This window comes from Arcicella sp. BE140 (assembly GCF_031456255.1).
In the GTDB taxonomy this organism is placed as follows: Bacteria; Bacteroidota; Bacteroidia; order Cytophagales; family Spirosomataceae; genus Arcicella; species Arcicella aquatica.
The window spans coordinates 115344-230686 of sequence record NZ_JAVDUE010000002.1 but is presented as its reverse complement, the minus strand read 5'-3'; the positions used below and the strand labels follow the sequence as shown (position 1 = coordinate 230686).

Sequence of the window (115343 nt, the reverse complement as noted above, 5' to 3'; positions counted from 1 at the left end):
TTGCTAACCAAAGACGTATTGAGTTTGCTTTTGAAGGACACCGTTTTTTTGATTTAAAACGTCGTGGCGTAGATATCGTGAAAGCTTCACCAGCTCAAACTATCGCATTTACAGATTTCCGTATTTTGTCATTCATACCAAATCGTGAGATTCAGGCAAATGCAAACTTGAAGCAAAACGTTGGATATTAATATTTTAAATATTTAAAGAAATTTCAGATGAAAAAAATAATCAATATATCATTGCTTTTACTTGTGATGACTTCTTTATTTTCATGTTTTGATGAAAATAAGCAGTTATTCGACAAAGTAACCCTTGTAGAGTTTCAAGATGCCGTTGTGAACTCTCCAGCTTTAGGAAAAACATTTCCCATACTAGCTTCTACTAATGCTGTTCAAACCAAAACATTAAGAATTAACTTAGTGGGTGCACAGCGTGACAAAGATGAAGTAATCAAGTTTTCGGTTGATCCAGCTGAAAGTAATGCTGTAGCAGGTACTCACTATGATTTAGCAGGTGCTACTACTATCACTATTCCAGCAAAATCTAGCTTTGGCGAATTAAAAGTAAATATCCTTAAAGCACCTGCACAGGCTGGACAAACAGCTACTGTAGTATTTGTTTTAGAAGGAAATGGAAGTGATATTGGTCCAAATAATAACTATAAAAAAGTAGGGTATAGAATTACTTTATAATATTAGTATTGTTATTTTATACAAAGAGCCTTCTTGGATATTTCAAGAAGGCTCTTTGCTTATTAGCTACTCTTTTACTGATTTAGCATAAGTTTTATAAATCCAATATCCTCCTAATGCAATCAATATAAAAAACCAGTATGTCGCAAAGAAAATCAATATGTCCTCAATAAAGAACCATCCAGTTTGTAAACTATTCGAGAATCGAGCAAAGAAAGTAGGCTGAACAGCTAACCTATTATCCGTATTAGCAAGAACTTCTACCGTATCTGCCATAGGCTGATATAATTCAATTGTTAGCGTACTATAATTTATTTGATCTTTTAAACTTAAAGCCTGTACTTTGTTCATATCTGCTTGAGTCTGTAATTCTAATAGCTTTTCTTCTGATGTAGTTGTTTCTTTTAATTTTTTACCTTTTTTATCAATCTCTTTGGCATAACGGTCTTCAAATTTTGAAAAACGCTTTTTACTTAATTCAGTCGCTAATAAAGAAGCACTTACATCATCGGCGGCGATATTTTGATGATCAATATATACCATTATAGGTTGAATTTCTCGTAGTACTTTCTCAAAATATCGACTTGGCACTCTTATTGTAATGCTATTAGTGATTTCATATGTTCTATTGTGCAAAACAGAATCTTCACTAATTTCAACTTCCTCATTTTGAAATGTTCTGGTCTCCAACTCAGCATGCGTTACATAGCCATCATACTTTTCTACTACATCCTCAATATAATTTGTAGCATCTTGTACATCCGTTACTTTACACCTCAAATCTGCCGTTTTAATAATTTTCTTTTTGCCAAGACCTATTGTTGGTTCTTGATTTGGTATAACTTCATTTGCTGACTTTTGCTTTAAAGCAATCACTTCTTTTGATTTTTTTTCAGAAGTAACCTCCTCTTCTTTAGGTTTTTGACCTAAAGCAACATCTTCTTCCGACTTTTGCTCCAAAATAATCTCTCCTTCTGGCTCTTGACCTAAAGCAAAGTCTTCTTCTGACTTTGGCTCCGAAATAGTATCTTCTGCTGGCTTTTGGGCTGAAGCAACATCTTCTTCCGACTTCAGATTATAAGAATCATTTTCCGATGCATACAAAGCTGTAGTGTCAGCAGTTTCGGATGAACTGATAGTCGTTTCAGCCTTTTGTTCTGAACAACTTGTTAACATCATTGCACTCATAGCAATGGCAAAAAGAGATAATTGGTAAGTTTTCATTGGTGATAAAGGATTTAGTTTCCAATGAAACGTCTGCAATTACTCAAGTATTGCGAATACTTAAAAACTTATTAAAAAATACTTAAAATTTTATTAAAATAAATTAAAAACCATTAAAAAACCTCAAGTTTAGAGGGCTAAACTTGAGGTTTTTATAAACTATCTTTGAAATTATTAAATTGTAATTAACATCGCTCCATAAGAATATCCTCCACCGAATACGGTTACGATGATATTTTCTCCTTTTTTAAATTCTGTTTTGTGTTCATCCAAAACAATGGCACAGCCAGCACAACCTGTATTGCCTAAATACTGAATATTAGAAAGCATAATGTCTTCTGAAACACCCAAAGTACCCGCTACATTTTTCGAAATTCTAAGATTTGCCTGATGTGGGGCAATATAGGCTACATCCTCAATCGTAAGGTTATTTCTTTCTAAGATTTGCAAGCTCGCCTTAGGCATATAAGTACAAGCGTTGATAAATACATCTCTACCAAAAGGCATAACAAGTCCTTTTTGATTTAATTTCAAAGTAACACTTTCAGATGCTTTACCCACATTGGCTGCTCCGCCAGTTAATAAATCCTTAATTTCCCAGTTACTATCAGCTGTACGTTCCTTAGAAATAGAAACAACAACGGCTCCATCACCCCAAAGATGTCCTGCTTTGGTATCGTCTTCGTTGTTATAAGCAGTATTGTGTTCAGAAGCCACTACCAAAGCTTTGGTAGCTTTGCCAAGAGCAAAATATCCTTGAACAATCTCAATGGCATTTAACAAAGATGAACAAGCAGAAGAAATAGTAACTACTGGTATTTCGCTAACATTAATATGATGTTGGATTGAATGGGCTAATGTAAAAATACTATCATACGGAGTATAAGTTGCACCAACTATTAAATCAACTTCAGCAATATCATAAGGTAAACTCTCTTTAATTTTATCCACAGCCTGAATGGCCATTGTATGCGTATTCTCGTCGGCTGAAGCCTTACGACGTTGGCGAATGCCAGTACGTTCGGTAATCCAGTCGTCAGTTAATCCATTTAATTCTTCAAAATAAGCGTTGGTAATAATTTGTTCGGGCAAATAACTTGCGATAGCGTTTATAAACATTTGGGTTATTTTGGTCTATTCTTGTAAATATCAACGTAATCACTTGACAATGAACTTGGTATAACTTTATGAGTATTCCGATTTCATTGATGACCACAAAAAAATAAATTTTGGGTCTAAATCTAATACAAAGGAACTCAATGTTTTTTCATAGTACAACAATTTATTAGAAATAAACAATTATTACTTAATAAAATCCTGTATTTTTTTGTACTATTTCCATGTTTTTTGGATAAATCTCATAAAACTAAAGTTAAATGCTATATTCAACAAATTTTATCCATTAGAAGGCTCAAAATGATGATTCCCTCAAAAAATGATATATATCAATGTGCTGTCAATACTTTTCATCCTATTTCTACCTTGATTCAGCCTTTTTCTTGAACCAAACTTTTTTGCTTTTGTTGCTTACCTCACTTGATTTTGCAGGTGCTTTTTGAGCAGCTTGAGGGCGTACTTGAGTCGGGGCTGATATTTTCGGGCTACTATTTTTAAAAGCATGGTCTTCAATTACTGGAATGTTTTTAGCAATCAGTTTTTGAATATCTCTTAAAAAGGTTTTCTCTTCACTATCACAGAAAGAATAGGCTGTACCGTTTGCTCCTGCCCTGCCCGTACGTCCAATTCTATGTACATAAGTTTCAGGAATATTCGGAATATCAAAATTGATTACATACGCCAAATTATCCACATCAATTCCTCGGGCTGCAATATCTGTAGCGACAAGCACTCTTGTTGTCTTGTTCTTAAAGTTTTCCAAAGCTCTTTGGCGTGCATTTTGGGCTTTATTACCATGAATGGCCTCCGCCTTAATCTCATGTTTTGCCAATACTTTTACTACTTTATCAGCACCATGTTTGGTTCTTGTAAAAACTAATACTGTTTCAATGGATTTATCTTTCAAAATATCCATTAGCAACGCATTTTTTTGGTCTTTTTCTACAAAATACACTGCTTGTTTGATGGTATCTGCCGTTGATGATACAGGAGTTACTTCTACTTTAACAGGCTTATAAAGAATATTATCTGCTAATTTTTGAATTTCTGGAGGCATCGTAGCCGAGAAAAATAGCGATTGGCGTTTGGCTGGCAGAAAAGTTAAGATTTTCTTGATGTCATGCACAAAACCCATATCTAACATGCGGTCGGCTTCGTCGAGGATAAAAACTTGAATATCTTTTAAAGTAATAAATCGCTGATTGATTAAATCTAACAATCTACCCGGAGTGGCTACCAAGATATCTACACCATCTTGTAAAACATCTGTCTGACGCCCTTGTTTTACACCACCAAAAATTACGGTGTGCTTAAGCCCTGTAAATCTTCCATAGGCTTTGAAACTATCATCTATTTGCATGGCTAATTCACGTGTGGGCGTAACAATCAATGCTTTGATAGTTCGCTTCGCACGATGTTGAACAGGATGTTGCGTTAAAAGTTGTATCGTAGGAATGGCAAAAGCCGCAGTTTTGCCAGTACCTGTTTGGGCTACTCCTAACAAATCTTTTCCTTGAAGTATTGCTGGAATTGCTTGAGCTTGAATAGGTGTCGGAGTACTATAACCTTCCTCAGCTAATGCTTTTTGGATAGGTTCAATTAAATTTAATGCTTGAAATGACATGAGAATGTTGTTAAAAACGAAAAGGTTTTGATATGCAAAACGAGCATATAAAACACTAAAAATCAAACGGTTGTTTATTTATGATAAACGTTAAATACTACAGTTTAGTTACAAACAATAGCATTTGTTATAATTTTCTAAAGGATATATTCAACAATTTAGAAAACTCTGAAATTCTTTTTACCTCTGATTGGCTAACAAAGCAAATCGAAATGCCTCTTTTACCCGCTCTGGCAGTTCTACCACTTCGGTGCGTATAATATTCTGGTTGGTCGGGTAATTGATAGTGAATAACATACGCTAAATCATCAACGTCAATCCCTCTAGCAGAAATATCAGTAGCTACTAATATCTTTAATTTATGGTTTTTGAACGCACGCATTACTTTGTCTCGCTCACTTTGTTGCAAATCTCCATGGATAGCATCTACTGCTATATTTTTGCTAACAAGTTGTTTGGTCAATGTTTGTACTGCTGCTTTGGTTCTACAAAAAATAATACCTGTAGAAGCCCCCATCGTATTTAAAAACTGCAACACATAATTAAATTTCTCGCGTTCATCGCACACAAAAAACTGGTGTTCTATGAGGTTATTCACCACTTCGCTTTTGCTAACTTGAACCGTATGCGTATTTTTAGACATATAAGTGTCTACCAACTTCTGCAAAGCGCTTGGCAAAGTAGCAGAGAACAGCCATTTTGTACCATCATGAGGTATTTGTCTTAAAATACTATCTAGTTCATCTTTGAAGCCCATGCTTAGCATTTCGTCGGCTTCATCCAAAATCAAGGTTCTCACAGCCGTTAAACTCACCGCTTTTCTGGCTAGTAAATCAATTAACCTCCCTGGGGTAGCTACAATAATTTGCGTTGGTTTTGATAATGCTCTTAGCTGAATATCTATTTTTTCGCCTCCATACACTGCTTCAACAAATATTTTTTCAGGAGCGTATTTTGTCAGTTTAAACAAATGCTTGGCTATTTGTTGACATAGTTCGCGCGTGGGCGCTAATATCAATGCTTGTACTTCTTTTGATTTAGGATTGACCTTCATCAGTAGCGGCAAACCAAAAGCAGCAGTTTTACCTGTTCCTGTTTGGGCTTGTCCGATAAAATCGTTTTGATTCTTTAATAAATATGGAATTGCTTTTTCCTGTATTTCAGTAGGCTTATTGATGTTCATTTCAGTCATTGCTTGGATGAAATGTTCAGATACGCCTAATTCTTTGAATGTTGCCAAAATTGTGTTTTTTAAGTGACAAAGGTAAGGAAATATTAATGAAGAAGTCCTTTGCCAGAACATGATATAAAAAAGGGCTACAAGTTTGGTTACTTGTAGCCCCAAAAAGATAAAGCACAATTACCAAGCCATTCTTGGCAAAGGGCTTACATCTTGTGAACAAAACACTCCTTTTTCTGCTTTGAAATGCGCCGCCATCGCTATCATTCCTGCATTATCTGTGCAGTATTGAAAAGCGGGTATATATACATTCCAGTTTTCTTGCTCACCCATTTTTTGCAACTCTGCTCTTAATCCAGAATTAGCCGAAACGCCACCCGCAATGGCAATTTCTTTGATTTTATATTGCTTAGCCGCCTTTTTAAGTTTTTGTAATAATATTTTTATCAAGGTAGCCTGCATAGAAGCACAAATATCTGCTATATTTTCCTCTACAAAATTGGCATTTTGTTTAACTTCTTTCTGTAAAAAATACAGGAAAGACGTTTTGATGCCTGAAAAAGAATAGTTCAAGCCTTGCATTTCTACCATTGGAAACGGAAATCTTTCTGGGTTTCCTTCTTTGGCATATTTATCAATCAATGGCCCGCCTGGGTAAGGTAAATTCAACAGTTTTGCTGTTTTATCAAACGCCTCTCCAACCGCATCGTCTTGCGTTTCGCCGATTACTTCCATGTCTAAAGCTGAACGTACAAAAACAATTTGTGTATGTCCGCCACTTACTGTTAAGCATAAAAAGGGGAAATTTGGCTTGGGTTCGTCAATAAAATGTGCCAAAACGTGCGCTTGCATGTGGTGAACATCTATCAAGGGAATATTCAAACCCATTGCTAAAGCTTTTGCAAAGGAAGTCCCTACTAATAATGAACCTAAAAGACCCGGTCCACGCGTAAAAGCAATGGCATTTAGGTCATTTTTTGTTATCTTCGCTCTTTCAAGTGCCTCTGCCACAACTGGTACAATATGTTGTTGATGTGCACGGCTTGCTAATTCAGGTACAACCCCACCCCATTTTGTATGAATGGCTTGGCTTGCTACAATGTTGGAACAAAGTTTGCCGTTAATAATTACAGCCGCTGAGCTGTCATCACATGATGATTCGATTGCTAAGATTGTCATAATAATGCAAAGATAATGAATGCTAGTTGATAGAACATATATAAACCCAATACCTTAGTAATTCTATTGTTTCTCTAAATCTTATTCTTAGCATTCAACCAGTTTTAATATAGTAAAAAATAAATGTTCATAAAGGTTTCTAAAATACTGACAAAAATAATTCTCTACACTGTAGTAGGCTTATTGTTGTTGGCTGTTTTGGGGTCTTTGGCTTTGAGGAGTTCTTATTTACAAACCAGAATTGCTCAATATTACGCGCCTAAAATCTCTCAAGCCCTTGGCTATCCTATCGAAATCGACAAAGTAACTATTCGTTTTTTTGATGAAGCTACACTGGAAGGCGTAAGAGTAAAAGATTATCAGAATCACCAAATGATTGATATTGAAAAGCTCGACCTTGATTTTCAATTAAAAAGTCTTTTACAGGATTCCCTCAAAACAAAGCTAGATTATGTAAGGCTATATCACCCGAAGGTGGGTTTGGTAACGGATAAAAACGGAGATTTGAATATTGATGAATTTATTCGTCGGATTAATAAATTGACGGCTTCGCCTACACCAAACCCCAAGCATAAACCAACGCCTTTTATCATTGGTGAAGCTGATATTGTAGAAGGGATTTTTAGCATGAATGATGAATCGGAACCTTATATGAACGACCGAAAGTCATTCGACCATTATCATTTCAAGTTGCATGAACTGAATGCACATCTTAAGAATTTTACGTTAATAAGAGATACTGTTACTTTTCAGACAACGCTAAAAGCCTACGACCGTTCATCTGACCTCAGGATTAAAACCCTGAAAACACATTTCTTGATTTCGGATACACAGATGCGTTTTGATGATTTATTACTGAAAGTGAATAGTTCGGTAATAAGAAATAACATCGTAATGTCGTTCAAAAGTCAAAAAGACTTTAAACATTGGAATGCTAGGGTAAAAATGCATGCTAATTTCGACTCTTCAGTAGTAGTAGCCAACGACATTGCTCGATTTGTGAATGATATGTATCAATACAAAGATGTGTATTACCTCAATGGCAAATTTGATGGTACTGTGAATGAGTTTAAACTTCATAATTTTGATTTATACTTCGGGCAAAAATCTAAGCTACGGGGTGATTTTTCGTTTAAAGGACTTCCTGATATTCCTACAACAGATATGGATTTCAACATGCGAAAATCGTATGTTTTTGTCAATGACTTAGAGAAATACATTGGAAAAGACCCTGTAAAAGCCATTGAAAAATTTAATAATATTACTTTTGATGGAGCGTTCAAAGGGACGACTTCTAATTTTAAAACGACGGGCTTGATTACCTCTGATTTAGGGAAATCGGATGTGGATGTAGCGATGGTTTTAAAAGCTAACGAAGCTAATTCTACTTATAAAGGCTCATTGAAATTAGAAGATTTTAAATTAGGCAAACTAATTGAAAATGCAGGCTCATTGGGTGACATCTCTCTTTCTGGAAAGATAGAAGGCATAGGCTTTTCACTGAAAAATGCTAGTTTGAATTTTGATGGAACCGTCAAGCAAATCACTTACAACGATTATAATTACAAGAATATTGATATTAATGGTAAACTAGCCAAAGAGCTTTTTGATGGTAGAATTGCTGTTAAAGATACCAACTTGGTGCTTAACGTATTTAGTAAAGTAGATTTACGCAATGGCAAAAGCGATGTAGATATGCTGGGTAAATTATCTAAAGCTAACCTAAAATACCTTCATTTCACCAAAGATGACTGGCGGATTTCTACCATTCTTGATGTTCAATCAAAAGGGAAAAATATTGATGAATTAGTAGGCAAGGCAAAGTTTATCAACACGTATGTTACGCTAGACAAAAGAAACTTAATCCTTGATTCTCTTTATATTACCTCAACAATTGAAGAGATAGGAAGAAAATTGAATATCGAATCAGATTTAGTAAACTTAGACTTCAAAGGCAATTTCAAACCTAGTCAGGCTTTCGAAGATTTAAAGGTACTTGTTGAGGAATATAAAATTTATTTTGTGGGTGACGAAGCTACTAGAAATGCATACTATGCCAAAAAAACATTAACACCTCCACAGAATTATCAAATAGACTATCAATTCTACCTCAAAAACTTTGACCCCATTCTAGGCTTTTATTACCCCGATGGTCATATTTCAAAAAAGACTTTGATAGAAGGCACTTTCGGAATTAGTAATACTTCTACCTTTTCGCTTAGTTCCAAAATAGATACATTGGTATTGGGTCAAAAATATCGTTTCTATCAGTCGGATATAGATTTGAATAGTTCGAAATTTTATAACACGCCAGAAATACTAGCGTCTTTGATTCTGAATTCCAAAAAACAAAAACTTGGCGTATTAGCCCCTACTGTGAACCTTGAAGCTGAAGCATCTTGGGCAGTAGATAGAATTGGATTTACGACTGGTCTTAAACAAGAAGGAACAACCAACCAAGTAAACTTGAACGGTACTTTACAGTTTATTCAAGACGGTTTGGCCTTGCAATTCAAGCGTTCTAAGTTCCATTTATTAGATCAAGATTGGAAGATTAGTCCAGACAACTCGCTGACAATTATTGGCAACGAAATCACAGCGAAAGACTTATACTTGAGCAATTTAGACCAACTGATAGCCTTAAACGGAACCCTCTCGGAAGATTCTCTCAAGAACCTGACATTCAAAGCCAAAAATTTTCAACTAGAAACCCTAGCACCTATCATTTCATTGAATATGAAAGGGTTAGTGAATGGCGAGGTTGATTTAAAAAACATTTATAAAAACATAAACGTTGATAGTCGCCTGAGCATTAAAGATTTATATGTTGATAATTTCTTGATTGGAAATGTAACGGGTGACGGTATTTTTGATAACGAACGCCAATTGGTTGACATCAACTATTCATTGGAACGTCTGCAAAACCAAGTGCTGACAATCAGAGGTATTTATGACCCTAAGCAAGCCGAAAACTCGCTAGACTTATTGGCGACCTTGAACCAAACAAATCTGCAAATTTTAGAGCCTTTTACGAAAGGACTTTTCTCTAAAATTGGTGGCGTAGCCATAGGTACAATCAATGTTTCTGGAAAACCTTCGCACCCAATTTTGGAAGGAGCAATTGATATTAAAAGAGGAACGCTGTTCTTTGACTACCTTAAATCGACACTGAACTTTGAAGATAAAATCACGTTTGAGCCTGATGAAGTAAGAGCTAAAAGTCTTCGCCTTACGGACGACGAAGGCAATAAAGGGACATTGAAAGGCAGTGTTTTCTTTGATGGTGACAAGACATTTAATGTTCAGTTAAGTACGACGATGAATCGTTTCAAAATTTTGAATACCACCAGAAGAGATAATGATACCTATTATGGCACCGCCTATGCAACAGGAAAACTAAATTTAGGAGGCACGTTTGATAACTTAACTATCTCAGCCGACTTAAGAAGTGACCGAGGAACAAAATTGTATATTCCGCTTGATAAAGCTCAAGATGCTGGGAACCAAGAAGAGATTGAATTTATGAGTGCGAGAGTCGCCAAAGATTCTCTCAATAAAAATTTAGCCCTTAATAATACCTCAACTAGTGGTATTAAAATGGATTTCAACTTTGAAATTACACCTGATGCCTATGGCGAAGTACAGTTCGACAAACAAACTGGTGATATTATGCGTGCGAATGGGTCGGGTATTATTAACCTGAAAGTGGATACCAGAGGAGGCTTTGATATGACGGGTGATTATAACATAGAGCGTGGAGATTATACCTTTACATTTCAGAACATTATCAATAAAAAGTTTAATATTCAACGAGGAAGTAAAATCTCATGGTCGGGTAATCCATACGAGGCCATTGTTGATATTCGTGCTGCTTACACCCAAAATTTAAGCTATTTGGGTTCAGTAATAGATTCAACGGGTAGAGGAAAAGAACTACGCAGTAAAGCAGATTATACTCGACGATATCCTGTAGATATTACGATTAACTTAAAAGATAGGCTGTTACAACCAACCATTTCGTTTAATTTGAGAATGCACGATTATCCTCAAAACCCTGATTTTAATTCGGCTGTTACCGCTTTTGAAAACAGGATGAAAACGGATGAACAAGAACTAAACAGACAGGTAAGTAATGTGTTGTTGTTAGGACAAATGGTTTCGCAGACGAATGCTAGTGCCTTTGCAGCGGCTAACTTAGTGAGTAATTTAACGGAGCTATTATCCAATCAGTTGAGTAATGTATTCTCTAAGATTGACCAAAACCTAAATGTTGACCTATCGCTGAACGGTAATGGATTGAACCAAGATTTAATCAATAATTTACAACTTAGGCTTTCCTATAATTTCAACGACCGTTTTAGGATTACACGAAGCGGAGGATTTACTACGGCCACCAATCAAACAAATGCCCAATCACTTATTGGCGACTGGGCATTGGAATGGTTTATTACGAAAGACGGAAGCCTGAGATTTAAAACATATAACAGAAATATTCAAACATCTATCTTAGGTGCATTGAATACCTATCAGACTTTTACGTCGGGTGGAGCTAGTTTGCTATACACCAAAAGTTTTAACTACTTATTTATTAACAGAAAGAAAGCTAGAAATCCACTAGCCCAAACAGACGAGCCAGTTATCGTAAATCCGTAGTTTAAACGGTCAAATCAACTTCACCTTCAAAAGCTCTGATGGCTGGACCAATTAAGAAAATGTTTTGGTAGCCGTTTTCAGTTCGCTCGAACTCAATCCTTAGCTGTCCGCCCATCACTTTTATATCCACAAAATTTTCAAAGCCCAAACGAATATTGGCAGATAAAGCACAAGCCGTCACTCCTGTTCCACAAGCATAAGTTTCATCTTCAACACCACGTTCATACGTACGTACAGATAAAGCGTTTTCGCCAGTTACCTCTACAAAATTCACATTCGTTCCCCCCTTGCTTACAAAAGGTTCACCATAACGTATAGTCTTGCCAGTATTAAATACATCATAGTTAGTCAAATCACTCACATACGTTACATAATGTGGCGAGCCAGTATTCATAAAATCATATTCAGGTGTTTTATCTATTTGATTTACATCAATCATTTTTAATGAGATTACCTCTTTTGTCACCTTCGCCTCATGTTCACCATCAACGGCAATGAATACTGTAGAGTCGCCAATAATACCTAAATCATGGGCAAAACGCACTAAGCATCTACCACCATTACCACACATTGACCCCTCTGTACCATCCGCATTGAAGTAAACCATTCTGAAATCATAGCCCTCTGCTTCTTGCAAGAGCATTAAACCATCTGCACCAATCCCAAAACGACGATGGCATAAATGGGCAATCAATTCTTGTGAAACAGGAAAAGTTTGTGAACGGTCATCTACCACTACAAAATCATTACCAGTACCTTGATATTTATAAAACTTCATCTTAAATGTATTCTACTGTTGTATATTCCTTGAAAATCTACGCAATATTATAACGCTCTTTTAATATATTCAAATGGTGGCGTTCATGTCCAGCAATCATCCAAACCAAAGCCCTTGCCGAAACTGCATTTCCATTCGCTATTCCAATCCTCGACGCTACTTCTTCAGAGAATGATGAAAACAGGGCGATAGAGCTTTCTCTTACTAAACGATACTGTTCTAACAAAGATTCAAAAGGTTGTTCATTAAAATCAGAGGCATCCATGTATTCATTTTCATCAAAACTGGGTAAAGATTGTTTTTCACCCCTAGCAATTGCTAAAGCTCGGTAGCCAAAAATGCGTTCTGTATCGGTGAGGTGACCTAAAATTTGTTGTGGAGTCGACTTTCCAACGGCATATCGATACATTTTTTGCTCTTCAGACAAATTTTTATATAAATTTTTTACGACATCTTTCTGCACTGTAAGTACTTCAATAACATTTTGACTTTCAACCTTTTCTATATAAAAAGAAAAATACTTACCATCAGGAAACTCGTTTTCAAAAGGTTTTCTCATTATTTTTTTTGATTTTTTTTTGACAAAGGTATTGTATTCTAAAATAAAACGACTAATTTTGCATCACAATAAAACAACGGGGTAACAAAAAGTTAACAAGTTGTTAAAATTGCAAAAAAGGTTTGGTAGTTCAGTTGGTTAGAATACATGCCTGTCACGCATGGGGTCGCGGGTTCGAGTCCCGTCCAGACCGCCAATTAAAAGTCTCATAATCAGTAGATTATGAGACTTTTTTGTTTATTTTGGTTTAAACTCTAAATCTCGGTTTAAACATGGTTTAAACATTTTGGGGATTTGTTTAAACTCATACTTGTAATTTTTCTTTTTAAGTCCTACGATAAAGTAATCCCTTCATTTCGATAAGATTTCTCAATTCATTATTCTCTCCTTACTACAAAGTATAAGTCTTTTAAAATATAGTATAATTTTTAATGTACTATCATAACATCTTAAAATAAGGCTCTATATTGTAGAGTAACTTCATCTTTTCATTGTAATTTGTAGTCATTATTCAGCTTCTTGATAAACTGTTCAGAAAATGGTTTACATTTACATATATAGTTCAAAATCAAAAAATACTCCAATTAATGTCTATTCAGATAAACCAAATTGTAAAGAATCTTATCCCCTCAGAACCTGTAACTATTAATCAGATTCAGCCATTAGGTACTATGGTATCTCTGAAATTTACTGGTGTCAACTCCAATAAAGTCAATTCAAAAGTTATCTCACTTGCCGACTTTGAAAAACTAGAAGTATTGACAGAAGAAGGCAGTTTCAATTTCAGGGGAGAAGCGTCTAAGTTTCTACTCTTTGCAGAGGCTGAAAGAATCAACTCAGCGTATCAATTCGACCCGCTTTTTGCCGTCAATTGTAGTATTGTTGACCCATTACCACACCAAGTAGAAGCAGTTTATAAATTCCTTTTGCCTCTACCCAAAATTAGATTTTTATTGGCTGATGACACTGGTGCTGGAAAAACTATCATGACAGGTTTACTCATTAAAGAATTATTAATGCGAGGAACGGTTGAACGTATTTTAATAGTTACGCCCGGAGGACTCACCAAACAATGGCAAGAAGATGAAATGAGTATTAAGTTTAATATTCCATTTACTTTAGTCAATCGGAGTATATTTTCGTCTGACCCTAATGTTTTTCATACCACTAATAAAATTGTAACATCCATTGACTTTATTTCTCGTGAAGACGTATTGAATGTTGCCAGTAATTCTCATTGGGATTTGATTATTTTTGATGAGTGTCATAAGTTATCGGCGTATGATTATGGTCGAAAACAATATCTTTCTCTAAGATATAGAGCCGCTCAAGTATTATCTCAACAATGTGAACATATTTTACTCCTTACTGCTACACCACACCGTGGACGAACAGATACATTTAAAAAACTGCTTCAGTTATTGGACGAAGATATTTTTGCCACCAACGAAATAGCTTCTTCCAGAATTAAAGAAATTGAAGCAAATGGTATTAATAAGTTTTTTATCAGACGCTTAAAGGAAGACATGAAAGACTGGCAAGGAATGCCCTTGTACAAACAGCGTTTTACAAAAACGGTAGCCTATCAATTAACGCCTGAAGAAAAAGAGCTTTATGATGCTGTAACCGATTATTTATCAAAGCAAAAAGAAGAGGCATCCGAAACCAAAAACATCCATGTTTCGTTAGCTCTTACAGTTATGCAACGACGCTTGGTAAGTTCAATATTTGCCATCAAAAATACACTTGAAAAGCGTTGGAAAGCATTACAAGGAATTGTTGATGAAGTAACAAAAAATCCTAATTTATGGTCACAACGTCATAAATTAGAAGAGTTTGATGTAGATAATATTGAGGATTACGAAGAACTTGAAGATGATGAAAGAGAAGCCTTAGAAAATATTCTTTCAGACCCTCGTAAGTTTAAATTATTTACCACAGCCAAAAGCCTAAGTGAAATTCAGCGAGAAGCATCCGAAGTAAAAAGACTTTTCGAGATGGCTCAATCGCTATATCATCGAAACCAAGAGGAAAAAAAGTTTCAACAATTGCAAGACCTCCTTACTTCTAATGGCGTACTGGAAAATAATGAAAAATTAGTCATTTTTACTGAACATAAAGACACGCTTACTTACCTTGAAAAACGACTTTCAGGTAGTGGTGGTTATGGTGTAGCTACAATACATGGTGGTAAAACGGTTGACGAACGCCGTAAAGCTCAATGGGATTTTGCTCAATCTAATACCCAAATATTGATTGCTACTGATGCCGCAGGGGAAGGTATAAACTTACAGTTTTGTCGCTTATTAATCAACTGGGACATTCCTTGGAATCCTAATCGTTTAGAGCAGCGTATGGGTCGTATTCATCGCTACGGACAAAAACAGGATGTTTTAGTATTCAACATGGTAGCAAGCAATACCAAAGAAGGGAGTGTTTTACAAAGACTATTGACCAAGTTAGACATTATCCGTGAAGGTATTGGCGACGACAGAGTATATGATGTTATTCAAGATGTATTAGAAGATGTCCAACTGAATGCTATTATTGATTCAGTATTTAATGGCAAAGAAACCGAACTTAATACATTTTTATCTCAAGATGACGAACAATTGAAAATTAGGTTTCAGGAAAAAATCAAGGAACAAAAACATAAATTGGCTCATAGTCATGTCGATTTTAAGGATGCCCGAACGCTCAAAGAAAATTCTGATGAAAAACGCTTGCAACCAATTTATATTCGTTTATTCTTTGAAAAAGCTTTTAGTTACTTGGGAGGTCAATTCACTGAACTACGCAAGGATATTTATCGTATTGATAAATTGCCCGATGATGTTGCCCTAACACTGCGCTATGATTATAATATCTTTGCTGATACTTTAAGGCAAATCAACTTTTGCTTTGATAAACAAGTGTTTCTCGACTATCAGAATGTTGGTGACTTGGGTACGGTTCATTATATCAATCCGGGTAATGCTATATTCGATAGCTTGGTAAAAGTGATTCGTCAAAAATTTAGAGAAGATATGCTCAAAGGAACTATTCTTATTTCTCCTGACGATAAAGAGGATTTCTTTGCTTTTTTTGTAAAATCTCAAATTGTAGATAATAGACCCAGCAAACAAGATGATAGCATTGCCGACGAACGTTTGGTTATGATTTGCCAAAATAAGACTGGTAAGTTTGATATTACCTCACCTGCCAAGTTTATTGACCTTCACCCTCCAGTAGAATTTACCAAGCCTATTCAACCGCCTACGGTGGTTAATCAAGAAGATGTAGTACAATGGAGCTTTGGTAATATCACACTTCAACAATTTGAAGACACGAAAAACCATGTCGAAAAAGATAGTGCCGACCGTAAATCGTACCTCGAAACTGCTTTTACCCAAGTAATTTTAGATTTGCAAGTCCAAATTCAAGAACTTCAAACGAAACTTATGATGGGAGATTTGAAAGTACATGAGAAAATACAAAAAAAGGAGGAAAAACTAAAAGAACTTGTCCTCAAAAAGCAAAGCCGTTTAGAGAAACTTGAGTTGATGACTCAACTTAGCCCAAAAGCTCCAGAAGTATTAGGATGTGCCTATGTTGTGCCCCTGAATCAAATAGAATATTTTGGTCACTATGGCATGAGTCGTGATGACGAAGCAGAGGCTATTGCCATGCAAACTGCCATGAACTACGAAGTGAGTGCTGGTTGGAAACCTGTCGATGTTAGTGCCAACAATGAAGGTTATGATATTCGTAGTATTAGCCCCGAGGCAATCAAACGATATATTGAGGTAAAAGGACGTAGTGGAGCGGATGGAAGCGTGATGATTAGCGAAAATGAAATGAATCGCTTGGCTCAATTAGGCGATTCAGCATGGTTGTATATTGTAATCAATTGCAAAACAACTCCTGAACTCCACCGTATTCAAAACCCAGCTAAAAACCTAAAGTTTGAACTGAAATCAAAAGGTATTCAGTATTTTTTGCCTATGAACGAATGGAAATCAAAACAACAATATTGAAAAAAATCTGATTTTCTTTTGAAAAAATAATACAATCGATTATTATTGTTCACGAAAAATATATGTTCACGTTTCGTGTACATAAAAAATAAATGAACATGAAGGAATACGAGATAACACAGTTGGCACTTGAAAACCTTGAAGCAAATATTGGTGTTGCAGGCAATTGGAACGAGCATGGAATACATGAATTAGATGGTACAATGGAACTTATCATAGACCAACAACTCCTAAAATTCAATGTTGAAGTAAAACAGGAACTACGTAACCATCAACTCGCCAAAATTATAGAAATGGAACAACGCTATGGTTCACTTATGGTAGTAGCTAATCGGATATTCCCTAATATAAAACAAGAATTAAGGCAAAACCAAATTGCATATTTGGAAGCTAATGGAAATATATGGCTTAAGCAATCTGGAATATTGCTTTGGATCGATAACCAAAAGACACTTCAGGAAGTAAAGGACAAAGGAAATAGGGCTTTTTCAAAGACTGGACTGAAGGTTGTTTTTCATTTTTTACTCGATGAAAATACTATAAACCGACCTTATCGAGAGATAGCCAATATTACAGAGGTTAGTCTGGGCAATATTAACTATGTGATTACAGGCTTGAAAGAAATGGGCTATTTAATTAAGTTGAGTAAAGACCAGTACAAGCTAACCAATAAAAAAGACTTTTTAGATAAATGGATAACTAACTATGAAGAAAGGCTAAAACCCTCTCTCAAAATAGGTTCATTTCGCTTTCTAAAAGAAAATGATTTTAATAATTGGCGAAACATTGGTTTACAGCAAAATACAACGCTTTGGGGAGGAGAACCTGCCGGTGATATATTAACCAATTATTTAAACCCAGCCGAACTAACCATATATACAGATGAAAGTAGAAGTGATTTGATGAAAAAATATAGACTACTTCCTGACCCTAATGGAAAGGTGCATGCCTATAAAAAATTCTGGAAATCAACCCATGATGGTTTGACTGTACCACCCATATTGGTATATGCCGATTTAATAAATCAACATGATAGAAGATGTAATGAAACAGCAGAGAAGATAAAAGAAAAATATTTGTACGATACAGTTTAAAATACGATACAGTTTAAAAGTAGAATCTCTATAAATGCGAAACGCCTCATTAGTAGAGGCGTCAGTCCAAGGATACTATCCTTGGGGATGTTCTTGGATACAAAAGTAGAAAAACTAACGATATAATGCAAGAAAAAATACAAAAAAAAGAACGAGTAATAGCTTATATAGACGGCTTTAACTTATATTTCGGTATGAGAGAGGCTGGTCTTGACCAATGCCGCTGGTTGAATGTAAAAAAACTAGTTAACAACTTATTGAAACCTCACCAAGAATTGGTAGCTGTTAAATATTTTACAAGTCGAGTTAGTAATAATCCAGATAAACAAAAAAGACAATCTACTTACATTGACGCTTTAGAAACAACGGGAGTTAAAATAATATATGGTAATTACCAAGATGGCTCAACTGAATGTAAAAGATGTGGTAATATTTGGCGGACTGCTAAAGAAAAAATGACAGATGTAAATATTGCAACCGCCATTATTGTAGATGCTTTTAAAGATGAATATGATATGGCAATGCTTATCTCAGGTGACAGCGATTTGACTCCTCCAGTAAAAGAGGTTCATAATTCATTTAAAGACAAACGGGTCTTTATTGCCTTTCCTCCTAAAAGGCATAACTCGTCTATGGCATTAGTGGCAAAAGGTTCGGAAACCATTGGTAGAAAAAAATTAATAGATTCTCAATTTGAAGATGAGATAAGTAGTAAAACTGGTTATATTCTTCGAATACCAGCATCTTGGAAAATAAATAACGATTCAAAATGACTTTAATTCCCAAAAAACTGATAGAAGTAGCCATGCCGATAAAAGAAATATCGGCCGAAAGTGTGAGAGATAAGTCTATCCGTCATGGTCATATTAGTACCCTGCACCTTTGGTGGGCAAGAAGACCACTGCCTGTTTGCCGTGCCGTGGTTTTTGCCAGTTTAGTACCCGACCCGCTCGACCCGCATTGCCCTACTGCTTTTAAGGAAGCTATTGAGCTACTATTGGGTAGTCCCGAAAAACCACTCGACGAACTAGATATTCAGCCTGATGCCTATAAACCTTACAAGGATATTCCTTGGACTGCCATCATTGACCCTATGGACGATAACTCTCGTAATCGCTTACAGATGTTTATTGGTAAATTTAGCGACGAAATGCAACAGGCTTTACTGAAAAGTAATTCATCACCTGCCGCTGCTAAATTATTAAGTAACAATAGTTTAATAAAATGGGATAATAAAAACAATGAGTATATTATCAACAAAGCCCGAAAATTGATTTTTGTGGCTCATAATAGTAGCCAAATAACAGATAAAACGGCAGTTGAGCTATTAAGTGAATTTGATAATTTGTACGCTGCCATAAAAAAAGGAGAACAAGAGCTATATGCTTTGCCCGACCGACACCTCGAAAATGAGGATGTTAAACTAAAAACTGACAACTTACATCATGCTATTGAGGCTTTCCTCAACCGTATGCCCAAGGTGTTTGACCCTTTTGCTGGTGGTGGAGCTATACCGCTTGAAGCCGCCCGTTTGGGTTGCCGTAGCTATGGCAACGACATCAACCCTGTTGCCCATATTATCCAAAAAGGAAGTTTGGAGTTTCCACAGAAATATGGAAAACCTATCACCTATTCAAAAGCTGAGTTTATAAAACTATATGGTGAAGAGACATTTAACCAATTACCAAACGACCAGAAAATATATGTAAATGGCGACGTTACAGGTATAAAAATTGCCAACCGCCTAAGTTTTGATGTGGATTTTTATGCCAAAAAACTCCTTAAGGAAACCGAAAAAGAAATTGGACATTTGTACCCAGTTTCTTATAGAGAAACAGACAGAAGAGATAAAGAGGGTAATAGAGTTATAGAAGAAGTTAAACCTATTGCCTATTATTGGGCAAGAATAGGTACTTGTTCTAATCCATCTTGCCGTGCCGAAGTACCGCTTTTAAAACAATTTTATTTAGCAAATACCGCTGCCAAACAAGTTTACTTAAAGCCAATCATTGAAGGAACAAAAATTGAATTTGAGATAAAAAAAGGGAAATATAACGAAAATGAATTGGCAGGTTGGAACAATAGAGGCAATTTGGTCTGCCCATGTTGCGGAAGTGTAACAGATGTAAAATCTATTAAACAACAGTCTATTTCAAATACTTGGACTCAGAGATTGATAACTGTAATGGAAAATATAGGAAATGGCAAAGAATACCGCTTGCCTACCCAACTGGAAATAGACATTTTGAAAGAAATACCGTATGTAATACCACCTAATGAAAAAATGCAACGTAATTCAGCAGGAGGAGACACATTTAGTTGGGGAGTAAGTGAATGGGGACAATTATTTTCTAATCGTCAACTTTACTCTTTACAAACATTAGTGAAAAAACTCCATGAACTAAAACAGAAAATTACTGATATTAATGATAATTACAGGAAAGCATTAGTAACTTATTTAGGAATTTTAGTAGATAGGATTTCATTAGCAAATACCGCTTTTGGACGATGGCATAATGGACGAGAAACTTTAGAACATCCATTTGCCAAACAAGCAATCCCAATGATATTTGACTATCCAGAATCAAATATGTTTTGTAATTCAACTGGAAGTGCTTTGAACCAATTAGATTGGCTAACTCGCTATATCGAGTCAGAATGCGAATATCCTTTTTCAGTAGAGTTAAAAAATGCCAGTAGTGGTGATAAATCACAATTTCCAGATAAATATCTCACTGCCGTAGTAACCGACCCACCTTACTACGATGCCATTGCGTATGCCGATTTATCCGATTTCTTTTATGTGTGGCTCAAACGCACTTTAGGCGATTTGTATCCACTTAATTTTGCTACGCCTCAAACGCCTAAGACCGAAGAATGTACAGCGCTAAAACATCACCATAATGATAGTAAAGTAGAAGCAAAAGAGCATTTTGAACATAAACTAACCCAAATATTTGATGCGATTGAGCATCAAACTTCCGATATTGTAAGTATTATGTTTGCTCACCAGAGTACCGAAGCATGGACAACCCTTTGTAACTCTATTTTGGGAGCAAGGATGAATATTACAGGTTCATGGCCAGTGGATACCGAAATGGCAAACCGTAGTCTTGGCTTGGCAGGTGCAGTATTGGCTTCTTCAGTAACAGTTTCGGCACGTCCAGCTCAACGTCAAGGATTTGGAGCATACCGAGAAGTAAAACGAGAAATTGAACGAACCGTAGAGCGAGAAGTAGATGAGTTGTATCGTTTGGGTTTCCGTGGGGCAGATTTGCTTACCGCTTGTTTTGGGCAAGCCGTATCGGAGTTTGGCAAATACCAAAGTGTAGAAAAAGCCGATGGTAGCGAAATTACGGTAGCCGAACTACTCGAAATGGCAAGAGAGTCAGCCTTCAATGCCCTACTCAAAGGCTTCGATGGCGATGATTTTACTAAGTTCTATATAGGTTGGTTACAGCTTTATGGCTTTGCCGAGTCGGATTTTGACGATGCTGCTAAATTTAGTCGAGTTGGGTTGAGTATCAACGTCAACGAACTATTTACCGAGCATTTACTCATCAAAAAAGGCAATAAACAAACGCTGGGCAACTACGAAGAGCGTATCAAAGCAAATAAGCGTTTAGGTGAAAACAAAAATGCTACCTTAATAGACCAAGTACAGCGAGCCATGTATCTTTATCAAGGAACAAAGCGTTCCGATTTGTTGGAACACATCGACAAAGTAGCGGACACAGCAGAGAAGCCATTTTGGCGAGTACTTACCTCGCTATTGGAGTTATTACCAGCAGGTTGTAGCGACCATAAGCAAGCATCGGGGTTATTGAGCAACCGAGATAGTTTGATTAGAGAAAGTAAACAAGTAATTGAAAATAAAGGAGTACAAACTGATCTATTTGTATAAGAGATTAACAACAATATACCATGTCAATTATATCAATCAGAGTTCCAGCCATAGAAAATCCAATTCAGTTACAAGAAACTTCTGAAAATGAATGGACTGGAACAGGAGAATATTCAATAAAAATACGAAAGGATGAAAATATTCAGTTTGAGCTACTTGATAAAGATATTCGTTTACAGCACATAGAAGATGATTATCTTATCAACTTATTTATTGATGAATATAATAATGTTAGAAAGAGGCAATTAGATGAAACAGCATCAGGTATAGAAAATGACAATGAACTAAGCCTGATAACTATTGAAAATATTGAGAGACCCAACTTCGACCCCGAACAAATCAGGGTAGACCCCAGGGTGTATTCCTTACCAGAAGTAATGAGGTTTATTGATAGAGGTAGAATCAACCTTTCGCCTGATTTTCAACGCTATTTTGTTTGGAAAGAGGTTAAGAAACAGTCGAGGCTTATAGAGTCTTTACTATTAAGGATACCTTTACCTGTATTTTATTTATCAGAAGATGGCGACAGCTCTCTTCAAGTAGTAGATGGGTTACAACGACTAACAACTATCCATAAGTTTTATAAAAATGAATTAACGCTCAAAGGCTTAGAGTATTTAGAAGACTGTGAGGGAAAAACCTTTGAAACACTTGCTACCAAATATCAAAATCGAATAGAAGATGCACAATTATCTTTTAACGTAATAGCTCCGACGACACCAGTATCTGTAAAATTTGAGATTTTCAAGCGAATCAATGAAGGAGGAAAGCCACTTAATAATCAAGAGATTAGAAATAGTATGGCTAAAAACCCAGTTCGTTCAATGATTCAAAGAATGGCAAATTCAGAGCATTTCAAACGAGCTACGGCTAATAGTGTAAAACCCATTAGAATGGAAGACCAAGAATTGATACTTAGATATATTGGTTTTTATTTAATAAAGTATGGCAATTCTAATCGTATCTATAATGGAGATATGGAATCATTCTTAGATGATACACTTGACTACATAAATAAAAACACCTCAGACCACCTTTTAAATAGATTAGAAGGAGATTTTTATAATGCAATGCAAAATGCCTTCCATTTATTAGGGAAAAGTGCCTTTAGAAAAGTTGATTTAGAAAGTCTTCCATATTTGAGAAAACCATTAATAAATAAATCATTATTCACTGTTTGGTCAGTAGTGTTATCACAATTTACAGTTGACTATATTCAAAGAAGTTTCACTTCTGGATACTTAATATATAAAATTGCAGAAGAAATAAGTCAAGATAATAATTATTTTGAAGCATTAACAACAGGCACTAACCAAAAAAGTAAATTGAATTATAGCTTTAATGTCGCTGAAAGACTAATTCAAGATATGATAAATACAACAAGAGAAAATGCTTAACAAGTTAGCAATCAACAATTTTAAGTGTTTCATTAATGAAACCATCAATTTCAGAGGTTTAACCGTCTTAGCTGGAGCAAATGGCGTTGGAAAATCTTCGGTCATACAATCCTTATTATTAATAAAAAAGTTTTATCAAAGTCAATTTCTGTCAGATACAGAGGCATTTATCTCCATCAATGATAAGATTGACTCATTTTTAGAGCTAAGTAGCACAAGAGAAATTCGGAATAGTGAGTTGGGTGAATCCACTATTGTATTCAAAGTATATGAAAACGACGAGCGATATGACATAATCACATTTGGAATAGAAAGAAATAATGATTTAAGTTTAAGTGGTAAATATGAGCATAAGCAAACGAGTTCAGATTTTCCTTTAAAAAATCATATACATTACCTTAATGCAGAGCGTTTAGGACCAAGAAACACCCAAGAAGTAACTGTACAAAAAAACTTAAATGTTGGTTTTCAAGGTGAATATACAGGACAAGCCATCGCTTTGGCAAGTAAACAAATAGCAATCGTTGATGAGTCACGTATAGAAGAGAGTTACTTAGACGAAAAAACATTTGAGAGCCAAGTACAAGCATGGGTTCAATTTATTATTCCAGAAATTGAAATAAGAATAGATACATTCGATAAAATTAACCAAGTACGTATTGGAATAAAGAAAAAAGGCTCAGGGAGTGATTTTCTTCATCCCAATAACATAGGTTTTGGTATTAGTTACTCTCTACCTATTATTGTTTGTTGTTTGTTAGCAACTAAAAATAGCATCATTATCATTGAAAACCCAGAAGCACATCTACATCCATTGGGGCAGTCAAAAATGGGGCAATTTTTAGCAAAAATGGCGGGAGCGGGTTTGCAAATCATTATTGAAACCCATAGTGAACATGTGATTAATGGTATCAGAATTGGTAGTTTGAAAAAGTACATAGAGCATCAGGACATATTGATTAACTTTTTCACACAAGCGAGAAAGGTAAATATCCAAGAGATTCAAATAAATCATAAAGCAGAATTAGATGATTGGCCAGTAGGCTTTTTCGACCAAGAAGAGAGAGATATAAGTCAAATTTTTAAGTACACTCGAAAACCAAACTAAGATGCAAGCAGAATTCTACCTATTGAATGAATCGTTTTATTATCAACATTCGAGCTTACAAGAATTTGAAGAATCTATCAAAAAGCTTTCAGAAGACTTTGATTATATAAAAGACAACGGTGACAGCATTTACAAACACGACTCAATCTATGAAACTCATTTACCAGAAGGCTATACTATGGTAGATTTATATGACCCTGACAAAGCAATACCAATTAATAGAGACGTAAAGAGACTGCTATTAAAACTAATGAATCATAGTAAGGAAACTTCATGGACAAATAAAGAGATTAAAGAATTGATAAGTAATCAATTAGAGAATGATTTATGTCAAGAAAAGCAAGTGTATGGTTTATTAGCTTTGTTACAATTGCCTCAAAATATTAATGATGTTTTCATTGTACATAATCAAAGAAACTGGTTTGAATTTCATCGTTTCTTCTTGGCAAAGTACCCTTGCAATGAAACATATTTTGTTGAGAAATGTGATAAAGTATTTCCAAGAGTTTTTTTACATCCCCAAGTAACAGATACTCTCCCTACAATGGCAGGAGGTTGGCAAACATACTCACAGTCTTTGGTTTCTTTTCTTTCAAAACTAAACGATATATTCCCTCAATACTTAGAGAATGGCACAAATTATCAGAGGATAAATGTCTTACCAGAATTTTCAACGAAATGTGGAATAAAAGTCACCCCTCAAGGAAATCTGAGAGATAAGCCTAAAATAACATTTACATTTACCAATCATAGAGGTGAAAAAGAATCAATTTGTTGTGAACCTCATGCAAAGTTTGATAAAAATGATATTGAAGGCGATGATTCCTATTATGCAAACAGACTATACTTTCATGAAGGAAAAAGAGAAATTGAAAACGGCAAGATATTAGTCGGTTACATTGGAAAACATATAGATTTTTAACAAATGAATATTACACAACTACAAAGAGATAATTTAAGCAAGGCTTTAAGCTTTTTTATAGAAGCCTTTCGTCCATATATTGTATCAGTACTTCAGAACAAATTTGGAGAAAGATGGCCCGCCGACTACGCCAAAACGGTATTATTGCCAGAACAAAAAATAAAATGGGATGAAGCTTTACGAAATGGTAGCTCACCAATTGGGCTATTAGATTATCCACATTTTAAACATTTTGCCATTAAATACAAAGACTTACTTAAAACAGACTTCGGAAAAAAAACGGGAGATTTACCTAATTGGCTTGGTGAAATATACGAAGTTAGAAACAAGGTAGCCCATTATAACGATACTATTGAAGAAGATGAATCCTTAAAAACATGGATTCACATGCGAACGATTGCTCGCTTGTTGAAAATGACAGAGTTAGAAGAAGAATTGACTAATCTTCAAAACATCAAAACCCAAGAATCAAAGACTAATATTAAGACAGAAGATATAAGTTCTGTTAAAACAGATGCCCAGCCGTGGTTCAAGCTCGTTCAACCACACCTTGATATTCGTCAAGGACGCTTAGATGAATCGGTATTTGCTGCCAATTTAGCAGAAGTTGCAATGGGCAATGGACGAGAAATTTATAATAACCCTGTTATATTCTTCTCAAAAACCTACTTTACATCGGGTTTAAAAAGCATTGCTAAAACAGTCCTGAAAGGCTTAAATGGTAAAGAAGATGCCGAAAATAGAGTTATTTCCCTACAAACAAGTTTTGGTGGAGGAAAAACCCACACCTTAATTTCTCTCTTCCATTTATGCAAATGGGGAAAAGGAGCTACTTCTTCTCCTTTCACCCAAGAATTACTAAATTTTACTGGTGTTCCCGAATTTGAATCAGCCAACATTGCTGTCTTTACGAACACGACCAACGATGCTGCCAATGGAAGGCAAGCCGAAGCAGGTGTCCATATTCAAACCATTTGGGGAGAAATAGCCTATCAACTAGGAGGAAAAGAAGGCTATGAGATTATTAGGAAAAACGATGAACAGCTAATTGCACCAGCAGGCTTATTCAAGTTAGTATTAGAGAAATGCAAACCAGCATTAATACTCATAGATGAATTAGCCGATTATTGTGTAAAAGCTTCTGCTCGTAAAGCAGGTGATAGTAGTTTGGCCGACCAAACCATCAGTTTTATGCAAGAACTAACGGAGGCAGTTGCAGGCACTAATAATTGCGTGGCAGTAATTACGCTTCCAGCAAGTCCACAAGAAGTAGGAAACACCCCACAGGCACAGGCAATATTGAGCAGTTTACAAAAACGAGTAAGCCGAGTAGGTGCAGACACCCAACCTGTTGCCGATGATGAAATTTTTGAAGTAATACGTAGAAGATTATTTGAAGACATTGGCGACAAAAATATTATCGAAGCAATTGCAACAAAATACTCAGACCTCTATCAACAATTCTGGACAGAGTTGCCAACCCATGCTGCCAAAACAGAATACAAACAACGTATCATAAAATCATACCCTTTTCACCCTGAACTGATTGATATTTTTAGGATTCGTTGGGCAAGCCATCATGATTTTCAACGCACACGAGGAGTTTTACGTTTATTGGCATCCATTGTTAGTGATTTATGGCAAAGACAACAATCGCTTGCTGGAGGAAATTTATTGATACATTCGGGCGTTGTAAACTTTGCCAATTTGGATGCTATGAGTGGTCAACTCAAGAAACTCTATGGTAATGGTTATGATGCAGTTATCACTGCTGATGTAGCAGGAGCAGCATCAAACGCATTCAAAATAGACACTAACGAAAGAGAATATGGACAATGGTACTTGACACAAGCTATTTCCTCCGTTATTCTAATGAACTCTTTTGGAAGCGATGGAGCAAACAAAGGTATTTCAGTACCAGAGATTAAACTTCACTTACTCACACCCGAAGGTTTCAATCATAACAATATCAACGGTGCTTTAAACAAACTGGAAGGCGTAGCCCATTATCTATACTATGCTCAAACAGGTGGCTCTGGTAAACGTTATTGGTTTCATACTAAGCCAAATATCAATATTTTGATAAATCAAGCCAAAGGCGACATTAAAGACAATGATGTAACGGCTGAAATTATAAAACGAATCGAAGAAAAAAGGAAACAGATACAATTTTTCAATGTATTGGTAAATCCGTCAGAAGATATACCCGAGCAAATGAAACCCACATTGATAATTTTGAGTCCAACTTATTTGGCAAATCCTAATCAAGTGAATGGGTATACCAAAACGCTGATTGAAAAAATTGCGACAAAAAAGGGGAATAGCGAACGTATTTATAGAAATACTATGCTTTTCCTACTTTGTTCAGAGGTTAGTATCGGACAATTACAATCATGTATTAGAGAGTATTTAGCTTGTCAAAAAATTAGCCAAGACTACCAAGGTCAATTAGAGCCAGACCAAAAGAGTGACCTAAGGCGTAGAATGGAAGAAGCTTCAAAGCAATCAGAAACAAGTTTGGTTGCTACATATTCTATTGTAGTGAAGTATTCGGTTAAGAACGGTATTGACAAATTTTTAATCAAACAATTCAAAGATACATTAGATAATCAAATCAATAACAACCTTATTAGTCAATTGAAAGAAGAAGAGTGGCTTTTGGATTCTGTTGGATTGGGTACACTTCGTACTAACCAACTATTACCAACACCACAACAAGCCATCAAGGCTAAAGACATCTTTGAGGCATTCATACGTTTTGATGATAAACCAATGATTACTGGCATTGAAGCGATTCAAAAAAGTCTGTTGAAATATTGCTATAATAATGAATTTTGTATAGCCACTGGCGATGGAGCATCATTTACCAAATACTTTTTAGGGGAAAATGTACCCTTCTTTGATGTCAGTGATACAACCTATTGGTTGATAGATAAATCGCTAAAGCCAGTTCCACTACCTAAGGTAGAGGAAGGAGGAATACCAACACCAAGTTCACCACGTAATGTAGTTAATGACCCAAGCCCGACTTCAACATCAACAGTTCCTAGAGAACCTTTACCTGTTCAAAAAAATATAAAGTCTATTACTATTTCAGGGAAAGTTCCTTTTGAGCAATACACACAGTTATTTACAAGCTTTATTATACCTTTGGCTCAGAACAACATTGAAATTGAAATAAAAATAAAAGGGAAATCAACTCAATCAAAACCAATTTCAGAAAATAGTCAAGAATATAAAATTATCAAAGAGTCAGCCAAGCAACTTGGATTGAATTTTGATGAGGAATAAAAATGCTTACTAGCTTTTGCAGAAAGTAAGTCTTAATAAGAATTATTCTCAAACATTGAAAACACAAAAATCACTCAGAAACTAAGTATGAATGATTTTTGTGTTTTACAAATATTAAATTAAACTCTAATTTTAAAGGATTTATTTACACAATGCCAATATGTAGAATTAAACCATACAAAAATTTAAAGAATAGGTACTAACAATTTATCTTCCTTTACCATTTCTGAGTCATTTAGTTTCTCCTCCCTTCTCTTCTTAGGAAAATAAAAATATACCAAATATATTCCCCCGATAAAAACTATGAGTAAGAAAAAATAGAGAAAACGCCAAAAGCTAAAGCCACTGCTCTTCTGAGGTAATACTGTTTCAATGGTTTTCTCAATGACGATACCTGACAAACCTTCACCAGCATTTGTAAACGGATGTGATATTACTTCAAACATGATTATGATAGTTTTACGGTGTCTAATAAAATGGTATAAACATCCTCAATTTGATTAATAGTTTTACTAACCTTTTCGCAATGAATGTTTTTGTATTCAACTTTTTGACCTTGTCGATTTTGAAAAGCCTTTTTCAATAAATCGTTTTCATAAAAACTAACTTTCCTTTTTAGGTTCTTTTTTTATTGTTGTCCAATCGATTCTAACTCATCTATAGTATAAATTATCTTTTTTATTTATCTTGCTTATACAATACACTTAAAAGCATCATAATGGATAATTACTTTTTGATGATGTTAAGAGCTATCAGAGAGCAAGAAGAAGTAATTCTCTATAATGACATCCTTCAAGTTTCAGAGCCTGAACAACATCAAGCTATAGCATATTTAAATCAGGTTTATCAACAAGAATCTTTAGAATATCCGTATCAATCTCCACCGTTTGACTCCTCCGCTGGACTTTGGGCAGCAAAAACTGTTTATGTTGCATCTCAATTACTGTTATATAGAAAAAATACACAGTCGGACTTATTATCTTTATTACCTGAATTTGCACTTCCAAAAACAAGTGCAGGAGTACTCTCTGTAGATTTAACGTTACGTTTTCTTCCAGATATTATTACTCAATTGGACATACTAAATCCAGAAGACGAACTCATTCCTATTTTGGAAAAACACCTTTATACTTGGCATTATTCTGGAGTATCGTATCCCCTATCGGTTGAAAACCTTGACTTCTCAATTGAAACTTCAGACCCTTGTCTACGACAATTATATGCTAATCGAATTATTGAATACCGAAGAAAGCCATTGGAAGAAACCACAGCCTTTGCGGATATTGTAGGGGCTTCATTAGGAAATTATCGTGATTTTTTTTGGAAAAATTATTAAAATATTAAAAATATCGGCTACAGGCCATAATGACGTTTTATGAACTCTATTGACAAGTTAAATCAGGTACTATCCTATATTAAAGCTTCTTTTATCGGTAAAGACGAAATTGTTGATTTGTTGGGTATAAGCCTTATTGCAAGAGAAAATGCTTTTTTGCTAGGCCCTCCAGGGACAGCTAAAAGTGCTATTATCCGAATGCTATCGAAGGGCATTGAAAATGGGAATAATTTTGAATATCTACTTACTCGCTTTACCGAACCGAACGAAATATTTGGGCCTTTTGACATTCGAAAATTAAAAGAAGGCGAATTAATTACAAATACTGAAGGCATGATGCCCGAAGCATCAATGGTTTTTTTAGATGAAATATTCAATGCCAATAGTGCTATTTTGAATAGTTTATTAATGGCATTGAATGAACGTATCTTTCGCAGAGGCAAAGAAACTCGTAAACTTCCAGCTTTGATGTTTGTAGGTGCAAGTAATGTGTTGCCTGAAGATGAAACACTTAATGCTTTACTAGACCGTTTCTTGATTCGAGTAAAATGCGATTATGTAAATCCGGATTTATTAGAAAGCGTTTTAATAGAAGGATGGAAATTACAAAGAGATGATAACACTGCTATGCCAACTATTAGCCCAAGTGAAATTATAGAACTTCAGCAATTAAGCAAAACTGTTGATTTATCCCCTATTAGAAAACAATATGTTGATCTGCTTCATAACTTAAGAAATACTGGAATTAAAATATCAGATCGTCGTGCTGTTAAAATTCAGAATTTACTGGTTGCAAGTGCCCTAATTTGTGGAAGAACAGAAGCTATCATTTCTGACTTTTGGGTAATAAAGTATATCTGGGATACAGAAGAGCAAATTGAAATTTTGGCTGGAATAATTGATGGTATTATCGGTAAGGAAGTCACGCCACAAAGTCATCAACAAGCTTTATTCAATAAAGTCCCTAACAGTGAAGAATTAATCAAAGAAATAATAATGTTGGCTGAAAAATGGGAAAACGGTGGTTTGTCATTTGAAGAAAAAAATGTAATTAAAGATAAATTACGCTATGTTCAAAATAGAAGTGGCTGGATTAAAAATCAAGAGCATAAACAACATATTCAAGAAAAAATAGAATCGTTATGGCACAAAATACTTCAGACCTTATAAATTATTTTTTGGCCATTGACGAGCAACATATTGATTTTTTAGGTAAAATCAGGCACTGGGATAACCTGAAAATTGGAACAGAAGACAATCTGTATTGGGTAAAAAATTTATCGTATGAACAAATTGATAGCTTGGAAGTAAAAACTATTCCTTTCAAAACGATTTATTATGCCCAAGAAAACAAATTATTCAAACAAGGAAGTCTATTACCTGAGCGCACTATTCCAACTTTACTATGGACTCCAATAGAAAGAGGTTTATCAATTGAACTTCCTAATTATAATTTTAACTATTTCGGTATAAACGAAAAAGTTGAAATCAAGCTTGTTGAATCAGACAGTGAAAAGCCTGTCGTAGGAATGCTTGTAAAGAAGCATATTTTAGAAGCATATATACAACATGCTCCAGCAATCCGTTTTCAAAAATTAGAATGGGTAATTATAAACGATGAGTCTATTTTTATTGTAGGAGAACCGAATTTACCTATTCAAGGAGATATTTTTTGGAAGATTAACAACTTCTTTTTACCGATAGGATACGCTTTTGAATTTCCTATTTTAATCAATATTATAGCCAAAACAATTAATCCTACTTCTCAAAATTATATTATTTATTACACTCAAAATGACTATTATTTAATAAATAAGTATGATTTCCAACCACTTTCAATAAGTTCATTCAGATTGAGTTTTTATAACCTATGACACTGTACGAATATTTTCAATCAACACATAATTATTTCTGGCAATGGGAATATGACTTTGAAGAGACAGATGATAATGAGATTATTAGCATCCCTCGAGGAAATACTATTGCCTATAAAAATATGGTAATTGATATTATTGATAAACTTAGTTTGCAAGGAACACCCTCATTTGGAGCTTTACTTTTGCTGATTATAGCTACTAACCCCAATGCACAACATGATATTAATAAGATTGATAACTTCATTAAAACCTATTTAATCAAGCAAACTTTATTTACTTCTAGAAACTCCGCCATCGTTTCAGATACAATAGATTTTTTGCATTTGGTAAGTAGATTACCTAAGGAATATAAAGTTGGTACTAATCGAATTTTGTTGTTTCAAACTTTGATGCAAAAAAACCATAATTCCGTATCTTATAAAAAGATAAGACCAATTGTTAATGCCATTAAATTAAAAAGATATAATAAAGAACAATTAATGACTCCGATTGACTTTAATGAAGCTATTTTTATTAAAGATTTCAGAACCATTAGTTTAGTAGCGAATAAGTTTCGTTCTGTAGAGGAGATTACTTCAAAAATGGGAGATATTTTTCCAATTAATGAAGAATTACTTCTTGAGGATTCAATATCTGATGAAAAACCAAAGCTTGATTTTGTAGAAGAGCTTATTGATAATACAAATACTTTCCATATTGGCGCATTGCTGAAAAGAATTTGGTCTGGCTTAGATATACCTTTTCAAAATGTTTTACCTAGTCAGCAACCCATTGGAGGGTTCTCTGATTTAACCAATAAAGGAAGTTTTGACAGGTTATTAATTTCTGAATTTGCTCATGATGACATTGTTTTTCTAACTCGTATTGCAAATAATCAAGCGCTTTATATCAACCGAGAAATTCCACCTCAATCTGAAGAGTTAGAAAGAATAATTCTGATTGATGTCTCAATTAAAAACTGGGGAACACCCAAAACACTTGCTCATGCATTATTATTAGCCATCGCAAAACATCCGAAGTCAAAGATAAATTGCACAGCTTATGCCTTAGGTGATACCTATCAGCCTTTATATTTTGAGCATATTGATGAAATTATTAAAGGTACTCAACTATTAGCTGGTTGTTTAGACGCAAGTCAAGGGTTGGCATCTTTTTTTAAGATGAATCCTCCTAATAAGACTCATGAAATATTTTTTATTAGTACTAACGATGCCATCAAATCGGCATCTATTCAAAAAGTACTGAGTGATAATCATGCAGCAATTAATTATTGGATGTACACAGATTCTGAAGGGAAAATAGATGTTTTCAAAAAACAGTACAATAGTAGAAAACATACACAAACACTTAAATTACCTTTGGATGAGTTATGGGCTAAAAAGCCTAAAAAAGAAGTAGTATTGCCCACTGAACAAAACACTTCCAATATCGAGAACTTATCTTTTAACATTTTATTTCCAAAACAAGAAAAAGGAGAATCTACTCTTTGTACAAGTGACGGACAAATTTATCACATTGTTGGAAAGTATTTATTTTGTGAAGTAGGTCCAGAAAAAGGTTGGAGAGTAGTATATGACAATATACCTAGGTCACATGCTTATGAAATTGGTCTGATGTCTGATGGCAAAATCATTTTCTTGTATTATGATTTCCATAAGAAAGAATTAACCATTACTAATCTTACTACTAAATTTAAAGCTTCCATTATATTTGATTGGAGAGGAACTCGCAAAAAATTTATCTTTAAGGATAATGCATTTTATTTATTAATGTCTCAAGATGCTTGGGAAATTACGCTAACGGATAAGGTAACTATGTTAAAAGTGGAGTTGCATCCACTTCTTGATAACTTTAGGAATCGTGAAGTGGTACTTCAAAATTTAAAAAAGGAACCCTATTTTTCAGCTAATTTCCTTAAAAATATTAAAAAAATATATATAAACTGTGATGGTAATTTAAGTATCAATTCTCATGAGTATATTCTTAATTACAAAACCATACAACTAAAGCAAATTTATAAAGTTCCGACTGTGGCACGCGTTGAAACTACTTCTCAAGGGAAAGGGGTATTCATCTTTCCAAATGGACATTCTATTACCGTTAATCGCTTAGGGATTATTACATTGTCTAGTACTACACTAACGGCGAAAAGAAAACATATTTATATTCCTACGATAATAAATGAATCTTTGGGTGTAGGTACAGATTTTTATAATGCTGGCAATTTATTTTATAGCCCAACGAATGAAACTGAAAAACATATTGATACTGAACATTTTTGGATACACTATTTACAGCTTTTTATTAAAGAAATTTTAGACTATGAATCTACGCATAGAACCATATCATCAAAATAATCATCCTCTAGCAGGTGTTTTGATACAAGGGAATAATCCTACAAAATGGCTTTCTGAGATTCAGTCGATGAATTTGAGTTTAGAAAACGTCGTTGCATATCCAATTCCAGATACTACTCCTAATAGTATTTGGGGATGTTTGCTTTTGGTCAATTTAGAAAATCATACAATTGACATTCGACTTAATACTTATGTTCAAGCAGTTAATCCATTTGTTTATATACCTGAAAAAACAATTCTTTACCCGATTTTATCTAAAAATGATATAGATAAATTGTTCTTGCAGAAACTAGTTATCCTTCATCCACATTTTGGTCTAGTGGAACTATCAGAATCTATTAATTGGCTAGATATGATTTTGGTTTCTCCACAAACAAAAACGAATATTCGTCGACCTGATGATTCAGTTTTTATTCCAAAAAAGGTAAAAAGTTTTCAAGTAGTATCAGTTTCTGTCGAGGATACACTTGAAAAATTGGAAGAAACAATCTTTCCCAAACAGCAAACATTTGATGATAAACCACTTAATTCATTTGAAAAAGCTAAGCTATTTGTTTATGATAAGCTTTTCACTAAGAATCCAAATGTAGATGATACAATAGGTGATAAGTACCTAGAAAAGCCTTTATTTACAAGATTCAAATGGTTGACGAGTCTTTTTTCAAAAAAGCAAGATGCAATTGCTGAAGAAATGAAACTGGATTTGGAAGATTTAGAAAAGAGAAACGAAGAATATCTTGATAAACTTTTAGAAATGCTCAAGAATAATCCAGAAGAGGCATTGAAATATGCTATTCCCCTTGATGATGGTACATCTAGAGGTGATGACGCAATTTCAGCAGCTAATTTTTCAAAACAATGGAGCAGTTTGTTATTAAATGGTAATCAAGAGAGCAATATTAAAGGCGGTGGTGTTTTATTCAACAACGATCATTATGAAAAGCTGCAAAGAGAATATTTTGAAACAGCACAAAGGTTAATTGCTAAAAAAGAGTATCATAAAGCAGCCTTTATATTTATTAAGTTGCTGAAAAATAATTATCAAGCTGCTAAAACCTTAGAAGACGGAGGTCTTTACCAAGAAGCTGCTGCCATTTATTTAAAATATGTAAAAAACAAAAATCAAGCAGCTATATGTTATGAGAAAGGAAACATGATACATGAAGCAATAGCTCTTTATAAAGAATTGAACTTAAATGAAAAGGCAGGAGATTTGTACATCAGCATCAATCGACAAAAAGAAGCTTTTATGCTTTATCAAAAAGTAGTTGATGAGTATTCTAATAACTATCAATATATCAAGGCATCACTGATTTATAAAAATAAAATGTTTGATGTAGAGTCAAGTCAAGCGTTATTATTCAGAGGTTGGATAAATAATAGAGACGCTTTTAACTGCTTAAATAATTACCTTAACAATCTCGAGAATGACACTAAACGTTGGCAAGCCTTAGTGAAAGTATATAAGGAAACAGTTTCCACGCACAACGAAGAAAGTTTTCTAAATATATTGAAATATGAGTTTGAGCGTGAAAATGAATTCAATGAAAGTATCAGGGATATTGCATACGAAGTAATTACCAATAGGCTCCAAACAGATCCGAGTATTGTTTCTGAATTAAAAACTTTCAATCAGCAAGACAAACAATTAGTAAAAGATACCATACGCTATAAGTTAAATGTCTCTAAGAAATATTAATATAACATTCATTAGGACACTTTCCCTCACTCATTCTTTCTTATAGTGATGTAGCTAAATGCTCACCCATCATGCTAAAAAAAGCTGTTTGTATCACTACAAACAGCTTCAAACAGTCCTATATCAATAAGCTATTTTAATTATACCCATTATTCTGCGTAATACCAGCATTCTGTGAACGAACAATCTGTGGAATTGGTAGCAATAATTTATCGTTAGTAATGGCTTTTCCCTTGGCTGTCAATAAGGACACTGCTCTGCCACTACGTTTTAAATCGAACCAACGATGAAATTCAAGGGCTAACTCTACCCTGCGTTCGTGTTCTACTGCCAGACTTATCGTCGAATAAGCGGCTGGATAATTCGTTTCTCCAAATTTTGGTAACCCAGCTCTAGCTCTTACTAAATTCAAGTAGCTTGCTTCGCCTGTGGCCTCGGCTAACATCAATAAAACATCTGCATAACGCAAAACCATAAAATTATTATTGGCTAATGGATTCCCTCCTCCTAATACTGCGTTGGTATGCGTCCATTTTATAGGATATTTCTGAGCAATAAATGTGTTTCCATTATTATATCCCAAGGCTATTGATAAGTCACGACGAGGGTCACCGCTTTCATATTCGTTGTATAAATCATCTGTTACTTGGTTCATGCCTGCTCCGTAAAATCCTAAGAAATTATTATTTGGATAAAACGTTTGGTAATATCTGCTATAAGGTGCCGATACTGAACCTCCTAAGTATTGAATCTCGAAAATTGATTCTTTCGTATTTTTTACGTTTGGTCCCCAAAGACTTGCATAACTTGGCAACAGGGCATATTCATTACTATTATAAACTTCTTTCAAAACTGTTGCAGCCGATGTTTTATCGCCCAATGTTAAATATACCTTTCCTAATAACGTTTGGGCGGCTCCTTTTGAAGCACGACCAACCTTTGTACTTGGTATGGCTGAGGCCAAAGGCAATTTATCAATGGCAAAAAGTAAATCTTTTTTAATTTGCTCGTATACTGCTGCTTGGGGTGAACGTAGGATAGCATACGCTTCATCACCTGTTAATGGGGTTGTTACTATAGGCAAATCTCCCCAAGTTTGAACCATATTAAAATAATATAAGGCTCTGAGAAACTGCATTTGAGCTTTCACTTCATTTTTATAAGCTGCACTCAAATTAGCTCCTTCAATTTTATTCAAGACAATATTGGTACTAAAAATCGATTTGTAGTAGTCTTGCCAAAATTGGTAAACCATCGTATTGGTGGTCATTAATGAGTAATCTTTAAATTGCCATTTATCGGCTTGAATACCCGAAATATTGAACATAATGGCATTGTCGCTCATTTGTTCATTACAGTATGATACTGGCCCTTCAGGATGATATATCGTATAAAGAGAAGCATAGGCTGAATTGACAGCCAATTCAAAATCATCGGTTGTTTTGAAATTATCCGCAGTAGCATTTGAAATAGGGGCTAATTCCAAGAATGAATCCTTACAACTTGTTGCCATCAAACAGATGGCTAACAGGACGTATAATTGTTTAATTTTTTTCATTGTCTTATCTGTTTTGAGGTTCCTTGAAACCAAAATATCTTCTTAAAAATCGAATTTAGCACCAATCGTAATTACTCTTGGAATTGGATACGACCCATAGTCAACCCCTACAAAAGCACCATTTGGAGCATTTCCTGAGGCATTTAACCCCGTTGAAGTATTACCGTTGGCTTCTCCTGAGAAACTAGATGCATTATAGGTAGTATTTTCAGGGTCATAATTGGTGTAATGACTCCACAAGTAAACGTTCTCAGCATTCATGTAAATACGAGCGGTTTTAACTGGTAATTTTTTTAGGATACTAGCAGGTAAGCTATAAGAAATACGGATATTTTTTAACCTTACGAATGACGCATCTTCAACCCATAGGCTGGTAAATTGGTCTTGCAAGCCCGTTAAACCCAATGTTGCTCTGAAGTGCTGCCCGTCGCCAGGGTCTGTCTCCGAACGCCATCTATTAGCTACGCCCGAATACATGTTACGCCCGTTATTCCAGAAACCTGAGTAACGGAAGTTTTGATTAACAATTTCGCCTCCGAAGGTTCCTTGAAACATAAATGAAAAGTCGAAGCCTTTGTATGAAAAAGTGTTGTTCAATCCCGCCATAAAATCAGGCTGATAATTTCCTAATGTTGTACGGTCGTCTACCGTAATTTTTCCATCGCCGTTTACATCTCTGATGATTGGGTCACCTGGGTGTGTCGTTGAATAATGCGGATAAGCATCTACTGCGGCTCGATTTTTGAAAACGCCATCTACTACATATCCATAAAAATTAGAAATAGGTTGTCCAACTTCCGTTTTTACTGCTACCACAAAGTCCGTATACGTAATAGGTGCATTGCTTTGACCTAATTGCAATACTTTGTTACGGTTCAAACTGAAATTAAAATCAGTCGACCAACTGAATTTTCCTTTTACGTTTTGTGTATTCAGGTTCAACTCAATCCCCTTATTCTCCATTTTACCAATATTGGTCAATTGGGTTGCAAAACCTGTAATATCGGGTACGGGAACATTCAATAACATATCGTTGGTAGTAGAATTATAATATTCTGCTGATAAACCGATACGATTATTCAATGCTTTCAAATCAAAACCAATGTTAAATTGAGTGGTACGCTCCCACTTTAAATCTGTATTAGCAATGTTAGCAATGGTCAATCCCGGTGCTAATGTTGTGCCTGATACATAGTTAGATGAATTCAACAAACTTTTAGAACCATAATTTGGAATTTGGTTGTTTCCCGCCATACCATAGCTCACTCTTAGTTTAAGGCTACTTATTGCATTGACATCTTGTAAGAAGCTCTCGTCTGATATCATCCATGCGCCAGATACAGAAGGGAAATAACCCCAACGAGTATTTGAGCCAAAGCGAGAACTACCATCACGACGAATAGCGGCTGTCAGGAAATATTTATTCTGAAAATTATATTGTGCTCTCGCTAAATATGAAAGCATAGACCATTCAGAGGCATTGGTAAAACCGCTTGATACAACCCCTGCATTAAGGGTTTCAACCAAATCATTAGGGAAACTTCCAGAGGTAAGCGATGCAAATTCATTGCGTTGTTTCTGAGCTGAATACCCTAACAATACGTTGACATTATGATCACCATACGACTTTTCATAGCTCAACGTATTCTCACTTAGCCAGTTAAACGTATATCCACTTGTTGAATATCCTTCGGCTGCTAACACTCCCGAATATCCGTAACCTTGTTTGTTTATCCGATAAGAATTATAACGAGTATTATACAAATTGGCATTAATACTGGTTCTGAATTTCAATCCATCTATTATCTTATATTCTAAAAACCCTGTCGCTAAGGTATTAAAGGTTTTATTTTCTTTATGGATATAACGTGTCAGAGAGTATGGATGCCATAAATTCAAATCGTTATAAGCTACATATTTGTTCCAAACTGAATTAGGGTCACGGTAACCAATGTTGCCATTTTCGTTGTAAACAGGAAATATAGGGTCGCTTTGTAAGGCTAAACTCACGACATCACTTTTACCTTGTGTTCCATCAGTACGGTCGAAAATACTGGTTACGCCCAAATTCAACCCAATTGTAAATTGTTCGCTAAGTTGATGTTTAATGTTAGAACGAATAGAAAGGCGTTTATAATAATTTTCGTCCAACACTGCTTGCTGATTGAGATAAGCTGCAGAAAACATAAATTGTGTTTTCTCTGTACCACCCGATGCAGATAATTGTGCATTTTGTGATGGAGCTACTCTGAACATTACATCTTGCCAATCAGTACCTTTCCCAAACTGTTGTGGATTAGTTAAAAACTCGTCAGGTATTTTATAAGTTGAAGTACGAACACTGTTCGGGTCTGAAGCCTTATTTTTGGCTGGATTCAAATCTACCCACGCATTATTATGAGCATCGATATAATAATCAATCCATTGCTGAGCATCCATCATCGATACTCTTCTTTGTACACTTTGTACGCCAGATTCATAGCCTACGCTAAAGGTAGTTTTTCCTGCTTTTCCCAATTTTGTAGTTACTAAAATAACGCCATTTGCTCCGCGAGAACCATAAATTGCAGCAGACGAAGCATCCTTCAATACCTCTACCGATTCAATATCTTGTGGGTTAATCATATTCAAGTTAAAGTTTTCTAAAGGCACACCATCTACAACAAACAATGGGTTTGTCCCTGCTGTAATTGAACTAACACCACGAATACGAATAATAGGCGAAACTCCTGGTGCACCTTGACCCTGCGAAATGTTTACCCCAGCAATTTGCCCTGCCAACGCCTGCGTAACGTTACTAAAAGAACGGTCTTGAAATTGTTTGAAATTAACAGATGATACAGCTCCTGAAACCGCTCGTTTGCTTTGCGTTCCATAACCCACTACTACTACTTCATCTAATGATTTTTGGTCAACAGCCATCGAAATATTGAAAACTGTTTTATTTCCTATTGTTACTTCTTGTTTTCCATAACCTACATAACTAAATACCAAGACGGTATTTTCGTTGGCAACGTCTATTTTGAACTGTCCATTCGCATCTGAATTTGTGCCTTTGGTCGTTCCTTTGATGGTAATATTTACACCTGCCAAGGGATTGCCTTTTTCATCCTTTACTGTCCCAGAAACACTTTGCTCTACGGCAAATTCTTCCTTGCTTTCCTCCACAATATTCAAGGATTGTGAAACATTTTCCAGTTTTCTTAACACAATCTGTTTGTTTACTACTACATAGGTTACGGCTAACGGCTTGAGTAAACGTTCAAGTACTTCTGCCAGTTTTTCATTCTTGGCAGATAAAAAGACAAGTCGCTCTAATGGCACTACTTGCGAGTTATAAGAAATGCGTATTTGAGCAGTTTTTTCGATTTTTTGCAAAGCTGACTTTAGCGCAATGCCATCAATCGATACACTGATTTTTCTATTGAGTTCTTCTTGGGCTGAACTTTTAGCCCAAGAAAAACTCGTGAGAGATAAAATCATGAAAAACTGTAGTCCAGTTATTTTCATAATAGTAAGCCATAAGGCATTTGATTGTCGATTTTTTTTCATATAATTGTTCGTTTTTGAATTACAAAAGCACAAAAAATCCCCTTTCCCTCGCTAAAGGGTTTATGTTCATCAGGCATCAAGGGGATATAATATTAAGGTGTTAGCAGTGGTGGTACATTGCTAATACCTTTTTTTGTGTCTATGGAGGTAATGTTAAAGGAAAAAGCATAGCATGTCTTATTTTATTGGTTACAACCTCGTGATTGAATAATAATCTTTTCGTTTACTACTTCAAAACGAGAATTTGGCCCTATTGCTTCACAAATCAATTTTAGTTTTTCAAATAAAGGCTCGTCGGCTAGGCTTGTCGTTAACGAGCAATCTGCCAGTAGTTTTTGGTCAAAATAGATAGCAATACCATAAGCTTTTTCGAGTGTTTGAAAGATATCACTAATGGGCGTGTCATTAAATTCCAGCGTCGGCGTACTGCTAGAAGTAATCGCTAAAATTTGCTCAGGTTTAACATTCGACTGGTTAGCACTATGGTTTTCATTATTCACAATTACCTGCTGATTGGGTAATAATGTGATAATATTGGCGGTATTATCAACATTGGAATCTTCTTTCGGAAAAACCATTACTTTACCTGTTTTCACCACCACTTTTACGTTCGTAGATTTCAAAAAAGCTTGTACTGTAAAGCTTGTTCCCAATACCTTTACTACAACGTCTTTGGCATGCACTAAAAAGGGATGATTAGCATTTTTAACTACTTCAAAAAAAGCCTGTCCTTTTAAATAAACTTCTCTATTGCTAGCTTGCTCAAAAGTTTCAGGAAAACTTATTGTGCTGTTCGGTTGCAAAAGTACGGTACTGCCATCTGGCAATTCCACTGGCATTTTTTGAGCTGTAAAATTTTGTTTCTCAATCAGTTTCTGATTGGTTTTATTGACAAAAAGTTCTTGTGAAATATTTTTCTGCCATAGATAAGCCACTAACCCAATGGTAAGAAATATCGCTACCGACGCAACCAATTTTAAAAGTGATTCCCTACTTTGGAAAATTCTTACTGGAAAAGATGTGCTATTATTTGCTGTATTAATGATACTCAGGGTTTTATTGACTAATAATTCTACTTGAAAATCACTCACCGATTCTTCTTTTAAGGCAGTAGCAAGGATAAAGTCAGTAGCTTGTTGTACAATAGCATATTGTTGAGGATTTTCATTAACCCACATAGTCCAAAAGTCGTCAGGATTTTTATAGCCTGCATTCTTTACCCATTGAACAAATGTTGGTTCAAGGACAAAATCATCTATCGTATAATCATTATATTTTTTCATAAAATAATAATATGCTTTCTATATACAGTAGAAAGTCTGTAACAGGTTGATACTGCTTTTTAAATAAAAAAAATAAAAATATTTACAATCAACTGAGATTCAGCTCATTCAAAAGCCTCTGGCAGGAATATTTAATTAATATAAACCATCAGTAGGCTTAACCATACAGCATCATTTGGAAATACTGTCCGTAAAAAAGTAAGGGCTTCGTGAATTAAATTGCCAACGGTTTGATACTTAACACCCATAATATCAGCTATTTCCTGATTAGTGAGTTCTTTGAAGTATTTTAAATAAATGGCTTCTTTTTGGCGTTTTGGAAGGCTATTAAGATGTTGATTAATGATTTTTACACGATGTAGTTCGGTTTCATTTTGGATAATTTTTTCTTCGATAGAAAAACCAATATCAAAATATCCATCAGAGGCTGAATTGTCGTATTGAGTAGTAGCAAAAGTGTTTTTCTTGACTTCTGTAATAATTCTCCGTCTTACCGAAGCAAAAATATAGGCCTTTACAGAGCCAACATCTTCTTTGAGTGAGCATCTGTATTGCCAAAGCTGTATAAATACTTCTTGAATACAGTCTTCAATGACAGCGTCGTCACTAATCATTTTTCGTCCATAACTTATCAGAGGCTTCGCATAAAGCCTTAAAAGAGTAGCCAAGGCTTCTTCGTCCCCATTACGCAAATCGTACCAAAGGGCTAATTCATCATATCGTGAAGACGAATATAACATAAGTTATGGGTTGAGTTAAACAATTATGAAACACAAACAAACTGTTTACACAGAATATCAATAAATAAAAAAGAAAAAATACTAAAATTCTACTCAAAAAACAACCTCCTTTTATTAATTATTTTTTTCGAATACTTTCGTTTTTATTAAAATACAAATAATCATATTAATATCTGCTTTAGTTTTTATATTTGTTTAAGGATAAATTCATATTAACGAAACCATCTATCATATGCTTGGCGAACAAGAACTTGATTATTTAGAACAACAGATTCCAATTTTGGCAGAAACTGCTACTAAGCAAGCTTATTGGCAAACGCTTGCATCAGGTGATAAGGTTATGATTGCTAAGGATGGGCAATTAATTGAAGTTTCTCCTAATGGAACCAGACGTATTATTAGAGAAATTGATAAACCTGTAAGGGTTACTAATCGTTTTTAAAAAATTAAGAAGTGATAATAATATACAAACAATAAAGCTCTTCTAATTAACAAGTAATATTAAAAACTCACCTAATTAGCAGGCATCCCTCCCTTCTCTCTTTTATCAAACAAACATTTTCCTTATATTTATAGTTAGTTTTATATTAAAATCTTACTGTTTATAGATGTTTGCTAAATTAATCTTTCCTGATTCTATACACCCTGACGACCTAGATAGTTACCTTTATGATGGATGGTTCAGAATGGGTCAAACTATTTTTACTACTAATTTTCTAAAATTCTCAGGTACTATTTATAGTGCTATCTGGCTAAGAATTAACTTACTAACTTTTGAAAAATCAAAAACGCAACAAAAACTCAATAAACTGAATGCTGATTTTAGGGTCGAGGTTCAACCTATTCACCTCACTAGCGCTCATGAAGACCTTTTTCAAAAATATAGAAGCCATATTGCTTTTGATGCTTCGCCAAATCTTGAAAACCTCCTCTTCAACAATGGTGTGAATGATATTTATAATACCTACGAAGTGAATGTGTATGACCACCATACATTAATTGCTACGGGTTTTTTTGATTTAGGTAGTACTTCCTCTGCTGGCATTACTTGTTTTTATGACCCTGACTATCGAAAACACAGTTTGGGGAAATTTCTGATGTATCAGAAAATGGAGTTCTGCAAAAAACTCGGACATACTTATTTTTACCCTGGTTATTTTGCACCCGGCTATCGCTTGTTTGACTATAAATTAGATTTAGCTAAATCAAGCCTTGAATATCTTGATGTTTGTACTGATACTTGGCTTCCGTTTAGTCAGTATGACCCTAACATCAATCCATTAGTGATAATGACGGATAAGCTTAATCAGCTATCAGTATACTTAAAAGAAATAGGGTTTGAACATACCTTCTTTCAATATGAGTATTTTGATGCAGACTTAATGACGAGTTTGAATGCCCTGAACTTATTCGATTTCCCTGTCTTTATTTATTGTTTTGAAGTAGATGACACCAATACTAGTCCAATGATTGTATATGACGTACGAGATAATCAGTTTCATTTGATGCTGTGTTCTAGTGTTTTCAGAACCCATAGCGATTATAATATTGATGATCACTATTCTACTAATCTGTTAAAAACCGTTAAGCACTTATACTCAACAGAATCCATAAGAATGATGGCAGATGTTATTTCTATGTCTTTAATTAAAACAGTATAGCCATTTATAGCAATACTTCAAGTTTTTATATGTAATTTAAAAGATATATTAATCTGAAATTATGAAGAAAAAAATAAAAGCAATCATTACAGGCACAACAGGGATGGTTGGTGAAGGTGTTTTACACGAATGCTTATTGCATCCACAAGTTGAAACAGTTTTGGTTGTAAACAGAAAACCTTGTGGTATCAATCATCCCAAATTGATTGAAATCATCCATCAGGATTTCTACGATTTTTCTTCTATCAAAGATGACCTATCTGATTATAATGCTTGTTATTTCTGTTTAGGGGTTACTTCTTTAGGGAAAAAAGAACCCGAATACACCAAGCTAACCTATACACTTACGCTCTATTTTGCTGGAATTCTCAGTGAATTAAACCCCGATATGACTTTCTGTTATGTTTCTGGGGCGGGCACAGATAGTACCGAAAAAGGGAGAAGTATGTGGGCAAGGGTAAAAGGCAAGACTGAGAACGATTTGATGAAACTGCCTTTCAAAAATGTTTTTGCTTTCAGACCGGGCTATATTCATCCAACTGATGGTTTAAAAAATACTCAACGCTACTATTCTTATCTCAGCTGGTTATTCCCAATCTTTCAAACCTTGTTTCACAACTATGTTTGTACACTCACACAAGTTGGCTTAGCCATGATTAATGCTACGTTGGATGGATATAAAAAAAAGGTGTTGGAAGTAAAAGATATCCACGAACTAGCAGGCATCTAAAATTGTTCGATGCTCATAATCTCAACAAGATTCCGCTTTCCTTTTAACAAAACTTCACCCATTGACTGTACAACATACTGTTCAGTTACTTTTGCACAGTCAATCATTTCTTTAGAGGCCAATAAATATTTGCCGTGGTCGTTACAAACACTTTGAATCCTAGCAGTAGTATTTAATGTATCGCCATGATAGGCAATGTCTCTTTTTATATCTCCAATTTCTACAGCCGTTACTTTACCTAAATGAAGTCCTGCTTTAAACTTTGGCACAAAACCATATTCATTTTTATAGGCTTCAGCTCTTTTGTTGAATTGGGCTTCGCAGGCAAAATAAAAAGCGATGCATGATAAATCCCTTAGTCCTTCAGATTTTGCCCATGAAATCACAATCTCGTCACCTACATATTGATAAATTTCAGCACGAAACTCAGGTACTACATAATTAATATCCATAAAGCTCTGTTGAATAAAAGCACTGTATTTAATATGTCCTAAGGTTTCGGCAATACTGGTTGACGACTGCAAATCCATAAACATAAATACTCTTTCTTCTTCTTTCGGCGAGCGATACCTTCCCAGCAAAAGCGGTAATAAGACCCCTGGTCCAAATTTTTTATTCATCTGGTTAATAAAACTGATGAAAAGATTCATGAAAAAAGTGTAAATAAAGAACAACCAAAAGATATACTTCCATGACTGGTCATTGAGCTCTATATGATTTGCATTAAACATCGGGGCAATCATGCGTTCAAATAGCACAAACCTGATGATAGAGAAAAGTATTAGAAAAACAATAAAAGAAAGTATCCCCTTTAGGATGAAGACTCTGCCGAGAGATTTGCTTCTGAAAAAACTATTTTCTAAATAATATTCTATCATTCCAAAAAATGTACCGTACAAAACACCAAGGATGAGTGCCAGAATAAAATTAGAAAATATAGAATTTTGCACCACAAGTACGAACTCAGAAGAAAGCGAACGGACAAGTAAATAATTGATGGCTCCGAAGAATAGATGTGCTATAATCCAAAAATTTATTTGGATAGATAAATGGGTGAATAAGGGATATTTAAAAGTTATTCTCCTTGCACGACTTGTATAATCTAACTTTTCTACTGACATATCAAATGTTATCAAAATGTAACGCGGTTCTGAGGCTCAAACCAACTACAACAAATAAAGCTATTAAGTTCTAAAGCACATAAGGCTTGGTCAATTAATATTCAAATATTTTCTGAGTACCCAATATTAAAGCTTCGAACATCAATGAAATAATTAAAGATAGTGAGTGATCAAAATCATGCTATTGTTAATCATCCTCAGTATCTCCACTGATTTTTATCATATTTTAAGCCTAGCGCTTGCCATAATTTTGTAAAAAAAACTTATATGGCAATTTTAATTTTCTTTGTAGCACACTGGTACTTATCATTATTCTCACAAACATTCTTTTTACATCGCTATGCAGCACATCAGATGTTCACGATGTCTAAGGGTTGGGAGAAATTCTTTTACTGGTTTACTTTTATTACTCAAGGCTCTTCATTTTTAAGTCCAAAAGCTTATGGTATTATGCACCGTCTGCATCATGCTTATGCCGATACAGAAAAAGACCCTCACTCACCAAGTTATTCAGACAATCTTTTCCACATGATGTGGAAAACGAAGGATTATTACAATGCCGTATTGAACGACCGTGCTGGAATTGAGCCTAAATTCTTGAAGGGTGTTCCCTATTATGCCTTGGTTGAAAAACTAGGAGATAAATGGTTTGTAAGAATTGCTTGGGGTGTTTTGTACACTTTGTTTTATATGAAATTTGCTACACATGCTTGGGAATATGCCTTATTACCCATCCACTATTTGATGGGGCCTGTTCATGGGGTAATCATCAACTGGTTTGCTCATAAATATGGTTATGTCAATTTCAAAGTAAATGACACTGCTAAAAACTTATTACCTTTTGATTTCTTGATGATGGGAGAATCGTACCACAACAATCACCATAAATTAGGTGGTAGAGCCAATTTTGGTATCAAATGGCATGAATTCGACCCTACTTATCCAGTTATCTTAGTGCTGAATTTATTACACATCATCAAACTAAAACGCAATAACGACTTGAATTATATGTAAAATCAGTTGTGAGTTAGTGAATTGTGAGTTAGTGATTTTAGTTAAAGTCTCTAACTCACAATTCACTAACTCACAACTAACTCTCACTCATTCACAATTAATAACATATGGACTTTGAGGCAAAAACATTTACGCTTGGTGAACAAATAACTCCTGAACAAAAAGCGTATTTCGACCAATATGGATTTATTCATTTCAAAAATTTTATTACAAAAGAAGCCGTTGAGGCTTTTAAAAATGAGGCTCACCGTGTAGAAAAAGAATGGCTTACGGCAGGCATCGATAAGATGAACGGAATACCCCTGAAATTCGGAAAGGATGAAAAGGGTAATCCTATGATTCAGCGTTTATGCTTTTTATCACAACACAGTGCTATCTTGCATGAGTATTTACAAGACCCTCGTTTAAAGGCTTTACTTACATTGATTCCCAACAATGCCAATCGCATCGGTGAAGATGAAAAAGATGGTTTGGTTTTTAATCATTATGTAAATGCTAATAACAGTAAGTTTTCGCAAATGGGTTGGCATACCGATAGCCCACGAGATTTGTTTTTAGGACAAAAAATTCTGAAAATGCTGAACGTAGGTACACATTTGGATGATTGCCCGATGGAAAACGGAGGATTAAGAGTTTTACCGGGTACACATCGATTGAATAAGATGAAAGTGTTATTTTTGAAAAAACAATTCATCGACCATAACCCTGATAAAAACGAAGTTGGTTTAAATATAGAAGCAGGCGATTTAACCGTACACGATGGCGACCTTTGGCATAGAGTAGAGGTGTGTCCATTTACAGGTGAAAAATCACGCAGAAGAGTGATGTATTTCCCGATTGTTCAAGGAAAATATCAGCCCAAAGATGAAAAAAGCAAAACACCATTTTACCATAAATTGGGTAAATTAGTAGTGAAATGATAGTTGTGAATGAGTGAATTGTGATTTAGTGAATGTTTTAATGACTCTATTTGAAAGACAAAATTTAACAATCACTAATTCACAATTCACTAACTCACTAAATAATACCATGAAAAAAGACTTAGAAAGCCGTGAAGACATTGAACTATTAGTCAATAGTTTTTATGATAAGATACGCAATAATGATACTTTAGGCTATATTTTCGATGAGGTAGCCAAAGTAAACTGGGAAAAACATTTACCTAAAATGTATAGTTTTTGGGAGATGATTTTATTCAATAGAGAAGGTTATGAAGGACATCCACTTCGTCCACACCTTGTAATTAACAATCAACACCCACTAAATCCACAGCATTTTAATACATGGCTTGAGCTTTTTGAGGCTACCGTCAACGAATATTTTGAAGGAGAAAAAGCAACTGAAATTAAAAGTAGGGCTAAAAATGTAGCGTTGTCTTGGGCATTTAAAATACATCATTTTAACAGTGCAGAGTGAAGACTTGTCCACTTTTGAAAAAAGGGACAAGTCTAAATACTTAACTAATATTGATTAGAGGTAAATTATACAAGCATTCTTCTATCAAAAACCTCAAAGTTCTCCACGCTCAAGCAGACACCTGTTTCTTTTCTACAACTAAATCGGTACTTTTGATAATTCACTGAAACACATCTTCTTGAGTATATTTCTAATCACAAACACATGAAAATAATATATTTTCTATTTCTTTCCCTCCTACTCTTCTCTTGCAAAAAAACACAAGAACAAACTCAACCAGAGGTAATGAATATTTCTGAATCGGTGTATGCTTCAGGAATCGTGAAAAGTAAAAATCAATATCAGGTATTTTCTAAAGTAAACGGTATTATTGATGAGTTGTATGTAAAAGAGGGAGATTTTGTACAGAAAGGACAGCCTTTGATGAAAATATTTAATCAAACTAGCAAATTAAATACTGAAAATGCTGCACTGATAGTTGAAAATACTGCTATAAATGCCAATGCTGATAAATTGAAAGATTTGAGTATTGCGATAGACTTGGCACATAAAAAACTTCAAAGTGATTCGCTGTTGTTTCTTCGTCAAAGTAACCTTTGGGCTCAACAAATAGGTACAAAAGTAGAGCTTGAACAACGGGAATTAGCCTATTCAAATGCTAAAACAGCCTACCAGTCAGCTATTTTGAAGTATAAAGAACTAAAACGGCAAGTGAATTTCTCAGCGGCGCAATCAAAGAAAAACCTAGCCATTAGCCAGACAATGGAAGCAGACTATACGTTGAAGAGTGAATATACAGGTAGGCTCTATAGTCTTCAAAAAGAAAAAGGTGAAATGGTTAATTTGCAGACTGCCATAGCCGTAATAGGTGATGCCAATATGTTTAGTCTTGAACTACAAGTAGATGAAGATGATGTAGTAAGAGTAAAAATTGGGCAAAAAATCATGGTATCAATGGATAGTTACCAAGGCAAAGCTTTTGAGGCCATAGTGTATGAAATAGACCCTTTGATGAATGAAAAAACGAGGGCTTTTACGGTAAAAGCATACTTTACCAAGCAACCAAAACTATTGTATCCAAACCTAACTGTAGAAGCAAATATTATCATTCAGACCAAACAAAAAGCATTGACCATTCCTAGGAACTATTTGGTAGATGATAGCTATGTACTGAATGAAAAAAATGAGAAAGTTAAAGTAAAAATAGGCTTAAAAGATTATCAGTCTGTAGAAATCATTTCAGGTTTAACCGCACAAGACATCATTTTAAAACCTGCCAAATGAACGCAAAACTCATCATCAGCATAGCCAAATCATTATTATTAGCTCGCTGGCGACAAACGCTAGTAGCGGCTGTGGGTGTTACTTTTAGTATTACGATGTTCATTACGCTGCTAGGATTTATGAACGGTCTAAACGACTTATTAGACAATTTAATCCTAAATCGTACCCCACACGTTAGGCTTTTTAATGAAATCAAAGCCAATAAAAACCAACCTATTGATATTTCAGAACGTTATAAAGCCTATCATAATTTTATTCGTTCTATTAAACCTAGTGGCAATAGCATTGAAATTCGTAATAATGGGCTCATCATGCAGGCACTCCGTAATGATGATAGAGTATTAGGCATTTCACCCAAAATGACAGCTCAAGTATTTTATAACATCGGGGATATCGATATTACTGGTGTAGTAAATGGTATAGATGTAGAAGCCGAAAGCAAACTATTTTTCTTTCAAGACTACGTTACAGAGGGCTCGTCACTTGATTTAAAAAATGTACCTAATAGTATTATTCTTGGAAAGGGAGCAGCAGATAAAATGTTGGCTAAAATTGGTGATGTTATCCAGATTACCACTCCAAAAGGTGAGCGTTTCCCACTGAAAGTCGTTGGTTTTTTTCAATCGGGTATTGTAGAAATTGATAAAGTACAAAGCTATGCATCAATAAAAACGGCACAGAAATTATTAGGGCAAACCAATAGTTATATAACAGACATTCAAGTTAAGCTAAAAGATATGAAACAGGCTCCTGCCTTGAGCAAGGAGTATGCGCATATTTTCAATACCGATGCCGAAGATATTCAAACTGCCAATTCGCAGTTTGAAACTGGGAGTTCTATACGCACGTTGATTTCTTATGCCGTTGGTATCACCTTACTGATTGTGGCAGGTTTCGGGATATACAATATCTTGAATATGATGATTTATGAGAAAATGGATACTATTGCCATTTTAAAAGCAACGGGATTTTCGGGCAAGAATGTGAACAGAATCTTTATTACAATAGCCCTGAGTATTGGATTCTTTGGTGGAATTACGGGTTTGGTTTGTGGTTTTTTGCTCTCTTCTATCATCGACCAAATTCCATTCAATACAGCAGCCTTACCTACCGTAACGACCTATCCAATCAATTATAATCTTAAATTTTACTTAATTGGAATATCCTTCTCGTTAATCACAACCTATTTCGCTGGACTTTTTCCTGCCCGAAAAGCAAGTAAAATTGACCCTGTGGACATTATTAGAGGAAAATAACATGCAACACTCGACCATCATTGAGGCAAAAGCCATCAACAAAAGTTTTCATGACCCCGTAACAATCCCTATATTGAAGGACATTAACTTTTCTATCAATAAAGGTGAGTTTACTTCTATCGTCGGGAAATCAGGCTGTGGCAAATCTACGTTGTTATACATTCTTTCTACGATGGATACAGACTATGAAGGCGAATTGTTGATAGATGGCATTAGTATGCAAGGCAAAAAAGAGCAAGACTTAGCCCGAGTGCGTAATGAAAAGATTGGCTTTGTATTTCAGTTTCATTATTTATTGAATGAATTTACGGTATTAAAAAACGTAATGTTGCCAGGCCTAAAGCTGAATAAATATTCGGAGGAAGAATTAGAACATCGAGCGATGGAACACCTAAGAAAGTTGGGAATTGAAAAACAAGCTTTGAAAAATGCTACACAACTTTCGGGTGGCGAAAAGCAAAGAGTAGCCATTGCCAGAGCCTTAATTAACGACCCGCTGATTATAATGGGCGACGAGCCCACTGGAAACCTTGATAAAAAGAATACAGAAGTAGTTTTTGATATTTTTCAACAATTAGCCACCGAGTATCACCAAGCCCTGCTTATCGTAACGCATGACCCAAGCTTTGCCAGTAGAACTAATAGGATTATTGAGATGGAGGATGGTAGGATTATTAAGAGTTAGAAAAAATACTTCGATTAAGTCAAGTATAAGCTTTGAGATTTCCACTGAAAAACCTCAAAGCTCATCACTAACAACTATCAATAACTCAACTCAACAATTTCTTTCACAATAGCTGGTGTAATATCTTTACGTTCGCCGAGGGCTTTCCAACCTCTTTCTGTAAAACGTTTTTCGATAAAATCTGCTGATTTGGCATAATCGTCAGTGTATTCTGACAAACGAGTTTTTGCCCCTAATTCATGTAAAAATGCTACTGTGCGGTCTATCGCAGCATTGGCTCTTTCTTCCAAAGTTCCTTCGGTAATGTTCCAGACTCTTTGTCCGTATTGTGCTAATTTATCCTTTTTATTCTCGAAGCGTACACGGTATAAATTCGGGAAAATAATCGCCAATGTCATGGCATGATCAATATTATACAAAGCCGTCAGTTCATGACCAATGGCATGTGTAGCCCAGTCGGTAGGTACGCCTTTTTGAATCAAACCGTTCAATGCCATCGTACAACTCCACATAAAATTAGAAGCCGCTTGATAATCGCTAGGGTCTGCCAAAATTTTAGGGGCAACCTCAACTAAGGTTTGTAAAATACTTTCAGCAAAACGGTCTTGTAACAAAGCCCCTGCTGGATAGGTAAGGTATTGTTCTAACACGTGGGTATAAGCATCAACAATCCCATTTAAAAGCTGACGATGTGGAATACTTTTGATTACTTCAGGGTCAAGTACAGAAAATTTTGGAAATAATCCTGGGCCACCCATGCCTAGTTTTTCATGAGTAGATTTTCGAGTAATAACTGCCCCTGAATTCATTTCTGAACCTGTAGCTGGTAATGTTAATACAGTTCCAAAAGGCATTGCTTTAGTAGTACGAACTGGCTTTGTTAAAATCTCCCAAGGGTCACCTTGATAATCTACAGCCGCTACCAAGAATTTTGTACCGTCTATTACCGAACCTCCACCTACAGCTAGTACATAATCTACTTTTTCAGCACGCATGATTTCTACGGCTTTCATGAGGGTTTCATAGCTTGGGTTAGGCTCAATACCCGCAAACTCAATAACTTTTCTACCAGCCAAAGCCTTGGTTACTTGTTCGTAAACGCCATTGGTTTTAATACTTCCTCCACCGTAAGTCATTAAAATAGTGGCATCAGCAGGAATTTCTTTGGTAATTGAGGCTATTTGTCCCTTTCCAAAAAGGATTTTAGTAGGGTTCTGAAAATCAAAATTTAACATGATTATGGTTTTGTTTATAAATAAAATTTTCAGCAAATCTTTTTAATAAAAATGGTTTGCTGATACATATTCAACAAACCACAGCATTGAAAAGTTTTTATCTCTCAAAAATCATAACATCACTTATCTATCACAATTCCCTCATACTCTCCTATCTTAGCTAATTTAAAACTGATAAAGCCTTCTTTCCAAACATATTTTATAGGGGCTTTAGTATTCAAAGAATATACCTTGGTAGGTCTAAAGCTGGTCTTAATTTTAAAAGAACGTTCGTACACAGGTAACGCATCAAAATACGAATTACCACTAAAACCCGTCAGGTTAATTAAGTGCATAATTAGTCCATCTGTATTTTTTGAAGAGACTTTATTTGGGATGTTTTTTCGGTATTCCTGCAAGATTACTTCTATGCGTTCGGGGGAATCGGTTTGTACTAATTCCGTGGCTTGGGGCATAATATAATCTATGGCATCCAACAATATATTTTTATGTTCTTCATATCCATGCAAATAATATAATTTACCCAGATTAATAGGCAAAATTACTGCTTTACTTTTAGGAAATTCTTTTATGGCCATGGCAAAATAATTGGTTGGCTCGTGTCCTCCAATTATTTCTGGCGGGCCGGGTCTGCCTTTGCTTAGAATAGGCAAAAAGGTTTTGTCTGCTCCAGAAAAATCGTATAACCCTAAATTAAATTTCCAGAACAACATCGTTTGCAATTTGAATCTTTTAAAAACGTCAGCATTATCTGGTTTTAAATAAAACCCTGACCCTTCATGGTCTTTATTAATGATTTTTGCCCCAAACAAGCTTTGTAACGTTTCGGGACTATCAAAAAATGTACGATTCGTCGCTATCAAATTGGTGCCTGCACTACTAGTTTCTTGTAGAATTTGTATAGCTTCTGGCTTGAGATAGGTAATTTCTGGAAGGATAATCAACTGATATTGCTTTACTTTCTCAGCTAAATTCGCTATTTGAGCATCTTCAATAATATCAAATGGTATATGAGCTTCTTTCAACATCAATTGAATACCTCTGTATTCTTGCATGGGGTCACCACTTGGCCAAGAACCTGGGGCAATCAAAGCTATTTTGGCTACAGAGGTATAATTACCAAAATAAGCTTCGTGTTTTTTATGAAAAGCATAAATCTTTTTGAAAACAGGGAAATTCCTTTCGTCTTCATACCCACGCATATCTCCCATCATACTCAAATCTAAGCCCGAACCATTAGCGATATTTTCATAAAGTCTAATGCTTACCTCTTCTGGCTCGGCGGCATTGTAGCGTGACTGAAAGGATATTTGTTGAATGCTACTATTACTTATAATGTGGTTTGGAAATGAGTTTCGGGCATTATTCACATTATCAGAGGCAGTATAAGGCCAATAAGGTAAATTACTGGTCTGAGATTCGTGGCGAATAATATCAACGTGTTTATCTAAATAAGTGCAAATAGCAATTTGTTCATTTTTAGACTTTACCAGTTTGTGCAGTTTCTCTGACCAATCTTCAATCGTACTTTTTTTGAATGCCAAGTATTTTTGAAAAACAGGGTCGGCTTTGTCTTCTACAGTCGGTAAAGTCAATCCATTACTATATTCAGCAAAACGTTTTTTATCGTATTCATTTTGGTCAATTCCTTGATATTTTCCCTCATAAGGGTTATTTACTTGATAGCCCGGCATATTCAAGAAAATACCATCTATCGGGAAAAAATCTATTACCTCCTCAATAATTTTAAAGGCTTTGTCCTGCACATACGGAGCATTAATCGATACTACATACATATCAGTATTGATTATTCGCTCATTTTTGGGGGAGATATAACACCAATCTGGATGTGCCTTATAGATACTTTCATGTACTCGACTGAAATCAAAACGAACGATAACTTTGATATTATGCTGATGACATTTCTGTACTACTTCTTTCAACATATTATCTTTCATCCACGGGTTTTTGTAGTGGAAATTTAGCTTGGTATCATAAAATGCCATAATTCCTCCAGCATTGATGATTAAGGTATTGGCAGAAAAAGTTATCAAATCTTTTACTAAAGAATCTGGATTGAGGGTTGCAGCCTCATAAGCAGGAAGGTTGGTTTGGATTACTCGGAGGTTATTTCGTTTCCACCAAAAATCGCTCTTTGAGTCTTGAGAAAATACTAGATTGGTCAAAAAAAGGAATAATACAAATAGGAAAAGCTTTTTCATGTGTTAATGCTTGAGAGTGAACAAAATAAAAGTAAAACAAAAATCTGAAAGTGAAAGTCGGGTTTGTAGGTAATAATCATTTTCTTGTAGCTTATATTTTCAAGATAGACATCAGTTTTTATGAAGTTTGTATATTTACCAAATATTAAAACAAAACCTTATTTACATGAAAAAACTTTTTATTATCGTACTATTATTATGCTTAGTTGAATCGACTTTTGCCCAACAAAAATTTTATCAGATTGGCAATTATCCTTTAGAGAATGGACAGATTCTGAAAGACTGTAAAATTGGCTATCGCACTTTCGGAAAATTAAATGGGGATAAATCGAATGCGATATTAGTGCCTACTTGGTTTACGGGTACGAGCCAACAAAAATCTTTTGTCGCCAATCCAAGTGATATTGCCGACAGCACTAAATACTTTGTCATCGTTGTAGATGCCCTCGGAAATGGCGTTTCCTCCTCTCCTTCTAATAGCGTTAGCCAGAAAGATAAACTTTTTCCAACAATCAGTATTCGAGATATGGTGAATACTGAATACAAATTGGTGAAAGAATCGTTAAAAATCAATCATTTATATGCAGTAACAGGTATTTCAATGGGTGGAATGCAGTCTTTCCAATGGATGGTTAGTTATCCTGATTTTGTTGATAAAATTGTACCTATTATTGGTAGTCCAAAGCAAAGTTCTTATGATAAATTGTATTGGAATCTACAGTTGAACATTATTGAGAGAGGTCAATATGCTAATGAGACGATGAAGACTGTCAATGCCTTACATCAATTAAACTTATGGACGCCTAGTTCCAGAGAAGAAAATACACAGTCGGACGATTATGCCAATTATATCAAAAAGATTGAGGAGGATGCATTGAAGCTAAATCCTTATGATTGGGCGATACAATTAAAGGCAATGATTAATCATGATATTTTTCAAGGGAAAAAGCCAGAAGAAATTGCCACAAAGGTAAAGGCAAAGGTGATGATAGTAGTTGCTACCCAAGACCACATGGTAAATCCACAAGCAGCCATTCGTTTTGGGAAATTATTAAAAGCACCCATCGTAGAACTAACGGGTAATTGCGGACACATGGCTACTTCGTGTGAGGGAGATAAAATGCGAGCCCACATTAAAGGCTTTTTGGATTAGCATTTATATTTAGGCGGTGACTTAGGTCACCGCCTAAATATAAAATTTACAGTTCTTCTTTAAACTGAAACGTAAGTACTGGTAATGGTGAACGAATGATTACTTGTTTAGACTTGCTTGGGTCTATAATTTGGCTGAGAAAATTACGATGATGAGCCGCTAGAACAATCAAATCTGCACCTTGTGCCTTAGCTGCTTTCAAAATTCCATCGGTTACATGTTCGTCCTTCACTTTGCTTATTTCAAAATCTTCTTTAATAAAAGTACCTTTAATCTGGTCAATAAATTGTTGATCTGACTGAATATCAGGTTCAAATGAAGCTTCTACTTTTACAAGATTTACTTTAGCCTTCAATTGACTGGTAATAGCAAACACTTGTGCTAATATGTCACTTTCATCAAACTCTAATTGGGTAGCATATAATACTTGCTTAATGGCTACATTTTCTACATTCTGGGGAATTGCCAGAACAGGAATAGAAGACTTGGCGATAATATGAGCCGCATTGCTTCCTATCAACTTATTCAAAAAGCCTCCTGAACCCGTTCTTCCTATTACCAATAAGTCTATTTCATGTTTTTCAATTACATCAAAAATACCAGAAGTTACATCATTTAATTCTAACACGGTTTCGTATGCTATACCAGCTGCCTCTATCTCTTTTTCAAAAGGAACGAATTTGGCATACATACTTTTAGTCTGCTCATTTAAAGATTCCATCATCAATAAAGAGTCTGCATAGATACCTGGTTCTACATAATAAGGCAAATAGGTATGTACTAAATAGATTTTAGCATCATAAGCTTTTGCTATTAAGATAGCATATTCTAGCGTTTTGTGTGAGTTCTCCGAGAAGTCGGTTGCAACAAGGATGTTTTTCATGGTTTGTAAATTGGTTTAATACAAATTTGTATTTTTTTTTAATTTTTTCAACTAATGAATATCAACCTTTTAACTGAATTTAGTCATATCAGAAGTATTATAATAATATGAATAAAATTCTGTACCAGACATTCTCTAACAAAAGCCATACCTCTTTGTATATTTACCTAAGCTTTTTAGTTTATTGGCAAACAACTATGTATCAACTTGCCTTACTACTATGGCAAAAAACAATCTCTTAAAAACTAAATAACATGAAAAAATGCTTACTCTTGCTTTTATTTTTTTTGTGCACTTTCACAACCTTTTGCCAAACATTCCAAAAATTACGTGTATTAGTGCTGACCGATATTGAAGCTGACCCTGATGATTCGCAGTCTTTAGTAAGATTTTTGACTTACGCCAATCAGTGGGATATTGAAGGTTTTATTGCTACTACTTCTATTCATCAAAAAGACATGGTAGCCCCTGAAAGTATTCATGCCACTTTAGATGCCTATGGAAAAATTCAAGCAAATTTATTAAAACATGAGCAAGGCTATCCTACCGCAACCGTGCTCAAGGCAAAAGTAAAGAAACATCTCGCCTTGTATGGTATGGAAGGTGTGGGCGAAGGAAAGGATTCTGAAGGTTCAGATTTAATCATTAAGACCCTTGAACAAAAAGATAGCCGTCCTGTTTGGATTCCTGTTTGGGGTGGCACTAACTGCTTGGCACAGGCTCTTTGGAAAATACGAAAAACCAAAAATAGCAAAGAGGCACAAATACTTTACGATAAAATAAGGGTGTACACGATTTCAGATCAAGATGACTCAGGGCCTTGGATTCGGAAAAACTTCCCAAGTATTTTTTACATCGTAACGCCAGGGTATAATTATTCAAAAGCTACTTGGTTGGGCATTGCTTTTGGTTTACCGGGTTCTAATACAGAAGTAGTAAGTAGCGATTGGCTGGCTAAAAACATTCAGCAAGGACACGGAGCTTTAGGAACTACCTATCCTGATGTTGCTTATGGCATGGAAGGCGACACGCCATCTTTTTTATCATTAATCAATAATGGATTGAACACCCCCGAGAAACCTAATTTTGGAGGTTGGGGTGGCCGATATGAACTATATCTGCCTGAGTTTGAAGATTCAAACACGGGGATGTTTAAAAGAGCAAATTGGCCAAAAGATGAACCTGAAACTCGACCAATATGGACAAATGCTAAAGATTCGATTGTTTCTATTATCGACAAAAAGACCTATGTCGGTAATAAAGAAACAATATGGAGATGGAGAGAAGCTTTTCAAAATGACTTCGCTGCCAGAATGCTTTGGTGTACCAAAGATTATAAAGGGGCGAATCACCCACCTATTCCTAAGCTTAAACACGCTGAAGAAATCACAGTTAAAGCTGGGCAATTATTTTATTTAGATGCCTCTCCAACTACTGACCCTGATGGTGATTCTGTCAGTTTTCTTTGGTTTCAGTATCCAGAAGCAGGCACTTATAAAGGGTTGGTAAGCCATAAACCCTATGCTGCCAATTTGAAAAGATTACCAGTAACAGCTCCATTGGTCAATTCAGCAGAAAGTGTTCACTTTATTTTAGCTGTAAAAGACAAAGGAACACCCGCTCTAACAAGGTATAAAAGAGTAATTATCAATATTGTTCCTTGATGATTGTTCTATAAAGCTTATTCCAACCCTGTAGAATTATTCAGATTGGAATAAGCTTTATAAAATCCTAAACAGTCTGCGAAAATAGTTTTCTTTCGGTATTTTCTTGCAACATCCTTTTATCAAAAGCCATACATATATTACGAATAAAAGGTCGCCCTGCTGGGTTTACTTTTAACGAATTGGCATCATAAGTCAATAGTCTGTCCTGCTTAAAGCCTTCTAGCTTTTCAAACAGTGCTTGTTTTTCTTCAAAACTAAATTCATCATCTGTCCACGAAGTAGCAAACTGACACATAATATCAAGTATCTGTTGACGAACGGTTAAATCCTCCTCTGTCAGAATATGTCCTTTCAAAATCGGCAGTTTATTATTCGCTATCATGTCTTGGTATTCGTCAATATCCTTTACATTTTGCGAAAAAGCGTTCCAAGAATCACTAATGGATGATACTCCTAAACCTAACAATACTTTTGTTTGGGTAGTAGTATATCCCATAAAGTTTCTGTTTAAAGTCCCCTGTTGCATGGCTTTATACATAGCATCGTGCGGTAACGCAAAATGATCCATCCCTATTTCAGCATACCCGTTTTCTTCAAAAAGCATCCTACCTGTTTCATAAAGCTTGCGTTTTTGTTCAGCCGAAGGTAAATCTTCGTCTTTAAAACCTCGCTGACCACTTCCTTTTATCCAAGGCACATGCGCATAAGAATAAAAAGCCAAGCGGTCGGGTTGCAACTCAATCGTTTTAGCAATAGTGTCCTCAATAGAAGATACCTGCTGAAAGGGTAAGCCAAAGACTAAATCGTGACTAATAGACTCATAACCGATGGCTCTACTCCATTCTGTCACTTGCTTTACATTTTCGAATGGTTGTATTCTATGAATAGCTTTTTGAACGACAGGGTCATAATCTTGTACCCCAAAGCTTACTCTTTTAAAGCCTAAATCATATAATGTTTTTAAGTGTTGGTATGAAGTATTATTGGGATGGCCTTCAAAACTAAATTCATAAGCTGAATTAATAGTAGCATGTTTTATAATACCATTTATTAATAAATCTAGCTTTTCTGGAGCAAAGAAACTCGGCGTTCCGCCACCCAAATGAATTTCTGTAATGTTCGGTTTTTCAGAAAAATGATTTAAATATAATTGCCATTCTTTCAAAACGGCCTCTATATAAGGTTTTTCTACCTGATGATTTTTAGTAATGCGCTTATTACATCCACAAAAAGTACAAAGACTTTCACAATAGGGAAGATGAATGTATAGACTAATGCCCGTAGCGGTATTGGTAGTTTCAAAAGTATTATTTAAAGAAGACACCCATGCATTTTCTCCAAAACTATCATCCTGCCAGAAAGGTACCGTCGGGTAGCTTGTATAGCGTGGGCCGGGCACATTGTATTTACTAATTAATGTATTCATAAGTAGTGATTAGTAAACAGAGATTAGTGATTGACTGTGCTTGCCTAAAAGTTATCATTTGTTTACGATAGATGATAACGTCGTTTAAATTATATTGATTACTTAGCTCAAAATTAGCTTTAAGTCCTTACCAAGTCTTATGATTTTTATCAGTTTAGTTACTGATAAATCCTTGTGTAGGCTCTGACTTATCTCATGGGCAAAGCAAGTCTTTTAGGCGAATTTTGAGGCATAAATAATGCTAAAATCTTCAAAAAATGCAAGTTATCTTCTTTATGATTGGTATAAGTTTATTGATGGCCTTAGGTTTTCTGGGGGCTTTCTTCTGGTCGATGTCTAAAGGACAAAATGATGATTTACATACACCCGCTATGCGGATTTTATTTGAAGACAAAGACTAAAACCCTTCCCACCATGAAAAACAACATACAAAATCAAAACAGTCAAGAACAGAAAAAATGTACCTGCGACAAAGACTGTAAACGTTGCAAAGCCCTTAAAGAAATTGACTTTGAGCTAATTAACCAGAAATAAATAATATTATGTCAGCGATCAATACCAATGTAGAACATTTTGAGTACGATAATAAAATCGTCCGAAATTTTGCACTTGCCTCTATTATTTTTGCTATAGTGGGCTTGCTAGTCGGAGTACTTATTGCCACTCAACTCTTTATGCCTTCTGCCAACATTACGCAATACTTTACTTTTGGCCGTATTCGTGCATTACACACTAATGCTGTAATTTTTGCCTTTGTAGGAAATGCTATTTTTGCAGGAATTTATTATTCTTTACAACGTCTTTGTAAAGCCCGTTTGTTTAGCGACTTACTGTCGAAGATTCACTTTTGGGGTTGGCAATTAATTATTCTAGCGGCTGCCATTACGCTTCCTTTAGGGATGACTACCTCTAAAGAATATGCTGAATTAGAATGGCCTATCGATATAGCCATTGCCTTGATTTGGGTAGTATTTGGTATCAATATGTTTGGTACTATTCTAAAACGCCGTGAACGTCACTTATACGTAGCCATCTGGTTTTATATAGCTACCTTCGTTACAATTGCCCTATTGCATATAGTTAACTCGTTGGCTATTCCTATTTCATGGACAAAAAGCTATTCAATTTACGCAGGTGTACAAGATGCTTTGGTACAATGGTGGTACGGACACAATGCCGTAGCATTCTTCCTAACCACACCATTTTTAGGTTTGATGTATTATTTCCTTCCTAAAATGGCTAACCGTCCTGTATATTCTTATAAATTATCAATTCTTCACTTTTGGTCATTGATTTTCTTATATATCTGGGCAGGACCACACCACTTACTTTATACAAGCTTACCCGACTGGGCACAATCATTAGGAACTGTTTTCTCTATCATGCTGATTGCTCCATCTTGGGGTGGTATGATTAACGGTTTGCTTACGCTACGTGGTGCTTGGGATAGTGTACGAGAAGACCCTCGATTAAAAATGATGGTAGTAGGTATTACGGCCTACGGTATGGCTACTTTTGAAGGGCCGATGCTTTCGTTGAAAAACATCAATGCTATTGCTCACTATACCGACTGGATTCCTGCACACGTACACGTAGGAGCGTTGGGGTGGAATGGCTTCCTTTCATTCGCCATCATGTATTATATGATTCCTAAGATTTATGGAAACCAGATGTTCTCTAAAAAATTGATGAACGCTCACTTCTGGTTAGGTACTTTAGGAATTTTGTTCTGGGCTGTGCCAATGTATATCGCTGGTTTTACTCAAGGTATGATGTGGAAAGAATTTACAGCAGAAGGTAATTTAAAATATGCCAACTTCTTGGAAACTACGCTACAGATTATTCCAATGTATATGATGCGTGCTTTGGGTGGTGTTTTCTACTTATCTGGTGCTTTAATTGGTGCTTACAACATCTTCAAAACGATGCTTGTTGGTAAATTAGTAGCCAACGAAGCTGCTCAGGCGCCTGCACTTGAAAAAGTATTTGTAGCACAAGGAACCGATACTTACTGGCATAGATGGCTCGAACGCAAACCAATGCCTTTGTTAGTAGGTGCTTTAGTAGTGGTAGCGATAGGGTCTTTAATTGAGCTGATGCCTACTTTAATGGTAAAATCTAATGTGCCAACCATCGCTTCGGTAATGCCTTATACACCTTTAGAACTACAAGGTAGAGATTTATACATTCGGGAGGGTTGTGTTTCTTGTCATAGTCAGATGATTCGTCCTTTCCGTTCAGAAACTGAAAGATATGGTGAATATTCTAAAGCAGGCGAATTTGTGTACGACCACCCATTTTTGTGGGGTTCTAAAAGAACAGGGCCAGATTTACATCGCGAGGGTGGAAAGTACCCAGATTCTTGGCACTATCACCACATGCGTGAACCAAGCTCTATGTCGCCCGGCTCTATTATGCCAAATTATGAGTGGTTGTTAACGCAAACGCTGAATAGCTCAAACACCAAAGACAAACTAAAAGCCATGAAGACTTTAGGCGTGCCTTATGATGAATACGCTATCGAGCATGCTGATGAAGACCTTAAAATTCAGGCAAAAGGTATTGCAGATAACTTAGCCAAAGAGGGTATTAAAGTTACTCCAGACAAGGAAATCATCGCATTGATTGCTTATCTGCAAAGGATAGGTACTGATATTAAAAAAGGAGAGAAATAAAACCCCCTTCCCGTTATTATCATTCAAGTATCTGATAATCAAGAAATACACCAATTATTCTCTCTGCGTGTCTTTCCCTCCTCTTAACGAGGAGGGGGCAGAGGGTGAGGTTCTTTTTTTAAACAACTAAAAAGATGTTCAGACAATTGCTAAATAAAGTTCAAGGAGCGGATGTTCCTATGATTACTTCTCTTCTGATATTTTTTGTGTTTTTTTTAATGGTCGGAGTATATCTGTTCATTATTGATAAAAAACACCTTCAATATATGAGTCACTTACCCCTAGAGGAAAACAATTAAGCGATGAAAAAGATATATATATTCTCATTTTTATTAGGCTCGCATCAAATATTTGCAGCCGATACTCCCCAAAAAGAGTACTTTTTCGGTGGTATCAAAACTGGCGAAGACCTCCTCATGGTCTCGTTATTGGGCATTTTAATCATTGTCTGTATCATTATTTGTTTCCTTGCCTACGGATTACAGCAAAAAGTGAATGCTTTTTTGAAGCCTACTCTGCAAATTGATGAGGCTTATGAGCAAGCCATGCAAAATCGTACTTTCTGGCAAAAATTAGCCAGTTTGAAGCCTTTGTCAATGGAAAAAGACTTGGAAATGGAGCATAAGTATGATGACATTGCCGAGTTGGACAACCCTACTCCTCCATGGTTTATGTACCTTTTCTATGCTACTATCATATTCGGAGTTGTCTATTTAATAGGTTTCCATATCATTGGTAATGGTAAAATTATGGTCACTGAATATACAGAGGAGGTAACGATTGCGGAGAAAGCTCGTGAGGAATACATGAAGAAATTTGCCAATGCTGTTAATGAAGACAATGTAAAAGCTTTAGGAGACCCTAAGTCTTTGGCAAATGGGGCTAAAATTTATACCCAAAACTGTGTGGCTTGTCACGGAGAAAAGGCTGAAGGGAAAGTTGGACCAAACCTTACTGACGAATTTTGGCTACATGGTGGCTCTGCAAAAAATATATTTCATACCATTACCGAAGGTGTACCCGAAAAAGGGATGATTTCATGGAAAAAATCACTAAACCCTATTCAAGTACAGGAGGTACTTAGTTATATCGTTTCATTGAAAGGTACTAATCCACCGAATCCGAAAGAACCTCAGGGAGAAAAATATGACCCATCTGAAGCTTCGGTAGATTCAACAGCTAACAAAACCACAAGTGTTCATTAAAGTAAAATTGATACGATCCCCTAAGCGTAAAACACACTTAGGGGATTTGCTTTCTAACATTAAACAGATAAAATCGTGATACGATTATTATCTACAACAAATATGAAACAGGCAAAAATTGATACAAGCAATTACCGCGACCACCTCTCGAATGTTACAGAAACTGGTAAGCGTATCTGGATTTATCCTCGTATTGTCATCGGAAATTTTTATAAACTTCGAACCTACTTTTCATGGTTATTATTAGGTCTACTTTTCGGTCTTCCTCTTATTGAAGTAGATGGTCACCCTGTGTTTATGTTTAATGTTATTGAAAGAAAATTCATCTTTTGGGGAGTAACTTTTTTCCCACAAGATTTCCATTTAGTAGCCATTGGTTTACTTACTTTTATTGTATTCGTCATTCTCTTTACAGTTATTTTTGGTAGAATTTGGTGCGGGTGGGCTTGTCCTCAAACTATTTTTATGGAAATGCTCTTTAGAAAAGTGGAGGTATTAATAGAGGGCGACCATAATGCCCAAAGAAGATTGGATGCCGAAACTTGGACGACCGAAAAAATCTGGAAGAAGACCCTTAAACACAGTATTTTTGTATTGCTTTCTTTCTTGATTGCCAATACTTTTTTGGCCTATATTATTGGTAAAAGAGCGTTATTTACAATCATCCTTGATAATCCACTCGACCACCTCGCAGGGCTTTTCGCTATCATTATTTTTACGGCTGTTTTTTATTTTGTATTTGCTCGTTTTCGCGAATTGGTCTGTATTGTAGTTTGCCCGTATGGACGCTTGCAGGGTGTTATGCTTGATAAAAAGTCGATTGTTGTTGCGTATGATTTCATCAGGGGTGAACCTCGTGGAAAAAAACAAACTGTTGAAGAAAAAAAGGTAGCTCCTGTAGCACATGGCTCTTGTATAGATTGTAAAATATGCGTACAAGTTTGCCCAACAGGTATCGACATTCGCAATGGCACGCAATTAGAATGCATAGGTTGTACTGCTTGTATTGACGCCTGCGATGAGGTAATGGATAAAATCAGCGAACCGCGCGGATTGATTCGCTATGCTTCTCAGGAGGGTATCGAGCAAAAAACAAAACTAACATTCAATGCCAGAATTGCTTCTTACTCTTTTATATTGGTGGCTTTATTAAGCATTCTGGGTTATTTATTAATGACCAGAAACATTATTGAAACCACTATCCTAAGGGCACAAGGGCTTACTTATCAGGAAAATAAAAACGGGACGGTTTCAAATCTTTATAACGTACAGGTATTGAATAAAAGTTATAAAACTATGCCCGTACAATTTAGGATAAATCAGCAAAATGCACAGATTAAAATGATTGGAAAAGCTTTGGTAGTTCAGCCAGGGGAATTAGCAGAATCATCGTTTTTCATAGAAATTCCGACTAAATCTCTCACTGATGGAAGTGTAAAAGTGGACATCGAGATAATTTCAGAGGGCAAAGTAATTGATCATGTAAAAACAAAATTCCTCGGTCCGATTCTTTAGGGGACTTTAGGATTTTTAGACTTTAGGACTTGAGGATGTTAGACTTGAAGACTTTAGGATTATGGACTTTAGGATTGTGGACTTTAGGACGCTAGACTTGAAGACATTAGACGCTAGACTTTTGGATTTAGGGATAATTAAGATAGATAAAATTTAGGTATAAGAGTTTGTAGCTACTATGTTCTAAACATAAAATGTCTAATACTTAAAATTTAGCATCTAAAATCCGGCGTCTAATGTCTTCAAGTCTAGCGTCCTAAAGTCCACAATCCTCAAGTATAGCGCCCCAAAATCCAAAAAATAACTCTTTTCATACAAAAGACTAACAAAACTCATATCTTTTTATTGTTTAATACTATAGCTTTGAATCATAAAAATAACCAATATGAACTGGGGAAAATCAATCATTTTATGTTTTATACTTTTTGCTAGCTTTATTGGCACCATGGCCTATAGAATGTCAACTGCCAAGGTAGATTTAGTAAATAAAGATTACTATAAAAACGAAATAAACTATCAAGAACAAATTAATAAAAGGAAGAATTCATCCAATTTCAATGCTGTTAATATCATGACTTATTCATCTGATAATCAAACATTAAGGATTGCATTTCCAACAAATGTAAATAATGGAGCTATCACTTTCTTCAGGCCTTCTGACAAACGTTTAGACTTTACAGTACCTGTTAAAAAAGAACCTGTTTTCAATTATTCCACCGAAAAGTTAGAAAAAGGCAAATGGAAAGTACAGGCTACTTGGACAGACGGAATCAGAGAATATTACCTAGAAGATGAATTTGTTGTTCGTTGAGTAAAAGTAAAGATTATGCTTTAACCATTTTTTTATAGATACGGATTTACAATCCGTTCAAGCTTGAATTGATATAATGAATGTTCTTTTTTCCATAGCTTTTATGACGGGTCTGGCTGGCAGTTTTCATTGTGTTGGTATGTGTGGTCCTATTGCTTTAGCCTTACCCGTCGGAAAGCTTTCTTATATTCAAGCTACCCTTTCAAGAATATTTTATAACCTTGGGCGAACGGTTACTTACGGAATACTAGGCTATATTTTTGGATATTTCGGAGGACAAATTTTTGTAGCAGGCTTTCAGCAACAGTTATCTATTTCAATTGGTTTGTTGATGCTCATTTTTATGATTCCCAACAAATTAATTACGTTCTATCCTTTTCAAAAAATACCTTCTTTGATAAAAAGAAGTTTCGGTTCGTTAATAAATACCCATTCACTAATTAATTTCGCATTTTTAGGAATGCTAAATGGACTTTTGCCGTGTGGAACTGTATACCTAGCATTGGCTGGTGCTACAGTTACCACATCGCCCATTGAAGGAGCTATATTTATGGCTTTTTTTGGTTTGGGAACTTCCCCACTAATGTTTTCAGTTAGTATTCTACCTAAGTTTTTAAGTTTAACTGCTCGACAAAAGATTAATAAATATTTACCAGTATATTCTTTTGTATTAGCGTCTTTTTTTATTGTTCGAGGATTGAACCTAGGAATTCCTTATATTAGTCCAAAATTTGAAAAAGTACCCCTTAGCCAAAAAATTACAGATTGTCACGGAAAAATAAATAATTAACAAAAAATATTCATACTTATCTGCTTTCGTGCTCGTTAATATTATATACGGCTTCGCTAAATCAAGCCTGATTTAAACAAATACAGTCATGAAAAAAATACTTGTTCCAACCGACTTTTCAAACCTTTCCCTACTTGCATTAGATGCAGCGGTTGAGATTGCACAACAATCAAAAGCGGAAATTTTACTTTTCCATGCCCAGCCTTTACATTATATGGTAAGTGCTGATCCATTTCCAGTAACAATGTTGCCAAATTTAGATTTGGATTTATATAAATATGAGGTAGAAGATGCAACTAAGAAATTACACGAAATTGCAGACGCACCTATTTACGATGGCGTAACTATTACTCCTATTTTAGCAGATAGTTACTTACCCATTGAAGATGCCATTACTCAACAATCGGATGTAGATTTAATTGTGATGGGTTCGACGGGCGCTGATGGCTGGAAAGATTTATTAAGTCATTCAAACGCTGAATCTGTTATCAGAAATTCGCATTGCCCAGTGTTAATCGTAAAGCAAACTGAGAAGAAATTCAAGATGAAACGCATTATGGTAGCGGTAGACTTTGAGACTAAAATTACAGCCAGTTTTATTCATAAACTACAAGCTACTAAAGCTAAATTAACGTTTGTGTTCATTAACACGCCAGATGGTTTTGAAGATAGTCATACTACTACCGAAAAGATGTTTAAACTCGGGGAAGAGTTAGGCATTAAAGAAATCGATTTCTTGATTTACAACTACTATAACATTGCCAAAGGAATTGTAGCTTGTGCCAAAGATATGAAAACTGACATGGTTGTATTAACAACTAACGGCAGAAAAGGCTTGAGCTTATTATTTGCTGGTAGTATTACGGAAGATGTAGTCAATCATTCTGATATTCCTGTATTAGCACTGGTTTAAATCAAATACTATTGACGGCTTGCAAAGCGACTTTTTCAGGGGAAAGAGTCGCTTTTGTTTTTAAATATTTTATAGCCACTTATCAACACCGCCATGATGGGAGCAAGTCATCGTTCTTCTTTCATTATTGTCTATCCTTTATTTTTATACCCGAAAGCTTTATCAAGAAAAGCTTACATAGCCTTCATTTAAACAGATTTCTTTATGAAAGTCAATAATCCATTACCTTTGTATATGGATTATTTTAAAAAACTACTCAACTTACTAAAAACTGAGCGCGACGAAAGCCTAAATCAGTATATACAACTTACCGAAAAATCATCCGTAAGCGAACGCAGAGCAAACGGACTAACGTGGTATCCGATTGCTATAAGAGGTTCTGAAATTGGCCGTGGAGACTATTTAACGGTTGAAATTGAACGTACTACTCATCATGACCTTTCTCATCAATTCAGGTTTGGCATGCCTGCGGTGCTTTTTAGTAATCATGATCCTCAAGCAGATAGAATAGAAGGTACAATTACCCATCAAAATGCCAATCATTTAAAAATCACCCTCAAAACAGATGAACTACCTGACTGGAGCCGAGATGGCAAACTAGGCATTGATGTCTTGTTTGATGACAATAGTTTTGATGAAATGCAGGCTGCTCTTAAGCAAGCCGCTGCCCTCAGCGAACAAGCTAATACAAATTTGGTAAAAGTACTTATCGGAGAAAAAACCCCTACTTTTCAAACAGACATTAAAACAGTTTCTGTTCCTAGTTTAAATACTTGGCAAAATGAGGCTGTCAATAAAATATTAGCTGCGAACGAACTAGCCATTATTCACGGCCCTCCGGGTACGGGTAAAACCACTACGCTGATTCAAGCGATTAAAGCCCTTATCCAACGAGATAATCAAAAAATTCTAGTAGTAGCACCAAGCAATACCGCTGTAGATTTACTCAGCGAAAAATTGCATGAAGAAGGGCTAAATGTATTGCGTGTTGGAAATCCAGCTAAAGTAAATGAAAAGCAATTGGCCCTTACGCTTGATAGCAAAATGGCTGACCATACGATGCTTCGTGATGCTAAAAAACTTAAAAAACAGGCTCAGGAATACAAAAATATGGCACATAAGTACAAGCGTAGTTTCGGCAAATCTGAAAGAGACCAACGCAAACTACTTTTTGATGAAGCCCATAAAATCATGAAAGAAGTCGGTAATAACGAACAGTACATCATTGATGACATCGTAGGCAAAGCACAAATCATTACCGCTACTTTGGTGGGGGCTACTCACTACACAGTTAGAAATCTAAAATTCGATACCGTAATTATTGATGAAGCTGGTCAAGCCCTTGAACCTGCCTGTTGGATTCCTATTCTAAAAGCACAGAAAGTAGTATTGGCGGGTGACCACTGTCAGTTACCGCCTACTATCAAATCAAGTGAGGCGGCCAAAGATGGACTAAACAATACCTTATTAGAAAAATGTATTGCTTTACATCCCGAAGCAGTTACTTTATTGGCCGAGCAATATCGTATGAATGAGCAGATTATGGGCTATTCTTCTAAAGTATTTTATCACAACAGACTAAGGGCTCATGCTTCGGTGGCTAAACGTACCCTCAAGAGTGATAATACTCCTTTACTATTCATTGATACTGCGGGCTGTGGGTTTGAAGAAAAAATAGAAGGTACAAGTTCCACTAATCCTGAAGAAGCAATGTTATTGATAAAACATCTTAGCCTTTTTAGTGACGAATTGGCATTGGAATACAAACCAGAAGATTTCCCGACTGTTGCAGTTATTTCCCCTTATAAACAGCAAATAAAGTTATTAAATGAGCAATTGCTCCATACGCCTGCGTTGCAAATATTTACGGATAAAATATCCGTGAATACCATTGATAGTTTCCAAGGACAAGAGCGTGACATTGTCTATATCAGCATGACGAGGAGCAACACAGAAGGAGTTATTGGCTTTTTATCAGACATTCGCAGGATGAATGTAGCGATGACCCGTGCTAGAAAAAAATTAGTAATTATTGGCGATAGTGCCACGTTGGCTCAGTTTCCTTTTTATTCAGATTTTATAGAATATACTGAAAGCCTAAATGCCTACCAAAGTGCATGGGAATTCATTAATTGATTTTACTGTCTTCAATCAATAATTCTACTAACAAATATCATAGTTTAGGGGTAAACAAGGGTGTAATTTTGACATAACAAAAACGGAGAATGACTAATTATTTATCTGTTTTTCAATACTTTAAGCAATAGCAAAATTATCACTCCATTAAACCTAAATCCATGAAGACTTTTTTTTATAGCGTCAAAGAGTTCGAAAAACCATACCTTTTAAATGCGAATCTCAATACACATGAAGTTAGTTTAAGTACTCAGAGTTTAGCAGTTGAAACCGCCATTTTATCTGCTGGCTATGAGGCAATTTCAGTGTTCACTAATGATGATGCATCGGCGGAAGTCTTAGCGCTTCTTCGAGAGAATGGTGTTAAATATATTGCTACAAGGTCAGTAGGAACAGACCACATCGACCTTGTAGCAGCTAAACAAATGGATATTAAAGTTGGCAATGTTCCTGCCTACTCGCCTTATTCAATAGCAGAACATACTATTGGTATGATGCTGGCATTGAATAGAAAATTGATATTAGCAAATGCCAATGCTCATCAATATCAATTTGATTTAGCTCCATTAATTGGCTTCGATATGCACGGCAAAACGGTAGGTATTATTGGCTTAGGAGAAATCGGTTCGATTGTCGCAAAGATTCTACATGGTTTTGGTTGTAAAGTATTAGTTTATGATGTTGTTCAAGATTCCAAAAAGGCTGAAACATTACATTTTACGTATGTTACATTAGACACTCTTTATGCGGAGGCTGATATTATCACTTTGCATGTGCCTTTTACAGCACAGACTAAATACTTGATTAACCAAGAAAGTATTAATAAAATGAAAAACGGAGTAATGTTGATTAATACAAGTAGAGGTGGAATTGTTAATACTAAAGATATTCTTAAGGCCTTAATATCTGGCAAAATTGGATATTTAGGCTTAGATGTTTACGAAAATGAAAGAGGTATATTTTTTAAAAACCATCAACCTCAAGAGAAAAAAGATCAGCTTTTATTGACATTAATGCAATTAGAGAATGTACTGATTACAGGACATCAGGCATTTTTAACGAATGAAGCTTTAACCAATATTGCGGATAAAACCATCGAAAATTTAAGCGATTGGGAAAAGGAATATTATAAAGAGTGTAATTCAAAAATAGGTAAAGTTGTACATTTAGAAGAATTATTACATTAGTTTTAGGGTGGATATATGAAAAAGGCTTCCGAATTCGGAAGCCTTTTTGTTAATAGCTTACTTTTTACTTACTTACATAAAAACGATGGTAAGCTAAAGGTAGAGTTCAATTCCGCAGAATTATCAATCCACAAATCGTTCTGATAATACCAGATACCACCAAGGTTAAACATAAAATTATACTTTTCTCCTCTGACTAATAAAGTTGATTGAGCTACCAGTTTATTATCAGCCGTTGCCTTCAATGTACCTATACTTGTATATCCTTTTCCATCTTTTAAGTCTGCCGCCGCTTGAACATCCCCTATCTTGAATGGATAACCATTATCACACTTAGGAGTAATCGTTATTTTTACATAGTTGATAGGACTTACTAACGTAACATCAACATTTGTCACAGCATTTACATTGGTACAACTTACATTCAAAGATTTAGTAAATAATACTTTGCCTGTAATACTTGTAGTAGTAATAGTTAAGTTAGAAGATGTTGGGGTATTACCTCCTATTTGACCTTGTACAAAAAGTTTACAATTCAAGGTTATCCCTAAGCCATGCGATTCATTAAATAAAATTCTTCCACTGTTATCTACTACAGTCGTTTTAACGGTCTCTCCCGTATACAATGGATCATTTAATACATTCAGTTTAAGGTTTGAACATTCAGATAATAGATCTCCGCAATAAAATTCAGTCAAATGGTTTACCGAAGCCACAAATTCTAAAACACTTCCATTTTTCTTCACAGTAGCAGTACCTTCATATTTAAGTGTTTTGGCATCTGCATCATAACTAGCAAAGTTTAATACATCTCCTTCTTTAATATCTTGTCCTGCTGAGTTTTTAGTACCTACTCCAAACTGAAATTTGATTTCAATCGGTGATGAAAAAGTTTTTACCTTCTGACTATTTTCATTAGAAATCACAGCACTTACTGCCGAAATAGGATTAATACTAAAGTTTGGAATTACATTATCGTTTTTATCCACAACTTTCATCCCACTTTGTTGCTTATTAACAATTACACTAGCCTTTTGTGGATCTATCTGTACGAGTACAACATTCAGTTTACCTCCTACCGGAACGCCCGCTCCATCTTTCAAAGTTACTCCAGCGCCAACGGTTAATGTAGCGGAATGACTACTACCTGCTAATGCTGGTGTAGTTATCTGAATAGCTTTCGTAGTTTTCCCTGTATTATCAGCATCCTCTTCTTTTTGAATTACAGTAGTACCCGTCGGTGGCGTAGCAATTTTAGTAAGCTTAACAATTACCTTTTGGTCAGTATTACTTGTAATTTCTACAGGAGTTATCTCTTTTAAATATCCATCTACGGCTGTTACAATCGTAAATTTAACTGGTGCCGTAGTGCTGGCGGTAGTTCCGGGTTTTAATGCCAGAATCATGATACCATTCTTAGGTTTAAACACTTTTTTGTTAAAGCTATCTACAATTTTTGCAGAGTCACTTCCCGCAATATGCACATCTATGGTGCTTGGTAATTCCCCTAAGTTATCATTCGCCTGCGAATATTGAACGATAATACTAGTGCTTACTACAGCGTCAGGAAATTTGAATTTTACACCTTCTAAAGGTGGAGTACAGGAATAGCTTATAGCGATGCAAGCAAAAAGAAGTAGTGCGTAAGTAATATATTTTTTCATTGTGTGATGTCATTTGAGTTAAGTACAGTACTATTATAGTTTAATTCTAACAGTAAAAGATAATTTAGGAATAAATGCGTAGTTCTTCACGTTGTTCTCAATACTTAAAATATTAGCATCCGTAACCAATGTTTCAACCACACCAGAACGGTCTAGCGTTAACTTAGGCGAACCAGAATAATAAGCACCCATCTCAAAACCAAAACCTACCCTACTTTTAGGAATTGCACGTCCAAAACCTATTCCTAAATAAGGACGGATTTTATTGCCTGTAACTTTCAAATTTGCTTTCCCAAAATCCTGTGCATCTATTTCAAAATCTGATGCAAATTTAAACTTACCTGTTTTGACAGTTGGTTCTGCCATCACCTCTGAATCTCCAGTACCATAAGCTAAACCTCCTACCAACTTAAATGATTTTCTCTTAAACGGATGAAAATCAATAAGTGCATCTATTTGAAGCGATTTAACTTTCGGAGAAATATCAAGGTCAGAAGCACCATCTCCTAGCGAAACCGTTATAGGTGGGGTTACAAACATACTTACATCTAAGTAGCTAAAGCCAACTCTAAGGTTTACAGAATTGTCTCGTTTAAGTGCTTGAGCAACTTCAGCGCCAAACCCCATTGTTCCGAACTGAATACCTATAGAGTTTTTTCCATAAATATGTTCCGTTAAAATCGGTGGCGTCTGAGACGGGGATGATTGAGCAATTACATGGGTGGTTATGCCAAATGTCAGCAAAAAGTAGAAGAGCTTTTTCATTAGTTTAAAAATATATGATTTAGTTTTAATATTTAATTTAATTAGAATAATAAGGATTTGAAAAACATATGTTCCTGTGATGTACCATACTTACAAAAAACCAAAAATATAATTTTATTTTTATTATTTTGTTTTTTTTCAATAAATATAAATACATATTCGACAAGATGAAAATATTAGTTTATTTTCATCTGCTTGCTTTTTAATAGAATGATGATTTAGTGGAAGAATTCAAAAACATAACTTTATCCTTATTTTTTTGAATTTTATAAAAAACCCTGGATTTATTTCATCCAACTGGGGCGTCCTGCATGAATAGTTTCTAAATATACTTCATTAATATCAATAAATAGTATACATTTTAAAAAACATCATTGATAAAGCTTTATGGATTGCCTATTAAAAACAAATAGGAGCTTACCAATAAGAAGTAAGCTCCTAGCAAAATTTAATTAAAAACAGCATTTAGTTATAGCACTTTGCTGAGAAATTGATACAGATGATGCTTAGTAAAATTGAAGTCTTTTTCAAGCATTTCGAATGCCGATCTTTGGCGTTCATGAATTAGCTCCATTTGTTCGTCAAATAGAAAACGCCTATTTTGTGCATAATCTACAAAAGACTTTTCCTGAGTTTTGATACCAATTAGTAAATTTTCACTTACTTCATTAATATGTCGGAATCGTTCATGGAGGTTCCCTACTTCTTTTACTAATTCCTCCTCAGTATTTTTACTTTTAACCTCTTCAAGAAGCGTTTGGAAGTACTTCACTTCATCAGCAAAAAATGCCAATGATTCTATCCATTTATTGTTTTCATGGTGACATACTTCAAATTTCATAACTATTTGGGATTAAAGGATTTTTGATAAACACTTATAAAAATCATTTTTGGTATGAATAAACTCTTTCTCAAAAACTTGATAACGTTCGCGAAGTGTATAATGTTGGTCATAAATCTCTTCTCCTAATAAAAATTCTCTACCCAGTGCATCGTCTTCAAAACCCCATTGCTCCTGATTGATTAAGTGTACTAATTCATCAGATTCTTTATGTAAGTTTTGCCATCTTGTTTCAAAAACAAAAACTTGATTTAATACTTCTAATAAAGTATTTTTTGATTTGACTTCGTCAATCAGGGTATAAAAGTATGCTAATTCTTCCCGATAAAAGGCTAAATTCTGTAACCATTTGATATTTTCTTTATGATAAACCCCATATTTAAATACTTGGGTATCATAAATGTTAGTTTTTATATTATTCATATTTCATCAATTTGATTATTAAATATTTATATCATAAATTTCTTTAACTTTTAGGGTTTTAACTATCATTAGAATCATATTGGTAACTGACATATATCAAGTTTCTTGGGTATATAGCTGTCTAATTTGTACCTTTATCATTAATAATATATATAATTATGGACTTCCCTATCAACAACCTACTTTTAAAATCAATTCTAGAAGATACACCAACCTTTATGGGTATCTACGATATCACTACCCATCGGTATGCATTCATTAATAAAGTAGGTTTAAATATGTTTGAAGCTACAGACATAGAAGAATTTACCCTGAAGTATCCAGAAGGGTTTAGAAAAGACAAACTGAACCTAGAAAATTATAACGAAATATATCACCAATTAAAAACTAAGCAAACAAGGATTGAAGAAACGCTCTTTGAAACATCAAGCAAGCTTCAGTTTTGGGGAACTCTTCAAATTTCATTATTTGAAAGTGAAGGCCATGAGTATTACTTGGTCAGAATCAATGATACTACCTATCAAAAAAATGCTGAACAACAATTAGAGGACGATAACAACCGTTTTGAAGCATTATTCATGCATGCTGCTATTGGGCTAATAATGGTTGACCGTGAAGGCAAGATTATTTTATCAAACCGTTTTGCCAATGTAATATTTGGCTATGAAACGGGTGAATTAGAAGGACAATTACTAGAAGTATTGATTCCTCATAATATTAGAGAGAAGCATCGGGAAACATACGAAAACTATACACACAAGCCACAGTCAAGACCTATGGGTATTGGGCTTGACTTAAAAGCTCGTAAGAAAGATGGTACACTTTTCCCCGTAGAGATTAGTTTAAGTCATTTTAAATCTGGTGGCAAACCTTATTATATTTCTTTTATTAATGATGCAACGTTCAAGAAGAAAGCCGAGACCGATTTATTAATAAAAACTACTGAAATACAAAAACTGAATAATAGTCTTGAAAAAGAAGTAGTAAATCGCACGAACGCTTTGGTTGAAACGTTGAAGAACTTAGAACAATCTAAAAAAGAGCTTGAAGTTGCCCTTAACAAAGAAAAAGAATTGGGTGAGCTAAAATCAAGGTTTGTTTCGATGGCGTCGCATGAATTTAGAACACCTCTTACAGCCATCCTTTCGGCGGCTTCATTAATTGAGAAATATGTTAAAACGGAAGAACAAGACAAAAGAGAACGCCATACACAGCGAATAATGAATGCTGTTGGCAATTTGACGGATATACTAGAAGAATTCCTTTCTGTTGGCAAACTAGAAGAAGGAAAAGTAAATGCGAAATTGGCTAATTTTGAATTGCCAGCACTAGTTGATGAAAGCCTTCGCGATCTGAAAAATATGCTCAAGAAAAACCAGCAGATAGATTATCAGCATATTGGTGATACTACTGTGTGTTTGGATAAATCGCTGTTCAGGAAAATCATTATTAATTTAGGCTCTAATGCCGTGAAGTTTTCAAATGAAAATTCAACGATAAGTATATCTACTGAAAAACTTGAAAAAATGCTTATCCTTAAAGTATCCGATCAAGGCATTGGTATTTCCGAGGAAGATCAAAAACATTTATTCGACCGCTTTTTCAGAGGTGCCAACGTAACAAATATCCAAGGAACTGGTTTGGGTTTACACATTGTAGCACGATATACGGAGTTGCTTGGTGGACAAGTATTTGTAGAAAGCAAACTTAATCGCGGAACAACTTTTAGTATTAAGTTTGATTTATAATTTTAACCCACCCATTATTAAAAAATTCTTAATTATTAAAACATATGAAAACAATCCTACTTATCGAAGATAGTGATGACATCAGAGAAACCACTGCTGAGATATTAGAACTTGCTAGTTATAATGTTCATACAGCTGAAAATGGGAAAACTGGGGTTGAGCTTGCCCAGAAAGTGAAGCCAGATTTAGTAATTTGCGATATTATGATGCCTATTTTAGATGGATATGGCGTATTGCACATTTTTAGTCAAAATCCAGACCTGCAAAATATTCCCTTTATTTTTTTAACTGCCAAAGCTGAACGCTCGGATCATCGAAAAGGCATGGAAATGGGTGCTGACGATTATCTAACAAAACCTTTTCAGGAAATCGAGCTTTTGAATGCTGTAGAAAGTAGGTTAAAGAAAATAGACAACCTTACGAAGTCTTTTAAAAATACAGCATCGGAAATAGAAGAGCTTTATCAGCAAGCACGTGAATATGTTGATATTAATTCTCTTTCTAAAGACAGAAAAATATCGAATATTAAAAAGAAGCAAATCATCTATACAGAAGGCGATGAGCCTATTAAATTTTACTTTTTAAAGTCAGGCAAAATAAAGACATACCAGTCTAATCGTGATGGGAAAGAGTTTGTAACTGGCTTATACAATTCGGGTGATTTTTTCGGTCATATCGCCATCATAGAAAGTAGTGAATACCAAGAATCAGCAGAAGCCCTTGAAGATTGTGAAATTATCGGTATTCCTAAAAATGATTTCTTAGAATTAATCACCAGAAACCAGTCTGTTGCTAACAAATTCATTAAAATGTTGGCTAATGATATCCACGAGAAAGAAAAGCACTTAACTCAAATGGCATATAATTCTTTGCGAAAGCGTACTGCTGATGCATTAGTCATGCTGTCTAGAAAATATAAAACTGAACAGCAAGATAGATTTTCAATCCGAATTTCCAGAGACGACCTAGCGTCGGTAGTGGGTACTGCTACAGAATCGCTTATCAGAACACTGAGCGACTTTAAATCTGATAAACTTATTGAAGTAAATGGTAGTGAAATCACCATTCTTGAAGAATACAAGTTGGCTAACCTTAGGGGATAAGCCATCAGTCTTTTTCAAAAAAATAAGACATTCCCTCCTCATCAATATCGTCATAAGTGAACATTTCTTTATGGCGATTTTTCATGTAATACCTAATCAAGATAAAATCACCCAAGCAGCCATACGTGTGCAATATTAAAGTTGTAATAATCAACACCTTGTAGCTAGGAATAAAGACCAAGGCTATTATCAATCCCAAAGAAATTACGAGGAAAGGCATTACAGCCACGATGGCGTTTTCTTTTAGACTCATCACAAATTTTTGGGCATAAGCATACACCATCAGACTTTTGGGTGTCCAGCCAAATCCTACTTTTTCAGCACCCAATATTTTAAATACTAATCCATGAATGCCTTCGTGAATTGGTAACAAAATAAATATTAACACTGGGAATGCTGCTGCTATTTGCCAAACATCAACTTTGGCTTGCCCTATCTGCTTACCAATAACATATCCGAAAGCACCGCCTGCTATAAATAATAATACCACAAAAAAGATTTTTTGAGCAAGAGGTTTTTTTGTTTGATTCGAGCTATTAGGGTTGACTCCTAACTCTCTCATCAAAAACTTCATCATCTCTTCAATCCTAAAGGATTCAATCAGTGAAAAATTATTAGGATTATGCAGTTGAGCAATACTTGGCTTTTTCATGTCAAAAAAAATATGTTCATCAATTACGGTAACTTTTGTAATTAATGAACATATCAATGTCTATAAACTTAATAATTCTTTAAATCGAATGGCTTGTCGTCTCGAAATTTCGATTTTATCTCCGCTTTCTCGTAAGGTTACTTGTAATCCTCCCGAAAACCAAGGCTCAATTTTCTGAATGTATTTTAAATTGATAATGTGTTTACGGTTGGCTCTGAAGAAGGTCTTTGGGTCTAATCTATCTTCCAAGGCATTCAATGATTTTAACACCAATGGCTTTTGGTCATCAAAATATAACCTTACATAATTACCCATCGACTCGAACAAGCGCACATTTCCTAAACGAACAAACCAACATTTTTCACCATCTTTTACAAATACTTGGTCGTTTTCTGTTAATACGATTGTATTGTCTTTTACAGTTTCTGTAAGTTGCTTTTGGCGGTCAAACTCCTCCTCTACTTTCTGAATTGCCTCGCTAAGTCTGTGTAATTCTATTGGTTTTAGTAGATAATCTAGGGCATTAAATTCAAAGGCTTTAATAGCATATTCGTCGTAGGCCGTCGTAAAAATCACTTCTGGTACATTTCCTTCAAGGTCACTTAGCAAATCAAAGCCTGTTTTGCCTGGCATTTGAATATCCAGAAATAATAAATCTGGGTGTACCTCGTCAATAAGCACTACTGCTTCATCAGCATTAGCAGCTTCGCCAACGATATTAATTTTAGGAAAATTCTCTAGCAAGCGTTTTAATTCGTTTCTTGCCAAACGTTCGTCATCAACAATAATAGCCTTCATATTTAATTTTATGGTTTCTGATTAGCGGTATTATCCTTTATAACTAATCATACATTAGATTGTCACTTTGGGTTTTACAATATTGGTTATTTTTGAAAACGGTGTGTCTTTTTCTGGTTCTACTGAGGGTATCGGTATCGTAATTTCGGCTGTTACTACCTCTTTGGAAGCCTGATAAATTCTAAATTTAGATTCTGGGCCAAACAATAACTCTAACCTGTGGGCAGTGTTTTCTAGTCCAAAGCCTCCTGATTCTGTCGTTTCTAAAATACCTGTATTACTAATAATAATCAATAGATTCTTTCCTACCAATTTTGCTTCCAAGCTTACGAATCCACCTTTTACAGGCTTTGATACACCGTGCTTGATGGCATTTTCTACCAGCGTTTGTAGTAACATTGGTGGAACTTGCACATGCATGGTATCTGGATAAACATTCTTCCTGATTTGCAGCCGTTCTTCGTATCTTATTTTCTCTAAAGCTAAGTAATCGTCAACAGTTCTTAGCTCTTCCGACAGCGAAACAGTTTTTCTTCTATCTGCCAATAAAGAACTTCTCAGGATATTGGATAATTGCGTGACCGCTTTCTGGGCTTTGTCAGGTTCTTCCAGAATCAACGCACGAATACTATTCAAAGCATTGAACATAAAATGCGGATTCATCTGCGCTCTTAATACTTTCGATTCTGTTTCTTTTACCGATGATTCTAACCGTATTTTATCTACTTCCACTTCCGACTTCCGTTCAAAGTAGTGTGAAGCGTAATAAAACAACGTCCAAATCATTAATGGCTTTGCCCAGCTAAAAATGAATTGCATGACAAAAAAGAACGACCATAGGTTTCGGCCTTCTTCTTCGCGCAATAGATAAGAATCTAAAGGAATGTTTACAAATGCCATAAAAAACGACATAAACCCTACCGCTATCAATATGCGTGGGATTACTCTATCTATTGGCAATTCTACCCATCCGTATTTTTTTATTACTTTCCTGAAATTATGTGTAATTATAATGGCTACAACAACATTTAATAATGCTGCCACGAACCAATCTAAAGACCAACCGAAATCATTCGAATAAATCAAGGCCTCGTTGGCCAACCAAGCTGACCAGCCGAATACTTGCAGAATCCAATATAACTTAGCTCTAGACATATTAATCTATTCAAATACACTTCAAATAAAAGCGTATAAATTTATTTACCACCGTTTCTTCTATCCTTTTTTATAACAAATTAAGGCAATGTAATAAAAAGCAATGGAATTATTCAGTAAACGGAAGGTGGGGATGATAAACGGATAAAAGAAGAAATGAAGATTTCAGGGAAATATGTGTTGAAGTATTTTAACGCCATATTTCCCTGAATGATTTTATTCAACGATTAGGTCGTCTAGATGTGAAAGGTCATTTTCTAATTCTACAGAAAACTTACCTTGTTCATAATCATAAGTAAGTTTGTATAAACAAAGGTTAGCATGTTCAAACGTATCCATTTCATGTAGTTCGCGTTCAAGCAACAATGTCAGGATTATCCTAATAGCCCTGCCGTGCATGGCTACCAAAATTGTTTCTTCTTCTGAGCGCGATATAATCAAATCTATCACGGGCTTCTGGCGAGTTAGTACATCTAGTGGACTTTCTCCTCCTTCAGAAGGCATATCTACCTTTCCATTAATCCAACCGTCTATTAATATTTTATAATATTCGTTATCAATATCATTAGGCACTTTTCCTTCGCGTACTCCCCAGCTTATTTCGTTGAGTCCTTCGTGTTGTTCCCATGGTAGCCCTTTTTCAAGGAATTTTTTTACCGATTGGTGGGTTCTCTTTAAAGCAGAAGTATACACTTTATCAAAAAGAATGTCTTGATACTTTTGATAGAAAGCTTCAGCCTGCGCTTGTCCTAATTCATTCAAATCAGAATCTACACCACTGCCTTGAACTATTCCCTGACGGTTGAAGTCTGTTTCTCCATGACGGATTAAATAAATGGTTTTAACTTTTGGAGTTTTTGATTGGTCGTTAGACATTGATTTGAAGGATTATATTTATGGCAATCTTAATAAAGTATTTCACGCCTTTTTTCAAATTTTATAAAGTTAATCAATAAAATAATAATTTACTTTGACTAATTTCCCGCAAAAATACAGTTTTTGAACATAATTCATACCATCTAACATGATAAAAACATCCTATACACTCGAACAACTTAATGAAAGAAGTACAGGTAATATGGTTGGCTACTTAGGAATCGTATTTACTGAAATTACCGATACTTATATTTGTGCTAAAATGCCTGTTGATGAAAGAACCAAACAGCCTATGGGATTATTGCATGGTGGAGCTTCAGTAGTATTAGCAGAATCATTAGGAAGTATTGCTTCATGGATGGTTTTAGAGGATCATAATAAGTTTGCTGCAGTAGGAGTTGAAATCAATGCGAACCACTTAAAGTCTGCACGTGAGGGCTATGTTTATGCAAAATGTTCCCCTTTGAAAATCGGAAGAACAATGCACGTTTGGGATATAAAAATAACCGATGAAAAAGGAGATTTAGTATGTGCTAGTAGACTGACAACCGCCATTATTGAAAAACGTTTATAGTGGAAGCATATCAATAAAATACAAATTACTAATAATCAACATCTTATAAAATATCGCGAAAATTTTAAGTTTTCTGAAACCTCATTACTATACAAGATGTTATTTTTACATCAATAATACATCACTAAAAACTTCTGGATATGACCCCGACTTCGGAATTTCATATTTTACAACAAACAAACAAATTAGCAAAACTCTGGCAAACGGCTTTTTCAGAAGGTTTTCCTATGGCATTATGGCAATTGCCACAATCTACCGAGAAACAACTTATCATTGATCTTTCTGGGAGTACTCAGCGAAAAAAAACAGACTTAGATGAATTACCGGCGGGCTTTGTCATGAGTCCTTTTCAGGGTGAATCTTTATTCCTTAAAGGTGACCTATATTATCGTTTTGATACCAATAATCACGAGATAGAAGATGACATCAAAGGCAAAACCCTAGAAGCAGCAATCTTTGAAAAAAAATACCTACATTATTCAGACGAAGAAACAATAGAACCTTCGGCGGCGAAACAAGAGGAGGATATAAGTCCTAAGCATTCATTAGACAGTAGCTTAGAAAAATGGAACGGTGGCTTATATAATGAAATGATTTTTGCAGAAATGGTTTCCAAAGCTATTATAGCCATTGAAAATGGTGAAATGCAAAAAGTAGTTTTATCAAGAACTAAAAACGTTACTTTGCCCGAAAGTTTTGAAATTATTGATGCTTTCCAGAAATTGTGCAAAGCCTATCCAAATGCCTTCATTTCTTTAGTCTATTTACCAGAATTTGAAGCCATTTGGTTGGGTGCTACCCCAGAAACCTTAGTAAGCGTAGATGGTCAAGGCATTTTTAAAACGATGTCTTTAGCAGGTACTCAATCTGCCATTGGTGATAATGGTGAGATGCTTTCACCCATCAGCATTCGTTGGTCACATAAAGAAATTGAAGAACAAGCCTTTGTAAGCAGGTATGTGATTGAATGTTTTAAGAAAATCCGTTTGAGAGAATATTGTGAGAGTGGCCCTAAAACTGTACAGGCTGGGAATTTGATGCACTTACGAACCGACTTTAAAGTTGATACGAAAGCACTAAATTTTCCACAATTAGGCACTGTCATGCTTGAATTACTTCATCCAACTTCGGCTGTTTGCGGAATGCCCAAAGAACCAGCCTTGCGTTTGATTGCTGAAACAGAACTCCACCATCGCGAATTTTATAGTGGTTTTCTAGGCCCTGTAAATATCAAAGACGAAAGTCATCTGTTTGTCAACCTTAGAACAGTAAAAATTCAAGGAAATCACGCTACTTTTTTTGCAGGCTGTGGCATCACGGCAGATTCTAACCCTGTGAAAGAATGGTACGAAACAGAAATGAAAAGCCAGACTTTAATGAATGTAATCTTATAGATGACCTAGTGTTTCATCGTAAAAGATTCTGATTTCTTTTCGATATCTCCTATAATCATCAACTTAACAATATCAATTCTAGCATCTGTCATTTCAATGATTTGAAAGTTGAATGGGTGTAGGATGATTGTTTCATTAATCTCTGGAATGTCCTCGTTAATGCTAATAATCATTCCGCCTAGGGTATCATAATCCCCTTCTGGAAGATTCCAGTCATATTTATCGTTCAAATAGTCTATCTCTAATCTTGCCGAAAGCAAATAGGTTTTCTCTTCAATTCGCTTTTCGGTAAGGTTTTCATTATCATCGTATTCGTCTTCAATCTCACCGAAAATCTGTTCCATTACGTCCTCCATACTTACTAAACCAGCAGTACTTCCAAATTCATCCACTACCAAAGCTAACGATTTATGTTCTTTAGAAAAACGGAATAATAAATCTTTGGCAGGCATAGCCTCTGGCACAATAGGAATAGGCGTAAGAATACTCTGAATTTCTTTGGGTTTTTTAAACAAAGCCAAAGAATGGCAATAACCCAATACATCCTCCATCGTTTCTTTGTAAATAAGTACTCTTGAATGCCCACTTTCTACAAATACTTTTTTCAATTCCTCAATACCCCCTTCGATATCCACTCCTACAATATCCGTTCTTGGAATCATACAGTCGCGGACACGTACTTGTTTGAATTCAAGGGCATTATTGAAAATCTTTGTATCAACCTCCGCTTCTTCTTCTGTTGATATTTTTCGATTAAGGTTTTGTAAGTAATTATTCAAATCAGTCAAACCAAAAGCAGGTCTTTCTTCTGAATACTCCAATCGTAACACATTGTTAATGAACCATTTAGACAACCCTACGATTGCCCAAACTAATGGGTACATCAACGTATAAATAATCAGAATTGGGATAGCTAGTACTTCTAAAAATCCATCAGGATTTAATAAAAAAATACTTTTGGGCGTAAACTCAGACGTAGCTAAAATGATGATAGTACCAATAAAAGATGCTATTAATCCAGCCGCTATTCCCGAAATGGGCAAATAGGCTTCTATTTCATGATGTAAATATCCTTCCATAAAAATACCATAGGCCACCAAGGAAAGCGTATTTCCGATAAGCATAGTACCGATAAATTTTGAAGGATTTTTAAGATAATTTGAGATAATCTGACCCGTGATTACTCCTTGTTTGGCTTGGAGTTCAAAGTACAGTTTATTGGCAGATACGAAGGCCATTTCTACCCCTGAAAAAAATGCCGAGGCTATAATGGCGATAATTATACTTAGTGCTTGTTGGGAGTCCATATTTTGGGTTAGGAGCTTAGAGATATACCTAACAGAATTGTTATTTCTTTTTCAAATATAGAAAGAATTCTTTAAAAATCACTTATTTTTTCCCTTTCATTAATGCCTTTCTTTGGGCTTGTTTATCATCTTTAGGCTTTTCGGCAGGTTTATTTTTTGCTTCTTCCTCTTCTTTCTTCAAGCGAACTTGCTTGGTATATTGGAAATAAAACAAACAAACCATCGCAAACATTAAGAATGAATAATGATAAAATATTTTATTCCAGAAGGTAGGCTCTAGCCCTGCGGGTAAACCAGCACGTAAATCTAATATCCACATGATGATAAAGCCAATGGCTGCGAAAAGTAGAAGTATTTCTTTCTTACTCATAATAATCTTAAATGTTAATATATTAAAGGCTAACGCTTTTCAATGTTAAATCTCCAAGCGTTAACCTTTGTCACTTAAAAACCTTTATCTCTCATTAATTTAAACTCTCGGTATCTTCTGATAATGGCCATTACAAAGCCTATAATCAATACAAAAGTACCTAGCCAAAGTAGGTTGATTAATGGCTTTTTGATAGCTTTTAAGATAATAAAATCTCGTTGAGTAGTATTGATAGCAAAACCAAACTGACCAGTTTTAGGGTCGATATTTGTAAATTTAGCTCTTACCCCGATTTCATCATTTTCTATCGAAGGCATTGCCACCAAACCTTCTTTTATTACGAATACAGGATTAACTTCATAAGGTCTAAAGTCTTTGCCCATTACTTTTATGGTAGCTTGTACAGCTGCGTCGTTAGGGCCTAAAGGTTTGCCTTCATACGTATCTACACGCTTTACTTGGTCTAACACAGCCACATAGTCGTTCAAGAAGAAAGTATCTTTCAGTGCTACGGTAAAGTTTTCTGTTTTACTCCACTCCTTTTCTTCCAAATTTGGGGCTAATGCTACATAAGTGTAAAGGTCACCGCCAATCGTATGTTTCAAGGCTGGCGAAGGTGCATTACCCATTTTTTTATTAATCTGAAATCTTGGATATAGTGTTGTTATTTTCCCTTCTTTGTCTCTAAAATCAATTTCATAGAATTTATTTTCAGGGAAAACTGGTAAAGTATCGCCCGCTGAATAGTATTTCTTTCCTTGTTGAACGATGTCTTCTAAAGCTACGGCATGGAAATCATTCTCGATTAACTCTACTTGTTTCGGATGAAGGTATTCAGGCAGTTCTCGTCCTTCTACCCTTACACCTTTATAAGTAAGTGTATAATCACTCATTTCAGACGGTGTATTTAACCACAGAATGACGTTTTCTTTATTCTCTTTGTCATTATCTTTTGTAAAGGCTTCATCTTTTTCAGAAATAGCAAAACCACTATTATTGATAGACACCACTTTTGAATAACCCGAAGAAAACAAGATTCCTAACAGCATCATAGCTACGCCAATATGTGTAACTGCTCCGCCTGATAATTTATAATTTCCTTTGAAAATATCTAACAGAATACTTCCATTGGTGATGATAGAGAAAATGCCCCCAAACAATAAGGTAATGTAAGTTGGCGTACTGAAAAAATCTCCGACTTGTGTTTTAGCTGTAAAAAATATCGCTACAAATGTCAACACTAAGCTCAACAAAAGTGGTGTAAGTAAATGTTTACTAAGCGTCTCTTTCTTGATTTTTCTCCACCAAAATGCTTGTCCAATCCCAGAGAAAACAGCAATGCCTACGCCAAACCATAATTGAAATTTAGAATAATAGGTTGGTGCATCTGCGGGTGGTGCTAGTTTTGAAACAAATCCTAAGCCTTCTACAATTTTATTATACACTGGCAATGATGTAGCGGCAATAATCTGGAAAGCCGACAAGCAAAGCGTAGTAGCACCCATAAAAATCCAAAATTCACGGCTATATGTTGTTACCTCTTTATCATCTGATGGAATTTCTTTCCAACGGATGATTAGCAATACCACTGCCACGAACAAGAAGAATAACATATAAATCAATAACTGACCAGAAAGCCCTAAATCAGTAAATGAGTGAACGGATGCTTCTCCTAAAATACCACTTCTATTCAAGAAGGTTGAATACAAAACCAAGATAAATGTTGCTACGACCAAGATAAAAGAGGTACGAAGGGCAGCTTCATTATTTTTGTAGATAATCATACAGTGAATGGCTGCTATTAATACTAACCAAGGCACAAACGAAGCGTTTTCAACAGGATCCCAGTTCCAATATCCTCCAAAATTCAAGGTTTCATAAGCCCAATAGCCCCCCATAATAATACCCACGCCTAATACCAAGGCCGATACTAAAGCCCAAGGTAAAGCTGGACGAATCCATTCACTAAACTCTTTTCTCCAAAGCCCCGCAATAGCATAAGCAAAAGGAATTAAGGTAGTAGCAAAACCTAAAAACAGGGTTGGTGGGTGAATAACCATCCAATAGTTTTGAAGTAATGGGTTCAAACCGTTACCATCTTCGGGTATAAAATCTGGCTTCATCGCCCATACTGGTAGGTCGGGCATGGCTTCACGCATTAATAAAAATGGAGACGAACCTATTTTTAAATCAATCAACGGCAATACTACGCCTAAAATCATAGAACATAGAAACACCTGTACTGCCCCAAATATGGCCATTACGGGCGCTTCCCAATGTTTATTGGTATTGATTAATACGACACCCAGTACGGCATGCCAAAATATCCAAAGCAAAAAGCTACCTTCTTGACCCTCCCAAAAACAAGAAACAATATAATAAACGGGTAGCGCTTTTGATGAGTGTGACCACGCATAGTGGTATTCAAAATAATGCTTGTAAATAATGGTGTACAAGACTGCTATAACTCCTACAACTGCCGCTCCGTGGATATAAAAAGCAAAACGCGAAAAGCGTTTCCAAGAAGCTTGCTGTAATAAATCAGTCGTTTGTACTGATTTGAAGTAGCCAATTGTTGAAATTAATGATGTCACAAAGGACAAAATAATAAACAAATGACCAATATTTCCGATGGTTGTATGTAACATAAAGGGAATTGGGATTTTGGAGTAGGGTTGAATAGACCTAAATACCCACTCCAAAATTGTTGATAAAGTTGCTATCGCAATGTTCGGATAACCTAAAGCTGATGGCTGAAAGCTATTTTAATATCAAAAGAATTATGACTGTTTTTCGGGTTTTGCTTCCTTAAATTCTACTTTGCCATCTTGGTATTTTGAAGGACATTTTAGCAGAATTTTCTCACATTTAAACACATTGCCATCCATATTCCCGATAATCACCATTTGCTCTGCTCTGCCCATATCTTGTGGTTTAGGGGCATTATAGATTACTTTTTGTTCACGACCATTGTTATCAATAAGCATAAACTCTAAATGGTTGGCATCTAATACAGGGTTATAAACCAAATCTTGAATATTACCAGAAGCGTCTTTTTTTAATTTCCCAACTACGTGTACTTGGTCATTGTCTCCTGCTTTAGCCATATTTTCAGCTACAGAGAAATCAACATAAGTACTTGCTTCTGTACCTGTTGAAACAAGAATGGCAACTGCAATAGCAATTACGATAAGTCCGATGATATGAGTCTTTTTCATATTTGTGATTGAGTGAATTGTGAATGAGTGAATTGTGAGTTAGTGATTGGGCTGACAATCACATTGGCAAGCCAACATCTAACTTCTCTATTACTCATTCCAAAAAAGCTTGAAGCTTATAGCTCAAAGCTCACCGCTATTTTTTAAGTTGTTTTTCTAGCTTAGTAATCTTGCTATCAAGATTTATTAAGTAAACAATAATTCCAGCAAAAATGGTTGCAACGACTGCTACTACTACATAAATTCTACCGTCAGCAAATAATTTATCGGCCATTTCAGGTTCTCCTGCGGCATTATCCTGAGCAAAAAGGCTTACAGAAATCAGTAAGCAAATAATTAACGAAAGTGATTTTTTCATATTTCTAATCTTGATTCAATGCTATCAATTTTCTAATTCTTAGTCGTAAACTGGTAATCCAAAAAGCCAGACAAATCCAGCCAATACAGGCAGGATAAAAAACGATTCTCATTGTATGTTCCGTATCCATTGGTTTAAAACCTGGGTTTCCACCATTTCCAGGATGCAGAGAATCTGTCATTCTTGGTAAAATAATCAATAAGGGAATCAACAAAGCTACCGCAAAGATGTTATAAATTGCTGAAATCCTTGCCCTTTGCTGTTCATCTGTAAAAGAGCCTCTGAGGATAATGTAAGCGAAGTAGATTAACAGTCCAATAGCAGCTCCATTCAGTTTCACATCATTTGTCCACCAAGTACCCCAAGTATATCTTGCCCAAATACTGCCTGTTGCGATACCAACAATCCCAAAAACAATCCCTGTATTGGCATATTCAGATGCTTTATCATCAAAACTCATTAAAGGATTACGAAGATATTGGATAGAATTCCATACCGAAACACCTAGCATAGCAAACATTGCAAACCACATAGGCACATGAAAATAAAGATTACGAGCGGTTTCGTGAAGAATAGGCTGACTAGGGATACGTCCTAGAAAACCCCAAATTACTACGTAGGCCAATAGCACAACGGCCAAGATTTTATACCAGTTTTGTTTCATTATACTTATTTGTGATTGGTAAGAGTGATGAATTGTGAGCGATGAGTTTTGAATAATTCGCTGACCCGTTACTTAGCATTTTTCGCACCTCCATTTACCTAATATATTACCATCAATCTTTTATATACTTATTAATTCTTACTCGTCTATCTTACTTATTATACTACTACCTTCTATCTTGTAGTGTCTAGTATCTAAAGTCTAAAATCTAGCGTCTAACATCCTAAAGTCCAAAAATCTTCAAGTCCTAAAGTCTAGCACAATCAACTCCTCCACAAAAAAGGAAAAAGAATAATACTCAATACCAACACAATGGCATCTATCGCCAACAGCATCAATACTTCATCTAAACTGCTTGCCCTATCTAACCCATCCAAAGCATTTTTAGATATTTTCAATAACATTAATAGCATTGGTAGTATTACAGGGAAACTAAGGATAGCCATCAAGGTGGCACTGTTCTCTGCTTTAGATGCAATACCAGCAATCATTGTTAGTGTACTCGAAAACCCTACTGCCCCCAATACTATACTTGCTAAGTACAGTGGTATATCCTCTACTGGATTACCCATCACTACAGCATATACCCCAAAACCCGCCAACGCTAATACTAACATCAAAAGAGTATTATAAACAATTTTGGAAATAATAATACCTACAGGGCTAGCCAAAGTATAGTAATACAAAAGCCTTCCATATCGCTCTTGGGTAAAACTTTTGGCTATGGCATTCATTGCTGTGAATAATAAAATAATCCAAAACAGCGTATTCCACGTAATTTTATCGATTTGATTAGCTTTCATCCGAAAAGACAAATAACAAACATACACTGTACTAACAATATATAACAGCATGCCATTAAGCGCATATTTTTGTCTTAGTTCAAGCGTAATTTCCTTTTCTATTAAAGCTTTAATCTCTTTATACATGCTACGGAATAAGCAATTGTCTATTTTGCGTATTTTTTTGCAAAGTTACGACACAAACAAAACGCTTGGTCATGAAACAAAATAATATTTTGACATTCCAAAATGATTTTAGTCATTAATTGTTTCTAATGAAGGAACTCTTTGTTAATTTGCATTTGTTTTAGAATAAGTCTAAATAAATCATTTCAAGATTACATGAAATTGACCATTTGATTCTGTTTTTAGAATTGAATTTCTATTCAGTTGAGTACTGATAAATAAAGCCCATGAAAACCATTGCAGATTTACAAATAGGAGAAAGAGGAATTATCGTTAATTTTACAGACGAGGGGTTGTCCTTAAAATTACTTGAAATGGGTTGTTTACCCGGCACACAAGTAACCATGACACATATTGCTCCTTTTGGTGACCCTATTGCTGTTAAGGTTTCTGGGTATGTACTTTCGATGAGAGTAGATGAGGCCTCGACGATTGTAGTTGCTTAACAGTAATTGAAAGATGGCATTTGTGTGTTTCTGTATGAAAAGGCAATTATCAAAAACTGCAAAAATTCAGTGTCATCATCTCAATTACTGAGCTTAAAGCCTCTTTATATGAAGTTCGCTCAAAAAATTGCCGTTAATTTAATTTAAAAAATTGAAAAAATCTCCAAAAATAGCTCTCATCGGTAATCCAAACGCTGGGAAATCATCATTATTTAATTCGCTAACTGGCCTGCGTCAGAAAACAGGTAATTTTCCTGGGGTGACGATGGACAAACTAATTGGTAAATGGAAATTAGAAAGTGGGGATGATGCTGAAATTCTGGATTTGCCAGGTATCTATAGTATTTATCCTAAATCTGTGGATGAACAAGTAGTTATCAATATTTTGGCTAACCCAAAACATCCCGACTATCCAGATTTAGCCATTGTTGTGGTGGATGCATCCAACCTTAAGCGTAATTTATTGCTTTTTAGCCAAGTACGTGATTTGGGAATTCCTACTGTACTAGCGCTAAACATGATTGATGTTGCTGAAAATCAAGGAATTGTAATTAATTCTGTAAAATTAGCACGTGAGTTGAATGTTGAAATTGCCGAAGTGAATGCTAAAAAAGGCATTGGATTAAACGGTTTACGTTTGGCGGTGAATAAAACATTGGCATCTGGCTATAATTCTAATGATACCCTACCAATGACTTATTCAAGTGAATTGGTTGACGAAATCAAACAGAAATATGGCGATACTGACGATTATCATGCTTTACTCTGGCTTTCAGAACATGATAATTTAAGGCAATTCAATACCCAACAAAGAGTAGGCTTTGATGAACTGCAAACAAAGTATGGTTGGAAAACCCAAGAGGCGCAGTCAAAGGAAACTATGGCAAGGTATGCACAATTGAATGAAATTGTGGATAACTGCTTACATGAAATGCCAGTTGAAGAAGACCCTATCAATACTTGGACAGACCGCCTTGATAAAATATTCTTGCATCGTTTTTGGGGTTATTTCATTTTCTTAGCCATTCTATTTATCGTTTTCCAAGCCATTTTTACTTGGGCAACTTATCCGATGGATTTGATTGATGGAGGCATAGCCTCACTCAACGAGTTTCTCAAAGCAGAACTTCCTGATTCTAAACTAACCGATTTGCTCACCGACGGATTGATTTCGGGTATCGGTGGCGTGTTGATTTTCATTCCTCAAATTGCTTTTTTGTTCTTCTTTATTTCAATGTTGGAAGAAACAGGCTATATGTCGAGAGTAATGTTTATCATGGATAAACTCATGCGTAGATTCGGTTTGAGTGGGAAATCGGTTGTGCCTTTAATTTCAGGGGTTGCTTGTGCGGTACCAGCTATCATGAGTACGCGTAGTATTAGTTCTTGGAAAGACCGACTGATTACCATCATGGTAACGCCTTTAATGTCGTGTTCGGCACGTTTACCAATTTATACCGTGTTGATTGCCCTTGTGGTGCCAGAAACGAGTTCCTTATTTGGTATTTTCAATTTACAAGGAGTAGCCTTGTTTGCTTTGTATTTATTAGGCTTCTTTGTTGCATTGGTCTCGGCTTGGATTATGAAGCTACTTTTAAAGGTAAAAGAAAGAAGTTACTTCATTATGGAATTGCCTTCTTATAAAGGGCCAAGGTTTTCACATGTTGCCATAACAATTTGGAATTCTACTAAAGCTTTCGTTTTTCAAGCTGGTAAAATTATCGTGGCTATCTCAATCGTCCTTTGGGTATTAGCAAGTTATGGACCGGGTGATGCGATTGAACGAGCTGAAATTAAAATAAAAGCAGAAAACCCAACATTGACGGGTATCGAGTTGGAGAATAAAATAGCTTCTCAGAAATTAGAAAATTCTTATGCTGGTGTTTTTGGTAAAGTAATTGAACCAGTGATTAAGCCTTTGGGATATGATTGGAAAATTGGGATTGCCTTAATCACCTCTTTTGCTGCGCGTGAAGTATTCGTAGGTACGATGTCAACCATTTATAGTTTAGGTGGCGAAGTAGATGATGAAAACGCTACGGTAATGAACAGAATGCGTGCCGAAATCAATCCTGAAACGGGTAAACCCATGTATGATACAGCTTTGGGCTTTTCACTATTAATTTTTTATGCCTTTGCGATGCAGTGTATGAGTACGCTCGCAATTACTTATCGCGAAACTAAATCATGGAAATACCCAGCCATTCAATTATTCTATATGACTGGCCTTGCTTACATTTCAGCATTTATTGTTTATCAGGTATTGAAATAATAACGTCAATCGTTAAAAATATTGATAGAAGGCAAGCTTAGGTTTGCCTTTTTTTGTTGGCAAAAAGAATGACGCTATTTTGAATTATTGAAGGTTGTTAGCATATTTATATTCACCAAAGCAAGTCAACATGATATTCACTAAAAGAACCATCTCTACTAACGATTGTCATTTTTTCACAAAGCGTTTGAGCGATTAACATTCTATCAAAAGGGTCACGATGATGAAATGGCAGAGAAGATACACGCACAATGTGTTCTGCCAAAATCGGAAGTGTGAAGAAACCACATTCTTCAATTTTAATAATAAGTTTAGGTATATCTATGGTCATTGCTAACTTACCAAGGCTTACCTTTACAGCAATTTCCCACAGGCTTACAACACTTATATAAATTTCATTAACAGGATTTTCTATTTCTATTTTTAGTTTGTCGGGTAAATTTAAATCATTCTCAACAAACCAAATAAAGGTGTGCGTATCAAGTAACAACTTCATTCCATATATTCTTTAAAATCATCTAATGGCTCATCAAAATCATCTTGCATTTTAAATGTGCCTTTCATACACCCTGCTTTAGGATGAAGTTTAGATGATTGATATTTTTTTTCCAAAAACTCAATATAATCTATCACCTCTATTTTAAGATGTTCAGGTAAACTAGATAGTTTTGAAAATAAAGCTAAATCTGACATGTTTTTTAATTTTGCTTTAAATTAAATAATTATACGATAAAATACAAATAGTCAATCACTTACAACAATCAATCATCTCTTTACCACCTCAAGTTATCAATAATATCACTCGCAATCATAGCCATTTGTCCACGACTATTCGCTGCTAAATCTCCTGCTTCGCCATGTTTAAAAACGCCTAGAATAGCCGCTTCTTTGGCTGAATACCCTTGTGCCAATAATGCTACAATAATACCCGTCAACACATCCCCACTTCCAGCAGTTGCCATGCCTGCATTGCCTGTTGAATTAAAATAAACATCTCCTTCGGGAGTAGCAACAGCCGTTTGATAACCCTTTAATACTACAAATATTTGATGCTTTTTAGCAAACTGTTGCAGTAAGCTCAGCTTGTCATAATCATCTTTCCATGTCAATCCCAATAATTTTTGAAACTCTTTAGGATGAGGTGTCAAAATAGTATTAGGAGGCAATTGTTTTAATAAACTTCTGCCTTCTTCTGTTCCAAGTAAATTCAAAGCATCAGCATCAATGACCATTGGTTTGTTGGTAGCGGCGATTATTACGCTTTCCAACATTTTATAAACATCTGGATGTGTGCTGATACCCGGACCAATAGCAATAGCTTGATAGTGTTCGAAATCTTTTTCGGTAAAGTGTGTTGAAATAAAATCCAAGTCATCTGAAGTAGTTAGCGTCATAGCTTCTGGCACAGAAACTTGCATTATTGTATAAGCTATATCTGGCACATAACAAGTAAGTTTACCAACACCCGAACGCAAACAAGCCTTAGCAGATAAAATGGCGGCTCCCATCATTCCTTTTGATCCTCCCAATATCAGGCTATGTCCATAAGTGCCTTTGTGAGAGAATTTTTTGCGATGCTTAGGAAAAATTTGCGCTGTATAAAAATAATAAGATGGGAGTTCATTAATCATTTGCTCCTGTAAGCCAATATCAAGCACTTCCCATTCACCTACAAATTCATAATTCTGAGGCAACATCAATGCCAATTTGGGCAACTGAAAAGTAACAGTAAAATCAGGCTTGAAAATAACATCTTCTTTATCATTTGCATTATCCATAAACAACCCCGAAGCAATATCTACGGCAATTTTTATGGCTGGCGTTTCATTTAAGGTATTGATAAGTTCTTTTAAGATTCCTTCAACACACCGATTGATTCCAGCCCCTAATAGGGCATCAATGATAATGTTATTTTGTTGAATTTCCGAAAATAACGTAAAATCGTTAACGGTCTTGATGAAATTAACTTTAGCAAAACTTTGAAGGCGTTTCAGGTTTATATCAAAATCAGCACTTGTTTTGTCGGTATATTGCACAACAAAAACTTTTACACAAAAGCCCTGTTGCTTTAATAAACGAGCGATAGCTAAACCATCTCCCCCATTATTCCCCAAGCCACAAAATATGTTGACACACAATTTTGTATTCAAAAAATATTTTTGACCAAACCAATTGACAAAAGTAGCACAAGCCCTTTCCATCAAATCAATAGAAGAAATTCCTTCTTTTTGTATCGTAAAAGCATCCAAGGCTCTTATCTGACTAGCATTAAGAATTTTAAGCGTTTCCATTGATTTATTATCTATAAGTTACTTTTTATTAATCATTGTTTCTGTTACTTCATTCAACACCCTAATTTTTTCTTGAAAGTCGCCTTTAATTGACTTTCGGATTTCTCGCAAATTGTCCAATAATTGTTGAATATCATCTGGAATAATATCATCTAAAAACTCTCGCATCCTTTTTGCCATCGTGGGCGATTTTCCATTGGTCGAAATGCCTATTTTTAAATCTCCTTTTTGTACGATTGACCCTAAATAAAAATCACAAAGGGCTGGTGTATCTGCTACATTGCATAAGATGTGTCTTTCAGCGGTACTGCGTTTGATGTTTGCATGCAATTCGGGGTTATCCGTTGCCAAAATCACCAAATCTCTATTATCTAAATCATTATACTCAAAATTCCGTTCCTCTATAATTACTTGTGGAAAACTCTGCGCATATTCTCTCAATTCGGGTCTTATCATCGTTCCCACCACAGTTACTTTAGCATCAGGACTATTATTGAGCATCGCCGAAAGTTTTTCTAAACCCACATTTCCTCCGCCCACAAGCAAAACATTTAATTCTTCTAACTTAAGAAAAACGGGAAACAATCGGTTTTTTATGGAAGTATTTTGTATCATCTATTTGTTCGAATAATTGAATGAGAATGTCTATAAATATAAAATTAATATCCAACAATGGCTATTAATAAACAATTTGAAAGGCGAAGATACAAACAAAAAACCTTGCTCGGAATCCGAGCAAGGTTTCAGTAATCAAGCATTTATATAAAATCGTTATGAAAGATTTTTCTTCTTTAGATTGGCAACAAAGTCCTAATCACTTTTTTGTCAATTTTTCCGACAGATGTTTTCGGGATAGCCTTGGCGAAATCAACCGATGTTGGGATTGTCCATGCAGTGATTGTTTTATCATCCACATACTTTTGCAAGAAATTCTTTAATTCTTCTTTTGTCAGACTTTGGTCTTGTTTCAATACAATCATGGCATGTGGGCGTTCGCCCCATTTTGTATCTGGAATCCCCACTACTGCCACTTCCTGAACAGCTTCATGTTTGCCAATCAGGCTTTCCAAGGCGATAGAGCTTACCCATTCTCCTCCAGACTTAATCACATCTTTTATTCTGTCAGTTATTTTCAATGAATGATGTTGATTCATTGTAGCCACATCGCCAGTATGCAACCACCCTCCTTCCCACAAATCTTCCGACTTTTCGGGTTCATTAAAATACCCTTGTGTCAACCACGGTGTTCTTGCTGTTATTTCCCCAATTGTTTCTCCATCTTTACTAGCAATGCTTCCGTTCTCTGTTAGCAACTGTAAATCAACTAAAATAGCAGGTGTTCCAGAACGCGTACGGGCTTTCACTTGAAAATCTATATCTGGATTTTTTGCATCTTCAGGGTTCAAGTACACTGTTGATAAAATCGGACAGGTCTCAGACATCCCATATCCCGTAATTACATCTATTCCTCTTTGTAAAGCTGCTTTGGCCAAAGCCTCTGGTAAAGCAGAACCTCCAATGACTACTTTCCATTGAGATAAATTAATTTGTTGAGTAGCTGGATGTGAGACAAACATTTGTAAAATAGTAGGTACGCAATGTGAAAAGGTAACTTTTTCTTTTACAAAACACTTCAATACCATTTCAGGATCAAACTTGCCAACATACACTTGCTTAGTATTACACATCGTAGCGACATAAGGAAACCCCCATGCGTGTACATGAAACATGGGTGTAAGTGGCATATATACATCGGTATTATTAAAACGACATGCACCAGCAATCGCACTGAATGTTACGCTGATGGATAATGTATGTAACACTAACTGTCGATGAGTAAAATACACCCCTTTAGGATTGCCTGTTGTGCCTGTAGTATAAAAGGTAGTGGCTACGGCATCTTCATCAAAGTCCTCGAAGTAATATTCATCCGCAACATTTTCTAATAGAGCTTCATATTCACCTATTATTGGTAACGAAGTATTATTAATATATTCGCCGTCATCAGTACAAACAATAATACTTTTAACGGTAGTTATTTCATCAATTAAAGACGCCAAAAGTGGCAAAAAATCAACGTGACAAATAATTACTTCGTCTTCAGCATGATTAATAGTATACAATATCTGAGCAGGTGAAAGTCGCCAATTGATGGTATGTAATACATTGCCCGTCATCGGAACACCAAAGAAACATTCCAAGTATCTATGAGAATCGTAGTCCATGACAGCAACAGTTTTGCCACCATCCAGCCCCATGTTTTTCAAAACATTTGCTTGTTTTCGAACTCTTCGATTCAGTTCGAAATAATTATATCGTAACGAGTCCTTATAAACAATTTCGTTGTTAGGTTCCAAAATTGTAGAATAAGCAAGGATACTTTTAATCAATAAAGGATATTTAAAAGCGTGACTGGCTGAGGGCAACTTGCGAATATTCATTTAAAATCGTCGAGTTATCACAATTTTTTTATAAAAAATATAAAATTATTAATAATTATACAAAGGTATATGTTTTGTGAAATTAATGTAATTAAATACAATTTTTTATTTCTAAAATCACCTCAATACTATCTTAATACACGATTGACAATGGTATTAAATTGTATCAATATCCTGCAAATTTTGAAACAAATAGATTTAATAATCACTAAATCCAATACGGTAGAGCATTTAAATTATCTAAATCAAAAAGTTTAATGTTTTTTTTATGGTTTTAAGCGACTCCTGTCTTATTTTTACTCTAAACTTTACAAGGCATAGCATTTATTTAGATATTTAGAATAAAATAAGTAAATTGCTACGTGCATTTAAGCGAATTTTCTGATGCATTCTAAAATCTCAACCTAAAAATTTTACCAAAAAAAAAATTTAATTATGAACAACTTTACTCAAAGAACACTCTTAGTCATTTTGTTTCTGATAGCGTCTTTAGGTGTTGTCTTAGCGAATGGTTCCACTTCAATTTCAGAAGAGAATAAGAACTCTACAAACACCTCCATTCCAGACGCCCCAACTGTTCAATATGTAGGAATAGATAGATGTGGCTATCAATCCATTGGTGATCCTCGAAGCGTTGTAGTATTAAGATCTTCTGGTTGTAATACTGGAACAATCACTTGGTATGATTCTAATGGACGCGATTTAGGATTGAATACTCCTACTACTGAGTTAAAATTCTTAGAAATCACAGCAAATACAACGGTTTATGCTACTTGTACCATCGTAGGAAATGGTGTTAGCGCACATTCAAATCATTTGGATGTAAAATATTTATCAGCACCAACTGTTCCACACATTATTCAAGACAATAAAGTGGTTTGTGATGGTCAGACTATTTCGTTGAAATCAAGTATTACCAATCCAAACTATATATATAGATGGGAAAGAGGTGTGAGCCATGTTACTTCTGGTGCACAGTTAGACCCATCAACAAAAGGAATCGGAACACCTGAATTAACTGTTAATCAGTCAGGTTTTTATTATTTATCAATAGTATCTCCAGAATGCCCTCAGGCTCCTGCTTACGCAAGTGGTCAGGTTTATGCTGAATTTTACTCGTTGCCTAAACCTAAAATTACTGTTGAAGCACCTACTTTTTGCGAAGACATAGGTACTACGCTGAAAGTTGATAGTATTCAATTTATCAAGAATTATCAATGGTATGTAAATGGTGTAAAACAAGATAATTTAGGTACAGTAAGTCACATTGAAAAATTCAACAAAACAGCTTCTATTCAAGTAGTATCTGTAGAATCTAGAATTGGTTGTCTTTCTCCAATATCTGACGCGGTTTCTCTAAAAGCAGTTACAGTTCCTACAAAACCTGTTATTACTGCTAGTGCATTAGAATTTTGTGAAGATAAAACCGTTTCTTTAAAAGCAGATAGTAGTGCAGTAACAGCCAAATATGAATGGTATATCAATGGGGTAAAACAAGATAGCTTAGGCTCATTAAGTTCAGTAAAATCATTCAACAAAACGGCAACTATTCAAGTATTAGGTGTTGAAAAAGTATTAGAATGTCGTTCTGCACTTTCTGAACCTGTAAAATTAACAGCGCTTGTATTACCAACTAAGCCTGTTATTACCTCATCAAAAGCAAATGCCACTATTTGTGCTGGCGATACATTATCTCTTACATCAACAGCGGGCTTTAGCTACAATTGGAATACAGGGGCCACTACTAGAACCATCGCTAATATTAAAGTTGCAGGCAAATACGCTTTGCAAATAATTGATGCCAAAGGTTGTGTATCTAAATCATCAGATACTACAACGATTAAAGTAAATGCACTTCCTGCGAAACCTGTTGTTACAGCAAGTGGTCCAATCGCATTTTGTGATGGTGGATCGGTTACTTTAACATCAACCCCAAATGTTAAATATATTTGGAGTAACAATGAAACGACTCGCTCAATCACGTTAAGTACTTCTAAAGACTTGACAGTAGCTGTTATCGATGCAAATAACTGTACTTCGCCTTCGTCTGACTTAGTAAAAGTTACTGTTTATGCATTGCCTGCTAAACCAACGATTACTTCAAGTGGAAATTTATCTTTCTGTGCTGACCAAAGCGTAATTATTACTTCTTCGGATTTAATCAATGGTGAAAAAACAAAATATATATGGAGTAGTAAAGATTCAACAAAGTCTATTACAGTAAAAACTACAGGGACTTTCTCAGTAAAAGTAATTGACCCACGTGGCTGTATTTCTCCTTCATCTGACCTTGTATCAACTGTTGCTTTGCCTGTACCAGATGCACCAACGATTGCTGCTGATGGCGCAACAATATTCTGTTCAAGAAGCAATGATGATTATAGTAAAATCAATACTGTAAACTTAGTAGCAACAAGTGCTTTTGAAGTAACATGGAGTACAGGCTTTGTGGGAAAAACCCTTAATTTAACTTCTATTAATAGCCAAGGTACTTTTGTGGATATTTCAAGAGAATATACTGCATTTGCGAAAAATACTAGCACGGGTTGTATTTCACCAAAATCAGCACCGATTAACATCATTGTTAGAAACAACCCTGATGCATCAGCAGCATCTATTGAAAAAGACGGTACTTATACGTTAAAAGCGGTTAATTTCCCTGCTGGAAACGAATATGAATGGAAGTATGGTTCGGAAGTATTAGCATTCAAAGAAGGAATCATTAAAGCCAATAGATTTGGAGATTATACAGCGAGAATTAAAACATTGTTTGCGATTCCTACAGCACCTGGTGGTCAGTTAGCATGTTTTTCAAATTTCTCTAAAGCATTTTCTTTCAAAGAAGACCCAAGTTTCGCAGGATTATCTATCTATCCTAATCCAAGCAATGGTTTGTTAACCATTGAAACGTTAGCTGATTATGACAATCCAGAGATTTTGATTTACGACCTTTTAGGAAGACAGATTTATGCTGGAACTTTACCAACTATCAAAGGCAAAGTAATCATTGATTTAAGAAATAACAATGAAGGCGAATATATGCTTCGTTTCAAAGCAGCAAATTTTGATTTAACAAAACGTATTATTGTTAATAGATAATTTTAAAAAATCATGTTAAAGCCTTCTCAACAAAATTGAGAAGGCTTTTTTATTGGGCTTTTTTGTACATTCGTAATACAAATCATTTAACATTAAATCTTTCATCAATGACAAACCTTAAACACTTTTTCTTTTTAATACTGACATTGGTTTCTATCCATACCCATGCTCAATGGCTTAAACAAAATATCAATACGGATGCAAGCTTTAGGGCGGTGCATGCCGTATCAGATAAAATCGTTTGGATTGGTGGCTCAAAAGGGACTTTTATTAAAACGATTGATGGAGGAAAAACTTGGGAGGTAAAGCAAGTTCCTGAAGCCGAAAAATTGGATTTTAGAGACGTCCATGCTTTCGATGCAAACAAGGCTATATTGGTGAGTGCAGGCGAGGCCGAAAAAGGAAATGCTAAAATATACCGTACTGAGGATGGTGGTAAAAGTTGGAATATCGTTTACCAAACTAATGAAAAAGGCGTTTTCTTTGACGGTATCGATTTCTGGGATAAACAAAATGGTATCGCTTTTAGTGACCCTATTAACGGGCATTTCTTTATTATTAAAACAAAAGATGGTGGCAAGACTTGGACACCGATTAATCCAGAGAATATTCCTTCCAACCAAGAAGGCGAAGCAGCCTTTGCAGCCAGTGGAACAAGTTTGATTGTTTCAGGAAAAAGCAATGTATATATATGCACTGGTGGAGCAAAAAATTCAAGAATTTTCAGAAGTACTGACCAAGGTAATAATTGGGAAGTAATTAACACAACGATGTCGGCGAGCCAAGCCAGTGGATTATTTGGTATGAGGTTTTGGGATATTAATCATGGCATTGCTGTGGGTGGTGATTATTTAGAAGTTAATAAAGCCATTCCGAATGTTTTGCTGACAAGTGATGGTGGTAAAACTTGGGTTGATGCACCCCAAACAAACCCTGCGGGTTTAAAAGAAGGGGTAGCTGTTTATAAGAAAAAAATCCTGATAGCCGTTGGGCCATCAGGAACTAGTTATTCAAAAGATTTTGGAAAGTCGTGGAAAACGATTGATACCTCAGCATTTCATGCCATTAGTACTATGGGAAATGGCATTTGGGCAGTTGGAGGAAGAGGGAACATCGCCAAATTAGATACATCTTTTTTAGAAAAAGAATAAAGCTATTATTTCCCTTTCCAAGAAATCATTAATACGCCAGATAACACCACAAAGGTTCCTGCTAATTGCCAAGCAGTAATACTTTCATCTAAAAAAATATTCGCCATAATAATGGTGGCTACTGGCCCGACACTTCCAATAATAGACGCATTGCCTGAGCCAATGCGTCTTATTCCTTCAGAAATCATAAACGAAGGAATAACCGTAGAAAATACAGCCATCGCAAGGCTCAGCCAATAAGCTCCTGCTTCATAAGAGAATAACCCCTTCCCTACTGAAACTAAGTAATGTACGATGACCATACCCGTAGAAATAAGCATGGCATAGCAAGTAAATCGGAGCGCACCAACTTTTTGAATCATTTCGCCACTGCCAATTAAGTATAAGGCATAGGTAAAGGCACTCAAGAAAATCAGGATTGAGCCTATCACTAAGTCTTTTTGCAAACCTAATTGCAAGTCTGGGACAAAAGCAATCGCTACGCCGAGATAGGTAATTATTAAAGCTATGTACTGAATTTTATAAATAGGCTTCTTTAAAAAAATGGCAGATATGATTACTACAATAGTAGGATATATAAAAAGGATAAGGCGTTCTACACTGGCAGTAATATAATTTAAACCCCAGAAATCAAAAAGTGAAGCCAAATAATACCCGACTAACCCAATAGCAAACATCCAAAACCATTGTCGTGTAGTGAGCTTTACTTGGTCTTGTTGCTTTTGCTGTTGAAAGAATAGAATTATCAGATAAAATGGTGCTGAGAACAACATTCTTAGGGCTAACAAAGAAACAGTATCTACGTTATAATGTAGATAATTATACTTTACCAGAACAGCTTTTCCTGCAAATAAAATTGCGCCTGTCAATACTAACATTACTCCAACAAAATACTGAAACTTGCTTTTTTTCGTCATGGTTTATTTAAAATTAAGGTAAAAACAAAAAGACCTTTCACATTGCTGAGAAAGGTCTTTTCAATAAATTCATATCAAATAGTTACTTATCTCATGCCTTGGGGGCTGATAGCGAGAAGTAACCAAGATGCTGAAATCATTTTCATGATGTTTATTATTATTTTTTTCTAAAAAATATCTGAATCGGTACACCATTAAAATCAAAGTGCTCACGCATTTGATTTTCTAAATAACGTTCGTAAGACTCACGAATATACTGTGGTAAGTTACAGAACATTACAAAAGATGGCGCTTTAGTTGGTAATTGAGTCATGTATTTGATTTTGATATACTTTCCTTTCCAAGCTGGCGGAGGATAGTTTTCAATCACTTTTAACATCACATCATTCAATTTAGAAGTAGGAATTTTTCGGGTTTTATTTTCATATACCTCCAAAACTTTTTCTACTGCTTGGAAAATACGCTGCTTATCTTTTACTGAAGTGAAGATAATTGGCATATAATTGATTGGTGCCATTCTTTGACGAACCGCATCTTCAATACGTTTTGCTGTCATTGAATCTTTCTCAACCAAATCCCACTTATTAATCATCAACACGATACCTTTTTTAGCTTTATCAGCCATTGATATGATGTTCATATCTTGTGCTTGTAAACCCGTTTGGACATCAATCGTTGTAGCATCAACAATAATCACTGCTACATCACATTCTTCCATTGCTTTGATTGAACGCAATATTGAATAATATTCAATGTTATCATCAATCCTAGCTTTTCTACGAATACCCGCAGTATCTGTAATGATAAAATCCTTACCAAATAAGGTATAGTGATTATCAATGGCATCGCGCGTTGTACCCGCTATATCTGTTACGATACTTCTTTCTTTTCCTAATAGCGCATTCAAGAAAGATGATTTACCTACGTTTGGTTTACCTAAAATAGCAATTTTAGGAATACCAGCATTCGGGTTTTCAATTCCTTCTTCAGGGAAATGGCTCACTACAGCATCTAATAAATCTCCTGTTCCCGAACCACTTTCTGCTGCAATAGGATAAGGCTCGCCCATTCCTAATTCATAAAACTCAACAGCTTCCATACCTTTTTCATAAGTATCAGCTTTATTGGCTACAATATAAACAGGTTTTTTTGAACGACGAAGCACTTTAGCAAAGTCTTTATCTAAATCGGTTACTCCTGTAGAACAATCTACTACAAACAAGCATACGTCAGCTTCTTCGATTGCCATTTCTACTTGTTCACGGATGGCACCTTCAAAGGTATCATCAGAACCATGTACATATCCACCAGTATCAATAATGGTGAAAAATTTACCAATCCATTCACCATATCCATAGTGACGGTCACGTGTAACGCCTGAAACGTTATCCATAATGGCCTTTTTCTGTTCGATAAGGCGATTAAAAAGGGTAGATTTACCCACGTTTGGGCGACCTACAATTGCAACAATGTTTGACATTTTTTAATTTTTTGAGCTGTTCCCTGCGTACCTTTTATGATTAATTTCCTGAATATCAGTCGCTCAATCTTGGCTTAACAAGCACCTCAACGTTAAAGATTACAATATACTGTTAAAAATTAGGGGTAGAATGGCTGTAAGCTATCAGCTATCAGCTATCAGCTATCAGCTATCAGCTATCAGCTATCAGCTATCAGCTATCAGCTATCAGCTATCAGCTATCAGCTATCAGCATTTAGCTTTGAGAGAGCTTTCAGTTGATGTAAAAACGATTATTTATTTTAATTTAAAGCCGAAATCTGAATTCTGATTTTCGACTGCCAGATTAATCTTGGACTTGAAGTAGTAACAAAATGTAAAATTTTTAAATTAATGAAAAATAAATGTTTTGTAATTAAGTTTCAAAAAGCTACTTTTTTTTCTTATTGATGGAATTCAAAATTTTCTTTTCAAAAATTTTGAATCTATATGTATTTACATCGTTAAAGTCATTGTAATCAGTGGTAATAAAATAATTCGAATTAACTTGTTCTATTTTTTTATATGCAATAGGTAAAATCATTTTAGATGCTTTTAAAGAATAAAGCCCTACAGGTTTAGTTATGTACCAATCTTTTTCTGCTATTACTAATACATCATCAAAAATATTTAGAATGTCATAGGGTAATTGTATTAAATCTTTTCCTGTAGAGAAATCATAAATTGCTTGTTTAATTTCGTAAGGATCATCAGGATTAACACGCTTATTATAAATCATTTTATTTCCTATCAATTTTACAATCCATTGGTCTTTTCTGCTGTAAATTTTCTTTCCTGAATCAAATTTAATAAAATGACTTTCTTCCTCAGAGTTTTCAGCATACTTTGTAGCAGTAGGTACTATTTCAAAATACTCTGTATTGTCATAATCTTTGTACCAATAATCATTACTCATAGGAATAATCCATTTATTCTCGTAAGACAATAGCCCTCCTCCTTTTTTATCATATTCGTCACCTTCGCTTACCCAATAATATCCATTATTAAAACTATGTACAAATTTATATTGCTTTAGTACTGCCTCCATTTCAGATTCTGAAGAACTTACATACTCAGTTTGAAAATCATCCATCTGTATTAAATTACTCTTTGAATTATCGACAGCTTTTACGAAACTCCATTTTTTGTTCTCACAATCATATTGAGGCATTAATTCTGAGTTAATTGGAAAAATCTCTTTACCATCAAAATCAACAACACCATATTTTTTCCCTTTCTGTAATATCAAATATTCTCTTTTAAAAGAATCACAGTTTTTACCAATTACTCTATCACATTGATATATTTTTGTGTTCAAAGGGTGGGTAATAAATAAACCGTTATGTAAGGTTATAATTATTGAAGTTTCGCCATTCCCAAATTTACCGTAATTTGAAATTTCATACTTCCCAGTTCCTTCAAAAACAAGATTCAAATCAAATTGTCCTTGTCCAATTGTATTAAATATGTTACAAAAAAAGAGAATTGTAATTAAGTTTGCTTTCATTTGATTATTATTAAAGGAGTAAAAATTAAATATGTAAAAGCTAAAATATTAAAAAATTATAGGTTCTTGTTATAAATGAAATAAAAAATATACAAAACGTCTTATATTCATTAGTCTTGACTATAACCAAATGATTTTACTTTTTGTGCTTTTGAACGCCAATCTGGTTCTACTTTGATAAATTGCTCTAAGAACACTTTTTTACCAAAGAATTTCTCCATCGCTTCACGTGCCTGAGTACCTACCTTTTTGATAGATTCTCCTTTGTGTCCAATCAAAATGGCTCTTTGCGTTACTCTTTCCACATAAATTTCCGCCGAGATTCTGATAAGATTGTCTTCTTCTTTGAAAGAGACGATTACTACTTCGCAAGAATAAGGAATCTCTTTTTTATAGTTCAAGAAGATTTTCTCTCTTAAAATCTCTGATGCAAAAAAACGTTCGGGCTTATCAGTTAATTCCTCTTTATCAAAATACGGAGGATGTAATGGCAATTGTTCAACGATAGAATCAAAAATCTGACCAATATTTTCTTCTTTCAAGGCAGAAATCGGAATAATAGCTTGTGTTGGGAAACGTTCGCGCCAATGGGCTATCTTTTCTTCAACCTGTTCTGGAGTTGCTAAATCAATCTTGTTAATTAACAACAAAACTGGTACGTGGTCTATTCTTGCTAGTTTATTGATAACATCGTCTTCATCATACTTCTCAAAAATATCTGTAACAAACAATATCACATCGGCATCTTCTAAAGAACTATGCACGAAAGTCATCATTGATTTATGTAACTCGTATTTTGGAAGAATAATTCCAGGGGTATCAGAGTAAACTAATTGAAAATCAGTCCCTTTATGCGTACCATTCAAGATACCCATGATACGATGGCGAGTAGTTTGTGCCTTTGAAGTAATAATTGAAAGGCGTTCACCCACCAAGACATTCATCAAAGTAGATTTTCCAACGTTTGGTTTTCCGACAATACTGACAAAGCCAGCTTTATGATTAATTGTTTCCATCATTATCCTCGTTTATTTGTCAAAATTACTGAAATCAGTAGAGGAAGGAATCAAGATAGTTTTGGGGAGTAGCTAACGAGTTCCCTACGGGATGACAAAACGAATTGTATTAATTTTAAAATAAAAAGACGAGTCGTATGACTCGTCTTCTCTCTGTAGCAGGAACAGGACTCGAACCTGTGACCTTTGGGTTATGAGCCCAACGAGCTACCTACTGCTCCATCCTGCGGTGTTGTTTCCATTTGATTGGACTGCAAAGGTACGAAACTTATTTTATTCTGCAAGCATTCACTGAAATAAAAAACTAAAATATTTTATATTTAATTTATAAAATACTTCAAACGAATGATAATCAGCAATTTACAATTTAAAAAAAACTTCAAATTATTTCATTTTCAATGTCCTTCAAGACCTGCCATCAAGTCTTTTGCCTTTTTAACATTGTTATTTATCTTATCAGATTCCACTAAACCATCGCGCAATCTTACAATTCTGTGTGCATATTGAGCAATATCATCTTCGTGCGTTACCATTACTATGGTGTTGCCTTTAGAATAAAGCTGATCGAACAAATCCATGATTTCGTAAGATGTCTTTGAATCTAAGTTACCTGTTGGCTCATCGGCTAACAAAATAGAAGGATCGTTTACTAATGCTCTAGCAATGGCTACACGTTGGCGTTGTCCCCCCGAAAGCTCATTAGGTTTGTGTCCAGCACGGTTTTCTAGTCCAACACCTTTTAGGGCTAACATCGCTTTCTCAATACGGTCGGCTTTATTATAACCAGCATAAATCAATGGCAGTGCTACGTTTTCTAAAGAAGATTGGCGAGGCAATAAGTTGAACGTTTGAAAAACAAACCCAATTTCCTTATTACGAACAGTGGCCAATTCATTTTCAGACATTTCACTTACATCTTGATTATTTAGTATATACCTGCCAGTAGAAGGGGTATCCAAACAACCAATAATGTTCATCAATGTAGATTTCCCTGAACCCGACGGCCCCATAAAGGCTACATATTCGCCTTTACTCACTGAAATACTTACATCTTTCAAGGCTTGAATTACTTCTGCACCCATTACATAACGTCTGGAGATATGGCTAGTTTCAATAATTTTCATTTTTCCTGAGTGGTAAAGATTTGTATTTAATAGGCTGATGAAAGAAAATGCAATTTATTTTTCTTTTTTTGACCCACTAATAGTTTACATTAAACAAACTTAAAAAATTACTGAAAACCAGCACTTACCTTTTCTATGGATTGTATTTTAGCTTGGTAGGTCGGCAGAAAACGCTGATAGTCGGTTGGAGATAATTTTTGTAATATCTTCAATCCATCTGTTGCGTAATCTTTCATCCCAATTTCTAAGGCTTGTAGAATATATAATTGATATAAAACGGGCGAGTCTTTCCGCCAAGTTATCGCATTCAATACGGCCTGATAAGCCTTTTCTCCTTGTTTCTGTTGATTAAAAATTTGTATGGCTTTTTGTACTACCAATTCATTAAGGGGGTGTTGTTTCAACCCATCAGTGGTCAGGTTTTTCAACGCTGAAATATCTACTTTTTCCACAGATTCTTTTTTCAACAAAGTATTTAATAATAATTGATAATACTTCCCTTTTTTATCAGTAGAATCGGCAGCGGCTAAAGAATACAGGCTTTGGAAAGTCGATATTTTATCCCCTTTATAATATTCCTGAACAATGTTTGCAAAGTGTAAATCCTCCGCATGCACTTCATTGTCTTCTAATTCTGATAATCGAAGCAAAGGGAATCTTTCACCTTTTGACTTCTGAAAAAGTGTTTGGTTATATATCCAAGCGAAGTCTGATATATTGCTCAATACAGAATCTGGCGATAATATTACCTTCCAATCATCCTTTGAAGCACCTTCCACATTAGCAATATTCTTAAGCGCAGCAATATTAGCCTGATAGGAAGCATATTGAATATTTTCAGGCTTGGCTAGTAACTCCTTTATGGTTTGTTTCTTTCCATTCATTGCCCAAAATGCTAAAAGATTACTTGACGGAACTGCTGGTTTTTGGGCATTCTTAATCGCCATGTCGTAATACAACACCGTAGAATCTATCAAATTAGATTTGTTGTATAAATAGGCTAGATTATTCTGTAATTCACCCGAATTAGGGAATTTTTGTAATCCTTCTTTCAGCGTAAACATGGCATCAAAAAAATGTTCTTCTTCATAAAAAGAACGGCTCAAGCCTTCATAAGCAAAGACAGAAGGGTTTTTCGCTAAAGCTTTTCTAAAATAAAGGGCTGCTCTTTCATTATCATTTTGCCATAGTGCCAAAGATGCCAAGGCATAATTGGTTTTATGGTTTCGATATTCATAGATTAGCGCTGACTGGTATTCAGATTCTGCTATTCTAAATTGCTTATCAAAAGCATAATAATCGCCCAAGGCGTTATAATATGCGGCATTGGCTTGTTGGAATGGAAAGAAATTTTTCAGCACCAACAGTGCGGCAATCACGATAACAGATAATACTCTGGTAGTCCAAATAGGTAAGTTTAAGGGTTTAAAAACTACTTTATGTACCTCAAAACCTTGCTTAAAAATAGGTAAGAAGTTTACTAAAACATACATAAAAAACAATAGTCCCATTGCCAAATGGGTATAGGTAATGGCATCTTCTAATACCTCAATCATTGGGTCATTTCCTGTAGCAAAGGCTTGTCCGTTAGTGGCAAAAGTAATGATGGCCAAGCCGAGGTAAATAAATGCTCCTGACGATTCAAAATCAATAATTTCTTTATTGCCAGCTAATCTTTTTTTGAAACCCCAAATACCTAATGTTGTGGATACAACAAGTAATATAAAGGGGTTGATGTAAATCATTTCCCAATCAATGGTTTTATTGTTATGCAAAAAAACTAACAACACATTGATAAGGTAAATAGCGGAAATCAAGATAAAGTTCTTTAAAGCCTGCGGACTCTTAGCAGACGTCGTAAGCACTACAAAACCTTGGACGATTTCGTAGGCAATCATAAAAATAAATACGGTACTCAATATCATTGCACCTGCTGTTCGGTAACTGGCTAATAGTAAAAAAGGACTATTTACCTTGGCAGTATAAGCAATGAATAAGGTTACTAGTACTGTTATCAATAAGAAACTTATAAACCTTGTAAGAATATTAATAGCTGGGCGAAAAGCATGAAAGTAATAACTAAGCCCTGCATAGAGGACAATCAAACTAATGGTAAAATATCGGTTAGTTACATTATACAATAACTCAAAATTGAAAGTAACCAATAGTAAAATAACAAGCCCCATCGCCATTAAATACCAAAAGCGTGCAAGTGCTGAAAGTGCCGAAACGATTAAGACAGCACCGAAGGCAAAAAGTCCTATAAAAACATAATTACCAAGAAGATTAATCTCCATGGTCGATGCTAAGAACTGCTCGGTAACAATAAAAGTTTTGGTAGGAAACGAAAGCGTTTCTTTGCCTATATTAAATTGGTCTAGAATAAAAGGCACTTCTCCTAGTTCACTGAGTATGTTCCAATGGATGACATTTTCTAAGCCTTTAAAATAAAAGAAAATGAAGGCAATTAGGGTCAATAATAAAATACTTAATGAAAAAAAATAAAGTATGCGAGAAGGTTTCTGCCAGTTTCTCCAGAATTGTATTGAATGCATATTGATACGATAATTAAAGCTTTATTAAGGCAAGGCGATTAAGCTGTTTTAAAAAATATCATGTTATTCATTCTCTAGCGAGGGACATACGTCCCTCGCTAGAGAATGAATGAACTTAGCAGTAATGTTTTTGCTAATACTACTAATGCACAAATTTGGTAATTATTATGCTTTGTTGAAAGTCTGGCAAATTATTTACAGTTTAAAGTATTTTTTCATCCAAACTTCCTTAAGTCTATAGGAAATAACATTATAGTAAACCGTCAAAATTACTGAATTTGCAAAAAGAGTTGGAAATGGATACTTTTAAGAAGATATTGAGCAAAAAGTGATTATGTCCTAAAAACCATGAAAAAATCATAATTTTTAAGGCTCACTCTTAAACCAATCCAACAAAACGATACTTTTTAAGCAAAAAATATGGTAAAAATCCAAAAACAGAATTGTTAATTTGAATTTTACCAAGTAGTTTTGCAGTCTGAAATACTACGTTAAGTACATAAAAAACGTAATCACTTGACAATCAGATAACAAAATCACAATACAAATGGCAAATGCAGTCAATATAGGGAAAGTTACGCAAGTAATCGGACCGGTTGTGGACGTGAGCTTCGAGGGTGCTAACTCTCATCTCCCCACAATTTTGAATGCCTTGGAGGTTACAAAAGCCAACGGCACCAAAGTTATTCTCGAAGTACAACAACATTTAGGTGAAGACCGAGTTCGTACCATTGCAATGGAAGGAACAGAAGGACTTCAAAGAGGTCAAGACGTTTATGACTTAGGTCAACCAATGTCTATGCCAACTGGAGAAAGCATCAAAGGACGTCTTTTCAATGTAGTTGGAGAGGCTATTGACGGTATCCCTCAGCCTAAATCTAACAAATCAATGCCAATCCACCGTCTTGCTCCAAAGTATGACGAATTGGCAACTTCAACTGAGGTGCTTTTCACAGGTATCAAAGTAATCGACTTGCTTGCTCCTTATGTAAAAGGTGGTAAAATTGGTTTATTTGGTGGTGCTGGTGTGGGTAAGACTGTATTAATTATGGAACTTATCAACAACATCGCTAAAGCTTACGAAGGTCTTTCGGTATTTGCTGGTGTTGGTGAGCGTACTCGTGAGGGTAATGACTTATTGCGTGAAATGATTGAATCAAACGTAATTCGTTACGGTGAAGATTTCAAACACGCAATGGAAAAAGGAGAATGGGATTTATCTAAAGTAGACGAAGAAGCTCTTTTAGGTTCTCAAGCTACTTTGGTGTTCGGTCAAATGAACGAACCTCCTGGAGCCCGTGCTAGAGTTGCTCTTTCAGGTTTGACAGTTGCTGAATATTTCCGTGATGCTGAAGGTGAAGACCAAGGACGTGATATCCTTTTCTTTATTGATAACATCTTCCGTTTTACACAAGCAGGTTCAGAGGTATCGGCTCTTTTAGGTCGTATGCCTTCGGCGGTAGGTTACCAACCAACGCTTGCTACTGAAATGGGTGCTATGCAAGAACGTATTACTTCAACAAAAAGAGGTTCAATTACTTCAGTACAGGCTGTTTATGTACCTGCCGATGACTTAACTGACCCTGCTCCTGCTACTACGTTTACTCACTTAGATGCTACTACAGTATTATCTCGTAAGATTGCTGAATTAGGTATCTATCCAGCCGTGGATCCATTAGATTCTTCATCACGTATTTTATCTCCAAGTATTTTAGGTGATGTTCACTATAACACTGCTCAACGTGTTAAAGAGATTCTTCAACGTTATAAAGAATTACAAGATATTATCGCCATCCTTGGTTTGGACGAATTATCTGAAGATGATAAATTGGTAGTATCTCGTGCTAGACGTGTACAACGTTTCTTGTCACAACCATTCTTTGTGGCTGAACAATTTACAGGTTTAAAAGGAGTATTGGTTGATATTAACGACACTATCAAAGGATTCAACGCAATCATTGATGGAGATTATGACCACCTTCCAGAAGCTGCTTTTAACTTAGTAGGTAGTATCGAAGATGCTATTGCTAAAGGAGAAAGATTAGTAGCTGAAGCATCGAAATAAAGTTTAGGAGTAAATGAGTTTATGAGTAAAACCTTACTCATAAACTTCTAACTCATACACTCATAAACTGAAAAAAAATGAATTTACAAATTATTACTCCCGACAAGAAAGTGTTCTCTGGTGAAGTAGACGTTGTTACGCTACCAGGTACAGATGGTTCTTTTCAAATTTTGAAAGACCACGCTCCTATCGTTTCGACGTTAGGAAAAGGAACATTAGCGGCAGACAAACAAGAGTTCATCATTGATGGTGGTGTTGTTGAAGTATTGAACAACAAAATTTTAGTTTTGGCTGAAGCTGTATTGTAATAAAATATCGTTATTGAAAACCTGTTTTCAATAAACAAGCTATTAAAAGCACAGACTCTTTGGGGTTTGTGCTTTTTTTATTATTCATGATGATGAATGTTTTTCGATAAATTTATGTTCTATTTCAAAATTAAGAATATTGGATTTGTCCAAAAATCTTTTATTCCCTATCTTTGTACCAGAAATGAAACAAATGATGATACAAGCAGTTTTTACAAGTAACTTTTGGGAAATGTCCAAAGATTTACCTTCAAAAAAAGGCTGTTTTATCGTTTCTAAAAATATTTTTATTAGGAGGTCAAATTAATTGACCTCCTTTTTTATAGTACAATCTTTACAGTAACCAAGAAACAATCAAATGAAAGTAACACAAAGCCAAGCAGCTATTTTGTTGTTGGAAGACGGTACAGTTTTTAGAGGGAATGCCCTTGGGAAAATCGGGACGAGTGGCGGAGAAATTTGCTTCAATACAGGTATGACTGGCTATCAGGAAATTTATACTGACCCTTCATATTTCGGACAAGTAATTGTAAATACGACTTCTCATATCGGTAATTATGGAGTTGTTAACGATTTAGAAGAAGAGTCAGGCTCTATAAAAATTTCAGGAATGGTTTGTAATGAATTTTCACCAATCCATTCACGTAAAACATCTGATGGCTCTTTGCAAAATTACTTTGAGAAAGCAGGAATCGTAGGAATCTCAGGAGTTGATACACGTCAAATTGTACGTCACATTCGTGAAGTAGGTGTGATGAACTGTATTATTTCTTCTGAAATCTTAGATGTGGAAGAATTAAAAAAGGAGTTGGCTAAAGTGCCTCAAATGGAAGGACTTGAACTTTCATCAAAAGTTTGTACACAAGAATCTTATTTCTTGGGCAATCCTGATGCTGAACACAAAGTGGCTGTATTAGACTTAGGTGTAAAGAAAAGTATTCTAAGTAACCTTACTGATAGAGATTGTTATTTGAAAGTATTCCCTGCTAAAACGCCATATTCAGAGATGCAAGCGTGGAATCCTGACGGATATTTTATCTCTAATGGCCCAGGCGACCCAGCGGTAATGCCTTACGCTATTGAAACAGTAAAAGAGATTGTTGATAACAATAGCCCTACTTTTGGTATCTGTTTAGGACACCAAATTTTGGCACAAGCGTCTGGTCTTTCAACATATAAAATGAAAAACGGACACCGTGGTTTAAATCACCCTGTGAAAAACTTGGTAACTGGTTTATCAGAAATTACTTCACAAAACCATGGTTTTGCCGTAAAAATGGGAGAATTGGAAGCGAACGAAAATGTAGAACTTACTCATATTAACCTAAACGACAAAACGGTGGAAGGTTTAAGAAGAGTAGACAAACCTGCTTTCTCGGTTCAGCACCACCCTGAAGCATCACCAGGCCCACACGATTCTCGTTATTTGTTTGATAGTTTTGTGGAGATGCTTTAATTTTAGACTTTAGGATTTTAGACTAAAGGACTTGAAGATTTTTGACTTGAGGACTTGAAGATAAAAGGTTTTACGCTTTCTATCTTCAAGTCTTTTGTTATTAAATAATCTTAAAAGTCACAAAATCCTAAAGTCTTCAAGTCCTAAATCCTAAAGTCCTAAATAAAAATGGAAAGAGTAAGAATTACTGAC

The 115343-nt window shown here is 35.2% G+C and carries 92 protein-coding genes and 2 tRNA genes (2 of these 94 cut by a window edge); 50 read left to right on the top strand and 44 right to left on the bottom strand.

Annotated features, from left to right (window positions below; genetic code table 11):
- Together J2Y60_RS04295 and J2Y60_RS04290 are read left to right on the top strand one after the other, a co-directional pair.
- Positions 1–191 carry the final stretch of a RagB/SusD family nutrient uptake outer membrane protein gene (locus tag J2Y60_RS04295; protein ID WP_309913776.1) on the top strand. The gene continues 1237 nt to the left of window position 1, outside the view, so 191 of the gene's 1428 nt are visible here — the last part of the coding sequence; its start codon lies off the left edge, out of view; its stop codon occupies positions 189–191.
- 27 nt (positions 192–218) lie between these two features.
- On the top strand, positions 219–695 hold the full coding sequence (locus tag J2Y60_RS04290; RefSeq protein WP_309913773.1) for a DUF4843 domain-containing protein: 477 nt from the start codon (positions 219–221) through the stop codon (positions 693–695).
- Between the two features lie 66 nt (positions 696–761).
- On the opposite strand, the gene J2Y60_RS04285 is transcribed toward J2Y60_RS04290, so the two are convergent.
- From J2Y60_RS04285 to tsaD, 5 genes are all read right to left on the bottom strand, one after another.
- Complete coding sequence (locus tag J2Y60_RS04285; protein ID WP_309913770.1) at positions 762–1919, bottom strand: DUF4349 domain-containing protein; 1158 nt, start codon at positions 1917–1919, stop codon at positions 762–764.
- A 174-nt stretch (positions 1920–2093) separates the two neighbouring features.
- On the bottom strand, positions 2094–3038 hold the full coding sequence (locus tag J2Y60_RS04280) for a ketoacyl-ACP synthase III (RefSeq protein ID WP_309913767.1): 945 nt from the start codon (positions 3036–3038) through the stop codon (positions 2094–2096).
- 358 nt (positions 3039–3396) lie between these two features.
- Positions 3397–4659: a DEAD/DEAH box helicase gene (locus tag J2Y60_RS04275; protein ID WP_309913764.1), complete on the bottom strand. Its 1263-nt coding sequence runs from the start codon at positions 4657–4659 to the stop codon at positions 3397–3399.
- A 127-nt stretch (positions 4660–4786) separates the two neighbouring features.
- Positions 4787–5899 (bottom strand): DEAD/DEAH box helicase, encoded by a 1113-nt coding sequence (locus tag J2Y60_RS04270; RefSeq protein ID WP_309913761.1) that lies wholly within the window; start codon positions 5897–5899, stop codon positions 4787–4789.
- Positions 5900–6019: 120 nt separating this feature from the next.
- On the bottom strand, positions 6020–7018 hold the full coding sequence (gene tsaD / locus J2Y60_RS04265) for a tRNA (adenosine(37)-N6)-threonylcarbamoyltransferase complex transferase subunit TsaD (protein ID WP_309913758.1): 999 nt from the start codon (positions 7016–7018) through the stop codon (positions 6020–6022).
- Between the two features lie 123 nt (positions 7019–7141).
- Between tsaD and J2Y60_RS04260 the strand changes: the two genes are divergently transcribed.
- Positions 7142–11671 (top strand): translocation/assembly module TamB domain-containing protein, encoded by a 4530-nt coding sequence (locus tag J2Y60_RS04260; RefSeq protein WP_309913755.1) that lies wholly within the window; start codon positions 7142–7144, stop codon positions 11669–11671.
- 1 nt (position 11672) lies between these two features.
- Here J2Y60_RS04260 and dapF read toward each other — a convergent pair whose 3' ends face one another.
- Positions 11673–12449, bottom strand: a complete 777-nt coding sequence (gene dapF, locus J2Y60_RS04255; protein WP_309913753.1) for a diaminopimelate epimerase — start codon at positions 12447–12449, stop codon at positions 11673–11675.
- Positions 12450–12486: 37 nt separating this feature from the next.
- Positions 12487–13008 carry a DinB family protein gene (locus J2Y60_RS04250; protein ID WP_309913749.1) on the bottom strand — a complete coding sequence of 174 codons (522 nt, stop codon included), beginning with the start codon at positions 13006–13008 and terminating at the stop codon, positions 12487–12489.
- A 119-nt stretch (positions 13009–13127) separates the two neighbouring features.
- Between J2Y60_RS04250 and J2Y60_RS04245 the strand changes: the two genes are divergently transcribed.
- From J2Y60_RS04245 to J2Y60_RS04205, 9 genes are all read left to right on the top strand, one after another.
- Positions 13128–13204 (top strand) — tRNA-Asp (locus tag J2Y60_RS04245).
- A 391-nt stretch (positions 13205–13595) separates the two neighbouring features.
- Positions 13596–17024, top strand: coding sequence for a helicase-related protein (locus J2Y60_RS04240; protein ID WP_309913747.1), 3429 nt, complete (start codon positions 13596–13598; stop codon positions 17022–17024).
- 98 nt (positions 17025–17122) lie between these two features.
- Positions 17123–18118, top strand: coding sequence for a type IV toxin-antitoxin system AbiEi family antitoxin (locus J2Y60_RS04235; RefSeq protein WP_309913745.1), 996 nt, complete (start codon positions 17123–17125; stop codon positions 18116–18118).
- A 125-nt stretch (positions 18119–18243) separates the two neighbouring features.
- The gene (locus J2Y60_RS04230) at positions 18244–18891 is read left to right on the top strand and encodes an NYN domain-containing protein (RefSeq protein ID WP_309913743.1); all 648 of its coding nucleotides are present in this window, start codon (positions 18244–18246) and stop codon (positions 18889–18891) included.
- Positions 18888–22022, top strand: a complete 3135-nt coding sequence (locus J2Y60_RS04225; RefSeq protein ID WP_309913740.1) for a DUF1156 domain-containing protein — start codon at positions 18888–18890, stop codon at positions 22020–22022. Before J2Y60_RS04230 ends, J2Y60_RS04225 begins: the two co-directional genes overlap by 4 nt.
- Before the next feature lie 20 nt (positions 22023–22042).
- The gene (locus tag J2Y60_RS04220) at positions 22043–23419 is read left to right on the top strand and encodes a DUF262 domain-containing protein (RefSeq protein WP_309913737.1); all 1377 of its coding nucleotides are present in this window, start codon (positions 22043–22045) and stop codon (positions 23417–23419) included.
- Entirely contained in the window at positions 23412–24527 is a 1116-nt protein-coding gene (locus J2Y60_RS04215) for a DUF3696 domain-containing protein (RefSeq protein WP_309913733.1), read from the top strand. Before J2Y60_RS04220 ends, J2Y60_RS04215 begins: the two co-directional genes overlap by 8 nt.
- Before the next feature lies 1 nt (position 24528).
- The gene (locus tag J2Y60_RS04210) at positions 24529–25449 is read left to right on the top strand and encodes a hypothetical protein (RefSeq protein WP_309913730.1); all 921 of its coding nucleotides are present in this window, start codon (positions 24529–24531) and stop codon (positions 25447–25449) included.
- A gap of 3 nt (positions 25450–25452) precedes the next feature.
- Positions 25453–28740: a DUF499 domain-containing protein gene (locus J2Y60_RS04205; RefSeq protein WP_309913727.1), complete on the top strand. Its 3288-nt coding sequence runs from the start codon at positions 25453–25455 to the stop codon at positions 28738–28740.
- A gap of 185 nt (positions 28741–28925) precedes the next feature.
- On the opposite strand, the gene J2Y60_RS04200 is transcribed toward J2Y60_RS04205, so the two are convergent.
- The gene (locus J2Y60_RS04200) at positions 28926–29186 is read right to left on the bottom strand and encodes a hypothetical protein (RefSeq protein WP_309913723.1); all 261 of its coding nucleotides are present in this window, start codon (positions 29184–29186) and stop codon (positions 28926–28928) included.
- A 272-nt stretch (positions 29187–29458) separates the two neighbouring features.
- On the opposite strand from J2Y60_RS04200, the gene J2Y60_RS04195 reads away from it, so the two are divergent.
- The 5 genes from J2Y60_RS04195 to J2Y60_RS04175 are packed head-to-tail and all read left to right on the top strand — an operon-like array spanning position 29459 to position 36009.
- Positions 29459–30076, top strand: a complete 618-nt coding sequence (locus tag J2Y60_RS04195) for a hypothetical protein (protein ID WP_309913720.1) — start codon at positions 29459–29461, stop codon at positions 30074–30076.
- A 39-nt stretch (positions 30077–30115) separates the two neighbouring features.
- The gene (locus J2Y60_RS04190) at positions 30116–31246 is read left to right on the top strand and encodes an AAA family ATPase (protein WP_309913718.1); all 1131 of its coding nucleotides are present in this window, start codon (positions 30116–30118) and stop codon (positions 31244–31246) included.
- A complete protein-coding gene (locus J2Y60_RS04185; protein WP_309913715.1) occupies positions 31219–31950 on the top strand; it encodes a hypothetical protein in 732 nt (243 codons plus the stop codon). Before J2Y60_RS04190 ends, J2Y60_RS04185 begins: the two co-directional genes overlap by 28 nt.
- On the top strand, positions 31947–34310 hold the full coding sequence (locus tag J2Y60_RS04180; RefSeq protein ID WP_309913710.1) for a hypothetical protein: 2364 nt from the start codon (positions 31947–31949) through the stop codon (positions 34308–34310). Before J2Y60_RS04185 ends, J2Y60_RS04180 begins: the two co-directional genes overlap by 4 nt.
- Entirely contained in the window at positions 34276–36009 is a 1734-nt protein-coding gene (locus J2Y60_RS04175; protein ID WP_309913706.1) for a hypothetical protein, read from the top strand. The genes J2Y60_RS04180 and J2Y60_RS04175 overlap by 35 nt, the downstream gene beginning before the upstream one ends.
- Before the next feature lie 136 nt (positions 36010–36145).
- Here J2Y60_RS04175 and J2Y60_RS04170 read toward each other — a convergent pair whose 3' ends face one another.
- The 4 genes from J2Y60_RS04170 to J2Y60_RS04155 form a co-directional block, all read right to left on the bottom strand.
- Positions 36146–37567 (bottom strand): RagB/SusD family nutrient uptake outer membrane protein, encoded by a 1422-nt coding sequence (locus tag J2Y60_RS04170; protein WP_309913700.1) that lies wholly within the window; start codon positions 37565–37567, stop codon positions 36146–36148.
- A gap of 42 nt (positions 37568–37609) precedes the next feature.
- Positions 37610–41119 carry a TonB-dependent receptor gene (locus J2Y60_RS04165; RefSeq protein WP_309913698.1) on the bottom strand — a complete coding sequence of 1170 codons (3510 nt, stop codon included), beginning with the start codon at positions 41117–41119 and terminating at the stop codon, positions 37610–37612.
- Between the two features lie 182 nt (positions 41120–41301).
- Positions 41302–42402: a FecR family protein gene (locus J2Y60_RS04160; RefSeq protein WP_309913695.1), complete on the bottom strand. Its 1101-nt coding sequence runs from the start codon at positions 42400–42402 to the stop codon at positions 41302–41304.
- Between the two features lie 131 nt (positions 42403–42533).
- The gene (locus J2Y60_RS04155; protein WP_309913692.1) at positions 42534–43142 is read right to left on the bottom strand and encodes a sigma-70 family RNA polymerase sigma factor; all 609 of its coding nucleotides are present in this window, start codon (positions 43140–43142) and stop codon (positions 42534–42536) included.
- A 232-nt stretch (positions 43143–43374) separates the two neighbouring features.
- Between J2Y60_RS04155 and J2Y60_RS04150 the strand changes: the two genes are divergently transcribed.
- From J2Y60_RS04150 to J2Y60_RS04140, 3 genes are all read left to right on the top strand, one after another.
- Complete coding sequence (locus J2Y60_RS04150; RefSeq protein WP_309913689.1) at positions 43375–43584, top strand: hypothetical protein; 210 nt, start codon at positions 43375–43377, stop codon at positions 43582–43584.
- A gap of 166 nt (positions 43585–43750) precedes the next feature.
- Positions 43751–44803 carry an arginyl-tRNA--protein arginylyltransferase gene (locus J2Y60_RS04145; protein ID WP_309913686.1) on the top strand — a complete coding sequence of 351 codons (1053 nt, stop codon included), beginning with the start codon at positions 43751–43753 and terminating at the stop codon, positions 44801–44803.
- 61 nt (positions 44804–44864) lie between these two features.
- Positions 44865–45533 (top strand): epimerase, encoded by a 669-nt coding sequence (locus J2Y60_RS04140; RefSeq protein WP_309913683.1) that lies wholly within the window; start codon positions 44865–44867, stop codon positions 45531–45533.
- Here J2Y60_RS04140 and J2Y60_RS04135 read toward each other — a convergent pair.
- Positions 45530–46654: an adenylate/guanylate cyclase domain-containing protein gene (locus J2Y60_RS04135; protein WP_309913680.1), complete on the bottom strand. Its 1125-nt coding sequence runs from the start codon at positions 46652–46654 to the stop codon at positions 45530–45532. The two genes, J2Y60_RS04140 and J2Y60_RS04135, sit on opposite strands and share 4 nt — an antisense overlap.
- A gap of 267 nt (positions 46655–46921) precedes the next feature.
- Between J2Y60_RS04135 and J2Y60_RS04130 the strand changes: the two genes are divergently transcribed.
- From J2Y60_RS04130 to J2Y60_RS04105, 6 genes are all read left to right on the top strand, one after another.
- Entirely contained in the window at positions 46922–47668 is a 747-nt protein-coding gene (locus J2Y60_RS04130) for an acyl-CoA desaturase (RefSeq protein WP_309913678.1), read from the top strand.
- Between the two features lie 107 nt (positions 47669–47775).
- Complete coding sequence (locus J2Y60_RS04125; protein WP_309913677.1) at positions 47776–48588, top strand: phytanoyl-CoA dioxygenase family protein; 813 nt, start codon at positions 47776–47778, stop codon at positions 48586–48588.
- A 109-nt stretch (positions 48589–48697) separates the two neighbouring features.
- A complete protein-coding gene (locus J2Y60_RS04120) occupies positions 48698–49084 on the top strand; it encodes a group III truncated hemoglobin (protein ID WP_309913674.1) in 387 nt (128 codons plus the stop codon).
- A gap of 204 nt (positions 49085–49288) precedes the next feature.
- Positions 49289–50368 (top strand): efflux RND transporter periplasmic adaptor subunit, encoded by a 1080-nt coding sequence (locus J2Y60_RS04115; protein ID WP_309913672.1) that lies wholly within the window; start codon positions 49289–49291, stop codon positions 50366–50368.
- Positions 50365–51624 carry an FtsX-like permease family protein gene (locus J2Y60_RS04110; RefSeq protein ID WP_309913669.1) on the top strand — a complete coding sequence of 420 codons (1260 nt, stop codon included), beginning with the start codon at positions 50365–50367 and terminating at the stop codon, positions 51622–51624. The genes J2Y60_RS04115 and J2Y60_RS04110 overlap by 4 nt, the downstream gene beginning before the upstream one ends.
- A gap of 1 nt (position 51625) precedes the next feature.
- Complete coding sequence (locus tag J2Y60_RS04105) at positions 51626–52309, top strand: ABC transporter ATP-binding protein (RefSeq protein ID WP_309913666.1); 684 nt, start codon at positions 51626–51628, stop codon at positions 52307–52309.
- Positions 52310–52386: 77 nt separating this feature from the next.
- On the opposite strand, the gene J2Y60_RS04100 is transcribed toward J2Y60_RS04105, so the two are convergent.
- Together J2Y60_RS04100 and J2Y60_RS04095 are read right to left on the bottom strand one after the other, a co-directional pair.
- On the bottom strand, positions 52387–53544 hold the full coding sequence (locus J2Y60_RS04100) for an iron-containing alcohol dehydrogenase (protein WP_309913664.1): 1158 nt from the start codon (positions 53542–53544) through the stop codon (positions 52387–52389).
- A 119-nt stretch (positions 53545–53663) separates the two neighbouring features.
- Positions 53664–55766 carry a family 10 glycosylhydrolase gene (locus J2Y60_RS04095; RefSeq protein WP_309913661.1) on the bottom strand — a complete coding sequence of 701 codons (2103 nt, stop codon included), beginning with the start codon at positions 55764–55766 and terminating at the stop codon, positions 53664–53666.
- A gap of 166 nt (positions 55767–55932) precedes the next feature.
- Between J2Y60_RS04095 and J2Y60_RS04090 the strand changes: the two genes are divergently transcribed.
- Positions 55933–56919, top strand: coding sequence for an alpha/beta hydrolase (locus tag J2Y60_RS04090; protein ID WP_309913657.1), 987 nt, complete (start codon positions 55933–55935; stop codon positions 56917–56919).
- A gap of 46 nt (positions 56920–56965) precedes the next feature.
- Here the strand turns inward: J2Y60_RS04090 and J2Y60_RS04085 are convergent, their stop codons facing one another.
- Positions 56966–57802 carry a universal stress protein gene (locus J2Y60_RS04085; RefSeq protein WP_309913653.1) on the bottom strand — a complete coding sequence of 279 codons (837 nt, stop codon included), beginning with the start codon at positions 57800–57802 and terminating at the stop codon, positions 56966–56968.
- Positions 57803–58056: 254 nt separating this feature from the next.
- Between J2Y60_RS04085 and J2Y60_RS04080 the strand changes: the two genes are divergently transcribed.
- Positions 58057–59466 (top strand): nucleoside hydrolase-like domain-containing protein, encoded by a 1410-nt coding sequence (locus J2Y60_RS04080; protein ID WP_309913651.1) that lies wholly within the window; start codon positions 58057–58059, stop codon positions 59464–59466.
- 67 nt (positions 59467–59533) lie between these two features.
- Here J2Y60_RS04080 and hemN read toward each other — a convergent pair whose 3' ends face one another.
- Positions 59534–60895 (bottom strand): oxygen-independent coproporphyrinogen III oxidase, encoded by a 1362-nt coding sequence (gene hemN, locus J2Y60_RS04075; protein ID WP_309913648.1) that lies wholly within the window; start codon positions 60893–60895, stop codon positions 59534–59536.
- Between the two features lie 257 nt (positions 60896–61152).
- Between hemN and ccoS the strand changes: the two genes are divergently transcribed.
- From ccoS to J2Y60_RS04030, 9 genes are all read left to right on the top strand, one after another.
- Entirely contained in the window at positions 61153–61296 is a 144-nt protein-coding gene (gene ccoS, locus J2Y60_RS04070) for a cbb3-type cytochrome oxidase assembly protein CcoS (RefSeq protein ID WP_309913645.1), read from the top strand.
- A gap of 141 nt (positions 61297–61437) precedes the next feature.
- Positions 61438–63570: a cytochrome-c oxidase, cbb3-type subunit I gene (gene ccoN, locus J2Y60_RS04065; protein WP_309913642.1), complete on the top strand. Its 2133-nt coding sequence runs from the start codon at positions 61438–61440 to the stop codon at positions 63568–63570.
- Positions 63571–63872: 302 nt separating this feature from the next.
- A complete protein-coding gene (locus J2Y60_RS04060; protein ID WP_309913638.1) occupies positions 63873–64775 on the top strand; it encodes a cbb3-type cytochrome c oxidase N-terminal domain-containing protein in 903 nt (300 codons plus the stop codon).
- Between the two features lie 102 nt (positions 64776–64877).
- Positions 64878–66290, top strand: a complete 1413-nt coding sequence (gene ccoG / locus J2Y60_RS04055) for a cytochrome c oxidase accessory protein CcoG (RefSeq protein WP_309913635.1) — start codon at positions 64878–64880, stop codon at positions 66288–66290.
- 385 nt (positions 66291–66675) lie between these two features.
- Positions 66676–67101 (top strand): FixH family protein, encoded by a 426-nt coding sequence (locus tag J2Y60_RS04050; protein WP_309913632.1) that lies wholly within the window; start codon positions 66676–66678, stop codon positions 67099–67101.
- Positions 67102–67177: 76 nt separating this feature from the next.
- The gene (locus tag J2Y60_RS04045) at positions 67178–67891 is read left to right on the top strand and encodes a sulfite exporter TauE/SafE family protein (RefSeq protein ID WP_309913628.1); all 714 of its coding nucleotides are present in this window, start codon (positions 67178–67180) and stop codon (positions 67889–67891) included.
- A gap of 88 nt (positions 67892–67979) precedes the next feature.
- Complete coding sequence (locus J2Y60_RS04040; RefSeq protein ID WP_309913626.1) at positions 67980–68804, top strand: universal stress protein; 825 nt, start codon at positions 67980–67982, stop codon at positions 68802–68804.
- Positions 68805–69038: 234 nt separating this feature from the next.
- The gene (locus J2Y60_RS04035) at positions 69039–70940 is read left to right on the top strand and encodes an AAA domain-containing protein (protein ID WP_309914675.1); all 1902 of its coding nucleotides are present in this window, start codon (positions 69039–69041) and stop codon (positions 70938–70940) included.
- 161 nt (positions 70941–71101) lie between these two features.
- Positions 71102–72127 carry a 2-hydroxyacid dehydrogenase gene (locus J2Y60_RS04030; protein WP_309913623.1) on the top strand — a complete coding sequence of 342 codons (1026 nt, stop codon included), beginning with the start codon at positions 71102–71104 and terminating at the stop codon, positions 72125–72127.
- 68 nt (positions 72128–72195) lie between these two features.
- On the opposite strand, the gene J2Y60_RS04025 is transcribed toward J2Y60_RS04030, so the two are convergent.
- The 4 genes from J2Y60_RS04025 to J2Y60_RS04010 form a co-directional block, all read right to left on the bottom strand.
- On the bottom strand, positions 72196–73791 hold the full coding sequence (locus J2Y60_RS04025; RefSeq protein WP_309913620.1) for a hypothetical protein: 1596 nt from the start codon (positions 73789–73791) through the stop codon (positions 72196–72198).
- 33 nt (positions 73792–73824) lie between these two features.
- Positions 73825–74556 carry a hypothetical protein gene (locus J2Y60_RS04020; RefSeq protein WP_309913616.1) on the bottom strand — a complete coding sequence of 244 codons (732 nt, stop codon included), beginning with the start codon at positions 74554–74556 and terminating at the stop codon, positions 73825–73827.
- 469 nt (positions 74557–75025) lie between these two features.
- Complete coding sequence (locus J2Y60_RS04015) at positions 75026–75397, bottom strand: hypothetical protein (protein ID WP_309913613.1); 372 nt, start codon at positions 75395–75397, stop codon at positions 75026–75028.
- A 12-nt stretch (positions 75398–75409) separates the two neighbouring features.
- Positions 75410–75820 (bottom strand): hypothetical protein, encoded by a 411-nt coding sequence (locus J2Y60_RS04010; RefSeq protein WP_309913610.1) that lies wholly within the window; start codon positions 75818–75820, stop codon positions 75410–75412.
- Between the two features lie 158 nt (positions 75821–75978).
- Here J2Y60_RS04010 and J2Y60_RS04005 point away from each other — a divergent pair, with 158 nt between their 5' ends.
- Positions 75979–77568, top strand: a complete 1590-nt coding sequence (locus J2Y60_RS04005) for an ATP-binding protein (protein ID WP_309913607.1) — start codon at positions 75979–75981, stop codon at positions 77566–77568.
- Between the two features lie 44 nt (positions 77569–77612).
- Entirely contained in the window at positions 77613–78671 is a 1059-nt protein-coding gene (locus J2Y60_RS04000) for a response regulator (protein ID WP_309913604.1), read from the top strand.
- A 4-nt stretch (positions 78672–78675) separates the two neighbouring features.
- Here the strand turns inward: J2Y60_RS04000 and J2Y60_RS03995 are convergent, their stop codons facing one another.
- The 4 genes from J2Y60_RS03995 to J2Y60_RS03980 form a co-directional block, all read right to left on the bottom strand.
- Complete coding sequence (locus tag J2Y60_RS03995) at positions 78676–79323, bottom strand: DUF3267 domain-containing protein (RefSeq protein ID WP_309913601.1); 648 nt, start codon at positions 79321–79323, stop codon at positions 78676–78678.
- Between the two features lie 60 nt (positions 79324–79383).
- The gene (locus J2Y60_RS03990; protein ID WP_309913598.1) at positions 79384–80121 is read right to left on the bottom strand and encodes a LytTR family transcriptional regulator DNA-binding domain-containing protein; all 738 of its coding nucleotides are present in this window, start codon (positions 80119–80121) and stop codon (positions 79384–79386) included.
- 54 nt (positions 80122–80175) lie between these two features.
- Positions 80176–81276, bottom strand: a complete 1101-nt coding sequence (locus tag J2Y60_RS03985; RefSeq protein WP_309913595.1) for a histidine kinase — start codon at positions 81274–81276, stop codon at positions 80176–80178.
- Positions 81277–81492: 216 nt separating this feature from the next.
- Positions 81493–82152, bottom strand: a complete 660-nt coding sequence (locus J2Y60_RS03980) for a histidine phosphatase family protein (RefSeq protein WP_309913592.1) — start codon at positions 82150–82152, stop codon at positions 81493–81495.
- 148 nt (positions 82153–82300) lie between these two features.
- Between J2Y60_RS03980 and J2Y60_RS03975 the strand changes: the two genes are divergently transcribed.
- Together J2Y60_RS03975 and J2Y60_RS03970 are read left to right on the top strand one after the other, a co-directional pair.
- The gene (locus J2Y60_RS03975; RefSeq protein WP_309913589.1) at positions 82301–82726 is read left to right on the top strand and encodes a hotdog fold thioesterase; all 426 of its coding nucleotides are present in this window, start codon (positions 82301–82303) and stop codon (positions 82724–82726) included.
- Positions 82727–82866: 140 nt separating this feature from the next.
- Entirely contained in the window at positions 82867–84120 is a 1254-nt protein-coding gene (locus J2Y60_RS03970; RefSeq protein WP_309913586.1) for a chorismate-binding protein, read from the top strand.
- A 5-nt stretch (positions 84121–84125) separates the two neighbouring features.
- Here the strand turns inward: J2Y60_RS03970 and J2Y60_RS03965 are convergent, their stop codons facing one another.
- The 7 genes from J2Y60_RS03965 to J2Y60_RS03935 all read right to left on the bottom strand — a co-directional run bounded on the left by J2Y60_RS03965 (position 84126) and on the right by J2Y60_RS03935 (position 90966).
- Complete coding sequence (locus tag J2Y60_RS03965) at positions 84126–85427, bottom strand: hemolysin family protein (protein WP_309913583.1); 1302 nt, start codon at positions 85425–85427, stop codon at positions 84126–84128.
- 82 nt (positions 85428–85509) lie between these two features.
- The gene (locus J2Y60_RS03960) at positions 85510–85797 is read right to left on the bottom strand and encodes a hypothetical protein (protein ID WP_309913580.1); all 288 of its coding nucleotides are present in this window, start codon (positions 85795–85797) and stop codon (positions 85510–85512) included.
- Between the two features lie 74 nt (positions 85798–85871).
- On the bottom strand, positions 85872–88445 hold the full coding sequence (ccsA, locus tag J2Y60_RS03955; protein WP_309913577.1) for a cytochrome c biogenesis protein CcsA: 2574 nt from the start codon (positions 88443–88445) through the stop codon (positions 85872–85874).
- A 132-nt stretch (positions 88446–88577) separates the two neighbouring features.
- Positions 88578–89015, bottom strand: a complete 438-nt coding sequence (locus J2Y60_RS03950; RefSeq protein WP_309913574.1) for a cytochrome c maturation protein CcmE — start codon at positions 89013–89015, stop codon at positions 88578–88580.
- A gap of 136 nt (positions 89016–89151) precedes the next feature.
- Entirely contained in the window at positions 89152–89373 is a 222-nt protein-coding gene (locus J2Y60_RS03945; RefSeq protein ID WP_309913571.1) for a CcmD family protein, read from the bottom strand.
- A 4-nt stretch (positions 89374–89377) separates the two neighbouring features.
- Positions 89378–90070: a cytochrome c biogenesis protein CcsA gene (gene ccsA, locus J2Y60_RS03940; protein ID WP_409014211.1), complete on the bottom strand. Its 693-nt coding sequence runs from the start codon at positions 90068–90070 to the stop codon at positions 89378–89380.
- Positions 90071–90300: 230 nt separating this feature from the next.
- The gene (locus J2Y60_RS03935) at positions 90301–90966 is read right to left on the bottom strand and encodes a heme exporter protein CcmB (RefSeq protein ID WP_309913563.1); all 666 of its coding nucleotides are present in this window, start codon (positions 90964–90966) and stop codon (positions 90301–90303) included.
- Between the two features lie 266 nt (positions 90967–91232).
- Here J2Y60_RS03935 and J2Y60_RS03930 point away from each other — a divergent pair, with 266 nt between their 5' ends.
- On the top strand, positions 91233–91451 hold the full coding sequence (locus J2Y60_RS03930; RefSeq protein WP_309913561.1) for a FeoA family protein: 219 nt from the start codon (positions 91233–91235) through the stop codon (positions 91449–91451).
- Between the two features lie 151 nt (positions 91452–91602).
- Complete coding sequence (feoB, locus tag J2Y60_RS03925) at positions 91603–93723, top strand: ferrous iron transport protein B (RefSeq protein WP_309913557.1); 2121 nt, start codon at positions 91603–91605, stop codon at positions 93721–93723.
- A 112-nt stretch (positions 93724–93835) separates the two neighbouring features.
- On the opposite strand, the gene J2Y60_RS03920 is transcribed toward feoB, so the two are convergent.
- From J2Y60_RS03920 to J2Y60_RS03900, 5 genes are all read right to left on the bottom strand, one after another.
- Positions 93836–94219, bottom strand: a complete 384-nt coding sequence (locus J2Y60_RS03920; RefSeq protein WP_309913554.1) for a type II toxin-antitoxin system VapC family toxin — start codon at positions 94217–94219, stop codon at positions 93836–93838.
- Positions 94216–94416 carry a DUF2281 domain-containing protein gene (locus J2Y60_RS03915; protein ID WP_309913551.1) on the bottom strand — a complete coding sequence of 67 codons (201 nt, stop codon included), beginning with the start codon at positions 94414–94416 and terminating at the stop codon, positions 94216–94218. Before J2Y60_RS03915 ends, J2Y60_RS03920 begins: the two co-directional genes overlap by 4 nt.
- An 80-nt stretch (positions 94417–94496) precedes the next feature.
- Complete coding sequence (locus J2Y60_RS03910; protein WP_309913548.1) at positions 94497–96014, bottom strand: NAD(P)H-hydrate dehydratase; 1518 nt, start codon at positions 96012–96014, stop codon at positions 94497–94499.
- An 18-nt stretch (positions 96015–96032) separates the two neighbouring features.
- Positions 96033–96629: a bifunctional precorrin-2 dehydrogenase/sirohydrochlorin ferrochelatase gene (locus J2Y60_RS03905; RefSeq protein ID WP_309913545.1), complete on the bottom strand. Its 597-nt coding sequence runs from the start codon at positions 96627–96629 to the stop codon at positions 96033–96035.
- A 176-nt stretch (positions 96630–96805) separates the two neighbouring features.
- Positions 96806–98455: a fatty acid--CoA ligase gene (locus J2Y60_RS03900; protein WP_309913542.1), complete on the bottom strand. Its 1650-nt coding sequence runs from the start codon at positions 98453–98455 to the stop codon at positions 96806–96808.
- A 435-nt stretch (positions 98456–98890) separates the two neighbouring features.
- On the opposite strand from J2Y60_RS03900, the gene J2Y60_RS03895 reads away from it, so the two are divergent.
- Both J2Y60_RS03895 and J2Y60_RS03890 read left to right on the top strand, forming a co-directional pair.
- Positions 98891–101554 carry a T9SS type A sorting domain-containing protein gene (locus tag J2Y60_RS03895; protein WP_309913538.1) on the top strand — a complete coding sequence of 888 codons (2664 nt, stop codon included), beginning with the start codon at positions 98891–98893 and terminating at the stop codon, positions 101552–101554.
- A 107-nt stretch (positions 101555–101661) separates the two neighbouring features.
- Entirely contained in the window at positions 101662–102705 is a 1044-nt protein-coding gene (locus tag J2Y60_RS03890; protein WP_309913536.1) for a YCF48-related protein, read from the top strand.
- A 5-nt stretch (positions 102706–102710) separates the two neighbouring features.
- Here the strand turns inward: J2Y60_RS03890 and J2Y60_RS03885 are convergent, their stop codons facing one another.
- Positions 102711–103622 carry a DMT family transporter gene (locus J2Y60_RS03885; protein WP_309913535.1) on the bottom strand — a complete coding sequence of 304 codons (912 nt, stop codon included), beginning with the start codon at positions 103620–103622 and terminating at the stop codon, positions 102711–102713.
- A gap of 157 nt (positions 103623–103779) precedes the next feature.
- Positions 103780–105102: a ribosome biogenesis GTPase Der gene (gene der, locus J2Y60_RS03880; RefSeq protein WP_309913531.1), complete on the bottom strand. Its 1323-nt coding sequence runs from the start codon at positions 105100–105102 to the stop codon at positions 103780–103782.
- A gap of 130 nt (positions 105103–105232) precedes the next feature.
- Between der and J2Y60_RS03875 the strand changes: the two genes are divergently transcribed.
- A complete protein-coding gene (locus tag J2Y60_RS03875; protein ID WP_309913529.1) occupies positions 105233–105412 on the top strand; it encodes a hypothetical protein in 180 nt (59 codons plus the stop codon).
- A 99-nt stretch (positions 105413–105511) separates the two neighbouring features.
- Here J2Y60_RS03875 and J2Y60_RS03870 read toward each other — a convergent pair whose 3' ends face one another.
- From J2Y60_RS03870 to J2Y60_RS03850, 5 genes are all read right to left on the bottom strand, one after another.
- Positions 105512–106627, bottom strand: a complete 1116-nt coding sequence (locus J2Y60_RS03870) for a WG repeat-containing protein (RefSeq protein WP_309913527.1) — start codon at positions 106625–106627, stop codon at positions 105512–105514.
- A 110-nt stretch (positions 106628–106737) separates the two neighbouring features.
- The gene (gene era, locus J2Y60_RS03865; protein WP_407654636.1) at positions 106738–107643 is read right to left on the bottom strand and encodes a GTPase Era; all 906 of its coding nucleotides are present in this window, start codon (positions 107641–107643) and stop codon (positions 106738–106740) included.
- 156 nt (positions 107644–107799) lie between these two features.
- A tRNA-Met gene (locus J2Y60_RS03860) sits at positions 107800–107872 on the bottom strand.
- A 166-nt stretch (positions 107873–108038) separates the two neighbouring features.
- A complete protein-coding gene (locus J2Y60_RS03855) occupies positions 108039–108767 on the bottom strand; it encodes an ABC transporter ATP-binding protein (RefSeq protein WP_309913524.1) in 729 nt (242 codons plus the stop codon).
- Between the two features lie 107 nt (positions 108768–108874).
- Positions 108875–111322 (bottom strand): hypothetical protein, encoded by a 2448-nt coding sequence (locus tag J2Y60_RS03850; protein WP_309913522.1) that lies wholly within the window; start codon positions 111320–111322, stop codon positions 108875–108877.
- A gap of 547 nt (positions 111323–111869) precedes the next feature.
- Between J2Y60_RS03850 and atpD the strand changes: the two genes are divergently transcribed.
- The 4 genes from atpD to mnmD form a co-directional block, all read left to right on the top strand.
- Positions 111870–113387, top strand: a complete 1518-nt coding sequence (atpD, locus tag J2Y60_RS03845) for a F0F1 ATP synthase subunit beta (RefSeq protein WP_309913520.1) — start codon at positions 111870–111872, stop codon at positions 113385–113387.
- A 77-nt stretch (positions 113388–113464) separates the two neighbouring features.
- Positions 113465–113695 (top strand): ATP synthase F1 subunit epsilon, encoded by a 231-nt coding sequence (gene atpC, locus J2Y60_RS03840; RefSeq protein ID WP_309913518.1) that lies wholly within the window; start codon positions 113465–113467, stop codon positions 113693–113695.
- Positions 113696–114053: 358 nt separating this feature from the next.
- Positions 114054–115151, top strand: coding sequence for a glutamine-hydrolyzing carbamoyl-phosphate synthase small subunit (gene carA, locus J2Y60_RS03835; RefSeq protein ID WP_309913516.1), 1098 nt, complete (start codon positions 114054–114056; stop codon positions 115149–115151).
- A gap of 168 nt (positions 115152–115319) precedes the next feature.
- Positions 115320–115343, top strand: the 5' end (the start) of a protein-coding gene (mnmD, locus tag J2Y60_RS03830) for a tRNA (5-methylaminomethyl-2-thiouridine)(34)-methyltransferase MnmD (RefSeq protein WP_309913514.1). The gene runs 630 nt beyond the window's last position; the window shows 24 of its 654 coding nt (coding positions 1–24); its start codon is at positions 115320–115322; the stop codon falls past the right edge of the window.

What these genes read in the sequence shown, in the direction of transcription:
- J2Y60_RS04290 (WP_309913773.1), top strand. Translation starts at nt 219, where the DNA reads ATGAAAAAAATAATCAATATATCATTGCTTTTACTTGTGATGACTTCT.
- J2Y60_RS04285 (WP_309913770.1), bottom strand. Translation starts at nt 1,919, where the DNA reads ATGAAAACTTACCAATTATCTCTTTTTGCCATTGCTATGAGTGCAATG.
- J2Y60_RS04280 (WP_309913767.1), bottom strand. Translation starts at nt 3,038, where the DNA reads ATGTTTATAAACGCTATCGCAAGTTATTTGCCCGAACAAATTATTACC.
- J2Y60_RS04275 (WP_309913764.1), bottom strand. Translation starts at nt 4,659, where the DNA reads ATGTCATTTCAAGCATTAAATTTAATTGAACCTATCCAAAAAGCATTA.
- tsaD (WP_309913758.1), bottom strand. Translation starts at nt 7,018, where the DNA reads ATGACAATCTTAGCAATCGAATCATCATGTGATGACAGCTCAGCGGCT.
- J2Y60_RS04260 (WP_309913755.1), top strand. Translation starts at nt 7,142, where the DNA reads ATGTTCATAAAGGTTTCTAAAATACTGACAAAAATAATTCTCTACACT.
- dapF (WP_309913753.1), bottom strand. Translation starts at nt 12,449, where the DNA reads ATGAAGTTTTATAAATATCAAGGTACTGGTAATGATTTTGTAGTGGTA.
- J2Y60_RS04250 (WP_309913749.1), bottom strand. Translation starts at nt 13,008, where the DNA reads ATGAGAAAACCTTTTGAAAACGAGTTTCCTGATGGTAAGTATTTTTCT.
- J2Y60_RS04240 (WP_309913747.1), top strand. Translation starts at nt 13,596, where the DNA reads ATGTCTATTCAGATAAACCAAATTGTAAAGAATCTTATCCCCTCAGAA.
- J2Y60_RS04235 (WP_309913745.1), top strand. Translation starts at nt 17,123, where the DNA reads ATGAAGGAATACGAGATAACACAGTTGGCACTTGAAAACCTTGAAGCA.
- J2Y60_RS04230 (WP_309913743.1), top strand. Translation starts at nt 18,244, where the DNA reads ATGCAAGAAAAAATACAAAAAAAAGAACGAGTAATAGCTTATATAGAC.
- J2Y60_RS04225 (WP_309913740.1), top strand. Translation starts at nt 18,888, where the DNA reads ATGACTTTAATTCCCAAAAAACTGATAGAAGTAGCCATGCCGATAAAA.
- J2Y60_RS04220 (WP_309913737.1), top strand. Translation starts at nt 22,043, where the DNA reads ATGTCAATTATATCAATCAGAGTTCCAGCCATAGAAAATCCAATTCAG.
- J2Y60_RS04215 (WP_309913733.1), top strand. Translation starts at nt 23,412, where the DNA reads ATGCTTAACAAGTTAGCAATCAACAATTTTAAGTGTTTCATTAATGAA.
- J2Y60_RS04210 (WP_309913730.1), top strand. Translation starts at nt 24,529, where the DNA reads ATGCAAGCAGAATTCTACCTATTGAATGAATCGTTTTATTATCAACAT.
- J2Y60_RS04205 (WP_309913727.1), top strand. Translation starts at nt 25,453, where the DNA reads ATGAATATTACACAACTACAAAGAGATAATTTAAGCAAGGCTTTAAGC.
- J2Y60_RS04200 (WP_309913723.1), bottom strand. Translation starts at nt 29,186, where the DNA reads ATGTTTGAAGTAATATCACATCCGTTTACAAATGCTGGTGAAGGTTTG.
- J2Y60_RS04195 (WP_309913720.1), top strand. Translation starts at nt 29,459, where the DNA reads ATGGATAATTACTTTTTGATGATGTTAAGAGCTATCAGAGAGCAAGAA.
- J2Y60_RS04190 (WP_309913718.1), top strand. Translation starts at nt 30,116, where the DNA reads ATGAACTCTATTGACAAGTTAAATCAGGTACTATCCTATATTAAAGCT.
- J2Y60_RS04185 (WP_309913715.1), top strand. Translation starts at nt 31,219, where the DNA reads ATGGCACAAAATACTTCAGACCTTATAAATTATTTTTTGGCCATTGAC.
- J2Y60_RS04180 (WP_309913710.1), top strand. Translation starts at nt 31,947, where the DNA reads ATGACACTGTACGAATATTTTCAATCAACACATAATTATTTCTGGCAA.
- J2Y60_RS04175 (WP_309913706.1), top strand. Translation starts at nt 34,276, where the DNA reads ATGAATCTACGCATAGAACCATATCATCAAAATAATCATCCTCTAGCA.
- J2Y60_RS04170 (WP_309913700.1), bottom strand. Translation starts at nt 37,567, where the DNA reads ATGAAAAAAATTAAACAATTATACGTCCTGTTAGCCATCTGTTTGATG.
- J2Y60_RS04165 (WP_309913698.1), bottom strand. Translation starts at nt 41,119, where the DNA reads ATGAAAAAAAATCGACAATCAAATGCCTTATGGCTTACTATTATGAAA.
- J2Y60_RS04160 (WP_309913695.1), bottom strand. Translation starts at nt 42,402, where the DNA reads ATGAAAAAATATAATGATTATACGATAGATGATTTTGTCCTTGAACCA.
- J2Y60_RS04155 (WP_309913692.1), bottom strand. Translation starts at nt 43,142, where the DNA reads ATGTTATATTCGTCTTCACGATATGATGAATTAGCCCTTTGGTACGAT.
- J2Y60_RS04150 (WP_309913689.1), top strand. Translation starts at nt 43,375, where the DNA reads ATGCTTGGCGAACAAGAACTTGATTATTTAGAACAACAGATTCCAATT.
- J2Y60_RS04145 (WP_309913686.1), top strand. Translation starts at nt 43,751, where the DNA reads ATGTTTGCTAAATTAATCTTTCCTGATTCTATACACCCTGACGACCTA.
- J2Y60_RS04140 (WP_309913683.1), top strand. Translation starts at nt 44,865, where the DNA reads ATGAAGAAAAAAATAAAAGCAATCATTACAGGCACAACAGGGATGGTT.
- J2Y60_RS04135 (WP_309913680.1), bottom strand. Translation starts at nt 46,654, where the DNA reads ATGTCAGTAGAAAAGTTAGATTATACAAGTCGTGCAAGGAGAATAACT.
- J2Y60_RS04130 (WP_309913678.1), top strand. Translation starts at nt 46,922, where the DNA reads ATGGCAATTTTAATTTTCTTTGTAGCACACTGGTACTTATCATTATTC.
- J2Y60_RS04125 (WP_309913677.1), top strand. Translation starts at nt 47,776, where the DNA reads ATGGACTTTGAGGCAAAAACATTTACGCTTGGTGAACAAATAACTCCT.
- J2Y60_RS04120 (WP_309913674.1), top strand. Translation starts at nt 48,698, where the DNA reads ATGAAAAAAGACTTAGAAAGCCGTGAAGACATTGAACTATTAGTCAAT.
- J2Y60_RS04115 (WP_309913672.1), top strand. Translation starts at nt 49,289, where the DNA reads ATGAAAATAATATATTTTCTATTTCTTTCCCTCCTACTCTTCTCTTGC.
- J2Y60_RS04110 (WP_309913669.1), top strand. Translation starts at nt 50,365, where the DNA reads ATGAACGCAAAACTCATCATCAGCATAGCCAAATCATTATTATTAGCT.
- J2Y60_RS04105 (WP_309913666.1), top strand. Translation starts at nt 51,626, where the DNA reads ATGCAACACTCGACCATCATTGAGGCAAAAGCCATCAACAAAAGTTTT.
- J2Y60_RS04100 (WP_309913664.1), bottom strand. Translation starts at nt 53,544, where the DNA reads ATGTTAAATTTTGATTTTCAGAACCCTACTAAAATCCTTTTTGGAAAG.
- J2Y60_RS04095 (WP_309913661.1), bottom strand. Translation starts at nt 55,766, where the DNA reads ATGAAAAAGCTTTTCCTATTTGTATTATTCCTTTTTTTGACCAATCTA.
- J2Y60_RS04090 (WP_309913657.1), top strand. Translation starts at nt 55,933, where the DNA reads ATGAAAAAACTTTTTATTATCGTACTATTATTATGCTTAGTTGAATCG.
- J2Y60_RS04085 (WP_309913653.1), bottom strand. Translation starts at nt 57,802, where the DNA reads ATGAAAAACATCCTTGTTGCAACCGACTTCTCGGAGAACTCACACAAA.
- J2Y60_RS04080 (WP_309913651.1), top strand. Translation starts at nt 58,057, where the DNA reads ATGAAAAAATGCTTACTCTTGCTTTTATTTTTTTTGTGCACTTTCACA.
- hemN (WP_309913648.1), bottom strand. Translation starts at nt 60,895, where the DNA reads ATGAATACATTAATTAGTAAATACAATGTGCCCGGCCCACGCTATACA.
- ccoS (WP_309913645.1), top strand. Translation starts at nt 61,153, where the DNA reads ATGCAAGTTATCTTCTTTATGATTGGTATAAGTTTATTGATGGCCTTA.
- ccoN (WP_309913642.1), top strand. Translation starts at nt 61,438, where the DNA reads ATGTCAGCGATCAATACCAATGTAGAACATTTTGAGTACGATAATAAA.
- J2Y60_RS04060 (WP_309913638.1), top strand. Translation starts at nt 63,873, where the DNA reads ATGAAAAAGATATATATATTCTCATTTTTATTAGGCTCGCATCAAATA.
- ccoG (WP_309913635.1), top strand. Translation starts at nt 64,878, where the DNA reads ATGAAACAGGCAAAAATTGATACAAGCAATTACCGCGACCACCTCTCG.
- J2Y60_RS04050 (WP_309913632.1), top strand. Translation starts at nt 66,676, where the DNA reads ATGAACTGGGGAAAATCAATCATTTTATGTTTTATACTTTTTGCTAGC.
- J2Y60_RS04045 (WP_309913628.1), top strand. Translation starts at nt 67,178, where the DNA reads ATGAATGTTCTTTTTTCCATAGCTTTTATGACGGGTCTGGCTGGCAGT.
- J2Y60_RS04040 (WP_309913626.1), top strand. Translation starts at nt 67,980, where the DNA reads ATGAAAAAAATACTTGTTCCAACCGACTTTTCAAACCTTTCCCTACTT.
- J2Y60_RS04035 (WP_309914675.1), top strand. Translation starts at nt 69,039, where the DNA reads ATGGATTATTTTAAAAAACTACTCAACTTACTAAAAACTGAGCGCGAC.
- J2Y60_RS04030 (WP_309913623.1), top strand. Translation starts at nt 71,102, where the DNA reads ATGAAGACTTTTTTTTATAGCGTCAAAGAGTTCGAAAAACCATACCTT.
- J2Y60_RS04025 (WP_309913620.1), bottom strand. Translation starts at nt 73,791, where the DNA reads ATGAAAAAATATATTACTTACGCACTACTTCTTTTTGCTTGCATCGCT.
- J2Y60_RS04020 (WP_309913616.1), bottom strand. Translation starts at nt 74,556, where the DNA reads ATGAAAAAGCTCTTCTACTTTTTGCTGACATTTGGCATAACCACCCAT.
- J2Y60_RS04015 (WP_309913613.1), bottom strand. Translation starts at nt 75,397, where the DNA reads ATGAAATTTGAAGTATGTCACCATGAAAACAATAAATGGATAGAATCA.
- J2Y60_RS04010 (WP_309913610.1), bottom strand. Translation starts at nt 75,820, where the DNA reads ATGAATAATATAAAAACTAACATTTATGATACCCAAGTATTTAAATAT.
- J2Y60_RS04005 (WP_309913607.1), top strand. Translation starts at nt 75,979, where the DNA reads ATGGACTTCCCTATCAACAACCTACTTTTAAAATCAATTCTAGAAGAT.
- J2Y60_RS04000 (WP_309913604.1), top strand. Translation starts at nt 77,613, where the DNA reads ATGAAAACAATCCTACTTATCGAAGATAGTGATGACATCAGAGAAACC.
- J2Y60_RS03995 (WP_309913601.1), bottom strand. Translation starts at nt 79,323, where the DNA reads ATGAAAAAGCCAAGTATTGCTCAACTGCATAATCCTAATAATTTTTCA.
- J2Y60_RS03990 (WP_309913598.1), bottom strand. Translation starts at nt 80,121, where the DNA reads ATGAAGGCTATTATTGTTGATGACGAACGTTTGGCAAGAAACGAATTA.
- J2Y60_RS03985 (WP_309913595.1), bottom strand. Translation starts at nt 81,276, where the DNA reads ATGTCTAGAGCTAAGTTATATTGGATTCTGCAAGTATTCGGCTGGTCA.
- J2Y60_RS03980 (WP_309913592.1), bottom strand. Translation starts at nt 82,152, where the DNA reads ATGTCTAACGACCAATCAAAAACTCCAAAAGTTAAAACCATTTATTTA.
- J2Y60_RS03975 (WP_309913589.1), top strand. Translation starts at nt 82,301, where the DNA reads ATGATAAAAACATCCTATACACTCGAACAACTTAATGAAAGAAGTACA.
- J2Y60_RS03970 (WP_309913586.1), top strand. Translation starts at nt 82,867, where the DNA reads ATGACCCCGACTTCGGAATTTCATATTTTACAACAAACAAACAAATTA.
- J2Y60_RS03965 (WP_309913583.1), bottom strand. Translation starts at nt 85,427, where the DNA reads ATGGACTCCCAACAAGCACTAAGTATAATTATCGCCATTATAGCCTCG.
- J2Y60_RS03960 (WP_309913580.1), bottom strand. Translation starts at nt 85,797, where the DNA reads ATGAGTAAGAAAGAAATACTTCTACTTTTCGCAGCCATTGGCTTTATC.
- ccsA (WP_309913577.1), bottom strand. Translation starts at nt 88,445, where the DNA reads ATGTTACATACAACCATCGGAAATATTGGTCATTTGTTTATTATTTTG.
- J2Y60_RS03950 (WP_309913574.1), bottom strand. Translation starts at nt 89,015, where the DNA reads ATGAAAAAGACTCATATCATCGGACTTATCGTAATTGCTATTGCAGTT.
- J2Y60_RS03945 (WP_309913571.1), bottom strand. Translation starts at nt 89,373, where the DNA reads ATGAAAAAATCACTTTCGTTAATTATTTGCTTACTGATTTCTGTAAGC.
- J2Y60_RS03935 (WP_309913563.1), bottom strand. Translation starts at nt 90,966, where the DNA reads ATGTATAAAGAGATTAAAGCTTTAATAGAAAAGGAAATTACGCTTGAA.
- J2Y60_RS03930 (WP_309913561.1), top strand. Translation starts at nt 91,233, where the DNA reads ATGAAAACCATTGCAGATTTACAAATAGGAGAAAGAGGAATTATCGTT.
- J2Y60_RS03920 (WP_309913554.1), bottom strand. Translation starts at nt 94,219, where the DNA reads ATGAAGTTGTTACTTGATACGCACACCTTTATTTGGTTTGTTGAGAAT.
- J2Y60_RS03915 (WP_309913551.1), bottom strand. Translation starts at nt 94,416, where the DNA reads ATGTCAGATTTAGCTTTATTTTCAAAACTATCTAGTTTACCTGAACAT.
- J2Y60_RS03910 (WP_309913548.1), bottom strand. Translation starts at nt 96,014, where the DNA reads ATGGAAACGCTTAAAATTCTTAATGCTAGTCAGATAAGAGCCTTGGAT.
- J2Y60_RS03905 (WP_309913545.1), bottom strand. Translation starts at nt 96,629, where the DNA reads ATGATACAAAATACTTCCATAAAAAACCGATTGTTTCCCGTTTTTCTT.
- J2Y60_RS03900 (WP_309913542.1), bottom strand. Translation starts at nt 98,455, where the DNA reads ATGAATATTCGCAAGTTGCCCTCAGCCAGTCACGCTTTTAAATATCCT.
- J2Y60_RS03895 (WP_309913538.1), top strand. Translation starts at nt 98,891, where the DNA reads ATGAACAACTTTACTCAAAGAACACTCTTAGTCATTTTGTTTCTGATA.
- J2Y60_RS03890 (WP_309913536.1), top strand. Translation starts at nt 101,662, where the DNA reads ATGACAAACCTTAAACACTTTTTCTTTTTAATACTGACATTGGTTTCT.
- J2Y60_RS03885 (WP_309913535.1), bottom strand. Translation starts at nt 103,622, where the DNA reads ATGACGAAAAAAAGCAAGTTTCAGTATTTTGTTGGAGTAATGTTAGTA.
- der (WP_309913531.1), bottom strand. Translation starts at nt 105,102, where the DNA reads ATGTCAAACATTGTTGCAATTGTAGGTCGCCCAAACGTGGGTAAATCT.
- J2Y60_RS03875 (WP_309913529.1), top strand. Translation starts at nt 105,233, where the DNA reads ATGGCTGTAAGCTATCAGCTATCAGCTATCAGCTATCAGCTATCAGCT.
- J2Y60_RS03870 (WP_309913527.1), bottom strand. Translation starts at nt 106,627, where the DNA reads ATGAAAGCAAACTTAATTACAATTCTCTTTTTTTGTAACATATTTAAT.
- era (WP_407654636.1), bottom strand. Translation starts at nt 107,643, where the DNA reads ATGGAAACAATTAATCATAAAGCTGGCTTTGTCAGTATTGTCGGAAAA.
- J2Y60_RS03855 (WP_309913524.1), bottom strand. Translation starts at nt 108,767, where the DNA reads ATGAAAATTATTGAAACTAGCCATATCTCCAGACGTTATGTAATGGGT.
- J2Y60_RS03850 (WP_309913522.1), bottom strand. Translation starts at nt 111,322, where the DNA reads ATGCATTCAATACAATTCTGGAGAAACTGGCAGAAACCTTCTCGCATA.
- atpD (WP_309913520.1), top strand. Translation starts at nt 111,870, where the DNA reads ATGGCAAATGCAGTCAATATAGGGAAAGTTACGCAAGTAATCGGACCG.
- atpC (WP_309913518.1), top strand. Translation starts at nt 113,465, where the DNA reads ATGAATTTACAAATTATTACTCCCGACAAGAAAGTGTTCTCTGGTGAA.
- carA (WP_309913516.1), top strand. Translation starts at nt 114,054, where the DNA reads ATGAAAGTAACACAAAGCCAAGCAGCTATTTTGTTGTTGGAAGACGGT.